This window comes from Flavobacterium gilvum (genome assembly GCF_001761465.1).
GTDB lineage: Bacteria > Bacteroidota > Bacteroidia > Flavobacteriales > Flavobacteriaceae > Flavobacterium > Flavobacterium gilvum.
In genome coordinates this window covers 3,920,501-4,035,843 of record NZ_CP017479.1, presented here as the reverse complement: position 1 = coordinate 4,035,843, position 115,343 = coordinate 3,920,501, and the positions used below count along the sequence as shown (strand labels likewise).

Sequence of the window (115,343 nt, the reverse complement as noted above, 5' to 3'; positions counted from 1 at the left end):
AAGATAGAACGGTAGAAATAGCAAAAGAGAAAGGGGGAATTGTTATTGAACAACCTTTTCTAGGAGATGGTCCGCAGCGCTCTCATGGGTTGCCATATTGTAAAAACGATTGGATTCTTAACTTGGATGCCGATGAGTTTTTAGATTCTGATGCTGAAGATTTTATCCTAAAAGGAAACTATTTGAAAGGCAATTATGATGCTTTTAGTTTTAGGGTAAAAAACTTTTTGGATGACAAATTGATAGATTTCGCAGGTTGGTACCCTGACCATAAAGTTCGTTTTTTTAATAAAAAAACAGCTAGACCTTCAGATTCAAGAGTGCATCAGACTATTGTAGCAAGCAATGAAAAGAAAGTTTCTGTTCATATATTGCATTATGGTTGGGATTCGTTGCAGCAAATTGTTGCCAAAAAAAATCAATATGCAGGTTGGAATGCCCAACAGCTTTTTGATCAAGGGTACAGAGTGTCTGTTTTTAAGCCCTTTTTAAACGGAACAGTTGCATTTATACGATGTTATTTTTTTAAAAAAGGTTTTTTGAATGGGTTAGATGGTCTTACGATTTCGATTATTCAAAGCTTCTTTTCTTATGAAAAATATTATAGGCTCATAAAAATTCAGAATGGAAACCGAAAATGATGTCAACAAAGGGATTTAATAAAAAATTCCAAATTCCAATTGAAACATTAATTGGAATTTGGAATTTTTAATATAGGAGTTTAAATTTTAAACCGCTACATCATATTCGCGCAATGCGTTGTTCAAAGATGTTTTTAAATCAGTTGAAGGTTTACGAGTTCCGATAATTAATGCACAAGGGACTTGATATTCCCCAGCTGCAAATTTTTTGGTATAACTTCCAGGAATTACCACAGAACGAGCAGGAACAAATCCTTTCATTTCTACAGGAGTTTCGCCAGTTACATCAATAATTTTTGTAGAGGCAGTCAAACAAACGTTGGCACCAAGAACAGCTTCTTTACCTACGTGTACACCTTCAACAACGATACATCTTGATCCAACAAATGCACCATCTTCAATGATAACTGGAGCGGCTTGTAGTGGCTCTAAAACACCACCAATTCCAACACCTCCGCTCAAGTGTACATCTTTACCAATTTGAGCACAGCTACCCACAGTTGCCCAAGTATCCACCATAGTTCCAGCATCAACATAAGCACCAATGTTTACGTAACTTGGCATCATGATAACACCGCTTGAAATGTAAGCTCCATAACGTGCAGAAGCACCAGGAACGACACGAACTCCTTTTTCGGCATAGTCTCTTTTCAACAACATTTTGTCGTTGTATTCAAAAATTCCAGCTTCCAATGTTTCCATTTTTTGAATAGGGAAATACATTACAACCGCTTTTTTTACCCATTCGTTTACTTGCCATCCGTCTCCTTTTGGTTCGGCAACACGTAATTTTCCTGAGTCTAATAATGCGATAACTTCTCTGATGGCATCAGTAGTTTTTGTTTCTTGCAGTAAAGCGCGGTTTTCCCAAGCTTGTTCTATTATAGATTGTAATTCGTTCATTTTATTAAAATTTTTCGGCAAATATACCATTTTTAGATGATAGCAAAAAAGAGAAATGAGGTGAAAATGTTATATATTTGTAGTTCAAATAAAAGCATTATGGAAACTATCCGATTAGAATTTGAGTCCAGCATAAAAGCCAAAATTTTGGAATTATTAAGTTCTTTTTCTTCTGATGAATTAAAAATTGTTCAGGAGGATTCCACTTTTGAAGACGATAAGCGAAAATTACAAAGCCGCACAGATAAAATTCATAATGGAACTGCAAAATTTTATACTTTAGAAGAAGTAGACTCAATACTAGAAGAAACAATTTCGAAGTATGAGAATTAAATAATTAGTTTCTGTTTTTATATATTCGGTTTCACAAAACACAAAGAATCTTTATAAAAATGCCAAGAATACTCTCCATAGATTACGGTCAAAAAAGAACCGGAATTGCCGTTACAGATGAATTACAAATAATTGCTTCGGGATTGACAACAATTCCTTCTGCAACAGCAATTGATTTTTTAAAAGATTATTTTGCCAAAGAAAAAGTAGAAGCGGTTCTCATTGGCGAACCCAAGCAAATGAATGGCGAACCTTCTCAAAGCGCATCAATAATAAAAGGATTTGTGACTCATTTTACAAATCATTTTCCGGATATGAAAGTGATCCGGGTAGATGAGCGTTTTACTTCCAAGATGGCATTCCAAACAATGATTGACAGTGGACTCAATAAAAAGCAACGTCAGAATAAAGCACTTATCGATGAGATTTCGGCAACAATCATGCTTCAGGATTATTTAAATCGTAAATAGTGTATTTTTTAACAAACGATTGTTTTTTATAGGTGATTTATAACTTAAAAAATGTTTTTTATTGAGGTTTTTAGAGCTAATTTTGCGCTTTTTTAAATTTCATTGAAAATGCCAGATTCAACAATTCGTTCAAATAGTGAAGTAGTACTTATCGGTGCGGGTATAATGAGCGCCACTTTGGGGATGATTCTTAAAGAATTACAACCCGACATTAAAATAGAAATTTACGAAAGATTAGATGTGGCTGCCGCCGAAAGTTCCGATGCTTGGAATAATGCGGGTACGGGACATTCCGCTTTTTGTGAACTCAATTATACTCCTGAGAAAAACGGCAAAATCGATCCTAAAAAAGCCATTAGTATAGCCGAATCTTTTGAGGTTTCCAGACAGTTTTGGGCTTATTTGGTGCAACAAAACTATATAGAATCTCCAGAAAGTTTTATCAAAAGTGTACCACATATGAGTTTTGTTTGGGGGGATAAAAACGTCCTTTATCTTAAAAAGAGATTTGAGGCCTTACAGCCTAATGCGCTGTTTAAGGACATGGAGTTTACTACTGATTTTTCTAAATTGAAAGAGTGGATGCCGTTGGTTATGGAATCCAGAAAAGAAACGGGTAAATACGCGGGAACAACAATGAAAATTGGTACCGACGTGAATTTTGGTGAACTTACCAGATCGATGTTCAATCATTTGTCCAAAATGGATGGGGTTTCAATGTTTTTTAATCATGAGGTTAAAAAGTTGAGACAACGTGAAGATGGATCTTGGAGAATCAAAATCAAAGATTTGGAAAGCGGACAAAAGAGAAAATCGTATACTAAATTTGTGTTTATAGGTGCAGGAGGAGGTTCGTTGCCATTACTTGAAAAAGCAAATGTGCCTGAAGGAAATGGATATGGCGGTTTTCCTGTAAGTGGTCAATGGCTGAAATGTACCAATCCCGAAGTTATTGCTAGGCACGAGGCTAAAGTATACGGTAAAGCAAGTGTTGGAGCTCCTCCCATGTCTGTTCCTCATATTGATTCGAGAATGATTAACGGTGAAAAAGCATTGCTTTTTGGACCATTTGCAGGGTTTTCAACTCGTTTCTTAAAAAATGGAAAGTATTCTGATTTGCCTTTGTCAATAAAAACAAACAATGTAATTCCGATGATTGCTGCTGGGTACAAAAACCTGCCTCTTACAAAATATTTGATTGAGCAAGTGCGTCAATCACCAGCAGATAGAATAAAAGCCTTGAAAGAATACGTTCCCAAGGCTGCCGCAAAAGACTGGGTTTTGGAACGTGCCGGTCAAAGGGTGCAGGTAATCAAGAGAGATGAAAAAGAAGGCGGGGTACTTGAATTTGGAACCGAAATGATTACCACTGCTGATGGTACTTTGGCAGTTTTATTGGGGGCTTCACCAGGAGCTTCAACTGCGGTTTCAATAATGCTGGAACTGGTTGATAAATGCTTTAAAGAAAAGAGCCAAACAACCGAATGGCGTGAAAAATTCAAGACAATGATTCCATCTTTTGGACAAACCTTAAATGACAAGCCTGAGTTATTGGCAGAAATCAGAAAAAATACTTCTGATGTTTTAAAACTTAATGAATAGATTTTTTTTTTTTTTGCAGCCACAGTTTTCATTTGAAAAATGTGGCTGCTTTTTTTTTTGTCTTATTCTTCCATTAATGTTTTGGTTGTTTTCAAAATATTCTCGGATAAATTAGTTAACCATACTAATTGTTCGATAACCAGCTGTGCTTCCTGCATTTTTATAGCAAAGGCTTCTTCGTCGATTGGAATTCCTTCTTTTATTTCTTTTTGACGAATGTTTTTCAATTCGGTAAATCGGTTGGCCAATTCTTCGTTGGTAATTTCGTTTTTGTTCTCAATCTTTTCTTCTTTTAAAATAGCGATAGCTTGCTCCAGATTTTTGAGTACTTTTTCGACAACAATTGTAAGTGCTTTGGAAGAAGGTGTTGTTTTGTGTGATTGCGTATAGGTTCCCAACGAAGCTATGGACGAAAGCAAAGAATGGTTGAGTTCTGTCAGTTTGTACACAATGAGCCTGTTTTTCTGTTTAGATTTTGGCTCTTGTGAAATTCTTTGGAACGAAGCCATAAGATTTCCAATTTCAATAAATGCATTTTTTCTGGCCAAACGGTATGAAGTGGTGACATCTCCTTTTTTGGTGTAGAAATCAAATATTTCTTTGAGATATTCCCTATTGGCAAAAATCGATTTTTCCAGATATTCGGGAGCTTTAGTATATTCCCACGAAGGCCAAAGGAAATGATTGGCGAGGTAGGCAAGTAGCGCTGCGGTTAAGGTGTCTATTACTCTAAATTGGATAACATTAACAACGTTAGGCGTTAATATACCATATAAAAACACGATATACATTGTAACAAATGCAGCGCTTACAGTGTATTTTATTTGATTGAAAACAAAACCCAAGAGCATACATATTATCGCTAAAACACTCAAAGTGTAATGATCACGAATACCCAATAATATGCTGAAGGCAATGATTCCTCCAATTATGGTTCCGATGGCTCTTTCTATTGAGCGTTGTTTTGTTAATCCGTAGCCTGGTCTCATGATGATGATAATGGTCATGAGAATCCAGTAAACATTTTGAAAAGGAAGAAAGAGTCCTATGGCGTATCCTATTGCCAAAGTCGTTGTTAATCGTAACGAATGTCTGAAAAGAGTTGACGAAAAACTAAGGTTTTCTATAAATGTACTAATCGGATAATATTGCGGAGTCAGGAATTTTTCTAAATCTTTATCTTTTCCTTTAAAGTCATAATTGTTGGTTACAACTGTGAAGGCACGTTCTACAATTTTGATTTTCTCAACTTGTTTTTCGGCATATTCAAGCATGGTCTTTAGCATAAAAACCCCTTCAGAAGCTTCGGTTTTTCCTAGTTCCTTTTCATATTCTTCAATGGCAAGTTCCAGTGCCTGAAGGTCTTTGAACAAGAAGTGTTTTGGAATATATTTGGTTCTGTTCTCGATATTTTTGGATAGTCGTTTTAAAGTCGATGCAAGGTTGTAAGCAAGGTTTTGATACGTGCTTAAAACTTTGGGGTGTTTTTCAAATTTTTGATGTAATTTATTATGGTCAAAAGAAGTTGATAATGCTAGTTCCAGTATTTCAACCAAAGAAATAAATACTAAAAGCATTTTTCGATTTTGGTTGGAAGAAACAGAGTTGATTTGTTTTCCAATAAGAACTCTCCGAATGTTATGGTGAATATCATTGAGTTCGACCTGCAAATGCAATTGTTTTTCGAGTATCACTTTTCTGTCGGCAATACTGTTCCATAAATTGCCTCTTAATTTCAGGTATTTGGCCGTCAATTTGATGCATTCGGTGACTTGCAATTCGGCATATCGATACGGGCGTAGGTAGTGAAATAGTAATGAAATAATGGTGTAAAATAATCCTCCGGCAAGTATTAATGCAGAATGTTGCAGCATTTGCCATCCGGTATACATATGGGAAAGTGACAATGATATGGTTAACAGAGCAGAAAATGAGGTAAAAGTAGCTCTTTGTCCATATACCGAAATCATGGCCAAAATAAATACCAGTAAACAGAAAAACGGATAAAAAATTACAGGATAAGGATACGTTAAATTGATTGCCAGATTTACTCCCGCAACGAGAAAAGCCGTTACGATTAATCCGTTGATTTTGTGCTGCAAGCTGCTTGGAATATCACTTGGATAAGTAAGTAAAACACCAAGTGCCATGGCAAAACCCATATCAAAATATCCTAAATAACTGAGTATTAAAACAGGCAAAACTGCCGATAATGTTGCTTTAAGACCATTGGTGAAATAGGTGCTAACCGTGAATTTTTCTATTTTACTAATCATGAATTTTGATTTGATGCAAAGATAAGAGATATAAGGATTGTGGCGATTTGTAAAGCCTTTTTGAGAACTAATTTACTAAATTATGTTAATTTTTTTTCAGAAAATACTATCTAGTTCATGTTTTATCTCAATTTATAAAGAAATCGAGGTTTTGTATGGTCAAAAATAGAATACTTTTTCGGCAGAAATTAATCGTTATCTATTTTTTTACTACTTTTGCGATCCTAAATAAGTGGAAATTTTTCCTTTATTTAAGCCCATTAATAATAAATAAAAGTCAAATGATATTACCAATTATAGGATATGGTGATCCTGTTTTAAGAAAAATAGGGGAGGAACTTACTCCGGATTATCCAAATTTGAAAGAAATTATTGCAAACATGTATGAAACCATGTACAATGCAAGTGGTGTTGGTCTTGCTGCTGAGCAAGTAGGTTTATCAGTGCGATTATTTGTTATTGATACCACTCCGTTTAGTGATGATGAGGATTTGGAGGACAATGAACAAAATAAATTGAAAGGTTTCAAAAAAACTTTTATCAATGCCAAAATAATAAAAGAAGAAGGTGAAGAATGGGCTTTTAACGAAGGCTGTTTAAGTATTCCTGATGTACGTGAAGATGTGTACCGAAAACCAACAGTTACAATTGAATATTGCGAAGAAGATTTTGTTATGAAAACTGAGGTTTTTGATGGTTTGATTGCTAGAGTGATTCAGCACGAATACGACCATATTGAAGGGATATTATTTACTGACAAAATATCTTCTTTAAAAAAACGTTTGATTCAAAAAAAATTAAAAAACATCAGTGAAGGGAAAACGTTTCAGGATTATAGAATGAAGTTTTTTGCCAAAAAAGGAAGGTAGATTTTAAATAAGCAGTTGGCCCCCGAAAGCTATCGGGGATTAGTATTCAGATTTTAGTAAAGAATAAATAAAAAAAATAAAAATGAGTTTAGAGAAAATATTATCGATTTCAGGAAAACCAGGATTATATGTTTTAAAAGTGCAAACGCGTACAGGTTTTGTAGCTGAATCATTATTGGATGGGAAAAAAATTACAGTAAGTTTGAAAAGCAATGTAAGTTTGTTGTCTGAAATTTCTATTTATACTTACGAAAGTGAAAAACCTTTGGCAGAAATCATGCAAAACATTGCCAAAAGAGAAAATAACGGGCAAACTATTTCTCATAAAGAAGACAATGCAACTTTATTGTCTTATTTCAGAGAAGTGTTGCCAGAATACGATGAAGAAAGAGTTTATGCTTCTGATGTGAAGAAAATCGTTAGTTGGTATAACACGCTTCAGGAAAAAGGCTTGCTAGTGGCTGATGCTCCAGCAGTTGCAGAAGAAGATACTACTCCTACCACAGAAGAAGTTGTTGCTGAAAAAGCAAAAGCTCCAGCTAAAAAAGCAAAAGCGAAGAAAGAGTAAATAGAGTGATTAGTAATTAGTCTTTAGTAATTAGCTTTGTTGTTCGATTGATAGCTAATTACTTGTTACTAAGGACTAATTACTAAAAACTAATCCTGTCAAGATGTTTTCCTGACAGGATTTCTTATTTTTACCAAAAAACAATACACAATGAGCGCTAAGCAAAAACAACTCCAGGCCTTTGAACGATTGTTGAACATCATGGACGATTTGCGTGAAAAATGTCCTTGGGACACAAAGCAAACCATACAAACACTTCGTCATTTGACTATTGAGGAAACCTATGAATTGGGTGATGCGATTTTGGATAATGATTTAAATGAAGTAAAAAAAGAACTCGGGGATTTGTTGTTGCATATTGTTTTTTATGCCAAAATAGGTAGTGAAACCAATGATTTTGACATGGCTGATGTGTGTAATGACATTTGCGAAAAACTGATTCATAGACATCCGCATATTTACAGCGATGTTGTTGTTAAAGATGAAGAAGAGGTAAAACAGAATTGGGAAAAACTGAAACTAAAAGAAGGTAATAAATCAGTCCTTGAGGGTGTTCCAAGGAGTTTGCCGGCACTTGTAAAAGCTAGCAGAATACAGGATAAAGTAAAAGGAGTAGGGTTTGATTGGGAAGAACCGCATCAGGTTTGGGACAAAGTGCAGGAAGAATTGCAGGAATTACAAGTTGAGGTTGAATCTGGTAATCAGGATAAAATAGAATCTGAGTTTGGAGATGTTTTGTTTTCTATGATTAATTACGCCCGTTTCCTGAATGTTAATCCCGAAGATGCTTTGGAACGAACTAATAAAAAATTCATCAAGCGTTTTCAATACCTTGAAAGCAAAGCCGATGAACTTGGAAAACCATTAATGGATATGACACTTGCCGAAATGGACGTTTTTTGGAATGAAGCTAAGAAACTTTAGATTTCAGATTGCAGACAAGAATTATATTTTTTTTCAAATTTATTAGGCATTTTAAAGGTCGCAAGAGTAAAACTTATATGATCTTAAATACCTTATATGGTAAAAAAATCACATGGTAAGAAATAAAAAATATATGGTAATTAATCTTACTCAGCTAGTTTTTTAAGTTTTGGAAGGTCTTTCAGAACAATTTTTTTACCAACTAATTCGATTAGTTCCATTTTGTTAAAATCGGACAATAATCGGATACAGCTTTCGGTAGCTGTTCCAATCATACTAGCCAATTCGTCTCTTGATAGCTGTACTTTTAAGGTTTTGTCGGTATTTGTTCCAAAAGTTTCATGCAAGTAAACCAACGTTTCAGCCAATCTTTCTTTTACAGATTTTTGAGCCATATTGACCATGTGGTCATCCGCAGTTCTCAAATCTCCACAAATCGATTTCATAACATTCATCGAAAACTGATTGTTTTTGTCAAAGAATCCTAAAATTTCATTTTTAGGAATAAAACAAACTTGCATATCCTCTAATGCTATGGCACTCAAATTCGCAGGCTCGTCACTTATCATCGAGCGCTGACCCAATAGCTCACCTTTAGCAATCAATTTTACGATTTGGTCTTTTCCGTTTGGACTTAATTTGGTCAATTTGCAAATACCGTCTTTTACACAAAAAATACCGTTGACATTTTCACCTTCTTCAAATATAGTTTCTCCCTTTTTGATGGTTCGGGAGGTTTTGCATTCTGAAATTCTTATAAGTTCGTCTTTACTTAGTGCTTTCAAAGAGCTAAATTCTCTCACTATACATTGTTCACATTTACTCATAACGAAATTGTATTTTCGGGTACAAAGTTATACATTTATATGATAAATATCATTGTTGGGACACAATCAATTTGTGAATTTTGTTCGTTTTAATAAAAATTTACCCCCTTTCGTTTATGGAAAATAAGAATTGTTTTCATTGTGGTTTAAATATAGAAATAGAAGACAAAATTGTCTTTGATAAAAAGGAGTTTTGCTGCAATGGATGTAAAACCGTTTACGAAATTTTTAGTTTGAATGATTTGACCTGTTATTATGATTTCGAAAAATCGCCAGGCGCAACTCCACAAGATATTAATGGGAAATATGATTTTCTAGACAACGAAAGTATTGTTTCAAAATTATTGGAATTCCAGGAAGACAGCACTGCGATTGTTTCCTTGAGCATACCTCATATTCATTGCAGTTCCTGTATTTGGATTCTTGAAAATTTACAGAAACTTCAAAAAGGTATTACTATTTCTCAGGTTAATTTTCCCGAAAAGAAAGTGCGAATTAATTTCAATTCTGAAATTGTTTCTCTAAAAAGTATTGTTCATTTGTTGAGTTCCATCGGCTATGAACCCTATATCAGCCTAGAAAATTACGAAACAGGAAAAAGCAATATTGACAGAAGTTTGACTTATAAATTGGGAGTTGCCTTCTTTTGTTTTGGAAATATAATGCTGCTTTCTTTCCCTGAATATTTCGAAGTAAAAGAATATTGGCTGGATAATTATCGTCCTTTTTTCCGGGGATTGATTTTTGCATTGTCTTTGCCTTCTTTTTTGTATTCGGCGAGTGGGTATTATGTTTCGGCCATCAAAAGCATAAAATCCAAAATGCTTAATATAGACATTCCTATAGCATTGGGAATTGTCGTGATGTTTGTTCGAAGCACATTTGATATTATAATGGATTATGGTTCAGGCTTTTTTGACAGCCTGACAGGTTTAATATTTTTTATGTTATTGGGAAAAATGTTTCAGATTAAGACTTATAGTTTCTTAAGTTTCGAAAGGGATTTTAAATCTTATTTTCCAATAGCTATAACAAAAATAAATACTGATTTCACCGAGGAAAGTATTCCTGTTTATGAAATTGAAAAAGGCGACCGATTATTGATTCGTAACCAAGAACTGATTCCGGTTGATGGTATTTTGATATCTGATAAAGCCGAAATTGATTATAGTTTTGTAACCGGAGAAGCTGTTCCAATTACAAAAAAATCTGGAGATAAGGTTTTTGCCGGAGGAAAACAGATAGGGAAAGTTGTTGAAATGGAAGTTTTGCATTCGGTTTCCCAAAGTTATCTGACTCAATTATGGAGTAATGATGTTTTTCAGAAAAGGTTTGAGCAAAAACACAAAACAATCACCGACAGGATTAGCCGTTATTTTACGCCAATTCTTTTGATGATTGCCTTTGTAGGATTTGGCTATTGGATATTTTTTGATGCCAATACCGCTTTCAATGTTTTTACTGCAGTGTTGATTGTTGCTTGTCCTTGTGCATTGGCGTTGACTGCACCTTTTACGATGGGAAATATGCTTCGGATTTTTGGCAATAAACATTTTTATCTAAAAAATGCCTTGGTGATTGAACAATTGGCAAAAGTAGATACGGTTGTTTTTGATAAAACCGGAACGATAACTACCAATTCCAAATCGAATATTTTTTATGAAGGAAAAAGTATTGACGAATCCAATTTGACAATACTGAAAAGTGTACTTCGAGCATCAAATCATCCTTTGAGTAGGATGTTATATGATTTTCTTCCAGAAACCAAAAGATTAAAATTGGACTCATTCGAAGAGGTAACCGGAAAAGGAATTCAGGCTGTGGTTGATGGGATTGAGATACAAATGGGTTCTGCCTATTTTATTAATCAAAGAGGAGAAAACGAAATCCAGCAAACCGCTGTCCTTGTTAAAATAGCCAACGAATACTTTGGGAAATATATATTCAATAATCAATACCGAGAAGGTTTGTCTGAATTGTTTGGTAAAATGAGTTTGCAATATGAGCTCAAAGTTTTGTCTGGTGACAACGAAGGAGAACGAAGCGTGCTAGAATCAATTTTGCCCAAAGGAACCGAAATGGTTTTTAATCAAAAACCGGAACAAAAATTACAATTCATAAAATCCTTGCAGGAGCAGGGCAAAAATGTAATGATGGTAGGTGATGGTCTTAATGATGCCGGGGCTTTGGCTCAGAGTAATGTAGGTGTTTCAATATCCGAAAACGTAAATGTTTTTTCTCCTGCCTGCGATGCTATTTTGGATGCAAAAGAATTTAAAAGACTTCATTATTTTTTAAAATTATCCAAAAAATCTATTACTACAATCAAAATGAGTTTTGTTTTATCTCTTTTGTACAATGTTGTTGGATTGTCTTTTGCTGTTACCGGAAATCTTCTACCGTTGGTAGCTGCAATCATTATGCCGTTGAGTACCATTACGATAGTAAGTTTTGTAACGGTGATGAGTAACTATTACTCATCGAAAATAAAGTAGTATAATAGGGAATTGCTTTAATTTTTTTCATAAATTTAACATATTGGATTAAACATGATATTTGTCATGTTTTCTTAAAAGTGATGAAATTACATTTGTTAACCTAATATTTTTATATGTTATGAGTGTTATTTATTTGTTAATCGCTATCAGTATTTTTGTTGCCATTTGCTTTTTTATTGCATTTGTTTTTGCAGTAAAATCCGGTCAATATGATGATGATTATACGCCATCTGTCAGAATGCTTTTTGATGATGAATTAATAAAGGCTTCCTCGAAGGAATCTAAAAATAAAAGGTAAATGACTCTTTAATCTTCAGCGATTAATAATTCTTCTTATAAAACAACTTTAAAATCAATTATAAATATGGAAATGGAACAATTTTATTATGACAACAAAATTGTAAAGAAGTTCATTTATGCTACCATACTGTTTGGAGTGGTGGGGATGTTAGTGGGTCTTATACTGGCTACTATGTTCCTTTTTCCAAACATGACCGAAGGTATTTCGTGGTTAAGTTTTGGTAGATTAAGACCTTTACATACCAATGCAGTGATTTTTGCTTTTGTGGGGAACGCAATGTTTGCGGGTGTTTATTACTCGTTACAGCGTTTATTAAAAGCCAGAATGTACAGTGATTTCTTGAGTAACCTTAATTTTTGGGGTTGGCAATTAATTATTGTTGCTGCTGCAATTTCACTTCCATTAGGATATACTTCATCAAAAGAGTATGCCGAACTCGAATGGCCCATTGATATTGCCATTGCTTTAATATGGGTGGCTTTCGGTATCAATATGATTGGTACAATGTTAAAAAGAAGGGAACGTCATTTGTATGTTGCCATTTGGTTCTATTTAGCCACATTTATAACCGTTGCAGTATTACATATTTTTAATAGTTTGGAGTTGCCAGTTTCTGCAATGAAAAGTTACTCTGTTTATGCAGGAGTACAAGATGCATTGGTGCAGTGGTGGTATGGTCATAATGCGGTTGCATTTTTCCTAACCACACCATTTTTGGGATTGATGTACTATTTTGTGCCAAAAGTTGCCAATCGTCCAGTGTATTCTTATAGATTGTCTATTATACATTTTTGGTCATTAATATTTTTATATATCTGGGCAGGACCTCACCACTTATTGTATTCGGCTTTGCCAACTTGGGCTCAAAATTTAGGAGTAGTATTCTCTGTAATGTTGATTGCTCCATCTTGGGGAGGTATGATTAATGGACTCTTGACTTTAAGAGGAGTTTGGGATAAAGTGCGTGAAGAACCGGTTTTGAAGTTCTTTGTGGTAGCCATGACAGGTTACGGTATGGCAACTTTTGAAGGTCCAATGCTTTCCCTTAAAAATGTAAACGCCATAGCTCACTACACTGACTGGATTATTGCTCACGTTCACGTTGGAGCATTGGCTTGGAACGGTTTTATGGCTTTTGGTATCATTTATTGGTTGATTCCAAGAATGACAAAAACGACTTTATATTCAACGAAATTGGCCAATTTCCATTTTTGGGCAGGGACACTCGGAATTATATTGTATGCGTTGCCATTGTATTTGGCCGGATTTTTACAGGCTTCTATGTGGAAACAATTCAATCCGGATGGAACCTTAACGTATGGTAACTTCCTTGAAACCGTTACGCAAATTATTCCGATGTACTGGATGAGAGCAATAGGAGGATCACTGTATTTAATAGGAATGCTGACATTGGTTTATAATATAATCAAGACTGTTAAAGCAGGAGAAGATGTTGAAGATGAATTGGCTGAAGCTCCGGCTCTAAAAACAATTAGTGCAGGAAGATTAAAAGGGGAGAAATACCATACGTGGTTGGAGAGAAAACCAATAAAAATGGCTGTTTTCGCAACGATTGCTATTTTAATTGGTGGAATTATCCAAATTGTTCCAACGATTATGGTGAAATCAAATATCCCAACAATTTCAAGTGTTAAACCATATACACCTTTAGAATTGGAAGGCCGCGATTTATATATCCGAGAAGGTTGTGTGGGATGTCACTCACAATCCGTTCGTCCTTTCAGAAGTGAAGTGGAGCGTTATGGGCCACAATCCAAAGCTGGAGAGTTTGTGTACGATCATCCATTTTTATGGGGTTCAAAACGTACAGGTCCAGATTTGTTGAGAGTTGGAGGAAAATACAATGACAATTGGCATTTTAATCACTTTTGGAGTCCGCAAAGTATATCGGCAGGGTCTATTATGCCTAGCTACAAATGGTTGTTTGACAACAAAGCAATGGATATTTCAATGACCGAAAAGAAAATGAAAGCCATGAAAACACTTGGTGTTCCTTATACTGATGCTCAAATCGCAGATGGTGTAAAAGATTTAAGAACTCAGGCCATTGCGATTGAAGAAAGCCTTAAAAACGACCCTGACTTTGTGAAAAGTTATGACGAAAGCAAGAAAAAAGCTGAAGCAAGAGGTGAGAAATTCATCCCGATGAACGAAAGGGAAATTGTAGCATTGATTGCTTACATTCAAAGATTAGGTACTGATATTAAAGTGAAAGAATAAAAGTAAACGTTATGTTTGAGCAAATAAAACACAATATGGAAACCATTGCCGGTGTTGCAATATTTCCAATACTATCGTTATTGATTTTCTTTTTCTTTTTTCTTGGTCTCGGACTTTGGGTTTATTCTTATAAAAAAGAAACTATAGACGAAATTAGCCAAATCCCTTTGGAAGATTAAATTGTACAATTTCAAAATATATAAATAATGAAAAAATTAATTCCGCCTTATATAAGAGTTCTTTTCATATTTTTCTCCGTCTTGGGAGCAATGGAATATTTTATTGATTCGGGAAATCAACCGGCATTTATAAAATACCCAATGGTTGCGGTCTTTTTGTTTGTATTGCTTTTCCTTTTGATTGCAATCGAAGTAACATTGAATGCTGTTAATGCAATCACTTATAGATTGTTGTCTGATGAAGAAAAAGCAAGATTGGCTCATGAAGATACTTTAAGTCTGAAAGAGAAAACTTGGTACAAAAACCTGATGCAACGATTAACAAGAACAGTTCCAATCGAAGACGAGAAAGAATTATTGATGGATCATGATTATGATGGAATCAAAGAATTGGACAATAATTTACCGCCTTGGTGGGTTTATTTATTTTATGCCTGTATTATTTTTGCAGTAGTTTATTTGGTTCGTTTCGAGGTATTGGGAGCACCAGATCAGGAGGCTGAATTGAAAAGTGAAATGGCGCAGGCCAAAATTGAAGTAGCCGAGTATATGAAAACGGCCCCAGATTTAATGGATGAAAAAACAGTGACATTGTTAACAGATCCAGCAGATTTGGATAAAGGTAAAGCTATCTTTCAGACCAATTGTGTAGCTTGTCACCGTGCCGATGCCGGAGGGCAAATTGGTCCAAACTTAACAGACGATCATTGGATATTGGGAGGTGGAATCAAGAATTTATTTCACACCATTACCAATGGAGGTAGAGATGGTAAAGGGATGATTGCCTGGAAAGGAACTTTAAAACCAAAAGAAATTCAGGCGGTTGCAAGCTATGTTATCTCCTTAAAAGGAAGTAATCCTAAAGATCCAAAAGCACCAGATGGTGAAATATGGGTTGAAGATAATGCTTCGGCTCCTGCAGCTGGAGCAACAGAAGCAAAATAAACCTTAATTATTGCTATGAAGAGCTTTGTCAAAATTCAATACTTTGAGAAAGCTCTTTTTAATTTAAATGAAATAAAATGTCAAGTAAACTGGACGAATCTTTCAGAGATACCATTGGGACTGTTGATAAAGAAGGTCACAGAAAGTATGTTTATCCCAAAAAGCCTTCAGGTAAGTTTTATGACTATAGAAAATGGGTGAGCTATTTTTTATTGATAATTCTAATTGTCAATCCATTTATAAAAATAAACGGGAATCAGTTCATGATGTTCAATGTTTTGGAACGTCGTTTTAATATCTTTAGTTTCCCTTTTTGGCCTCAGGACTTTTATATTTTTGTTCTGTTTATGGTAATTGGGGTAGTGTTTGTTATTTTATTTACGGTTATTTTCGGAAGGATTTTTTGCGGTTGGATTTGTCCTCAGACTATTTTTATGGAAATGGTTTTTCGCCGAATAGAATATTGGATAGAAGGTGATAGGGGAGCGCAAATTCGTTTGGAAAAACAAGAATGGAATGGTGGAAAAATAAGAAAGAAAACTTTAAAATGGTTTGCTTTTCTTTTTATTTCATTTTTGATTGCCAATGTATTTTTAGCTTATCTTGTTGGTAGTGACGAATTGTTTCGAATGGTTGAAGACGGACCTTTGGTTCATTCTAGCAGTTTTATCTCATTGTTGATTTTTACAAGTGTTTTCTATTTTGTTTTTGCCTGGTTTAGAGAACAGGTATGTATTATCGCCTGTCCTTACGGAAGGTTGCAAGGAGTTTTACTAGACAAAAAATCAATAAATGTAGCCTATGATTTTGTTCGTGGCGAAAAAGAAGTAGGTAGAGCCAAATTCAATAAACAGGAAGACAGAGCCGCTTCGGGAAAAGGGGATTGTATCGATTGTAAGCAATGTGTCCACGTATGTCCAACAGGAATTGATATTCGTAACGGCGTTCAGCTGGAATGTATAAATTGTACAGCTTGCATTGACGAATGTGATACGATTATGAAAAGCGTAGGATTACCTTTGGGGCTTATCCGTTATGCATCTGAAGATGAAATAGAGACTAAAGCCAAGTTTAAATTTACTGCCAGAATGAAAGGTTATACCGCAATTTTGGTGATTTTAGTAGGTGTTCTGACGGGTTTATTGTTTTTAAGATCCGAAGTCGAAGCCACTATTTTGAGATTGCCGGGGCAATTGTTTCAACATAAAGGAGAAAACATCAGTAATATATATACCTTTAAAATAATTAATAAAACCAATCATGATATCAAAGACATGAATTTTAGATTGGTTGGAATCAAAGGAACTTTGAAAGTGGTTGGTGTTCAGGAGCTAAAAGTTCCTAAGCACGGAATGTCTAGCGGAACTATGTTTATTGAAATTAACAAGTTTTTATTGGAAAGTGATAGGACTAACCTAGAAATAGATCTCTATGAAGGGAACAAAAAAATAGAAACTACACATACTAGTTTTCTGAGTCCGCGCAGTTTTGATTAATTTTGATAGTATTCACAAGGTTTAATTTTATAAAAATGAAAATAAAGATTAATTGGGGAACTTCGATCGTTATTGCATTCGCACTGTTTATCAGCTTTATTATGTATTTTGTTTTAAAAGTGCAGTCAGACAGTAAGTATGACAATGAGTTGGTAGTTGAGGAATATTATAAGCATGATGTTCATTTTCAGGATGAAATGGCTCGAGCTCAAAATGCTCATGATTTAAAAGAAAAACCGGTAATTTCTGTTCAAACGGATGGAATTACAATTGCTTTTCCAGCTAATTTTTCGCCAAAAGAAATCAAAGGAACAGTTGCTTTTTATAGAGCCTCCAATAAGAAATTTGACTTTCAAGCACCACTTTCATTCGCGGATTCGGCTTCTTTGCTTATTCCTAAAGAAAAGTTTGTTGGAGGCGAATGGTACATCAACATGGAATGGAAGTATGGAGGGAAATCGTATTTGACCAAGGAAAAAATTTATATTAAGTAAGGTTTATAGTTTGTTGTTTATGGTTGGTAGTTGATTGTTAAAGATTCAATAAATTAGTTTTAAAAAAAACGAACTTTTATTTTAAAATCAACAGAAAAAACTTTACTCAAAAAAACAATAAACCATAAACCGCAAACCATAAACCACAAACCATAAACTACAAATGCTTTACACCGCTTTTTTATTTGGTTTAATCAGTAGTTTTCACTGCATAGGAATGTGCGGCCCCATTGCTATGATGTTGCCTGTAGAGCGAAATAATCCCGCCAAAAAAGTAATCCAGATTTGTACGTATCATTTAGGAAGGTTGACAGCTTATGGAAGTATTGGTTTGCTTTTTGGATTATTGGGTAAAGGCTTGTTTTTGGCTGGAATTCAACAGCAATTGTCCATTTTTATTGGGGTTGCAATGATTCTTGTGATTTTGATTCCCGAAAAGGTTTTTTCTAAATATAATTTTTCGAAACCAGTTTATGGATGGATTTCAAAAATCAAACAAAATTTAGGAAGTCATTTCAAAAATAAGAGTTTTAAATCGCTTTTCATTATTGGCCTGCTTAATGGGTTTTTGCCTTGCGGAATGGTATATGTGGCTTTGTTTGGAGCAATTGCGATGCAAAGTGCCAGTTTTGGAGTGCTGTATATGTTGCTTTTTGGACTGGGAACGGTGCCTTTGATGAGTTTGGTGGTTTATATCAATTCTTTTTTGAGTATTTCATTCCGTAATAACATTCAAAAAATAATTCCTTATGTTGGGATTGTAATTGGTGTTTTGTTTATTCTAAGAGGGTTGGGACTTGGAATACCTTATGTTTCTCCTTCCAATATGAGTTTGTTTATACAAGAAAAAGCCAATTGTCATTAAATTGAAATTGGCTTTTTCTTGTATTGAAAAAAGATGAATTATAAATTAATTAAGATGATATTTATAAGGATAAATTGTTTCTTTTAAATTGTCATTGAAAACAAAGCAGTTTCAGGGGCTTTTCTTTTTAATCGTAAATCAAAAGCCATACAAATGTTACGAACGTATGGTTTTCCTTCTTCGGTAACAATTATTTTTTTATCACCAATGGTCAATAAACCATCGTTCTCCATTTCTTTCAACTGAATTAGAATTTCGGGAATTTCAGAGACATAATTTGCCGAATCCTCCCAGCTGGTTTCAAAATGACACATCAAATTCAGAATGTGTTTTCGGATAATCAAATCTTCGGCAGACAAATGATGACCTCTGTAAACCGGCAATTTATCTGATTCCAGTATTTTGTAATATTCTTCGATGGTTTTGACATTTTGTGCAAAACTGTACCAACTGTCACTAATGGACGAAACGCCCAAACCAATCATTAATTGGGTTTTTGAGGAGCTGTATCCCATGAAGTTTCGGTGCAGTTTTTTATTGCCAAACGATTTGTATAAACTGTCCGATTTTAAGGCAAAATGATCCATACCGATTTCGTAATACTCATTTTCAAAAAGTAATTCTTTCCCAACTTCGTATAATTTTCTTTTGGCATCATCTTTTGGGATATCTTCATCATGGAAACCGCGTTGCCCGTTTCCTTTTATCCATGGCACATGCGCATAGCTGTAGAAAGCCAATCGGTCGGGTTGCAATGAATTTGTTTTTTCAATAGTATCCACAACATCTTTCACTTCCTGAAAAGGCAACCCAAAAATAATATCATGGCCAATTGAGGTATAACCTATTTTTTTTGCCCAAAATGTAACTTTAGCAACATTATGGAAAGGTTGAATCCTGTGAATCGCTTTTTGAACTTTTTCGGAATAATCCTGAACACCAAAACTTACTCTTCTAAAACCCAGATCATATAGCTTTTGTAAATGAGCAAGAGTTGTGTTATTGGGATGTCCTTCAAAACTAAATTCGTATCCATCCGCTTTGTCGGCTTTCGAAAATATTCCGTTTAGTAAGGTTTCAAGGTTTTCTATTGAAAAAAAGGTTGGAGTTCCTCCACCTAAATGAATTTCTTTGATTTTAGGTTTTTCACCCAAAATTTTGCAATAAAGATTCCATTCTTTTAGAACTGCTTCAATATATGGATTTTCTACATTATGATTTTTGGTAATTCGTTTGTTACAGCCACAAAACGTGCACAGACTTTCGCAAAAGGGCAAATGAATATATAAACTGATACCCTCTTTGTCATTACTTTCTTGAAACGATTTTTTTAGGGATTCTACCCAAATTTCATTGGTGAATCCTAACTCATCCCAATATGGAACCGTAGGATAACTTGTATAACGGGGTCCAGGGACATTGTATTTTTGAATAAGGGAGGTTTTCATAGTTTAGCAGTTGTGGTAAGTGGCAAAATTAACATGACTTTTTGATGATTAAAATGATTATTATCATATTTTTTCTTAGCTATGCGTTCCAAAAACAACTATTTCTTACTCTTTTGTCGGATTTTTTTAAATTTTCGATAATGATTTAGAATGGTTAATCGTCCGTTTTCTTTTGGAATAATTAACTAAACTCGCTTAAAAGTTAATAATGTTTTTGTAAAAAAAAAGCCTCAAACGTATTAGGGTTTGAGGCTTGATAGAGTAATTTGAATTAGTTTATTCAATATTCAAATTTCGTAATTGTCTTAGTTTTTCTTTCCAAACATCTAGACTTTCTTTGTGGATTGCGATATTTTTTCGAACTTCTAATACGATTGAATTTTCTTTTTTAGCGTTTTTGGTATTGGCAAAAAACTGAATGTTATTTTCCAATTGGAAGATTTCATTTTGTACTTCTTCAATTTTGCGCATTAAGAAAATTTTCTCATTATCCAGTTTTCTGGTGTCATTGCTTTCAGAAAGATTCTCCATTCTGTTGGCAAAACGCATCATTTCAGTATCTTTTTTGCTCAGACTTAATTTTTCGAATAAGGCATCAAGAATTTTATTGAATTTTCCCTCTATATGTCTTCTTGGGAAAGGAACTTTTCCAAAGCTTTTCCATGTTTCAATATGTAATTTGATGGCGTCCAAATCAGTTTTATGGTCACCTGTCAATTGGAATTCTCTCAAAGTTTCCAAATACGCTTTCTTTTTGTCAAAAGCTTCCACTTCTTCAACGTTTTCAACACTTTTGTGTTCTTTTAATTTGTCAAAATAGTGGTTGCAGGCTTCTCTGAATTCATTCCAAATCTTGTCTGAATATTTTCTCGGTACATGACCAATTTTTTTCCAGTCTTCCTGAATTTGTTTCATTACCGGAGTGGTGTTGGCAAAATCAACGCTTTCCTGTAATTCTTTGGCTTTTTTGACCAAAGCAATTTTTTTATTCAGATTATCGTTTTGGTCCTTTTTAATGTCTTTATAAAAAGAGTTTTTGAAGCTGTTGAAATTTCTAACGGCCGTTTTGAAGGAAAGCCAAGTGGCTTCGTTTACATCGGAAGGAACTTTTCCTGCAGAGAAAAATTCAGAGCGCAAAGCCTCTACTTTTTCGATTTGGGTAAGCCATTGTGAATGTGCGTTGACTTTTTCGGTTGCCAAAGCTTCAATTTTGGCAATAATTTCTTTTTTCTTTTCTAGATTTTCAAGTTCGGTACCTCTTAGTTTTTCAAACATCAATTCACGTTTATCGTGCATTTTTTTTGTTAGTTCACTAAATTGGTTCCAAATTTCATCTCGATGTTCTCTGGAAACTGGCCCGATGTCTTCTTTCCAAATGCGGTGTAAATCCTGAAGTTCTCTAAACGATTTGTTGATATCTGCTTCTTGCAGCAATTCTTCAACTCGAGCTATAATTTTTTGTTTTTGTTCTAGATTGTACTTAAAATCAATATCTCTTGCTTCTCTGTCCAAGTGCAAATAATCATAAAAATTTTCTACATGAAAATGATAGTTGTTCCAAACATGATTGTATTTATCTTTCGGAATTGCACCTGCATTTTTCCATCTTTCCCTTAATTCATTAAAATGATTTAAGGTGTCTTTGATGTTAGTTTGTGGATTGATTAGTTCTTTTAGTTCTTCTACAATGGCCAAACGAACTTCCAAGTTGGATTTTAAATTGGATTGTAAACTCTTGAAGTGAGTGTTTTTATTGTCTTTATAGATAGTGTAATATTGATCGAACTTTGTTTTTAGAGGAGAATGATATTGGAATTCTTCATTAGGATCTTGATTTTCTTGATTGAATTCTTCTCTCTTTTCTTCTAAGAGATGGTTGTATTTGGCCAAAAAAGCTTTTCGGATTTCTTCAACATGCTCTTTGATTGACATTACCTTTTCATTTATAACCAATTTATTCAATTCAGCTACAAGTTCGTCCATAGGTAATGCTTCATAGTCGAGCATCGGAATATCGTGACGTTCTTTTAATGTTTCGTCTTCACTTTCTTCAGCATTTGTTTCGGCAATGGCATCAATTACGTTCTGCTTTTCATCCACCCCATTTTCAGAAATTGAGTGTACTGTATTTTCTTTTGCTACAGCTTCACTAATTTCATTTTCTGTAGCAACAGGTGCATCCGGTTGAATTGTTTCCTGCAATTGATTGGCAGTTTTTCCATCTATCTCATTTTCTTGAAGAGATAGGCTATCGTTCTTTTCTTCTAACATTTTGTAAATGTTTAAGGTTCTTATTTTTTGAATGCGAAAGATACTAAAGGTGAGCCAAAATACAAAATAAAAGTTTGGATTATAAGCGAATTATTAGGAAAAATATTTCTTTTAGTATCTAATTTGAAATCTTTCTATTTAGTTGATTACTCATTTTGTTGAGTTTTGCCAAAAAAGCTTTGTTTTGAATGAATTATTGAGTTGTTTCTAAAACTACTTTTTAGGTGTAATTATCAGTATATTAGCGAGTTGTGATTTTTTTTGCTAAAATTGGATTTACTATATTTACTTAAAAAGTTTTTCCCAAGGATTATCACTTCTGAAAGGAACTGCAGGAAGGCCTTCTTTGTTGATGAAATTGGACTGAGCGGCTTCATTCCACCCAAAGCGCACCGAATAGGGGTGTTGTACTTCGGGAGCAGAAACGATTACTGTATTGCCATTTATTTCCGCTTTTGCTTTGACAAATTTACCATCTGCACCAGCAATGCTAAACCAATTTAATGGTTTTCCATCGCGGCTACTTAAACCGCTTCCTGTATTTGAAAAAGTAACCAGAATGCTGTTGTTTACAATTTTCATTTTTTGGAACACTGGACCTGAGTAAACCACATTTGTTTGTCCATAAGTTTTGTTTGCGGCAAGAAGACTCAAACGGCGTCCTACTTCCCATTTGTATCCAGGATGTAAATCGGCGATGCTGTCTACCAAATCAGTAATTGCAATTGTACCGGTGTTTTTTAAATGCAAAGCCAGTTTTTGTGATTCCCAGAATTCAGGAAGATTTTCGGCGGTGATCGGTCTGTCTTTTGAACCTGAATAGTTATAAGGTGCTATTTGGACAAAATAAAAAGGAATTTTTGTGTCTTTCCAATCGCTGCGCCAACTTTCTATCAATGCTTTAAGTTTGTATGCATAACGAATATTTTCGGTTAAAAAACAATTGGATTCTCCCTGATACCATAACATTCCTTTCAGTGTATATGGAATGAGAGGTTGTATCATGGTGTTGTAAAACTTACCAGTGTCTCCGTCGTCTTGTTTTAATTTGTCAAGAATTTTTCCGTTTTTGAGTTTTGGTTCTATCTCCAGTTTAGATGCTTGAATCCATGGTTCAATTCTACTGCCAGGTACAGCAGCCGAAATCATTCCTATCGGAACGTTTAATTTGGCGTATAAATCTTTTGCAAAATAATAACCAACTACCGAAAAATCAACTAATGGTTTCCCTATGGCTGCATCCCAACCAAGATGTTCAGGACTCGGTTCCATATATTTTCTTCGGTCAAGAAAAATACGGATATTGGTGTTATTTGCTGTATTTAAATCGTCTTCAGGAGGTTTGTTTCCTTTTACTGACGTTTGGAATTTGCTGTATTTTCGCATCGCATATTCCATATTGGACTGCCCGGAGCAAAGCCATACTTCTCCCACAAGTATATTTTTCAGTACAATGGTATTTGTTCCTTTTATTACCATTTCTCGTGGTATAAAAGAGGCCTGCATCGGACTGAGTTTTATCGACCAGTTTCCAGCTTTGTCGGCAATGGTGTTTTTAGTTTGTCCTGCAAAAGCAACCGATATTTTTTCGTCTGGAGCTGCTGTTCCCCAAATGGTTACTTTTTTTTGGCGTTGCAAAACCATATTGTGTCCAAGTATTTTTGGAAGTGTGATTTCGGCAAAAGTATTGGAAGTGAATAATAATAAAACACTTAGTGATAGTAATGTAATCTTTTTTAAATTCATTTTTTGTATTGTGAAAAACCACAAATGTTTTTTTGTGTTTTTTCATAGATTAAGATTGTTAAACAATTTACTTCAATTAGGTTGTGGTTAGCGTTGTGAAGTTTGTTTGTAACATATCAATATTTTATAAAAGCATTATTTATTCCAGATTTTCCAAGCCTTTTCTGCCTGAAAAATAAGCATATCCAAACCGTTTTTTATTTGTGCGCCTTGTGCTTTGGCTTTACTAAGAAACTGTGTTTCGGCCGGATTGTAAATCAAGTCGTAGGCAATATGTTTTTCTGTGAAGAATTCGTAAGGAATAAGCGGGAATAAATCAATGTTCGGGCTTGTTCCCACAGGGGAGCAATTAATTATTATTTGGTAATTATCAAAGGTTGTCGCGTTGATAAGGCTGTAATCGATGCAGTTTTCTTTGGCTTGGCGCGAAACAAAAGTGTAGGCGATATCCAATTGATCGAGGGCAAAAGCAACACCTTTGGAAGCGCCTCCAGTACCTAGAATTAATGCTTTTTTATGATGCGGCTGCAACAACGGTTCCAGGGATTTTTTGAAACCGTAATAATCGGTATTGTAGCCCTTTAATTTTCCTTTTTTGGTAAATTTTATGGTGTTTACAGCTCCTATTTGGGCGGCATTTTTTGATAATTTGTCAAGAAAAGGAATTACGACCTCTTTGTACGGAATGGTTACATTCAATCCGTTAATATCGGTATTGCTTTTTATTATTTCAGTGAAATGACTGATTTCTGGAATATCAAAATTTTCGTAGGAGCAACCTTCAAAATGTTCTTTGCTAAATTTTTCTGTAAAATATCCTTTTGAAAAAGAGTAACTAATATTGCGACCCAATAGGCCAAAACGTTTTTTTAAAACTTCAATCATTATTGTTTTTTATGTTTGTCAATATAATTTCGAACCATTTTTTTCTCCCAAACGACAGGAAATAAATCTTCCAATAGAATGTAATTGTCATAATTCAAACGCAAAGCATTACTTAGATGAAATTTTGCTTTAATATTGTCTGAAATCATGAAATAAAGTCCTGCCAAACGGTATTCTACTTCGTTTTCTTCGGGGAAATATTCTGAGGCTTGCAATAGGGTTTGAATAGCGCTTTCGAATTCTCCCAAAAACTGTAAAATATCTACCCAAAACAACCAAGTGTCGAGTTGATAATCACCAAATTCTACCGCTTTTCTATAACCAAATTCAGCTTCCTCAAACAGGTTCATTTGTTTGTTGATGGCAGCAAATCGTTTCCAGTACAATTTGTTTTGATTGTCGATAGCTAAAGCTTTGTTGACAAAAAACAATGCTTTTTGGAAGTTTTTTTGACGAACATAAAAATCGGTAATCGCAATCCAGCCTTTGTCTAGAAGCGGGTCTTCATGCACCGTTTTGTTGAAATATTTTAGTGCCAAAACTTTGTTGCCCAATTTTTCATAACATTTTCCTATTCGTAGCAAGGCATAGGAAGTCGCATCGTCCAATTCGATAGTTCTGTTATAGCTTTCAATGGCAAGATCATATTTTTTTAGACGTTCCAATGCTTTGGCTTTTTCCATAAAAGCACCTAGAAATTCTTCGTCGATAAGCGTTGCGTAGTCAAAAGCGCGTATGGCATTTTCGTATTCTTTTACCCCATAGTACAAGCGCCCCAATTGATGCCAAGCAATTTCGCTATAAGGATTTTTGTCAATGTATTTGTTTATATAAGCGATGGCTTCCTGGTTTTGATCAAGAAATTCAAAACAATAAACTACATTGTACAAAGCCGATTGATCTTCAAAGTCTTCCTCAAGGCATTTAATGAAGCTTTCTTTGGCCAATTCAAGATTATCCATAAAAAGGTATTCCATGCCTATAAGGTTGTAAACATCGGCATAATCGTCTGTGTATTCCAGAGCAATCTTAAGCATTTCAACTGCTTTTTCATGCTGATCTCTTTTGGAACAAATATTCGCTTTTTGAATATAAATTTCTTCGTTTGTGGGTTCTATAGCATATAACTCATTCAATAGTTTTTCGGCTATTTCGAGTTTGTCGTCGTAAATAAGCATTTCAACCTGAACCAATTTAAGTCCGCTGGATTTTGGATGTTGTTCCAGAGCTAGTTTTAATGCTTTTTTGGCCAATGTAGACTTGCCCATATCGAGGTAATGAAGAATTATTTCTTCAAATTCTTCGGAGTCAAAAAAGAGTACTTTGTTGGTTTTCAACATGGACTCAAATTTGGATAGGGATAAGTTATACTCTTCTTCTTCGTTGCTTAATTGCATACTGTGTGTTTTTAAATTATCCTAAAATAAAATTAGGAAAACGTATTGTTGATATGAGGAAGAATTCTATTTGTTGTGAACAATTTAATTAACAGATTTCAGTGTCAATGGAAATAGTCAATTACAATATCAATTTTTAAAGGTCAAAAATCAAAAATCTTAAATCAGCAATATCAAATCATTATTTCATTCATTACTTCAAGAATTATGGCACTTCCTTCTTTAATTTCTTCTTCCGAAATTGTAAGTGGTGGTGTTATTCTAATGGCGCATCCTTCAAAAAGTAACCAAAATAGAATCAAACCTCTCTCTTGACATTTTAAAATCACTTCATTTGTGATTTCTGCGCTGGCCGTCATGGCAGCGAGCATCAGACCTCTTCCTCTAATTTCTTTAATCAAAGGATGTACCAAAAGTGTTCTGAAGAGTTTTTCTTTCTCCAAAGTATCTGTCATGAGGCTGGTTTCAGTTAATTCTTTCAAAGTAGCCAGGCAGGCTGACGCAATGACAGGGTGTCCTCCAAAAGTAGTGATGTGTCCTAATTTTGGGTTTTCTGTCAATAAATCCATCATTTCAGATGAAGCTGTGAAAGCTCCCACGGGCATTCCGCCCCCCATTCCTTTTCCCATAACAACGATGTCTGGTACAACATCATAATTTTGAAACCCAAAAAGTTTGCCAGTTCTTCCAAAACCCGGTTGGATTTCGTCGAGTATCATCATGGCGCCTACTTCGGTGCATCTGGCGCGTACTTTTTTTAGGAAATCATTATGAGGCTCAATAAAACCGGCTCCTCCCTGAATGGTTTCCAATAGGATTCCGGCAGTTCTAGTGGTTATTTTTTGTAAATCGGCTTCGTTGTTGAAAGTTATAAAATCCACGTCGGGAAGCAATGGGCGAAAAGCCTGTTTGCGTTCCTCAAATCCCATTACACTCATCGATCCCATTGTGTTGCCGTGATAGGCATTGTGGCACGAAATAAGCTGACTTCTTCCGGTAACCCTTTTTGCTAATTTTAATGAGCCTTCAATTGCTTCAGTACCCGAATTGACTAAATAGGTTTTGTTCAATGGTTCGGGTAGGAGAGAAGCCATCAATTTGCAATATTGCACAGCAGGGCTTTGTGAATATTCGCCATAAACCATAACATGCGAATATTTGTCCAATTGCTCCTTTATGGCATCATTTACTCTTTTGTTCTGGTGTCCAAGTGTACAGGCTGAAACGCCGGCAACAAAATCTAAATATTTTTTGTAATTAGTATCAAAAATATAAGAGCCAATTGCATGTGAAACTTCCATGCCCAACGGATATGGTGAAGTTTGTGCCTGGTATTTTAGGAAATCGGGATTCACTTTTTTAAGGTTTAATCGTTTAATGGGTTTAATTGTATAACCGTTTAAAGGTTTAATAGTTTAATCGCAATCTGCTGTCTATCTGCATTCTGAAATCTGCATTCTGAAATCTAAAATCTGCAATCTTAAATCTTTTTCTTCTTCTTATCGTAGTTCAATGTTTCTTTTCGAATTTTCATAGGAGTAGCTTTCTTGGCTTTGTCTTTTGTGGTAGCTTCCTGGATTTTGAGTTCCTCCTCGTCTTCTTCTTTACTAAAAACATCGTCTTTGGATTTTATTCTTTCGTCTCCTCTCCAATTGAGTCCTTTGAGTGTTCTCGCATTTGGAGGTAATTCGTCTTCGGGATAAATATCGCCATCCACATTATTGAAAAAAGTAATGGTTTCTATTGTGTTTTTATCAAACAGAATATTGATTTTACTGCTTACATTTTTGTTAATACCAATGAGTTCTTTGGCATCATTTCTCATGTAATATATCACCTCGGTATTTTTTATAATGTCGACATCATGCAGTTTTCCATCTTTAAATTTCCCATAAAGGTTTTGCCCTTTTGTCTGGTTATATCCAGTTCCAAGCGTGTCTTTCGAGACCAGAAAAGTGTTGTTGAGCACTTTGAGGGAATCCAGTTTTTGTGTTTTTTTATCTGCGATGAGATGCATTAGATCACCTGTAATTTGGCTCTCGCCATTCCATAATATTGGGTTTCCAATTAATTTTGTCAAGCCTAATTTGGTGCTTGAATGAATAGAATCACATTTTCCGCTCATATCCGTTTTGTAAAATCGGACATTGTTAAATCCACGAATAATTCGGTTGCCTTCTTTTCCGGTAACCATAAGCTTTTTTCCATGAATATAAACCGAGTCATTATCGACAAAATTGACTGCCAAGGCTCTTTTGGTCACAAACATAGAGTCTTTTAGTTTGTACATTTCGGCATAATGGCCTCTAATAACTCCGCGATTAATCGAGTCGGTTATTTTTACATTCCGTGTAGCCGAAGCAAACTCTTTATTTCGGTCATAATACAAACTGTCGCCTCTTATCAATCGGTCATCATACTTGATGTAGGATTTGTCCAGAAAGTGAGCCAGATTTTTTTTGGTGTCATAGAATCCTTTTTCGGTATAAATATAATTGGTTTTACTGGTTATTGTTGATGGTCCAAAAAGATAGGAATGCCCAGAGTTACTGAAATAATCCAAATGATTGGATTTGATTTCATATGATTTATTGGTAAGTGTTACGGCCGTCAGGAATTGAAATTTTTTCTGGTTTACGTAGTATCTTCCCGATTTGCTTTTTAGTGTATTGTCTTTATTGACAATGGTTCCATTGGTGTTGTAAAATACTTCCTGAACGTTTCGGTCAAAATTGATGGTGTCAGTCGCCAAAGTTGCATCTGGCGAAGTCATGACTGCATTTCCTGTTGCAAACGCTTTTTTCAATTGACCACTATATTCTGCATAATTACTATTTAGATACAAAGTGTCTCCCTGTACCAATTGTACATTTCCAAAGGCTTTCAAGTAATTTTCTTTCTGAAAAAAATAAGCTTTATTGCAGGTTAATATAACGCCATCATGGCTAACTTTTACATTTCCGGTAAGTAAAAGTGCGTCTGGAAATTTAACTTGATCAACATCGGCAAAGTCGGATTGTTCAATATGTATTTTTTTGGGAGTCTGTGCCAGAACAAGATTCGCACAAAGAAATACTAAGTAGTAGGTAATGAAATATAAAGATTTCTTCAATGTTCTTAATTTTTTTGTAAATTTATGAAAATTGAAGTAAACCCTTTAAATATTAGGATTTATTTATAATAGTTTACAATTGGATTATCAGGGTTATTTTTGATAAAAATTTTTATGAACAAAAAGATTGGCTATCACGTTGTAGTAAGGTTTTAATCTGAAAATCAGCCAGTATAGGCTTGTCGGGTCAATTGTTTTTTTTGAAAAAGAATTAAATTTATGGATTGATACTAAATGTAGCTGTAGAATCAGTTGTATATTTTTAATTTTTTATAAATATAAAAAAATGATTACAAAAAAAATAATAATTGCAGGGATAAGTATTTTGCTTATTGCCACTGGATGTAAAACGAAAGATGTAAAAATGAGTGTACAAAATAAAGAATCTGTTCCAGAAAATAAAGCAGTAGTTTATCAGGTTTTTACCCGATTGTTTGGAAATAAAAACACAACCAATAAACCATGGGGAACTATCGAGGAAAATGGTGTTGGTAAATTTAATGATTTTACAGATAAAGCACTTCACGAAATTAAAGACTTAGGAGTTACACATATTTGGTACACAGGTGTTCCTCATCATGCGGTTATCAGGGATTATACTGCGATAGGGGTTTCGAATGATGATCCGGAAGTAGTAAAAGGAAGAGCCGGTTCTCCCTATGCTGTGAAGGATTATTATAATGTAAACCCTGATTTGGCTGTAAATCCGGCAAAACGTTTGGAGGAATTTGAAGCTTTGATAAAAAGAACCCACAAGGCAAATTTAAAAGTGATTATTGATATTGTTCCTAATCATATTGCCCGTAAATATGAAGGAAAAAATAATCCGAAAGGAGTTAAGGATTTTGGTGCCGATGACGATGTTACAGTTGAATATAAAAGAGATAATAATTTTTATTATATTCCAAATACGCCTTTTCAGTTGCCTGATGGCGACAAACCTTTAAACGGGGAAAGTAATCCGCTTATTGATGGAAAGTTTGATGAAAATCCCGCAAAATGGACAGGAAACGGATCGCGAATGGCAAAACCGGATAAAAACGATTGGTACGAAACAGTTAAGGTAAATTATGGAATTCGTCCCGATGGAACCAAAGATTTTCCTGAATTGCCTGCTGGTTTTGATAAGCTTTCCGCTAAAGACCATTTTGAATTCTGGAAAGACAAAAATGTACCCAATTCATGGATTAAATTTAGGGACATAGCGTTGTATTGGACAGCCAAAGGAGTTGATGGTTTTCGATATGATATGGCTGAAATGGTTCCCTATGAGTTTTGGAGTTATATGAACTCTGCCATAAAAAATGTAAACCCTGATGCTTTCCTAATGGCCGAAGTCTATAATCCAAAAGAATATCGCAATTATATTCATTTGGGTAAAATGGATTATTTGTATGACAAAGTTGAGACTTATGATAAGTTGAAAGATATCATTCAGGGAAAAACGCCACCAGATGGACTTTCCTATATTCAAAGCGGTTTGCAGGATATTGATATTCATATGTTGAAGTTTTTGGATAATCACGATGAACAACGTTTGGCAAGTCCTGAGTTTGCAGGCTCTCCCGAAAAAGGGAAGCCAATGATGGTCGTTTCTGCTATGATCACTTCGGCACCCATTATGATTTATTTTGGTCAGGAAGTAGGGGAGGCAGGTAACGAAAACGGAGGTTTTGGTTCTCACTCCAGAACATCAATTTTTGATTATGTAGGTGTGCCAAATCATCAACGATGGATGAATGATGGCGCTTTTGATGGAGGAAAATTATCGAAAAGCGAAAAAGATTTGCGTGATTTTTATAAAAGATTACTCAGTTTTTCTGGGAAAAGTTCAGGGGTGATGGGGCAATTTCAAGATTTACAAGAAGTAAACCGTCATGCGGGACTTGGTTATGATCCCAATCATTTGTATTCTTTTGTACGTTGGTCGGATAATCAAAAATTAATCGTAATTACTAATTTTTCGTCAGATGCTTCCAATACTTTTGAATTAAAAATACCGGCAGATATTATAAATAAATGGAATTTGAAAGATGGTAGTTACACTCTGAAGGATCAGATTTATCAAAAGAGCAGTACCCAGTTAGTTGTAAATAATGGAGAAGGTAAAGCTACGGTAACAATACATCCACTGGAATCGTTTATTTACCAGTTGAATTAAAGGGTAAAATAATATAAAAAGAAAGCTGACATTTGTGATGTCAGCTTTTTTATTCTTTTAGTTCTTGAAAGTGGCTTTGTAATTTTCGTTTACCTTTTCCCAATTTACGATATTAAAAAAATCATCGATGTACTTTTTCTTTTTGTATTGGTAATCCAAAAAATAGGCGTGTTCCCAAAGATCTATTCCTAAAATTGGGATTCCGTGAAATCCAACAACAGGGGCATTGGTCATTAATGGATTGTCTTGGTCTTGTGTTGTTGATAATTGAAGTACTCCGGTTTTGTCAACTACAAGCCAAACCCAACCTGAACCAAATTGTTTGTTTGCGGTCTCTTTAAATACGGCCTTGAAATTGGAAAAAGAGCCAAAATCCTTGGTGATTTTGGAAGCTAATGTATCGATTGGCTCACCTCCAGCATTTGGTGCGATGCATTTAAAGTATAAAGTATGGTTGTAATATCCACCAGCATTGTTACGAATTTCAGGATTTGTAATATCAACATTGGTAATGATATCTTCAATACTGAGATTTTCTTTTCCAGTTCCTACTAATGCTTTGTTTAGATTATTGGTATAATACAAATAGTTTTTATAATGAGATTCTAATGTTAAAGCCGATAAATTTGGAGTCAACGCTTCATATCCAAAAGGTAGTTTTTCCAATTGAAATGCTCCTCCACTGGCTTTCAAATCATCAGGATTACCAATTTTTACTTTTTCTTGGACTGTTGGCAACGGAACTTCGACAACTTCGGTCAATTTTTTGTCATTACATGAAATTAAAACCGAAATAAAGAGTAAAGGTGCTACTATTTTTTTCATCAGAATAATAGAGTTACTTTGTTAAGGAATTAATAAGTTCGATATATTGTTGTTTGGCCTCTTTTTTTGAAAGATGCCTTATTTGGATCCAGGCGTTTGTTTTAAAAGCATTTCTTATATCAGAATCGTCTGAAATGGTAAATTTGGTTTTGTCAAATGTTGCGTGCTTATAAAAAGCATAAAGACGTAGCTGAACATCTTGAGGAAGTGATGCCTGAGTCATTGTGGAAGCGATTTCTACGGCTTCCTGAAATTGTTTGTCTAAATCTTTTCCTGCCATTAAGGTTTAATTGCAATTATAGTTTTTCCTCCAATTGCTTTTTGGTTTAATGACACATTAATTGGAGTACCTATTGGTAAAAAAATATCCACTCTTGAACCAAATTTAATAAAACCAGCATCGGTTCCTTGTACAACCTGCATGCCTTCTTGCGCATAATTCACTATACGTTTGGCCAGTGCACCAGCAATTTGGCGGTATAAAATAGCGCCAAAAGTATTATTCTCGACTACAATGGTTGTTCTTTCATTTTCTTCGCTGGCTTTTGGATGCCAAGCCACCAAAAATTTGCCTGGATGGTATTTGCTAAATTTTACGATTCCGCTTATTGCATAACGAGTAACGTGCACGTTGATAGGAGACATGAATATGGAAACCTGAATTCTTTTATCTTTAAAATACTCAGATTCATAAACCTCTTCTGTAACAACAACTTTTCCATCGACTGGGGCAAGTATGTGGTTTTCATTGATTTCCACTTTTCGTTTTGGATTTCTAAAAAATTGCAAAATGATAATCAATAGCAATAAAGCTGTTATTTCAATAGCCATTTTGATCCATTCTGTCTGGATGAAATGGTCTGCTACTAAACAAACAACGGCAGTAAAAAAAGTACCTAATAAAATACTTTGAGTTCCTTCTTTATGAAACATAACTTAAAATTTGATAAAATAAAAAAATTATTGGTGCTACAAAGATAACACTATCCAGTCGATCTAGAATGCCTCCGTGTCCGGGCATTATATTTCCGCTATCTTTTTTTTCTGAAATTCTTTTGAATTTGGATTCAACTAGGTCTCCTATTGTTCCAAAAATGCCTACTATTAGGGCGATAATAATCCAGATGTAAGTGTTTTTTTCAGGAAGTTCTAAAAAATATTTTGAGATAAAATAACTGGCAATCAATGAAAATCCAAGACCTCCCAAAAATCCTTCGATTGTTTTTTTTGGAGAAATACGTTCGAATAATTTATGTTTTCCAAAAGTTTTACCTACCAAATAGGCAAAGGTGTCATTGGTCCATATTAAAATGAAAATACTAATAAGAATGTTTGGGTTATAGCCTTTTATCCCGAAAGGAATTTTGGTAATAATGATAAAAGGTAAAACAATGTATCCTATCAGATAAGCAAATTTTGAAAAGGCATCTACTGTTAGGTTTTTATTGTCAAATAAAAAAATGATGCATTTTAATGATACAATGAGAGATAAAAAAAGTACCGCCAAGTCGAAGTTTTTGCTGTAACGCAAAATATAAAAAAGGCCATCATCTTCTATGGCTACTGCAATCTTAAAAAAAAGCAAATAAAATATAATGGCTATTGCTATTGGGGCAATTTTGTTTAAATGGACCAGATTACAAAATTCCATTACTGCTATCAACAAAAAAACTCCGAATAGAATAAAAAAAGTTTCTATAGAGTATTGTATTGAAGCTATTAATAGTAAAATGTAAAGTGCCCCCGATATTGATCTTTTTAGTGTTTCATTCATTATTAAAGATCTTCTAAAAGCAATAAATATAAATTCTTGGCAGAACTTCCGTACTGGGTGAAATCTTCCTCTTTTGCTTTTTCAAAATATTTTATTGTTGTGATATTGGTGGGGTATTCGGTCAGGTATTTTTTTCTTATTGCGCTAAGGCCATCGCTTTTTCCTTCAACAATTTGACTTGTTTTGGCAAGGATAATGATATTCGCAGGCAAATCATTTGGTTTTTTTTGTTTAATCTGATTTGAAGAAAATAAAATGGAACCTTCTTCGGCAACTAGATTTTCGCAACTTGACAATAAAAATTTAGGATTTATATTTTGACCGTAAGTTAGTTTGTTTTCTTCCAGTAAATAGATTAGTTTAGGTTCATAACATAAAGCTTCACATTCAAACCAATCGTTTTCTTCAAGTATGTTTTCAAATTGTTCCTTTACTTCATTGGCGTTTTCACAGTATAAAAATTTACCCCCGTTTTTTTTAAAATTGTAGACAAATTGTTCGTCCAAAGGGGAATTAATATCTGAATTTGGTTTGTTAGAACGACCGTCCCTTGCTTCATCTGAAGAAGGGTCATTGGTACCAAATAATTTTTTAAAAAGATTCATAAATTTCTTAATAATCGTTTTGTGTTGCTTGAAAACGTTCAAAGATAAAAAAATCTTAATTCAAAAAGGGTTTTTGAATTAAGATTTTAATTAATTGTTTTTATTTAGTAGTTAAGAGACTACTTCTCCCAAGTTTTTGTCGAAAGTTCTTTTTCCGAAGATAGCTTCTAGGTCATCTTTGAAAATCACTTCTTTTTCGATTAATATTGAGGCGAGCTGCTCTAATTTATCTTTGTTTTCTTCAAGAATAGTTATCGCTCTCTGATATTGATTTTCGATAAGATCTGAAATTTCTTTGTCAATTATTTTGGCAGTTTCGTCAGAATAAGGTTTTGAAAAACTGTATTCGCTTTGACCGCTTGAATCGTAATAAGTTACGTTTCCAATTTTTTCATTCAATCCGTAAACGGTAACCATAGCACGGGCTTGTTTAGTCACTTTTTCCAAATCGCTTAGAGCTCCTGTGGATATTCTGTCAAAAGTTACTTTTTCGGCAGCTCTACCTCCCATTGTAGCACACATTTCGTCTAGCATTTGGTCTGTACGAACAATTAAGCGCTCTTCTGGTAGATACCATGCAGCTCCAAGGCTTTGTCCACGAGGAACGATAGTCACTTTGATTAGCGGTGCTGCGTGTTCCAGCATCCAGCTTACAGTGGCGTGTCCTGCTTCGTGAATAGCAATAGCTCTTTTTTCTTCAGGAGTGATGATTTTGTTTTTCTTTTCAAGTCCGCCAATGATACGGTCTACCGCATCAAGGAAATCTTGTTTGTCAACAGCTTCTTTGTTATTTCTGGCGGCAATAAGTGCGGCTTCGTTACATACATTTGCGATATCAGCTCCAGAAAAGCCAGGAGTTTGTTTGGCTAAAAAGTCGATATCCAATCCTTCCACTTTTTTCAAAGGAGCTAGGTGTACTTGGAAAATTTCGGCTCTTTCGCGGATATCTGGTAAGTCAACGAAAATCTGACGGTCAAAACGTCCGGCACGCATTAAGGCTTTGTCTAAAACATCGGCTCTGTTTGTGGCAGCGAGAACGATTACATTTGAATTGGTTCCAAAACCGTCCATTTCAGTCAATAATTGATTTAGCGTGTTTTCTCTTTCGTCGTTACCACCAGACATATTGCTTTTTCCTCTGGCTCTACCTACAGCATCAATTTCGTCAATAAAAATAATGGCTGGAGATTTTTCTTTGGCTTGTTTGAAAAGATCGCGCACTCTTGAAGCACCCACACCTACAAACATTTCAACAAAATCCGAACCAGATAATGAGAAGAAAGGGACTTGTGCTTCACCGGCTACAGCTTTAGCTAATAATGTTTTACCTGTTCCCGGAGGTCCTACAAGTAAAGCTCCTTTAGGAATTTTACCTCCTAGATTGGTGTATTTTTCAGGATTTTTCAAGAATTCGACAATTTCCTGAATTTCTTCTTTGGCGCCTTCCAGACCCGCCACATCTTTGAATGTGGTTTTGATATCTGTTTTTTCATCAAAAAGTTTGGCTTTGGATTTTCCAATATTGAAAATCTGTCCGCCTCCGCCTCCTGGCCCGCCTGACATTTTTCGCATGATAAATATCCAAACACCAATAATGATAATGATTGGCAACAGACTTACAAAAAGATCAGTCCAGTTGCTTTTTTGTAAAAAATTAAAATCTTTTAATTTTCCTTCAGCAACCGCTTTTTCAAGTTTGGTTTGAAAGATTTGGTCATTACCAATGTCAAATGAATAATGAGGGCCTTTGTTTACATTGCCCAACACGTCTTTTGCAACACTTTTATGTTGAGGATCACTTAAGGCTTTTTGGTTTAAATAAACTTCGGCTTCATTTTTATTGTAAACGATTACTTTTTCGATTTGTCCTTTTTCCAAATAAGAATTGAATTTCGAAGAAGTCAATTGTGCCGGTTCGTGAAAGCTTGATCCTCCAGTTAAAAAACTGATTGCTAGAAAAATGAATAATATAGCAGTGTAAACTAACCAGGGGCTTACTTTAAATTTATTTGGATTTTGATTGTTTTCTTTAGCCATTGCAGAAGATTATTTCTTAATATTTGTTTTCTATTTTAGTGATTTTGGCATCACCCCAAAGGCCTTCAATGTTGTAATATTCGCGAATGTGTTTTTGAAATACATGCACCACGATGTGAATATAGTCCATCAATACCCATTCGGCCACATCCGAACCTTCAACGTGCCAAGGTTTGTCTTTTAAATCTTTAGAAACTGTTTTTTGAATAGAATTCACGATGGCATTCACTTGAGTGTTTGAATTACCGTTACAGATGACAAAATAGTCACAAACGGCTGTGTCTATTTCTCTTAAATCTAAAATGTCGATGTCATTTCCTTTTACTTCTTCTATTCCTTTGATGATGTTTGCTAAGAGAACATCGTTGTTTATAGTCTTTTTCGCCATTTATTTTTTTATATAAGTTTGTAAAGTTACCATTTTTTGTGATTAATTTTGACCCTGACATAATATTAAATTATGTTTTATCAAAAAAAAGAACACATGAAGCTAATCAAACTCGATGCCATAGATTCGACAAATGAGTTTTTAAAAGGGTTATCGAACAAGGAGGAAGTTCAAAATTTTACTGTTGTAACCGCCGAAAACCAATTAAAAGGGAAGGGGCAGATGGGGGCTAAGTGGGACTCTGAGTCTGGTAAGAATCTTATAATGAGTGTTTTGGTTAAGGATTTTTTATTTGATAATGAAGCTGTTTTTAATTTGAATGTAGTTGTGTCATTGGCTGTAATTCGAACCTTGAAAAAATACAGTATTCCCGAATTAAGTGTGAAATGGCCAAACGACATTATGTCAGCCAATAAGAAAATAGGTGGCATATTGATTGAAAATAGTATAAAAGGTTCTGGAGCCATACGTTCTGTTGTTGGGTTGGGGCTGAATGTAAATCAGTTGCAATTTGAGAATTTGCCAAGAGCGTCATCGTTGGCAGTAATCTGTGATACTTTATTTGATAAAGAAGAAATTTTGTTTGGGATTGTTGAAGAAATAGAGCAAATGATAGCGAAATACAATGCCGTAGCTTTTGATTTGTGGGAAGAATATACCGGAGAATTGTTTAAAATAGGGGTTCCTGCAGCTTTTTCGGATGAAAATCAGGATAATTTTATGGGAATTATTAAAGGAGTTTCTTCTGTTGGGAAACTTCAGATTCTTTTGGAAGATGACAGTATTTGCGAATACAATCTGAAGGAAGTGCAGATGCTTTATTAAGCCGGAATTACGCTATAGCCACAAATTAGGCAAATTTGAAGAAAGATAATTTATCTAAGATTAGGTTGTTAGATACGAATTGCACGAATTTTACTTCCGTGTAAAAAAAATCTGTGATAATCTGTGAAATCTGCTTTAAAAAAAATATAATTCTGGGTTAAACTGAAATCTGTGGAAGTAAAAAAGCCTTTTAGCAATAAAACTAAAAGGCTTTCTTTTTGGGTTATACTTGTCTTACAATTTTGTCATGTTGTTTGCTAGAGTTTCGATAAATTTGCTGATAGGGCCTTTTACCATCATAGCCATCATTGCATTAAATTCACCTTCAAAATCCAGTTTTACAGCACTTGACTGATCTGATACGGTATCGATGTTGGCTACCAAGGTAAAAGGAATTTTGTCGCTTGCAGCTCCCAAAACGATTTTGTTTGGAGCCACTTTTTCTTTCATCTTCAATTTGATTTCTGGCATTCCTTTTAATCCAAAAATAAAAGCATCTTCTGAGGTAACTTCAAATTTTGCAATATTATCGGGCATTAATTTTTCGAAGTTTTTTACATCGCTTAACAAATCAAATAATTCTTGACTTGATTTTTCAACTGTAACTTTTGGACTTTCTAAGTTCATTCTTTTATTGGTGTATTTTTTGTTTTTAAGCGTTTGGAAAAAATCAGAATATGTTGCTTAAACACTCCAAGTAGCAGGACTGCCATTCCATTCCCTCAAAGTTTGTTCTTCTTCTTCGGTAATATATTTTTTGGCAACAGCCAAATTCAATAAATTTTGATAATTACTCAAAGTATATAACTCGACTTTGGAATTTTTAAAGTTTTCTTCTGCAACATCAAATCCATAAGTAAATATGGCTGCCATTCCTTTTATAACTGCTCCTGCATCCCGTAAACCATCAACGGCGAGTAGGCTACTGTTTCCAGTGCTTATCAAGTCTTCTATGATTACTACGCTTTGTCCTTTTTGCAAAAAACCTTCGACTTGGTTTTGGCGACCATGTTTTTTGGGTTCTGGACGCACATACACAAAAGGTAGTCCCATACTTTCTGCAACCAGCATACCAATACCAATTGCTCCAGTGGCTACACCAGCGATTACATCTGGCTTACCAAATTGTTTTTCGATGTTTTTGGAAAATTCGTCCCGAACATAATTTCTTATAGCTGGAAACGAGAGGATTAAACGATTATCGCAATATATAGGCGATTTCCATCCAGAAGCCCATGTAAAAGGATTTCCTGGATTCAATTTAATTGCATTTATTTGCAAAAGCAATTCGGCTGTTTTTTCGGCTGTATTTTTATTAAAAATCATAATACAAATGTATAAAGTTTTTGTTAACGACAAACCACTTTTTTTGACAAATCAAATCTCTAAGGAGACAGATTTTCAACTTTTTTTGCTTGATAGTATTGATATTGAGCAGGTTATTGTGAAAATGTTTCAAAATAAAATTAAGAAAGCGTATCTGTATCACCCTGATGAAAGTGTGATTATGAAAACGTTGAAGGCAAAAATTGCGGTCAATAAAGCGGGCGGAGGATTGGTATATAATAAAAAAGGGGAAGTCTTATTTATTTTTAGAAACGGAAAATGGGATTTGCCAAAAGGGGGTACTGATAAAGGGGAGTCTATCGAAGAAACCGCCATGCGTGAAGTTGAGGAAGAAACAGGTGTAAATGGATTGGAAGTCATTAAAAAACTACAGAAAACGTATCATGTATTTAAACGAAACGGAAAATACAGACTAAAAATTACGCATTGGTTTGAGATGCAATCTTCATTTGAAGGTACTCCAAAAGGTCAATTGGAAGAAGGAATTGAAAAAGTAGCCTGGCTGAAACCAAGCGAAATTCCAGCTGCTTTACAAAATTCGTATGAAAATATTAAGCTTCTGTTTGAAGAAGAAAAATTAATCAATAATAAATAGTTTTTGGTAAAATGAAAATAGGGTGGTACAGAAGTTTTTTTGTATCACCTTTTTTTTTTGTATAAAACTTAATATTTGGGAGAAATAATTGTTTGTGTTATTTTAATTTGTTGATTATTAGTTTTTTGTTTTGGATAAATGGGGATTTTAATTTTTTTATCTTTAAATTCGATAGTTGAACTTTTACAATTATCTTATTTGATCTTTAAAATTTAGTTTCTGATGAAAAGAACTCTCCCCCTACTTGCATTTTTGTTTTCTGCTCTTTGTGCTTTTTCATTTTCAAAAAATGATAAGCATAGAAACCGTACCGAAGAAATGAAACCATTAAAACTTATTGGTATTTTGGATACGGTAAAAAGTGGTGACACCATCAAAAAGAAAGAAAAGAAATTTGCTTTTGTACCAATGCCTACATTAACTTATGACCGTTCACAAGGATTAGGGGTTGGAGCAATAACCATGGGACTTTTCAAGGCTGATGATTCCAAAAAAGCACCTCTTTCCAGAGTTATGGCTATAGGTAATTATGCGACGAATGATTCTTATTATATAATGGTTGGTACACGTCTTTATCTTAAGGAAGATTATTGGAGAGTGCTTACTGCTGTTGGATATATAAATTATAATTTTCAGGCTTTTCAATCCTTTGATGAAGGCGAGGGAGGCGTAACAGGCGTTTATGAAACACCTTATACAACGAAGGGAGCTCTGTTTGCGTTCTCGTTACAGAGAAGGGTTTTTGAAAATTTTTATTTGGGTTTGGGTGGGTTCATAATGCGTTCAGATGTTACTGTCACGCTTCCAGATGATAGCAAAATTGTGGAGCCAAATAATACGAATTCACTTTCTGTACCAATAAGTTATGATACCCGAAACAGTATTTACAATCCGAGTTCAGGAATTTTTATAGATGGTAGATTCTCGACTGTGCCATCTTGGTTGGACAATGACCACGATTTTATTAAAACGATGTTATATGTGAATCATTATAAGGAATTGGGCGCTCACAAAATTTTGGCCAGCCGTTTTGCTATGAAAGCCAATTTTGGAGATGTTCCTTTTGCGTCTCAGGATTATATTGGTCAAACAGATTTAAGAGGTTATACGCAAGGGGAATATAGAGGAAATCAAACATACACTGTTCAATCAGAATTTAGAAATAATTTCTATAAAAAATGGGGATACGTTGGTTTTGCCGGACTCGGGATTGCTTATCGTAAGTCTGAAACAGGAGCCGCTTCGGGCGATTGGTATAATTCTGGTGCTTCATGGAGCAAACCATTACCAAGTATAGGAGTAGGTGCTCGTTATCGGGTTATTGAAAAAGCCGGTCAAAAAGTAAATGCGGGAATAGATGTCGCTGCAGGTCGCGGGGATTGGGGATTTTATTTTAGGCTTACCGAAGCTTTTTAGGGATTATGTTTTACCCACAAATTACTTATAGTTTTTAAAAATGTTTTAGCCACAAATTACCCAAATTACCGCAATTTAATTTGTGTTAATTTGTGTAATTTGTGGCTATCTCATAATTTAGGTTAAAAATTAGTATACGAAAGCAAAGTGTTATTTTTGATTACCTTTGCAAAATGAATAAAAAACACCACTCCAATAATATAGTATTGAATTTAGGTATCGAAAGCCTAAACGAAATGCAAGAAGTTGCACAAGATGTCATCCTAAATGACAATAACGTATTGCTTCTTTCCCCAACAGGTTCCGGAAAAACTTTGGCCTTTTTGTTGCCAATTTTCGAAATGCTACAGCCCGAAATTTTATCCGTTCAATGTTTGATTTTGGTTCCGTCACGGGAATTAGGATTGCAGATTGAACAAGTTTGGAAAAAAATGGGAACCGATTACAAAGTAAATGTGTGTTACGGCGGACATTCCATCGAAACCGAAATAAAAAATCTAAGTAATCCTCCAGCTGTTTTGATAGGAACTCCCGGTCGTATTGCAGATCATATCGACAGAGGTACTTTTCGATTGGACAAAATCCAGACTTTGATTTTGGATGAGTTTGACAAATCCCTGCAATTGGGTTTTCATGAGCAAATGTCTTTTATTATTGGAAAACTTTCTAAGTTGAACAAACGTGTTTTAGTTTCGGCAACATCCGATATAGAAATTCCAAAATATACCCGAGTGGTCAATCCTACTATTCTTGATTTTATCCCAAGCGAAGAAGAACAGGAAAGTAATTTGACCACCAAAATGGTTGTTTCCAAAGAAAAAGACAAATTGGGAAGTTTGTTTAATTTGATATGTTCGTTGAAATCACAGCAGGCAATTGTTTTTTGCAATCATCGAGATGCTGCAGAAAGAATAAGCGATACCCTCAATGAAAAAGGTATCTATAGTGTTTATTACCACGGAGGAATGGATCAGGAGGAAAGGGAACGCGCGCTGATTCAATTTCGTAACGGAAGTATGAGTTATTTAATCACCACAGATCTCGCTGCCCGCGGACTCGATATTCCCGAAATGAAACACGTAATCCATTATCATTTGCCTTTAAAAGAAGATGAGTTTACCCACAGGAATGGTCGTACGGCACGTATGCAGGCATCTGGAACTGCTTATGTGATCACACATGAAAGCGAGAAAAAAATGGATTATCTGGATTATGCCATGGAAGTTTTTAATGTGGAAAATGCAACCACATTGCCAAAACCGCCCGAATTTCAGACTATTTACATTAGTGGTGGAAAGAAAAACAAGTTGAATAAAATTGATATAGTAGGTTTCTTTTCCCAAAAAGGAAAATTGGAAAAAGGAGATTTAGGGCTTATTGAAGTGAAAGATTTCATCTCATTTGCCGCTGTAAAATTCAGTAAAGTAAAAGATTTGCTGCATCATGTCAAACATGAAAAAATGAAGGGCAAGAAATTCAAAATTGAAGTAGCCAGAAAAGTTATCAAGAAAGAGGAGGAGTAGGTTGCAGATTTCAGAAGGCAGAATTTAGAATTTAGATTTCAGAAGTCAGAAAGCAGAATTTATAAAGGAATAATTTTAGAAAACGCTAACAGTATATTATTTGTTAGCGTTTTTTTTGCATTGAATTTAGCCTTGAATCCGCATTAAGATTTCATTGAATTTTTTTGTACAGATTATCGTAGACTTTTATGCTTCGAGAAAAATTAAAAATCTGTGCGAATCAGTTTAATCCGTTTAATCTGTGTGCCATTTCTCAATTTTGGCAAATATTTCGAATTTTAAGACGTGCAAGTTGTCGTGTTAATTTACAAACAAAAACAAAAAAATAGTGTTAATAAAAAAGTAAAGCATCAACAAAGTCGTCTCATTGTTATTATTATGTTTGCGGGCAAATACTAACCTACTAGTGTATTATTAACCCCAAATATATTATGAGAAAAATTATTGCGATTGCTGCTTTATTTATTAGTTCCATTGGCTTTAGCCAAATTAAGGTTCTTGAAACTGTACAAGTTGAAAAACTAGGTAGAGTAAATAATAGTTTTTATGTTCAAAAGATAGGCGATGAGTTTACCTTTTTTTACACAACTGTACAAAGCGAAGATGAGGAGCCGTCTTTGAAAGCTTTTACATTCAAAAACATTGATAATGCTTATCAAAGTCTGTACTCAATTATTTCAAAAGGATTTACAGCAAGTCCGCTGAATGATGTAAAATTAGAATTACCAAATAACTTTGTTTGGTTACATTATATTGCAAGTTCAGATAAAACAATGGTACAGTTTATGGTTTCCAGTAAAGATGCTGGTTCTACCCATATGTCTGAGCCATTATCAAAAGAACAAGTTGAAAAATTGTTTCAAAAAAGCTAAAAGAGTATTAAGATTTTAGTATTAAGAATTAAGACTAAAATTGCAAGTCATAAAAAAGTCCTCGATTTTCGAGGACTTTTTTTATGCAAACTGAAAATTATATTTTTTTAACGTATTGTGTTATTATCACAATTTGTTGACCATCTACTTTCCCTTCAATATATTGGTCGTTTTCGTGGTCTAGTCGAATGTTTCTTACCGCAGTTCCTTGTTTGGCGACCATACTGGAACCTTTTACTTTCAAATCTTTGATTAGTACAACTGAATCTCCATGATTTAAAATAACGCCATTAACATCACGGTGTATGATTTTGTTTTCATCGTCTTCACCTTCGCCTGTGGCTTGCGCCCATGCCAAAGTTTCGTCGTCAAGATACATTTGTTCCAACAATTCCTGTGGCCAGCCATTTTTGCGCAAACGGCTCAACATTCTCCAAGCCACAACCTGCACCGGAATGTGTTCGCTCCACATACTGTCGTTCAAAGATCTCCAGTGGTTTAAGTCTTCATGACCCGGGTTTTCAATTTGATCAATGCAGGTTACGCAGGCGTAAATGCTTTCGTCCAATCCGCCTTTTTGGGTAGGCAATACTTGGTATTCTTTCAGGTTTTCGGTGGCAGCGCATAATTCACATTGCGAACCGCTGCGTTTATTTAATTCTCTTTCGAAGCTCATTGTAAAGTGTGTTTTTTTGTTGCAAAAGTACGGTTATTGGATAGGCTTTGCAAGTTTTATGTTTATTGGGGTTTTTATCATTCATTTTGACTATCCATGTCTTCATATTTGACAGATTTAATGATTGCTTTGTTGAATATAAATTGTAGAAGTGTTAGAAACGGCGAAAAAAATATTGGAAATAAAAATAAGGGATAACGGCATACAGGGTGAGTAGGTGGAGGACTTAAGTAGACACTTATCCAATCATATAATACAGAGTATCCTAAACACGCTATTCCGCTGAGAATATATGTCATAAATCTTTCAGAATAATCAAATCGATTAAAAATATGTGACATTATGTATGGAATCAAAATGAATGGACCGAATATTAAAATTGCTATCATAATTAAAAATAGGAGATTGGTGGTGAATAACTTCAGTTTGATAAAATCTAACTAATGCTACTTATCCAATTTAACCCTTACCGCATCGGGAACTAGCATTTCGTATTCACCATGATTACGGATAACGTCTCTCACGATGCTCGAACTGATGTATGAAGTTCTCGCAGCGGTCAACAAAAAGACAGTTTCTATTTTGGATAATCTTCGGTTGGTGTGGGCGATGGCTTTTTCGAATTCAAAATCGGCAGGATTTCGTAGACCACGAAGGATGAAATTAGCATTAATTTTTTTGCATAAATCAATAGTCAGTCCTTCGTATGTAATCACAGAAACCTTTGGTTCATTCTTGAAAGTTTCCTCAATGAAGTGTTTTCTTTCTTCAAGGGAAAACATATATTTTTTCTCGGCATTGACGCCAATGGCAATTACAATTTCGTCAAACAAAGGAATTCCTCTTTGTATAATATCTTCGTGACCTAATGTGATGGGATCGAATGATCCAGGGAAAATGGCTTTGTTCATTTGTAAATTAATTTAATTGTTTTTCAATTCTTGAATCGGGAATTATCCAAAGTAACGCTACGGCAATATAGAGTAAACCCGAAATCCAAGGGGAGACAAAAGCAAGTGGAATGGCTAGAATATAACATACTACAGATATTTTGCCCTTCAGATCTTTTTCTACAGCGCGGTGCAAAATCGAATCTTTTCCTTCCAGACATATAATTCGGTATTGAAGAATATTATAAGCAATAGCACACATCAGCAGCACAAAACCATAGATGCTCATGGGAACTGCCGAAAAATGATGTTCTCCAATCCAACTTGTGGCAAAGGGAATCAAAGACAACCAAAAAAGCAAAAAGAGATTTCCCCATAAAATAGAACCATTCACCTTTTTGACTACTTGAAGCATATGATGGTGGTTGTTCCAATAAATGCCTACGTAAATAAAACTCAAAACATAACTCAAGAAAACCGGAATTAAATGCTGTAAGGATTCAAAACTATCGTCTTCTGGCGCTTTTATTTCCAGCACCATGATGGTGATGATAATGGCTAATACACCATCGCTAAAGGCTTCGAGTCTGGTTTTGTTCATTTTTTTTTGAGTTTCTAAGTTGCTGAGATTCTAAGAATTTTGGTGCTAATTGCACGAATTTTTATCATCTTGTTTGTCATTCCGAGGAACGAGGAATCCCCGCTGCAAAATCGACGAAGATAGTGGTCTTTGTATGCGAAGTTACATACGGAGATTCCTCCTCCGTCGGAATGACAATATTGTGTTGTAAACTTATCGTATTAATCTTATTCTACCTTCCGAAGGCAGTATTTAGAAAAACTTTTTATACTGTCTTGGCATCTCAATATTTTACTTAACCGCCAACTCAATTGCATTGGTAAACAAATCAGTCAAAGAAATTCCGGCTGCTTTGGCTTGTTGCGGAATCAAACTTTCTGTTGTCAATCCTGGAATGGTGTTCATTTCGAGCATATGAGGTTCTCCGTTTACAAAGATGAATTCGCTACGGGAGAAACCTTTCATTTTCAATACTTCATAAGCGCGTTTTGCGGCCTGACTCACTTTTTGGGTCATTTCATCGGAGATTCTTGCTGGGGTTATTTCTTGTGATTTCCCCTCATATTTCGCTTCATAATCAAAGAAATCATTTTCAGAAACTATTTCAGTAATCGGCAACACTTTTATTTCTCCTTGGTAATTAATTACGCCAACAGAAACTTCGGTTCCATCAAGAAAACTTTCGATGATGATTTCGTTGTCTTCTTTGTAAGCGACTTCAATGGCGATTGGCAATTCGGCTTCGGTTTTTACTTTTGAAATTCCAAAACTGGAACCCGATTTGTTGGGTTTTACAAAGCAAGGCAAGCCAACTTTTTTTACGATTTCGGAGGTATCGATTTTATCTCCTTTGTTCAAATAATAGGAAGTTGCCGTTTTGATTCCGTATGGTTTTAAAACTGACAATAAATCACGTTTGTTGAAAGTAAGTGCCGCTTGATAATAGTCGCAAGAAGATTGCGGAATATTCAATAACTCGAAATAGGCCTGCATTAATCCGTCTTCGCCCGGAGTTCCGTGAATGGCGTTGAACACGCAGTCAAAAGTGATTTTGGTTCCGTTTACAGTTGTTGAAAAATCATTTTTGTCTATCGGGAATTCGGCGTTGTTGTCGTCTACATATACCCATTTTTCTTTGAAAATATGGATTCTGTAGCCTTTGTATTTTGTTTTGTCAAGAAATTGGTAAACTACGTTTCCGCTGATGAGAGAGATCTTGTATTCGCTGGAATAGCCGCCCATAATGATGGCAATGTTTTTCATACTGTTTTTGAATTTTGCACAAATTATACGAATCAATTTAGAGTGTAATTGTACTGTTGTGTTTTTAATTTTTAAGATGCTAATGTTGTTTTGAAAGCTGATGTCCTAGCCCCGATAGTAGTGGAAATCCTTGTGTGCCGGGGTTCGGCACACAAGATTGCAACGGATAGCGGGAAATAGCTCCTTCCGAAAATTATGAATGGAAAGACTAATACTATTAAACAAAATTATCATTTTTTTTGAAACGAAATAGGTTTATCTTTGCGGGAAACAAAAATATTTATGAGCTTAAAAAAGTATCTTACTAGTCGTGTGTTTTTTGGACAAGTGTTTATTGCGCTTGCAATTATTGCAGTTTTAGGTTATTTATTTATGCATTGGCTGACTTTTACGACCGACCATGGGCATGAGATAGCAGTTCCCGATTTGAGAAAACTGACTGAGGAACAAGTGGAGGATAAGCTGGATGAATTGGATTTGGATTATGAGTTGTTGGACAGTGTGGATTTTAGGGGAGATTATCCAAAATTCAGTGTGGTGGAGCAGGATCCTATGCCGGGAACTATGGTAAAAGTAGGCAGAAAAGTATATATAAAAATAAATTCGTCTGGGTTTTCGTCTGTTCGAATTCCGGATTTGATTGACAAAACGTATCGTGAGGCAGTGCCAACGTTAAAAGCATTGGGTCTTGAACCGGGAACTGTTACGTATATTCCGAATTTAGGGAAAGACATGGTTTTGGAGATGCGTTTTAAAGGCCGTAATTTAAAAGTAGGTGACAGGGTTTTGAAAGCCTCTAAAATTGATTTGGTTTTGGGAGACGGGAAAGAGAGTTATCAGGAAGAAACGACGGACACTACAGCTGTTCCAACAGAAGAAGCGCCAGCAAATGAACAATAATAATGATCCAATTGAGGAATTAGACGAAGAGTTATTTGAGCATTATCGGTTTGAGGTTCCGAAAGGACAAGCCATTTTGCGAATTGACAAATACCTGATGAGCCTTATTCCAAATGCTACAAGGAATAAAATACAAAACGCCGCCAGCGACGGGAATATTTATGTGAACGACGCGACGGTAAAGTCCAATTATAAAGTAAAACCCTTTGATGTGGTACAGATAATGTTATCGCATCCGCCTTTTGAAAACAGGGTAGATCCAGAGGATATTCCGTTGGAAATCGTATATGAGGATGATGCACTTTTGCTTATCAACAAACCGCCAGGATTGGTGGTGCATCCCGGTCATGGGAATTACACAGGGACTTTGGTGAATGCTTTGGCCTTTCATTTTGAGAATTTGCCAATGAACAGCAGCGAGCGTCCCGGGTTGGTTCACCGAATCGACAAGGATACTTCTGGATTATTGGTTATTGCCAAAACGGAAGCTGCAATGACGCATTTGGCCAAACAATTTGAAGCCAAAACCACCGAAAGAGAATATGTTGCGCTGGTTTGGGGTAATGTTGCCAATGATTCCGGTACTATTGAGGGGAATTTGGCCCGACACCTGAAAGACCGTATGCAAATGGCCGTTTTTGCCGATCCCGAAATAGGAAAACCTGCCATCACCCATTATAAAGTTTTGGAGCGTTTTGGGTATGTGACTTTGGTTTCCTGCAAACTGGAAACGGGAAGAACACACCAGATTCGGGCGCACATGAAACATATTGGGCATCCGCTTTTTAATGATGAGCGTTACGGAGGTCACTTAATTTTGAAAGGAACTACGTTTACAAAATACAAACAGTTTATCGAAAATTGTTTCAAAGTTTTACCACGTCAGGCTTTGCACGCCAAAACACTTGGTTTTGAGCATCCAAATACCGGTGAAATGATGCGTTTTGATACTGAATTACCACAGGATTTTAAGGATTGTATCGAGAAATGGAGAGGCTATGCGAAATCGCATCACGCTGAGGAGGATTGATTTTTGTTTAATAATCGAATCTGTTCATTAATTATTTTTTTTGCCACAGATTAAAAAGATTAATAAGATTTTTTAAATTGTTTATGAAATCTGTGATAATCCTTTTAATCTGTGGCTAATTTCTTTAGTAGATGTACAACTCCCTTAGAACCCGTTGGACTTGGGTGTAATTCCAAAATAGAATCCGGTGAAATATTAGGTTCCATTCGGTGGGAAACGAACAAGATAGATATGTTTGTTTCTTTTTTTATCAAATTGATGAGTTGGGTTACCAAAGCCACATTTTGGTCATCAAGACCTTCAAGAGGTTCATCCAGAATCAATAGAGGAGGATGTTTTATAGCCGCTCGGGCTATTAAGACAACTCGCTGTTGTCCTATCGAAAGACGATTGAAAATTTTCTTTTTCAGATGTGTCATTCCAATTGCTTCGAGCCATTGTTCGGCAATTTTTCGGTGTAAAGTCGTGGGCTGAATGTACAATCCGATAGAATCAAAGAAACCTGAAAGAATCATATCTTCCACACTGAAATTTTTATTGCCTTTATTGAATAAATCGGTCATGGCAGTATTGAAAAAGCCAATCTTTTTTTTGATATCCCAAACACTTTCTCCGCTTCCTTTTTTTCTGCCAAAAAGTATTAAATCCTGTCCGTAACCTTTTGGGTTTTCGCCCGAAATAAGGGATAATAAAGTCGTTTTTCCAGAACCATTTGGCCCGACTAAGTGCCAAAACTCGCCTTGTTTTATCGTCCAGGAAAGTGGAGCGATAATGGGTCTTTCGTCATAGTTTACGAATACAGAATTCATTTGAACAAGAACACTTTCTTCGAAAATTTCGCTGTGAATGGGGAGTTTGCTGTCCTTGTTTTCAAGAGAAATATTATCCAAAATATTTATGGATTTCATTTCAAATGAATTGTCTTCGATAAAAGCTTTGTTTGAAATAAAAGAAAGTAAATCAATTTTTCTATTAACCAATTGAATGATAAGAACCGAGTGGGAAATGCCTTCGATTTCCTTAATTAATTCAATTCGGGAATTATGGTCGAGATGATCCATAGGGTTGTCCAGAATGATGTAATCGGGATTTTTTTTGAGGCAATACTTCAAGAATTCTTTTTTCCGCTCTCCGGATGAAAAAGTGCGAAGGTTTCGGTTGAATTCAGAAGTAGCTTCCATGGTTTCGTGGATGAATTCTTCTTCGATTAGTTTTTGAATCGAAATATCTGAATACAAGATTCCTTTCAGAGTATTGAAAATCGCTAATTCTCCCTCAATTTTTCCTGATAATAAAGTATCTATAAACGTTTTTTTGTCAACTTGATTGGATAAAAGAATGTCCCAATGTTTCATTTTGGTTGTATGTTTTTTTGCATTATAAACTAATTCGCAAAATTAGCTTCAAAAATTTTAAATCGTTTGTCTAAATCCTGAACTAATTGTTTTTTTACTTTAGTGTCCTGAATAAAACTATAGTTGATGCTGTTGTACACAAATTGTTTAATATCGGCATAGGAAATGGTAGAATATCTTTTGGCCAATAAAACATATTGTTCGGTCATATTAGTTCGTAAAATTCCCGCATCATCAGTGCTTATGACAATTGGAACACCGAATTTAGTGTATAATAAAATAGGGTGACGGTTTTCTTTTACTTTCAAAATGAATTCGTTACTGACCAAATTTATCTCGATTGGAATGTTGTTCTTTGCCATATAGCGCATTAAATCATAGCTTTTTTCTTCATAAGCCATATCGACTCCGTGACCAATTCTGTTTGCACCAGCGATATAAACAGCCGCATTAATATGCCAACTCAACTCTTCTGGCGGAACCAATCCAAGTGTGAGCTCGCCGGCATGAATGGTGTATTTTACTTTTGGAAAACGACTGTGGCAGTATTTGAACATGACCATGTGTAGCCAATAATCTTTCATTGAAGTTTCGCCATCTTCGGGAGAAACGATGTTTACTCCCGCTATCAGCGGACTGCTGTCTGCGGAGATAAAGGCAACCATCAAATTTTTGAATATATCCACAGGTTCCATGAAGCGCAAAACAAAATTTTGATAGCGCATCGTAAATTGGCTGTCGTCTATTTTGAGTGCTGCGTGCATTTTGGCAACAAAGTTGGTGTTGAAATCGGTAGCATATTTTTTGGCGTCTTTTTGGATGAAAATGGCATACAAGGAATCCAAAGAATGCATTACGGCTTTTTCGTTTTTGCTTGCCGCCAATTTTCTTAAATAGGAGTTGGATGCCGTTAAATCATCTGTTTGTATGTCACAAGGAATGGTTGATAATTGGGTTTCAATGTAGCTTACGTTTTCTTTGATGGCTCTGATTTTTAGTTCCAATAAACCGGCTTCAAAATTGCCTTTTGTCGCAGGTTCAAATTTCATGAAGGAATCAAAAAATAATTTATCCGAAGGGTAATCCACATTGTTGTAGTCTTTGACAGACCATTGGTGCATTATTTTTTGTTTGTAAATGTCTAATTCTCCATTTTTTTGGAAGGTTGAAAATAATACCCATTCTGCTCCTGGTTGTTTTTTCTGGCTAACGGTCATGGTTTTGGTATTCAGGTAAAAATCTTTGGCAATGGCGTAGGCTAATAATGGTTCTGCATAAATTGAACCGGAATAATGATGGTGTAAATCTCCGCCTTTGGGCATTTGGGAAAAGAAAGCCGTAAGTTCGGCTTCATTGTTTCTGATTTTTTCAAAATAGGTTTCTGCTGATTGTGAAAATCCCACTTGAAACAAGATAGAAAGAAGAAAGGTGAAAAATATCTTCATAGAGTATAAATTTCGTTCAAATGTAGTGAAAAGTAGGGAAATAGACAAATGGACTGAGGGTTTTAGTAGGGCGAACGTATGAGTTATTTTTACCGCAAATTCGCAAATTTCAATAAAAATTTCTATTATAAATTAGCCACTTTTAGCGGAATTAACTCATACGAGCGAAGCGAACCGATGAAGTAAATTAGTTTATTAAAAATTTTAAAATTCAAGTTTATAAAAAATAAATTTGTGAATTTGTGGTCAATTTAAAACTCATATGTTTGCCTGGGGTCATTAGGGATTTCTAATAACGAATCATTAGAAAAAATCTATGCTTATATTAAACAATTCAATTCAATGTTTCTGAATTCTAAATTTCAATTTGTATTTTTGGAATCGTTTAAAATGAACACATAAAAATGAAAATTGTACTCTCTCCAGCCAAATCGCTAAACTTCGAACAGGAATTACCGACGACTCAATATACAGCTTCTTCTTTTCTTAAAGAATCTAGAGTGGTTCATAAAGTTTTGAAACAGCAATCTCCAAAAAACTTATCGGAATTGATGTCGATTTCGGATAAACTTGCCGATTTGAACTGGAAACGCAACCAGGATTGGAAAACGCCTTTCACTCCCGAAAATGCACGTCCAGCTGTTTATGCTTTTGATGGTGATGTCTATACCGGACTGGATGCTTACTCGATTTCTATGGAAAAATTGGAGTTGCTGCAAAGCAGATTAAGAATTTTGTCTGGACTTTATGGATATTTGAAACCGTTGGATTTGATTCAGCCCTACCGACTAGAAATGGGAACAAAATTGCCCATTGGCGAAAGCAAAAATTTATATGATTTTTGGAAAAAGACCATTACTAATTCTTTGAACAAAGAATTAAAAAAAGGGGAGTTGTTTATCAATCTCGCAAGCAATGAATATTTCTCGGCTGTGGATACCAAGGCTTTGAAGGTTCCAGTGATTACTCCGGAATTTAAAGATTACAAAGACGGTAAACTGAAAATGATTAGTTTTTTTGCCAAAAAGGCGAGGGGATTGATGGTACGTTATATTATTGACACTAATGCCGAAACGATTGATGATTTAAAAGGCTTTGACTACGAAGGTTATCAGTTTGACGCTAATTTGTCGAAAGGGAATAATTTGGTTTTTACGCGGTAAGCTTTTAGGTAGCAGAAAACAGAAATTTGTCGATGAACTTTGTGGGCACGGATTGCAAATCCGCGCTATCGGTCTACCGTCTGGACACAAATATATTTCACTTAAAAATGGAACACAGATGACACAGATTAGACAGATTGTCACTGATTTTTTTGCATGATACCAAAAATAGAGAAGTAAAAAATAAATAATTCTTATTGTTGCAAATAGATTATCAAATTTCATCTGTTTAAATCCGTTAAATCTGTGTCATCTGTGTTCTATTTTTAGTTGTGTCCAGAAGGTAGGCTAGCGGGGGGCTCTAGCTTAGGTAGAAGGGAGTATGCTTATTTTTGGATAATTTAAAAAAGCCAAATCTTTCTCTTTAGCCCCGATAGAAGTGGAAATCCTTGTGTGCCGGGGTTCGGCATACAAGATTGCAACGGATAGCGGGACCCATCTATCCTGAAAATGCCTAATCTTTCTGCTCCTAATAAAAAAAACTCCGAATTTCACCAATAAATAAGTGAACTCCGGAGTTTTTAAATTAAAAATTAACTTCTAAAAATTGGCAATTTAGTGCATTGCGTCTGCTGGATCTATTTTGTTTTTTCCTTTTTTGATCATTAGGATAAAAGGAATACAGAATAGGAATAGGATTCCGAGATACATGAAAATATCCATATAAGACAGAACGGTGCTTTGTAGCATTACTTTCATTTCCATTACTTTATAAGCTTTGGACAAGGCTTCGTTGGCGGCATATCCTTTTGACATAAAACCCATTTGTAATTGGTGCACCATTTGTTGTACTTTGAATGAACTTTGGTCAAGATATTGAATCAAATTTACACGGTGTTCTTGATTGAGTCTTGAGATATATGTGGTGATAATCGCAATACCAAATGAACCTCCCAATTGTCTCATCATTCCGGTAAAAGCCGCTCCTTCTCCAATGTGTTTTCCTTTCAGAGTGGAAAGTGACAACGTGGTAATAGGTACAAATAACAGTCCGAGACCAACACCTCTAAGGATTAATGGCCAGAAAAAGTGTTCAACTCCGGTGTCTGGCGTCATGAGTCCATGCATAAACCAGGTAAACAGGAAAAACACTAGGAATCCTCCTGCGGCCATATAGGTTTGGGGAACGCCTCGCTGAATCATTTTTCCGATAAATGGCATCATGATTCCTGTTGTTATGGAACTCGGAATAAGTAACAATCCGGCATCGGTTGCTGTCCATCCCAATACAGATTGGGTGTATATAGGAATGATAAAGGTCGATCCAAATAACCCGAATCCCATAATGAATGACATAACGGTTCCAATTCTAAGGTTGGAGTCCTTTAATACTTTTAAATTTACGATTGGGTGTTTATATACAAGTTCTCGCCATATAAAGAGGATTAACCCGAAGAATGAAATCACACTTAGGCTTACAATCATATTATCATTGAACCAATCGTCCTGTTGTCCGTGTTCCAAGACAAATTGAAGGGAACCTATGAAGGTTGCCAATAAAATAATTCCCCACCAATCGACTTGGTTTGCTTTTAGTTTGTGTCCGTATTTTGGACTTTTTACGTAACCAATGGTTAGTAAAGTGGCAATAATTCCGATAGGAATATTGATGTAAAAAATGAAAGGCCATGAAAAGTTGTCAACTATATAACCTCCTAATGGTGGTCCGAGTGTTGGCCCAACAATAACTCCCATTCCGTAAATAGCTTGCGCCATTCCTCTTTTGGCAACTGGATAACTTTCTGTAATGATGGTTTGCGCCGTCACCAATAAAGCTCCTCCGCCCAAACCTTGTATGAATCGGAATGCAACAAGTTCCCAAATATTGGTAGCGTTACCACATAGAAAGGAAGCCACGGTAAAAACAACAATGGAGGTTGCAAAGTAATTACGACGTCCAAATTGTTGCGATAGCCAACTTGTCATTGGGATTACAATCACATTGGCAATAGCATAAGCGGTAATTACCCAAGCAACATCGGTTAGGGTAGCACCAAGACTACCTTTCATGTTATTTAGGGCTACGTTTACAATCGTAGTATCTACAATTTCGAGCAATGCACACATTATACAGGTTATCGTAATGATGACCCTGTTAATGCCGTATTCTACTAAATCGTCTTCTTGGTTTTGTACCATTTTGTTTATTTTTTTAACATATAAGTCATATAGGGTTCTTTTTGAATTTTATTTTAAGTAAAAACTTAAATGACTTATATGTTTAAATAATTTATTATTTCAAATGAACATCTACATCAGCGTTCATACCTGGTCGCAACAATTTTATTTTTTGTGGATCGTTTGAAGCATTCAAGCTTATTTTTACCGGTAATCTCTGAATGGTTTTTACAAAGTTTCCGGTTGCGTTATCTGGTGGAAGCAATGAAAAACGAGATCCTGTTGCAGGTGAAAAAGAAGTAAGCGTTCCTTCAAAATCATAATCAGGATAAGCATCTACTTTTACAGTAACTTTTTGGCCAATAACCATTTTGTTCAATTGTGTTTCTTTAAAATTAGCAACAACCCAAGCTTCGTTATTATTGATAATGAAAAATAGAGATTGCCCTTGTTGTACCAATTGTCCTGGCTGAATGTCAATTTTTGAAACCTGTCCGTCAATAGCGGCAGTCACCACAGTGTAAGTCAGGTTTAATTGGGCTACTTCCAATAATGCTCTTGCTTTTTTGATATTAGCAGCAGCAACTTCTGTTTGTTTATTGGTAACTCTTGATTTCGCTTCAATTACAGATTTTTGAAAAGAACTCGCTTTTTGTTGTTGTTGCAAAATACGTACTTGATTTTCGGCTTCTTGTTTGGTAGCCAATGCTTGCTCGTATTGTTGTTTTGTGATAGAGTGGTTTTTATATAAGTTTTCGTAACGAACATAATCACTTGTAGCTCTTCCCAATCTGATTTTGGCAGTTTCGATATTACCGCCAGCCGATTGTACATTGGCATCCGAAACGGCGATGCTAGCCAAAGCGCTTCCAATATCTTCTTTGGCAACTTCGTAACCGCCTTCAGTAGCAATAACAGCAGCGTTTGCTTCTTCGATTTTCAATTGATAGTCTCTTTTATCAATAGTAAATAAGGTGTCTCCTTTTTTTACATAATCATTGTCCTTTACATAAACTTTGCTGATATATCCCGAGACTCTTGGGATTATCGGATTCATGTTTTTCTCAATTTGAGCATCATCCGTTTCTTCGTGTCCTTGAGAATGAATGTATTTTATAATTCCGTAAGTTCCTCCAACTAGAATTAATACAGCGAGGATTATGATGAATTTGGTATTTGTTTTTTTCTTTTCCATGGTAAGGTATGGTTATATTTTTGAAAGGTTGAAGGTTTGTGATAATTGTCCAGTTGCCGAAAGTAATTCGTAATATTTTTGAATGACATCCACTTTGGCAATGGTTTCGCTTATTTTTGATTTCAGTTGTTCGACGTCTGCTTCCAGTAAATCATTGGTATCCGAAAGTCCGTTGTCGTATTTATCTTTTACGATTCGGTAATTTTCGGTAGCCTGTTCTACTGCTTGTTTGTGAACAATATTTTGCTTAATAGCCAAATCATAATTGGTAATCGCTTGTTGTACCTGAATTCTAATGTTATCTTTCAATAGCTCTTCAGTGTTTTTTACCTCAAGCGCTTTGCTTTCAGCGATTTTTACCTGAGTGCCATTTTTTAGAATTCCGCTGACATCATAGGAAACTCCTAATCCAATGAACATCGCATTTTCCAGTCTCATAACATTGTTTACGTTCAAAGCGGCATACCCTCCGGTCAAACCAACGGTTGGATAGTAATCTCCTTTGGCGATTTTGATGTTGTTTTGAGTTGCCTTTTCCTGAAATTGAATAGCTTCAAGGTCTTTACGATTTTGAAGTGCAGGTTGCTCATCTGTTGGAACTTCAGATTTAGAAAAATTAATCAAATCACTTTCCGCAACTGCCAGTTTTGTTTCTGATGGTAATTTTAATAAAGTAACCAAATAGTAATTGATTATTTTTTCGTTATTCAACGCTTCATCAAGTGACAACTGAATTTTGGAAACCTGAAGCTGTGCTTTCAATAAGTCATTACGCGGAATAATTCCGTTTTTTTCCAAAGCGATAAAATCAGTAACGCGTTGTTCTGCGCTTTTTTGATTTTCCTTCAATAATTCGATGGTTCTTTGCGCTTTATACAAATTTCCATAGAAGTTTATGACTCTCATAGCCACATCTTCTTTGGTTTTGGATGCCATTGCATTTTCGGCCTGGAATAAATTATCCTGAAGTTTGATGCTGTTTTGAATTTTCATTCCTGCAAATAGAGGAAGACTCAAACTAGCCTGACCAATGGCTATTTTGTCGGGTACAGGAAATGATCCTGATCCCGCATCAAAATCTAAGTGTAGGGTTGGCTCTGTTAATTGAAGAAATTGTCCGGTAAGTTTTAAATCGGGATATTGGGTATTTTTTGCCGATTGTAATTCTTGTTTTTTCGTTTCTACTTTGGTGCTTGCCAATGAGATTTCATTACTTTTTGTCCAAGCCAATTGTATCGCATCTTCCAGTTTTAAACTGGTTTTGTCTTGGGCATTGATGGATGAAATTCCTATGAAGAACCCTCCAAAGAGTGCTAAATAACTAACTTTCATATGTCAAGAGGGCTTTAATGGTTTGTTGAATGTGCATTGTTAAAGTTGTTTTTATATAGGTATTGTATTCTTCTTCGGTGTTGAGGTTCAATAGATTTTGATAAAAAAACCTATTCAAATGAAAATGAAAATAAGTTCCAAGAATGGTTGTTGTAAGGAGCGGCACGACAACGTCTTTCCTGAAAACACCTTTTTCTTGTCCATCTTGGATGATTGATTCCAGTGATTTTAGGTTTTCTTTCTTTAAATCGGTAAAAGCCTGTAGGTTGATTACTCTTTGACTTGAGGAAAATTCAAAGTGGATAATCTTGTAAATGCATCTGTTACTATTGATTTTGTCAATATACATTTCAATGAGCTTATGCATCTTTTGCAGAGGATCTAAGTCTTCCAAAGTTAAAATATCCAACTGTATTTTTATAGCAGCGACACGATTTAGTATGATGGATTCTAATAATTGTTCTTTGGATCCAAAATAATAGGAAACCATCGCGATGTTGATATTGGCCTCTTTGGCTATGTCCCGGATCGAAGTGCCGTCAAATCCTTTTTCGGCAAATAGCGTTTCGGCTACTTGTAAAATCTGAATTTGTTTTTCGTTAAAATCGGTTTTCAAAACGTAGTTTTTTATAATTCTGGAACAAAATTAAACAACTGTTTAAATTAAACGATTGTTTAATTTTGTTTTAACTTTTTTTTAACACCGACGATTTGGGTTTGAATGTTGTTAAATATTTGATTAACTGTGTTATAAGATGTTGTATGAGTGTTCTTTATCTATTTGATATTCGTTTAATCTGTGTCATTTGTGTCATCTGTGTTCCGTTGCGTGATCTGAGTTTAATATAGGAAGAACAAAGCCAAAACCTTTTATAATTCAAAAAGGTTTTGGCTTAAATGTTCTTAAATGCCTTATATGGTTAAAATTAATTAGGATTTTCTTTCTTTGATGGGAATCCAAATTTCCTCCTCTGAATCAGGGTCGTTTAGTTTATATTTTTCCCCCAATATTTCAAAATGAGGTCTTTTGTCTAAAACATACTCGGAATTAGGAATCCAAGTTCTGAAGATGTAGTCAAAAATTACAGTGTCGTGACCTTTAAGTTCAAAAACAGCGTAAAGTCCGCCTGGTAAAGTAAAGGATTCCATTTTGGAAGGAATGTTATTGAAGTCAGAAACTTCGAGTGTAGCCCATTTTTCGAAAGTAGCATTGGGATTAAAAGCCTCAAAATAACTTGGTTCATAAATCTGAACAGAAAAAAGGTCTGTACTAACCGGATTTAGAATTTCTGAACGTTTTGGCATAAAACTTCGCCATAACTCGTGTGTTTTGTTGTTAGTAAGCGACATTTGAAGTCGTTTGCCAATTAATTTCTTTTCCGATAATATTTCGATTCTAGGTTCCATTTTTCAAAAGTAGTGGAAAAGCTGAAAAAAATAACCGCAAATTCGCAAATTATTAAGCACCGAATGCCTGTTTTAATTTGCGAATTTGCGGTTTAATAATTTGTAAAAGGCAATTGTTTATCGAATTCCCTTCACAAATTCTTCAATTTTACTACTTCCGTTTTCTTTCAAATGCGTGATGAAAGCACTGCCGATAATGGCTCCTTTGGCATATTGCGTGGCTTGATTGAATGTTTCGGTATTACTGATTCCGAAACCAACGATTTGTGGGTTTTTCAAATTCATTTCGCCAATGCGTTTGAAATAAGCTTCCTGTGTGTTTCCAAAACCAGATTGCGAACCGGTAACACTCGCAGAACTCACCATGTAAATAAATCCATCTGAAACACTATCGATAAAACGAATACGCTCGTCTGAAGTTTGTGGTGTAATCAGGAAAATATTAATTAATCCATATTTTTCAAAAGTAGCTTTGTATTGTTCTGCAAATACATCAACCGGAAGATCTGGGATGATTAATCCATCGATTCCAATTTCGGCACATTTTTTACAAAATGCTTCTACACCGTATTGCAACATTGGGTTGAAATAGCCCATAATCACCAAGGGAATACTTACGCTTTTGCGAATGGCTGCCAATTGGTCAAACAAAATTTCTGATGTCATTCCGTTTTCCAGAGCTGTGGTTGAACTAGCCTGAATGGTTGGGCCATCAGCCAAAGGATCGCTGAATGGCAATCCGATTTCTATCATATCTATGCCACTTTTTTCCAAATCCTGAATGATTTGCACAGTGTCGTTCAGGGTCGGGTATCCAGCCGAAAAGTAGATGGAAAGTATTTTTTGTTCTTCTTGTAATTTTTGATTTATTCGGTTCATTTTAGTGTTTTTTTCTTGGGATTTTATAAAATCTAATAATTGTTTGAATCCCTTTTAATAATTTTTAAATCGCAGCACTATACGCCCATGCTTTTTGGTTGGATTGCAAGTGTACTTCAACACGTTTGTAATGCAATCCTTCGTATAAATCGGCTTGGTGGAGTTCTTTCATGCTAATTTCATATAAAATTCCGTTGATGGTGTCGTTGGCATCACTGGTTTCCATGATGATAGGATAATGCACTATCCCGAATTCCTCTTCAATTCGGATTTCATTTAACTCATAACCAATTAATGTTTCCGGTGTTCCTTGAAGAATACGTCCAAAAAGGTCTTGCTGAACATCCTCGTGCTGCAAGCTTCCGTAAGCGAATAATTTTTGCATAGACTTTGTTTTTTAATTGATAGTTAACCTAAAAATTTGATCAAAACTGGTATTTGCGTTAGGGATGGCAGTGGAGCTCTTTTTTAATCCCTTTTTTCAAGGGATTAAAAAAAGCGGGAACGTACAGCCCGACCCTTGGGGAACGCCCAAATTATAATTTAAAATGATCAATATATGTATTCAAATCTTTGTCGCCACGACCCGAAAGGCAGATAACTACGACATCGGTTGGTTTGAATTCTTTTTCTTTCAGCACTGCCAATGCATGCGAGGATTCGATGGCAGGAATAATTCCTTCGAGTTTGCATAATTCCAGTCCGGAATCCATGGCATCGTCATCAGTCACTGAGAAAAACTCGGCGCGACCTGTTTGTGCCAAGTGTGCGTGCATTGGGCCAACTCCCGGGTAATCCAATCCCGCCGAAATGGAATAAGGTTCTGTAATTTGTCCGTCAGGAGTTTGCATCAAAAGTGTTTTGCAACCGTGAATAACACCAACTTTTCCGAGTTTGCTTGTAGCAGCACTGTGACCGCTATTTACGCCTTTTCCGGCAGCTTCAACGGCTATGATTCCTACTTTTTCTTCGTCAAGGAAATGGTAAAAAGTTCCTGCGGCATTGCTTCCACCACCGATGCAGGCCACAACATAATCAGGATTTTCGCGTCCTTCTTTTTCTTGCAACTGCCATTTTATTTCTTCGGAAATAATACTTTGAAAACGGGTTACCATATCTGGATAAGGGTGTGGTCCGATGGCCGAACCAATGATATAATGCGTGTCAACCGGGTTGTTAATCCAATCCCGGATGGCTTCGTTTGTGGCATCTTTCAGAGTTTTTGAACCAGAAAGTGCGGCACGAACTTCGGCACCGAGCATTTTCATTCGGGCAACATTTGGCGCTTGGCGTTTGATGTCGATTTCTCCCATATAAACAATGCATTCGAGTCCCATAAGCGCACAAACGGTGGCAGTCGCTACGCCGTGTTGTCCCGCTCCTGTCTCAGCAATGATTCGTTTTTTTCCTAGTTTTTTGGCTACCAAAATCTGACCAATGGTATTGTTTATTTTGTGTGCGCCGGTATGATTCAAATCTTCTCTTTTGAGATAGACTTTTGTGTTGTATTTTTCGGATAATCTTTTGGCAAAATACAAAGGGCTTGGACGACCTACGTAATCTTTAAGCAGTTGATTGAACTCTTCTTTAAATTCTGGTTCGGCCGTAATTTTTAAATATTGCTGGCGTAATTCTTCCACATTTGGATATAGCATTTCGGGAATGTAAGCACCTCCAAATTCTCCGTAATATCCTTTTTCGTCTACGTTGTAATTCATTGTATTTTTATTTTTTATCAGTACAGACGCGATTTATCGCGTCTCTTTTTAATTATTTATTTTGATTACGTGAGACGCGATAAATCGCGTCTGTACATAATGCTGTGTTTTTTAATCCCGGTTCAATTTCAAATTTACTATTTATATCGATGGCATAAATGGGTAAATTTGTTTTTAAAATTTCATTTATCGAATCCAATTCTTCAATTCCAATTCCACCGCTAAGGAAAAATGGTTTTGTAGAAGGGTAGTTGACTAATATTTTCCAGTCAAAAGTCGTTCCGTTTCCGCCGGGCAATTTTCCTTTGGTATCAAAAAGGAAATAATTGCAAACGGATTCGTATGGTTCCAAAATGCTGAAATCAAAATTTTCGTCTGCTGAAAACACTTTGATAATTTCGATTGAAGTACCAAATTTAGTTTTTAATTCCGAACAAAATGCAACCGATTCCTGACCATGTAGCTGAACGGCCTGCAAATTGTGTTTTTTTACTTTTTCTTCAATTACCGTGGTATTTTCGTTGACAAAAACCCCTGTTTTTTTGATTGATTTTGGCAAATTGGGAATCTCACCGTTAAAATAACGGGCCGATTTTGGCCAAAATATAAATCCCATATAATCGGGTAGGAGCGAACCTACTTCGAGTATATTGTCGGGATATTTCATACCACAGATTTTAATCCCCACCCCAGCCCTCCCCGAAGGGAAGGGAGTTGTTGCGTTGTCTTTATCGGTGTTTTTCATCTTATTTTCTCAAAGTTAATAATTCCCCCTTTTGGGGTTAGGGGGATTACAGCTTACTAATAAATTCCGTTGCCGCTTTTCCGGCATTATCGGTTTTCATAAAGTTTTCTCCAATCAAAAATCCTTTGTAGCCGTAAGGTTTTAATTCATTTATGGCTTCGATGGACGAAATGCCGCTTTCAGAAACTTTTACAAAATCATTCGGAATTTTGTTTGCCAATTCTTTGCTGAAATCCAGACTTACTTCAAATGTTTTGAGGTTTCTGTTGTTTACGCCAATCATATCCAAAGTTGGCATAATTGATTTTTCTAGTTCTTCTTGGTTGTGCACTTCTAATAATACTTCCAATCCTAAATTTTTGGCAAACTCCGACAAAGATTTGATTTCTTCGCGAGTCAAAACGGCAGCGATGAGCAAAATCAAATCGGCTCCGTGAGCTTTGGCTTCTAGGATTTGGTATTCATCAACAATGAATTCTTTTCGCAATAGCGGAATATTTACTGAGGCTCTTGCCAAAAGCAAGTCGTCCAGAGAACCGCCAAAATATTTTCCATCTGTCAAAACCGAAATTCCACAGGCACCAGCACTTTCGTATCCTTTTACGACTTCTTCAACGGTGAAACCATAATTGATTTCGGCTTTGGAAGGGGAACGTCGCTTGTGTTCGGCAATGATTCCTGAGTTGCTGCTTTTTAGGTTTTGACTTAAAGAAATAATTTTTTTTCCAAAAAAAACAGACGCTTCCAATTGCGAAACCGGAATGATTGATTTTTTGAGAACAACTTCCCTTTTTTTGTCAACTATGATTTTGTCTAATATGTTCATTTATATTTTGTTTAAAGTTTTCTTTGTTTAAGGTTTAAAGTTGCTCATTATTCCAACAACTTTAGACCTTAAACTTTAAACTATTTTATCTACTTAATTCTTTCAATTTATTTAATGCCAAAATCGCTTTTCCGGAGAGCAGACTTTCTTTGGCCTTCTCAAATCCTTCTAATGGTGTACATCCATTAACCGTGGCGATTGCCAGACCAGCATTGGCACAAACAACATTGTTTTGAGCTTCGGTGCCTTTCCCGGAAATGATATTCATGAACATTTCTGCCGATTCTTCGATGGTTTTTCCGCCTTCGATTTCGCTTTGCAATAATTGGCGAACGCCGAAATCACTTGGATTTAGCATTTCTTCCTTGCTTTGTGTAATTATTTTTGTGGCTCCTGTCAAAGAAACTTCGTCATAGCCGTCAAGCGAATGTAAAATGGTGTAATTGGTGTTTGTGTTTTGATATAAATACCCATACATTCTGGCCAATTCGAGATTGAAAACACCCAATAATTGGTTCTTTGGAAAAGAGGGGTTTATCATTGGTCCAAGAATATTAAAAAAGGTTCTCACCGCTAATTCTTTTCGGATTGGGCCAACGTTTTTCATAGCGGGGTGAAAGAGTGGAGCGTGCAAAATACAAATTCCGGCCTGATCCACACATTTTTCCAAAAAGTCTTTGTCGTTACTGAATCTTACTCCCAAATTTTCCATGACGTTACTTGAACCGGAAATTGATGAAACTCCGTAATTACCATGTTTGGTCACTTTTATTCCGGCTCCTGCGGTAACAAAAGAGGCCAAAGTCGAGATGTTGAAAGTGTCTTTTCCGTCACCTCCCGTGCCCACCAAATCGACAGTATTATAAGCCGATAAATCGATGCGAACGCACAATTCGAGCAAAGCTTCACGAAAACCGGCTAATTCATCAATACTAATGCTGCGCATCATATAAACGGTCAAAAATGCCGCGATTTGGCTTGGATTGTAGTTCCCGTTGGAGATATTCACCAATACGTTTTTGGCTTCTTCTTTAGAAAGAATTTCGTGATTGATTAATCTGTTTAATATGTTTTTCATTTTTTTTAAGTTGCTAAGATTCTAAGTTGCAGAGTTGCTAAGTTTTTTTAAACTAATTACTATTCACTTTTCTATGCTCTGACATGTATTTCAAGTAATCAACTATTTCTTGTGATTCTTGTTTTGTAATTCCGAGTGTTGGCATTTTAACTTTATTTCTGAAAGAAGCCGGATCAACAATATAATCGACCAATTCTTTTTCTTTCCAATATTCGGTTACACTTTTGGGATAATTCAATTCGGGTCCCATTGTGCCTCCAATTCCGTTGATGGCGTGACAAGTGATACATTGTTTTTGAAATAAATTATAACCTACTTCTACCTTTTTATTGTTTGATGGAAACAACTCTTTTATTGATTTGTTCAAAGGTTCCAAATGGATTTTTATCAAATTATAAGGCCATTTGTATTCCTGATTATCTGTAGAAATTGATGTGTAAACCAAGTAAAAAGGATTGGCATCCATCTCATTTCCGTTTTTGACGATCTTTTCCCAATTCGTTCCTTTTGGTGCATCAACATCTTTGAAAGCTAAAAATGGTTTTGCTTTTAAAAATAATTCCAATGGCATTTCAGGTTTGTAGCCATCAATACATTCAAATATTATTTTGGTGTTTTTGATGTCTATTTTGCTTAAATCAATTTCATTTTTTACCAAAAGTAATGCACTTACAGCACGATATTTCTTTGTTTTATGATAAACAGGGTCGTTAATTACCGTAACAACCGTATCTTTTCCCAGTTTGTTTTTGGTTTGTAAATCCACCAAATCCAAAACCATTTCTGGCTCGACATTTACTGTCTGTTCTATTTTTTGTTCCTTTTTTTCATTACATGAAAAGAGAACAAAAACAGAAAGACAAACAAGGATAAAATGGATTTTAACTGTTTTCATTTATTTTTTTTGAATATTATTTGTTTTTGTCGTTGTAGAGACGTTGCAGTGCAACGCCTCTACCGCAATGTAATGTCGACATGATTGGTTTTACGATTTCAACCAATTTTCTAATATTTTTTTTCCGTTTGGTGTCAACACGCTTTCTGGATGAAATTGCACACCGCGTACATCGTATGTTTTATGACGCAAAGACATTACTTGACCGTTTTCGTCGAAAGACGTTGCTTCCAGATCATCTGGTAAATCGGCATTTACAACCCATGAATGGTAACGTCCCACTTCGAATTCGTTTTCCAAACCTTCAAACAAAAGTTCATCATTTACCGATTTTTTTACCGTTGTGGCCACGCCGTGATAAACTTTGTCTAAGTTGGAAAGTGTTCCCCCAAAAACCTCACCAATTGCTTGTTGCCCCAAGCAAACACCAAGAATACTTTTGGTAGGAGCGTACTTTGCAATGACAGCTTTCAATAATCCGGCTTCATCAGGAATTCCGGGGCCTGGCGAAAGCAATATTTTGTCGAAACCCGAGATTTCGTCAATATCAAATTCATCGTTTCTGTAAACAGTAACTTCACAGTTTAAATCTTCGAGATAGTGCACCAAGTTGTAAGTGAAACTATCGTAATTGTCTATGACTAGTATTTTTTTCATTTTGTTTAATTTTTTGTTTAAAGTTTAATGTTTCAGGTTTTTGACTGAATACTAAAAACTGAAGACTGATTACTTTTTTAAATTGTCTCTGCTAAATCCAATGCTTTATTGAGCGCTAGTAATTTATTGTAAACTTCCTGCATTTCGCTTTCTTCGTCAGAACTGGCTACGATACCGGCTCCGGCTTGACAATGCAATTGGTGGTTTTTGCTCAGGAATGTTCGAATCATAATCGCGTGATTAAAATTACCTTCAAAATCCATAAAACCGATAGCGCCGCCATAAAAATTACGGTTTGTTTTTTCGTAATCTTCGATTAATTGCATGGCTCGGTGTTTTGGAGCTCCGCTCAATGTTCCTGCTGGAAAAGTATCAGCAACAACTTGCATGGTAGTGGCTTTTTCGTGCAAATGTCCTGTTACTTTGGAAACTAAATGGATTACGTGAGAAAAGAATTGAACTTCCCTGTATTTCTCAACCTGAACGCCATGACCGTGACGACTTAAATCGTTTCGGGCCAAATCGACCAACATTACGTGTTCACTGTTTTCTTTTTTATCTTCGGATAATTTTTTAGCCAAAACAGCATCTTTTTCATCATCACCGGTTCTTCTGAAAGTTCCGGCAATCGGGTGGATTTCGGCTTTTCGGTTTTTGACGATAATCTGGGCTTCGGGTGAAGAACCAAATATTTTGAAATCACCATAATCAAAAAAGAACAGGTAAGGAGATGGGTTAATGCTTCTTAAGGCTCTGTAAACATTGAATTCATCGCCTTTGAAACCTTGGGTAAACCTTCTGGATAAAACCAATTGGAACACATCACCACGGAAGCAATGTTTTTTGGCTAAAGCCACATTATGTTTAAATTCTTCATCGGTAAGATTGGAGAAACCTTCTCCCTCTTTTGAAAATTTATAAGAAGCAATGTTTCTGGACTGCAATAGTTGTTCAATTTCTGAGATATTATTTTTTCCATCTACACTGTGGCTGAAAATATAAGCTTCGTTTTTGAAATGGTTGATAGCGATTATGTTTTGGTAAACCGCATAATACACATCTGGAATGGTATTGCTATTTTCTTTTTTGGAAATGTTTACTTTTTCGAAATAACGAACGGCATCATACGAAATGTAACCAAATAATCCGTTATTGATGAATTTGAAATCGGTTTTATCAGATTTGAACTGTCCGGAAAAGGTTTGAATAATTTCTGGAATATTGGTGTTTGCATCAATTGCAATTGTTTCCAATGTTCCGTCCGGATAGTTTTTAGAAATAATTTCATTTTCTATTTTAATTGAAGCAATCGGATTGCAGCAGATATACGAAAAGCTGTTGTCATTGGCGTGATAATCGCTACTTTCTAATAGCAGACTATTTGCAAATTTGTCTCGGATTTTAAAATAAACGCTCACTGGTGTAATGGTATCCGCGAGTATTTGTTTGTAATTGGTCTGTAGTTTATAAGTTGTCATGCGTTATGTTGCTTTTATTTTTTGTCTTTATTTTTTGTTTGTTTTTCGAAATAAAAAAAGGCCTGTCGTGATGACAAGCCTTTTATATTTATAGTTCAAATAATACTATAGGAGCTTATTTCACGACGTTTGACGTAAATTGTTCCACCACCAAGTATTGTTTGTTATTGTGTTCATGTTTGTTTTTCTTGTTCGCAAATATATAAATGATATTCATTCCGACAAAAAATATGAATTAAAAAAAAAGCTAAATTTTTTATTTTTTTGTTAAATCGTTGTTTTTAGTAAGCTAAAACCACGTTTAACTCAAAATCATCATAAATTGTTTTGTCGCCTAAATCATCGAAATAACTTCCGGAACCGTATTTAATATCATATTTGGTACGGTCGATTTGCAAACTGGCTGTGGCTTTGTTTCCATTTACAACCAAATCAAACTGAACGTTGTTTGTAATTCCCTTAATTGTCAAATCGGCGTTGATGAGGTAGGTATTAGGACCTTTGCTTGCAATGCTTTTAAAAACCAAAGTAGAAGTTGTAAAATTATCGACACTAAAAAAATCTTCGGATTTTAAATGGCCTTCCAATTTTGCTTTGGAACTTCCTGTTTGGTCATTATTTGATAAGGTTTTCATATCGGCAATAAAACTACCACCCGTTACTTTTTTGTTTTTGAAAATAAGAAAGCCTTCCTTGAAGTTAATTGTTCCTTCGTGCTGGCCTGTTATTTTTTTTCCTTCCCATTTGATGATGCTTTTGGAAACATCAATTTTGTAGGTTTGTGAAATTCCTTTAGTAAAGGAAAAAAGAACCAATAAAACAAGGCAAAAAGATTTTAAGCTTCTCATATCTCTAGCGATTAAGTTAATAAAACAGTTAAAAGCATCGGCTGATTTTATTTTATAAACGGAAGCCGAAAATGTTTATAAAATCCAGATTATAAATGCTTTATAAAGTTAGTTCAAAATTTTGTATTCCTACAGTTTTTGATTTGTTTTTTTGAAAAATCCGTTGAGTGTAATTAAATTTCGCTGCTAAAATTCGTGACTTATATAGTTAAGACTCATCCATCAGTTTGTCATTTCGGGGCGCGAGAAATCACATAATAAATTCATAAAATGCGATTTCTCGTGCCTCGAAATGACAAAACAGTATTTTTTTTAAATTTTTAAGCAATTTCACTCAACGAGCTATAAATTGAAAGGTTTCAAAACAAAAGTCAACAAAAAAGCCTGACAACTTATATCAGGCTTAATGTGATTTATTTTGAACTGGCCAATTGGCTGTTATTTCTCGATCTAAAATCCGGAACTTTTTTGATATCGGGTTGGAGGAACAATTCTATGGCGTTGAATTTTGTTGTCTCCAATGAGAAAGTATCACTGTTGTACCAGTTTGATAATTCCTGATTTACAGTCGCATTTTCGCTTAGGACGATTCCGGTGCATCGGTTGATTTGCAAGTTTTGAATGTTGATTTTAGCGAGATTGGCTGGGAGGCTGCCGATTTTGTTTTCGAGCAAAACACAACTGCTGAATCCGTCAACAACACTATTGTTGATGTTGAAATAACTTTTTTCTTTGACATAAACCGCTTCTCGAACCAATCCCTGATTATTGTCTTCGGTATTGATTAATGTAATGTTGTTGGCAGTAATTTTTGTTAGTTTTTTGCTTACGTCCACGTTTTCAACTTTATCATACGAATCGATTTCAAAACACCTCGAACCCGAAAAATCAGAAGAATAAGGGTTACGGATTGCAATACTGTTGGATATTGTGCATTGAACTCCTTGCGTGAAATCGAAATCATCATCGGTAGCCCGAAATGAAATCAGATTACTAAAATTGACATCGCCACCATAGCATTCAAACGAATCATCATTGGAGAAACTTATCTGAACAAAATCAATTTTAGTACCTTTTCCAACACCCGCCATCGATAAACCATTTAATTCCTTTAGAGCATTTATTTTATGACCAGAATATTCGATACGAACATACTTTAGAATACCGGAATTGCTGTTAGGATCCTGACCTCCATAATAACTTACTTCAGGATTAAGGTTAAAATCCAGAAATCCTACGCCGCCAATTTTATTTATTGGGGCATCACCTAGAATTATGATGCCTCCCCAATCCCCAGGTCTTCTTTCAGAAATGTTTTTGGCAGAAGTAAAAACAATAGGGTTGCCAACTGTACCTTCGGCTATAATCTTAGAACCTTTGGTAATGACAAGAGTTCCACAGGATTCTTTGTCTCCTCTTATGACTGTTCCGGGTTCTATGATCACAACAGCATTATTGGTTACATAAACCGTTCCCGATAAAAGGTAAGTATTATTTCTTGTAAGTTTTAAGTCGGTTTTGATTGTACCAGCTAATATTTGGGAGGGTTCATTATATTCTGTAGTGGCAGGTTTGAAATTGGTCCAACCGCTAAACCAGTTTGTATCACCAGTTATTCCTTTGATTTGTTGGGCATTTATTGGAACAATCGAAAAAAGAATAATAGTTGCGAATAGTTTTTTCATGGGGCTTATTATTGTAGGTTTTTTGAAGTAAATTTTGGTTCTAATTTTTTTCAAAAGTACCATCACAATATTTTAAGCGTATTTTCTCAGTATTATTTATTTGTAATTTTTAGGTTAAGAGGTATTGGTTAATCTCATTAAGTTAAGCTTTGTATTTTCCCGCAAAGTCGCTAAGTTTGGAACCTATTTCTTGGCGTCTTTGCGACTTTTCGAGAGGTATATTTTGAAAAATCTTATGAAGAAAATTCAACTTTATCAAATTGAGATATTGGCAGGAGAAATGGAAAAAAAATAACCCCCAACAAAACTGTTGAGGGTCATTTCCATTAATTATTCTAAAATTAAAATTTCAAGTTTACTGCTAAGTCAAAATCATCATAGATAGTTTTGTCTCCCAATCCTTCGAAGAAACTTTTTGAACCATATTTGATATCATATTTTGTTCTGTCTACTTTGAATGCTGTAGTTGCAGTATCTCCGTTTACAGTGATATCAAAAGTAACAGGATTTGTTTTTGCTTTGATAGTCAAATCGGCAGTTACAGTATATACGTTATTTCCTTTTGGCGCGATAGTTTTGAAAACTAAAGTAGACGTTGGATATTTGTCAGTTCCAAAGAAATCATCAGCTTTCAAGTGACCGTTTAATTTACCTAGGTATTCTCCAGTTAAATCTGTAGAAGTAAGAGTTGGCATATCAACTATGAAAGAACCTCCAGTTAATTTATTTTTTTTGAAAACCAAAGAACCGCTTTTTAAAGCTACAGTTCCAGAATGTTGACCTGTTACTTTTTTTCCAACCCAGTTGATGGTACTTTTTGAAACATCTACTTTTTTAGTTTGAGCTGATACTGTTAATGTAGTTAAAGCTACTGCGAATGCTAAGGCAATTGTTTTTAAATTTTTCATTTGTAAAGTGTTTAATTTGTGTGAATTGATTTAATTTGAATTAGTAATTATTATAATGTAATAAATAAGTCTTCTTTTGATTTTCTTACTTTTTTGTAGTGTTGTGTAGCATCTTCTTCGTGACGGTAACCAACTGTAGCAATAAGTGATGTATTAAGGTTTAGTTTGTCAAATCCTAATATTTCATTTACCTGCGCAGGTATAAATCCTTCCATTGGAGTAACATCAATTTTAAGTTCGGCAGCAGCGTTTAGCAAGTTTCCAAGTGCCAAATAAGTTTGTTTTGAAGTCCAAACGTTTTTTACTGCAGGTTCCAAAGTCGAAATTTTTGATTTCATAAAATCACCATAACCTGCCAGTGATTCAATAGGAGTTTCTCTAGTTACACTTATTGTTTTCAAGAATTCATCGATTTCAGTATCACCAATATTGGTGTCGTTGGCAAAAATAAATAAATGCGATGCCTCTACTATTTGAGATTGTCCCCAGGCAGCTGGCTGTATTTTTGCTCTTAATTCTGGGTTTTCAATTATGAAAACTTTGTAAGGTTGTAAACCATAAGAGGATGAACTCATACGGATGGCTTCTTTTAAAGTATTTAAATCTTCGGCAGAAATTTTTTTGGTCGCATCAAATTTCTTTGTTGCATATCTCCAGTTTTGATTATTTAAAAAATTGCTCATGATATTTATTATTATTTAGTTCGATATTTTTCTAGTAAAGTATTCAATTGTATTAATTCTTCTTCGGTCAGATTTTTGGCAAAGAATTCTTCATGCTCTTTTACTTTCGGATCCAGTTCTGTCAATAAATCCATTCCTTTTTGAGTGATTAATACTTCTATTTTTCTTCGATTATCAGGACAGACATTTCGTGTAACCAAATCTTTCAGTAATAATTTATCGACTAGTCTTGTCGTGTTGCTTGTTCTCGCAAGCATTCGTTCCTGAATGATGCACATATTAGCAGGGCATCCTTTTTGTCCTCTCAAAATCCGTAATACATTATATTGTTCTCCAGAAATGTCATAGGATTTAATGATTTCATTAAAACGTTCTGTGATGACATTTTGTGTGTACATTAGATTCAAAACCACTCTTGTCGATTTATTATAATCAACTTTGCTTTTTAACTCCTCTTCTATTTTCATATTTGTAGGTGTTTTATTTGTTGGTACAAATGTAGTTATATTTATATTTGTATATACAAGTGTTGTTGTTAATGTTTTGTTAATTGATAAAAAGCTAATTTTGTTTGTAGGTTTTTATTAAGTGTAATTAATTGTTTTTTAATGTGTTATAAAATATTTTGAAAGAGGTTTTTTTTTCTTTTGGTAGACACCAAAAATAGAGGATACCATATAGTAGTGAATCAATTGCGCTCTTCAATTTTTAGTTGTAATCATTTTCTTTTGCTAATATTGTTTTATTTTCTAAAAGACTGTATTATATTTATAGAAAAATACGCATTGGGTGTTAAATTATTTATTTTTTGATAATGGGAAAACCAAAAAAGGAGTTTACTTATGAAGAATTACTCCGAAAAGTAAAGGAACAGGAACAACTCATAAAGGAGTTAAATGAAGAAAAAAATACCGTTACCAATTTTGAGTATTTTGTAAAAGAGTCTCCGGATTTAATATGTGTTGCCGATAGAGATGCCTATTTCAAAATAGTCAATAATGGTTTTACCAAAGCTTTGGGTTATTCAAAAGAGGAATTGCTTTCCAGACCTTCTTTTGACTTTGTGCATCCCGATGATTTGGAAAAATCTTTGGAGGAATTCAAAAAATTAACTCAAAATTGCCCAATCATTGATTTTGAAAATCGATATATAAAGAAAAACGGTGAAACGGTTTTTTTGCAATGGAAAGCTAATTTGAATGCTACTAATAGTTTAATCTACGGAATTGCCCGTGATGTTACCGAAATCAGAAAAACACAGGAAAAACTTTTGTCCAGTGAAAAATCACTCAATGAGGCACAAAAGATAGCAAAGATTGGAAGTTGGGATTTTAATTTGATTACCCAGGAATTAAATTGGTCCAACGAATTATACGAAATATTCGAAATCGAGAATAAGCCTGCTGATCCTGATTTATATGCCAAATACTTATCCAGTTTTTTGCCCGAAGATGCAGAGATATTGAATGCAAATGTTTTGAATACGGTTTCCAAAAAGACTCCTTATGAAATGGAGCATCGAATAATTTTGAAAAATCAAAAGATGAAATGGGTATTTTGTACGGGAGTCCCGGTTTTGGATAATAACAATAATGTTGTTGCTTTAAAAGGTGTGGTACAGGATATTACGCAAAAAAAGTTAATTGACGACACTATAAAAGCTAAAGAAAAAGCAGAAGCCGCAAATAAAGCAAAATCTGATTTTCTTGCAAATATGACTCACGAAATTCGGACACCGCTTAACGGAATTGTTGGTTTTACAGATTTATTGCTGAAAACAAAATTTGATAATGACCAATTGGAATACCTCAAAACCGTCAATGAATCTGCCAATACTTTGATGGAAATCATCAATAATATTCTTGATTTTTCGAAAATCGAATCCGGAAAACTAGAGCTTAATTTTGAAGAAATAGACCTTTTTCAATTACTGAATCAAATTATTAATTTATTCAAATACGAAGCAAATCACAAAAAAATTGAGTTACTCCTTGAAATTGACCCGAATGTGCCAAAATACATCAAAGCTGATTCCTTTCGTTTAAAACAAATATTGGTCAATTTGTTGAGTAATGCGATGAAATTTACTTTCTCAGGTTCCATCAGATTGAGAGTGAATCATGTTGAAGATGAAGATTTATTTTCGAAAATTAAATTTTCTGTCATAGATACAGGTATTGGAATTAAAGACAATAATCAGAAGAAAATTTTTCAATCCTTTATTCAGGCGGATAATACCACCACTAGAAAGTACGGAGGAACCGGTTTGGGATTGGCAATTTCGAGTCAGCTCTTGACACTAAAAAATAGTGAATTGAAATTAATCAGTACTTATGGTCAGGGAAGTGAATTCTTTTTTATAGCAACTTTTGAGAAAGTAATAAATAAAGCTCCTTATTTGGAAGAGAATAACGATTTGGTTTTAGATAATGTATTACGGTCTTCAAATTCATTATCTGATTCAAAGATTTTAATTGTTGAGGATAACAAAATAAATATGCTTTTGGCCAAAACCCTGCTCCGTAAAGTTATCAAGGATTGTAAACTGATTGAAGCCACCAATGGTTTTGATGCTGTAGTTTTGGCAGAAGAAAACATGCCCGATTTGATTTTGATGGATATTCAGATGCCTGTACAAAATGGTTATGACGCTACTTTGGAAATCCGAAAAAAAGAAAAAATCAAACACATTCCGGTCATTGCCCTCACTGCGGGGGTTTTGAATGGTGAAAAAGAAAAGTGCATAGAATACGGAATGTCTGATTATCTTACAAAGCCAATTGTACAATTAGAGCTCGAGAAAGTACTTTTAAAATGGCTGAAAAATTAATTTTATAGCAAAAAAGAATGGTTAGAATAAGCTGTTGGATGTAATTGCTTCGCCAATTCGATTTCGGCTCGGGTCACAGATTACTATTTGATAAGTGAAACGGTTATCTAGTTCTTTTAAAAAAAAACTATAAATTCCATGTTTCTCTTATGTGGTGAAAAAAATTACACCCAACGTGTTAAAATATATTTAGTTTTATATGGTATTAATTTAATTGTTAGTGGGTTGTGTAATATAAGTTTTGTATATTTAAATTGTATTTTGGTTATTAATTCAGATATGCAAATTATATATGACCGATAGCAATCAAAAAATATCTTCATATGAAAGAAACTTTACCATCAGTTGAAGAATTGTTACAAAAAATCAAGAAACAAGAGCATAAGATTTCTTTATTGCAAAAGAAAATAGATTCGATTGCTAATTTTGAATTTTTCACCAGAGAGTCCTCAGATTTTATTTGCGTCACCGATTTGAATATATATTTGAAGGAATTTAATCTTGTATTTATAAAAAAATTGGGGTACTCCAAAAGAGAATTATTGGTCAATAGTTATACTAAATTATTCTACCCAGACGATCTTAAAAAATCACAAGAAGCTCTTCAAAAACTATTGGAAGGAAGTACTTCAGTCACCTTTGAAAATCGGATTGTTACTAAAAAAGGGGAACTTTTGTCTGTACAATGGACATCCATTATCAATCCTGAACGCAATCTGATTTATTCCATCGGGAGAGATATTACAGAAATCAGAAATATTCAGGAACAGCTAATTTTCAGTGAGAATTTATTGAACGAAGCCCAAAAAATAGCAAAAATAGGCAGTTGGGAATTTAACTTGAAAACGAAGGAATTGGTTTGGTCCAAAGAGTTGTATTCTATTTTTGAAATACCCCTTGGAACCAAAGAAAAATTATATGAACAATATCTGAGTTTTTTTTCAAAGGAAGATCAGGAGATTTTGAGTGACAAAATAAATGAATCGGTAAAGACCAAATTACCTTATGAAATCAATCACAAACTGAATTTTCCAGATAATCGTTTTAAATGGGTTTTTGGCACGGGAGTTCCTATTGAAAATGAAAAAGGGGAAATTGTTATGTTGAGAGGAGTTGCCCAGGATATTACCGAAAAAAAAAGGATTGAGAATGAAATTTTTGCAAAGGAAAAAGAATTTCAAGCTATCAAAGAAAAGGAAAGAGAGCAGCAAAGTAATGCTAAATTCCGCAACTACATAGAAAATGCACCAGATGGAGTAATGGTTGTAGACAATCAGGGAAATTTTTTGGAAGTAAATCCGGCGGCAACAAAAATTGCGGGTTATTCCAAAAAGAAACTGTTTAAAAAAACGTTTTGGGAAATTGTTCCATTCCATTCTTTGAATAAAATCGAAACTTTATTCGGAACGCTTTCTTTGAAAACAGTCTCAAATGAGGTCATTGAGTTTGTCAACAAAAGAGGATTTTTACGTTATTGGTCCATAGATGCCGTAAAATTACACGAAAAACAGATTTTATTATTCGTAAAAGATATTACAGAACGGATTCAGTCAATTGAGGCACTAAAAGAAAAAGAAATGTTCCTGAGGGAAACTCAAAGCATCGCTCGATTAGGATCTTACAGCATTAATCTGCAAACAAAAAAATGGACCAGAACAGATATTTTGAATACTATTTTGGGAATAGATTCCGACTTTGATTTGAATGAAGAAACCTGGTCGGATCTAGTCCATCCTGATTGGAGAGAACCTTTGGAAAACTATTTTCAAGAGGAAGTAATCACAAAAAGAAAACCTTTCAACAAAGAATATAAAATCACAAGAGCCAATGACAAGACGGAACGTTGGCTGCACGGAATAGGAAGTTTAAAATGCGATAAGGATAATAATCCTGCCATTATAGTGGGAACTATTCGAGATATAACTGATCGAAAACTACTGGAATTAGAATTGATAAATGCCAAAGAAAAAGCCGAAGAAAATGAAAAGGATTTGTATATTAAATATGTTGAATATGAAGAGATTAATGAGGAGTTAAAAGAAACCAACCGGGAACTTAAAAAAGCCAAAATTCAGGCAGAGGAAGCCAATAAGGCCAAGTCGGACTTTTTGTCTAATATGAGTCACGAAATCAGAACGCCATTAAACGGAATTGTTGGTTTTACTGATTTGTTGATGAAAACCAATCTGGATAAAAACCAGTTGGAATATATGTCTACCATTAATGTTTCTGCCAATTCTTTGATGGAAATCATCAATGATATTTTGGATTTCTCCAAAATTGAATCCGGAAAATTAGAGTTGCACATAGAGGATACAGATCTTTTTGAGTTGCTGCATCAGGTTATTGATTTGTTTAAATATCAGGCCAATTTGAAAAATATTGCTTTATCCCTGAATATAGATAAAGACGTACCTCAATATATAGCGGCTGATTCGATTCGATTGAAACAAATATTGGTGAATTTAATGAGTAATGCTTTAAAATTCACTTCGTTCGGACATATTCATTTGGATGTTGAATTGGTGAAAGATGCCACGAAAAATGTAACCCTGAAATTCTCTGTAAAAGATACCGGAATTGGAATTAAACAATACAATCAAAAGAAAATTTTCAATTCCTTTGTTCAGGAAGAAAGTGCTACTTCAAAAAAATTCGGAGGTACAGGTTTGGGGTTGACCATTTCCAATTTGCTGCTTGAATTGATGTGTAGTAATCTACAATTGAAGAGTAAATACGGAGATGGTAGTGACTTTTATTTTTCCATCAAATTTAAAAAAGCAAACCCAACAAAAGATGCCTTTGTCGAGTTGACGCCACCTAAAGAAATAAAAAAGATAGAGTACGCAAACAATAGAGAAGCACTACGCATTTTGATTGTAGAAGACAATAAAATCAATATGTTTTTGACCAAAACCTTGGTAAAACGTATCGTTCCAAATGCCATTATTCTGGAGGCTACAGACGGGAAATTAGCAATTGAGCAATTGGAAATGAATAATCCGGATTTGATTTTAATGGATATTCAGATGCCAATAAAAAATGGATATGAAGCCACAATCGAAATTAGAAACCATAAAGGTTGCGACAAAATTCCGATCATTGCCTTAACCGCAGGAATAATGGTTGGTGAAAAAGATAAATGCCTCGAGTTTGGTATGAATGATTATGTTTCCAAACCAATAATCGAGGATGATTTGAATTTTATTTTCCGAAAATGGCTGCCTCAGAAACAAGTTAATTAGGAATGTTTTTAAAGGAAAAAGATTGTTGTTACAATCCTAAATTCTGAAATAAGCCCTGATAATTTGGATTATTTGGATCCAATTGTTTTAGTTTAATAGCTGTTTGTTGTGCTTTTGTTTTGTTATCACTTTGGATATAGACAAAAGTTAGTGCATAATACAAATCGGGTGTGTTGGGGCTTATCGCGATTCCTTTTTGCAAAATCGTTTCGGCTGCTTTAAAATTTTTCTTGGCGTTTAGCATTAATCCATAATTGTAATACACTCTTGGATTTTGTGATTTTAAAGCAACAGCATTGGCAAATGCGGTTTCGGCTGCTGTCGAATTATTCGTTTCATTGTAAAGCAAAGCCAAATTGTAATAAATTCGGTCATTTTTAGGGTCGTTTTTCAACGCTTTTTGCAAAACGTGTAACGACGCATCATTTTTACCTACAGCATTATAAAGTGAAGACAAATTAAGCAGCGCATAATTCATTTTATCGTCTTTTTTTAGTCCTTTCAGGTAAAAAGATTCGGCATTGACATAATCCTGAATTTTTAAATAATAATCCGCAAGCATTATATTTCCCACCGAAAAGTCAGTTTGATAATGAAGATAGCTGACTAATTCTTTATTCGCAGTTTCAAAAGCGGTTACGTATTGACTTGGAATCTGATCTTTTGGTAATCCAACAAAAAGATCAGCGGCGGCGATACGAACAGCCCTCACTTTGTCTGATAATAATGGTCCAACATTTTGAATCCAATCGCTTGGCGCAAAAATAGACAAACTGCGTAAAGCTCTGTATCGTACTTGAGCATCTTTATGGTTTAAGCAAGACGTTATCGTTTTTAAACTTGTTTGTGAATTTATGCTTCCCAAATAGAATAAAGCTGTGGCTTTGATGATATTTGGAGTGTTTTGGATATTGATTAATTGGGTTAAATGAGATTCGCTCTGGTTGTCCAATCGGCTGCCAGGAATCAAATCATCGGCAAAATGATACTTTCGGTTCGGACCATACCATTTGATTACGGCATCGGCCAAAGTTTTTTCGGATTTATCCTTATGGCAATTACTGCAAGCATTTGGAGTTCCGTATTTGACCGAAAGATCGGGGCGAGGAACCCTAAAACTATGGTCGTGTCGCAAATCATTCCCCATGTACAATTTACCTGGCATATGACAGTTTACGCAAAGCGCACCATTTGAGCCTATTGTATGAAAAGTATGTTTTGGTGTGTCATATTTTTTTTGGATATGACATTGCAAACAGGTTTGATTGTCAATTTTTTTCAGTTTGATACTGTGAGGATTGTGACAATTGCTGCATTTTACTCCTTTGCTGTACATTTTGCTTTGCAAAAAAGAAGTATAAATGTAATCTTCGTCATCAACCTGCCCATCGGCATGGAAAAATTCTGTGTCGGGAATTTGCGGAATATAATTGTCCATTATTTCCTTGCTGTCGATATGTTTTGGACTTATTTCGGAGATACGCGCATGACAAGGAGCGCAAGTATTGATTTGTTCCAATTGACCGGAATTTTTGCCCAATTTCATAAAACTTCCAGTTACTTTATCTCCCGATTTATAATCGGAACCGTTTATGTAATTTAGGTGTTTTTGACCAGCGCCATGACAACTTTCGCAACTTACATTGATAACGCTGTAACTTGTTTTGTAGGTATCCGTTTTGGTGTCATAGTTTTTGTGCAAGTTAGTCGAATGACAGGTGGCACACATCGTATTCCAATTTTGTGCATTTCCTGTCCAATGCAGCCAATCGTGTGAAGCAATTTTTTGTCCGGCATATTGATTAAACCATTTCTTTTTATTGACATCCCAACTCAGGCGTGGCACTTGCAATCTTCCACCTGGAAATTGAACTAAATATTGTTGCAAAGGTTTGTGTCCAAAAATATATTTTATCTCAAAATCATGATTCTTGCCGTCACTTCCTTCGGTATTGATGAAAAATTTAGAACCTTTTTTGTGAAATTTGCTGGTGATACCATCTGCGGTGAAAGTCACATCGTTAAAATCTCCTTTTACAGTTGAGTCATTGGCGGGAAGCATCGACATATAATGGTCAGATTCTTTCCATAGATGGTGTTCGGTCGAGTGGCATTTTACGCAGGATTTATCCCCAACATAGGCATTGTTGGCAGAAAGCGTTTCGGTGTATTCGGTATCTTTTGAACTGCAGCTATCAACAATAAAAACTCTAAATATTACAAATAGGATAATAAGGATTGATATGACAATTGAAGATTTTTTGAGCATGTAGAAAATTTTTCTCAAAAATATAGAATTAAAAAGTAGTCGCAAAGGAGAGTCTGCAATAAAAATGAAGCGAATAAGTTTTTTGCAAAAAAAAAAGAGTGCTTGAAGGTACAAACACTCTTTTCGGGTCATTATAAATTAATTACATTACGCTTTCTTTGTAGTTTTAGCAGAGCAACAAGCTTTCTTGGATGTGCTGCTGCATGCCTTTTTTTCTTTGGTAGTGCATTCTTTTTTAGGGGCTTCTTTTGGTTTTGTCTCCTGTGCGCTCATATTCATTCCTGCAGAAAAAAGAGCGACGGCCAAAACAGTGATTAGGTTTTTCATGGTCATGTATTTTGATTAATGTAAACTCAAAAGTATCGTTTTTTTTGAGTCACTATTGTTAATTAACTTTTTTATAACTTAAATATTTAGTGTTTTAACCTGTTGTATATCAGTTGTATTGTGATTTATTTTACAATAATACGTATTTATTAAAAAAGATAATGTAGTACAATGTCCTTAAATAAAGTAGAATTAATTCTATTAAATAATTGTTGTCATAAGAAGTGGAGATGAAATAGCTTATTTCATTGAGAAAGGAAGCGTTTTTCGAGTTTTTATATTAACATAATCAAAGTCTTTGCGAGGAACGAAGCTCTCACTAAGAAAAGTGTGCCCCGAAAATTAATTGGAGCGGATATAGTAATTCTGATTGTTTCGTTCCTTGTAAAGACTCATAAAACGGGATTTTTTCCACTTTATCAAGTGCGTTCAGCTCTTGGACGCTACAGATAAATGGAAAAAATTCATTTACAATTTATTTCAGCATTTTGCTTTGGCACACAAAATCGGTTTTGGGAATATTTGTTTTGGCAATGGCATTAAATCCACCTTCTATTTCACTGAAATTTCGAAAACCGCGTGCCTGCAATATCGATGCAGCTATCATACTTCGGTAACCGCCGGCGCAATGAATAAAGAAATGTTCTTTTGAATCAATGTCTTTTATCCAGTCGTTAATGTTTGTCAGTGGTTTGCTAAAAGCTTCTTCGACATGCTCGGCACTGTATTCACTTGGTTTACGGATGTCGATGATTTTGCTTTCGCCAATTTTTACTTTTGCTTTAAATTGGTCAGCGGTGATTCGGTTTACGGTGTCTACATCTTTGCCAGCTTTTTTCCAGGAATCAAAACCGCCTTCTAAATGACCAATCAAATGATCAAAGCCAACACGACTCAAACGGGTTACGGTTTCTTTTTCTCTTCCGACTTCGGTAATTAGGATAATGGGTTGGTTTACATTGGCAATCAAAGCGCCCACCCAAGGAGCAAAATCACCATTTATTCCTATATTTATGGATTGCGGAATGAAGCCTTTGGCAAAATCGCCACTGTTTCTTGTGTCTAGAATCAAAGCTCCTTTTTCATCGGCGATAGCTTCAAATTTGGTTACAGAAAGAGCGTTCATCCCGTGTTGCAGCACGTCCTGAAAACTATCATATCCTTTTTTGTTCATTGCGACATTCATCCCAAAATAGGAGGGGGGAGGGAGCAATCCTTCGGTCACTTCGGCGATGAATTCGGCTTCGGTCATGTTGGCTCTTAGCGCATAATTAGTCGCTTTTTGGTTACCAATGGTCGAAATGGTTTCTTTGCTCATGTTCTTTCCGCAGGCACTTCCGGCACCATGAGCGGGATACACAATAACATCATCGGCGAGTGTCATTATTTTGTTTCTTAACGAATGAAAAAGTAATCCTGCCAACTGATCTTGTGTCATCGAAGCGGCTTTTTGGGCAAGATCCGGTCTTCCTACGTCTCCAATAAAAAGAGTATCACCGGAGAAAATGGCATGATCTTTCCCGTTTTCGTCAATAAGTAAATAAGTGGAACTCTCGAGTGTGTGCCCGGGCGTATGCAATACTTTTATTTTGATATTTCCTATTTCAAATAATTGATTATCTGTTGCGACAGTCGCTTTAAATTCGGGTTGAGCTGTTGGGCCATAAACGATTTCAGCATTAGTTTCTTTGCTTAAATCCAAGTGACCCGAAACAAAATCAGCATGAAAATGAGTTTCAAAAATATACTTCAGTTCAACTCCGTCACGCTCAATTCTGTCCAAATAGGGCTGTGTTTCTCTCAACGGATCGATTATGGCCGCTTCTCCATTAGAAGTGATATAATAAGCACCTTGTGCCAGACAGCCAGTATATATTTGTTCGACTTGCATGGATTTATTTTTAAGTTACTAAGTTACTAAGATTCTGAGATTCTAAGTTTATTAAAAGCTTAGAATCTCTTTAATAATAATATAAATTCCCATCACCAAAATGAACCACCCAAAAAGAGGTTTCAATTTGGCGCTGTTTATTTTTTTTGATAATTGAGTACCAATAAGCATTCCCATAAAAGCAATTGCCGAAATGGTTAACAAAAAAGCATAATTGATTGGTGTTCCAATGTATAAATCACCAGCAAAGCCAATGGAAGAGTTAATAAAGATAATTAATAATGATGTCCCAACGGCTTGTTTCATAGGTAAATTGGCAAAAAAGATAAGAGCCGGAATAATTAAAAATCCTCCACCTGCGCCCAAAAAACCAGTTACGATTCCGACTACAGAACCTATTAGTGCTAATTGTAAATAATTTGTCCCCGAGGAATGTATCTGTGGATTGTTTTTGTAAATCATAGAAAAAGAAGCAGCTATCATCAATACGGCAAAAACAATCATAATCAGGAAGTTTTTGGTGACCTGAAAATCATTTATTGTAAAAAGTACATTGGGAATTTTTAAAATAATCACTTCCCGGATTACTAATATGGAAAATACGGAAGGAATACCAAAAAATAAAGCCGATTTGATTTTGAGATTACCCAATCTGTAATGGCTGAAACATCCCGACAAAGCTGTAATCCCAACGATGAATAAGGAATAGCTGGTGGCCAATTTTGGGTCTATTTTAAATAAATAAACCAATATAGGAATCGTCAAAATGGATCCTCCGCCACCTATCAGTCCTAATGAGATACCTATAGCCAAAGAAGCCAAATAGCCAACGTGTTCCATGTTTTGCATTTTGTTTGCACAAAGATGCAAAGACAATTATTGGCGTTGTGTAACTTTTGTCACTTAGGAAAAGTTTAAAAGTTTAAAGTTTAAAAGTTTAAAAGTTTAAAAGTTTAAAGTTTGATTTTTGAATTTGATTTTTGAATTTGATTTTTGAGATTGATATTACCTTTTCTACATCAAAATCTCAATCTGGTTGCGGTTTAAAACTACAAGACCTCTTTGTTCCATTTTTTTAAGCAATCTAGAAATGACTTCTCTCGATGTATTCAAATCGGAACCGATTTCCTGATGCGAGAGTTTAAGTTCCTTGCAACCGCAAGCCTCGACTTGTCTTTTTAAATAAAATTCGAGACGTTCGTCCATCGCTCGGAATGCAATGCTGTCAATTAATTCCAGAACTTCTTCAAAACGATTACGATAACTGCCAATCACAAATTCATACCAGCTACGATGCTGCATCATCCATTTGTCCATCAAATCTAGCGGAACCATAATGAGTTCAACATCATCGACTACTTTTGCCATGATTTGGCTTTTTTCATTATTGACAGAACAAACCATAGATAAGGCGCAGGCTTGCCCGGCTTGTATATAATACATGAAAAATTCGCCGCCATCAATATCTTCACGATATACTTTGATGGTTCCTTTGCTTACAAGAACCGTATTTTTTATATACTGCCCGGTGCGCATGATAATTTCGCCAACATTGATTTTTTTGACAATCTGATTTGCTTCAATGTCCTGAATTAATTCTTTTGAAAAAGAAGGAAATATTTTATTCAGCTGTTCTTGCATTTAGATTTTTTATTTTGAAATGAGTGTAAAATTAGTAAAAAAGTGAGCTGTTTTATAATAACCGATTTTGAACAAAAAGTTATTTTTTATCGAAATTTTAACCAAAGGTTTTAAAAAATGAAGATTCATTATGTTTTTTGGAATGTGGTTAACCAGCTTTGTATTTTAATCAAAAAAGTAGATTCATAATTTGGAAAAACAGGAATGTTTTTTGACTGTTTAGATTATGCTTTACGAAAACGTTTTCTTTGATTTTTTGATTAATTCACAAAAAAGAGGTATATTGTTTGAGAAAAACCTTGTATTTTTACAAAAAAATATAAATTATGAATTTAACACAAGAAGAATGGGTTTCCCAATTTGAAGCTGATGAAAATGCTGTGATATTGGATGTAAGAACCGAAGACGAATGCAATCAAGGCATAATCGAAGGAGCTATCAACATAGATATTCATAAAGGACAGGAGTTTGTCGATGCTATTAATGCATTGGATAAAAGCAAAAATTATTATGTGTATTGCCGCTCAGGAATGAGAAGCGCCAAAGCGTGCGAAATAATGAATGAGTTAGGCATAGAAAATGCTTATAATTTACTCGGCGGAGTAATAGAATGGGATGGCGATTTAGTATAATATATATAAAGAGGCGCCAGCCTCTTTTTTTTAAGTTTTAATAAGAAAACCAAAATAACCAAAGAATGAATACAATACCTGAAGAATTTCAAATAACAGCCCCTCTGATTCAAGATACTTATTTGGTAAATGGAAAATTAAAAAAATGGACCGGAAAAACAACACCGGTATATTCTACAATATCTTCAACCGAAAAATATGCACCAACATTATTAGGCTCTATTCCATTTATGGGTGAGGCCGAAGCGCTTGAAGTGGCCGAGTCCGCAAGAGCAGCCTTTGATAATGGGCAAGGATTGTGGCCAACAATGAAAGTTGCTGACCGTATCAAATGCATGGAAAAGTTTGTCGAAAAAATGAAAGAAACCCGAACAGAAGTAGTTAAACTTTTGATGTGGGAAATTGGAAAATCACTTGGTGATTCCGAAAAAGAATTTGACAGAACGGTAGAATACATAAATGACACTATTCAAAGCTATAAAGAATTAAATAGTGATTCAGCCCATTTTTCTAAAGTACAGGGTATAAATGCCATGATTCGAAGAGGACCTATTGGAGTAGTATTGTGTCTTGGACCATATAATTATCCATTGAACGAAACTTTTACGTTGCTTATTCCAGCTTTGATTATGGGAAATCCAGTAATCTTCAAGCCTGCAAAACACGGTGTTTTATTGATTTCTCCATTGTTGGAAGCATTTAAAAATAGTTTTCCTAAAGGTGTAATCAGTATTGTTTATGGTAGAGGACGCGAAATTGCTTCACCAATAATGAAATCTGGAAAAGTAGATATTTTAGCTTTGATTGGGAATAGTAAGGCGGCTATCGCTTTACAGGATCAGCATCCGAACAAAAACAGACTTCGTTTGGTATTAGGATTAGAAGCCAAAAACCCAGCGATAATTTTACCAGATGCCGATTTGGATTTGGCTATCCAGGAATGTATTACAGGATCATTATCGTTTAATGGGCAACGTTGTACAGCTTTGAAATTGATTTATGTACACGAAAATGTAGCAGCTGAATTTAACAAACGCTTTGCCGAAAAGGTTGATGCCTTGAAATTTGGGAATCCTTGGGAAAAAGGAGTAGCATTAACGCCACTTCCAGAAACCGAAAAGCCTGCCTATATTGAGGAGTTAATTAATGATGCAAAAGAAAAAGGTGCTAAAGTAATCAATGCAAAAGGAGGAAAAAGAACTGATAATTTTATTTATCCGGCTATTTTGTATCCGGTAAGTAAAGAAATGCGAGTGTATAATGAAGAACAATTTGGACCTGTAGTACCGGTTTTGACATTCAAAGATATACAAGAACCGTTGAATGATATGGCTGAGTCAAATTACGGACAACAGGTAAGTTTGTTTGGAAAAAACATCAAAACTATTGCGCCGCTTATTGATACTTTGGTAAACTTAGTTTGTAGAGTAAACCTGAACAGTTCTTGCCAAAGAGGACCAGATATTTTTCCTTTTACAGGAAGAAAAGATTCTGCTACAGGAACATTGAGTATTCATGATGCTTTGCGTTCGTTCTCTATCAGAACTTTTGTCGCTTCAAAAGATAATGCTTATAACAATGAAATTTTACAGGATTTATTGAATAGCAAAGAATCGAATTTCATCAATACCGATTATATTTTGTAATCGATTTTAAAACAATTTTAAGACCGTCTCATTCCAAAAAGTGAGACGGTTTTTTATTGGCAAAAAGAATGAAATAGCAATTAATTGTTTTGATGCTGATTATAAAATCTTGTTTTTGAATTGATTATATTTGTATAGAATAATCCACAGTCCATAATATTGTAATCTAAAAAAGCGAAGCATCAAAAAGAGAATAAAAATAGCTGCCCGGAATGTCCACGGACGATTGCATCGTGAGCCTTTTTATGTGCATCCTAAGCTGAGTTTTGTTCCGAATATTGTCATCAATATTATCACCTTCATAATTGCCTTAGCTTTGATATCTGCAATTCTCTACTTATTAATTCGCTTTCTAATTAAAGCGTTTTATAATTTATAAGAAAACATTTCACTTTGTGCTTCAAAATATGTTATAAGGACATTTTTTTAATTAAAAAGAGGTCGTTAAAACAGTAATCAAAAAAAGACAGTTATTTCTTTACTGACAAATAAATAATGAAATTAATTTTGGTTAAAAAAGGTGATTTTATTGTGTTGTCTTGGTTAATTATTTTATTAAATCATCACTATAATTTAATTTATTTATGGATTGTTTAATTTTGTGTCGTTATTTTGGTTTTTCTTTATAAAATTCATGATTTCATGATAAATATCAGCTTTCTTGCTACAACGTTTTCATAAATTTGTTATATAATAAAACATCAGGCCATGAAAGCAGAAATTAAACTTTTAGTTGTGTTTGCTTTACTAATTGTGTCAGGTACAAAAAGTATAGCGCAAGAAATTAGCTGGGTTGCACCAGAATATTCGAGCTCTTTAAAAAACCCATTTGCAGGAAATCAGAATGCCATTAAAGAAGGCGGAGTAATTTTCAATGAAATGTGTGTTTTGTGTCACGGTGTTAAAGGTCAGGGGAATGGAGAAGCAGGCGTTAACATGCAGCCTCGTCCCGCAAACTTATTAGCATTAAATGTAAAAAATCAGTCAGACGGTGCAATTTTTTGGAAAATCACCCACGGGAATGCTTCAATGGCTACTTATTTTGGAATTTTAACAGATGACCAAAGATGGAAACTGGTCAACTATATACGAGAATTAGAAAAAAAATAATTTTGAATTAGTACCCAAATCATTTTTTTCAATAAAACCGTTACCACTTGATGTCAAAGTAGTAACGGTTTTCTCTTTAGTAGAGACGTTGCAGTGCAACGTCTCTACGCAAATTAGGCTTTAAGCGAAGCCATATCAATTACAAAGCGATAACGAACATCACTTTTTAGCATTCTTTCATAGGCTTCATTAATCTCTTGCATTTTAATTATTTCAATTTCAGAGACAATGTTATGTTCTCCACAAAAGTCAAGCATTTCCTGAGTTTCGGCGATACCGCCAATCAGAGAGCCTGCAACAGATTTTCTTCCCATTATCATCGGTACAGTGTTTAAAAACGGTTCCAAGCCGCCTAAATAACCCACCAAAACCAGTGTTCCATTGGTATTCAAAGTTGCAACATAAGGATTTATGTCATGAACATAAGGAACGGTGTCAATAATTAAATCAAATTTTCCTCCTACAGCTGCCATTTGACTTGTCTCAGTCGAAATAATTACAGCATCAGCACCAAGCTCCAAGGCATCTTTTTCTTTACCGGGTGTTCTTGAAAAAAGGGTGACTTCGGCACCAAGACCTTTGGCAAGTTTTATGGCCATATGTCCCAATCCACCCAATCCTACAACGGCAACTTTGCTTCCTTTTCCAACTTTCCAGTGACGAAGTGGAGACCAAGTGGTTATTCCCGCACAAAGTAGAGGAGCTGTAGCGGCAAGATTAAGATTAGCAGGTACTTTTAGCACAAAGTGTTCTTCAACCACAATTTTTTCGGAGTAACCTCCATAAGTCATTCCGCCCAAATATTTGTCCGGACTGTTGTAGGTTCCAATCCATCCATTGGAGCAATATTGTTCTAAATCGTGTTTGCAATTGTCACAGGTGTGGCAGGAACCTACCAAACATCCTACAGCGGCAAAATCGCCCACTTTAAGTTTGGTTACTTCGCTTCCTACTTTGGTTACTTTTCCAACAATTTCGTGACCAACAACTGTTGGATAAGTCGTAAATCCCCAGTCGTTTCTGGCAGTGTGCAAATCGGAGTGACAAACGCCACAATACAAAATATCAATTTCAATATCTTTTGCAGAAGCGTTTCTGCGTTGGATATCCATTTGTTTTAAAGGGGCGTCTGCTGCTTCGGTACCGTAAGCTTTTACATTTGTGGTTTCCATAGGATTAAATTTAAAAGTGTGATTTTAAAACATTGAATATAAGTATTTTAATTGGTATTTTGTTGTTTTTTTAGTTCAAAAAGTAGTAGCTTTTTTTTAGCAAAATTGATAAAGAATCCTGAAAGGTTTCTTTCAAAAAAAATGTTGTATCCAAAAAAAAGCTAAAAATCCTTAGAAATAAAATTTACTTTATCCCCAATTCCAGATAAAACTGATCTATTTCTTTGGTATCCCAACCCATGGCAGTAATGATAGCTTTGGCCTTTCGGGCGTATTCTGTGGCCGATTTTTTATCCTTTATTTTGTTGTATAAACGCGCAAGCAAAAAATTGCTCTCGGCTGAATTGTTTAATTCCAGCGACTTTTTTGCCCAGATAATAGTTGTTTGTAAATCTTTCTTTTCCTTTACATGAAGGACATAATTTTTTGAGATTTCATTAATGGTTTTGTAATCATTCCAAACCAATTTTTGTACAGATTCTAATGTGGTTTGCTTGTATTTTGTCCAGCATTTACAGGCTTCATACATTTGTAAATCGTATTTGAAAACTAAAGAATCTACTTTTTTCGAATTAATATTTTTTGCAATAATTCGGTTCTTGTCGTAGGTAATAGAATCCAGATTTTCCATGTTATGAGTCAGGGTTTGATTTACCACACTTACAATTTTGGCATCGACTCTTTTAGGAGAAGAAACTTTGGCAAAATCACTTTGGTGATTTAAAACAAAATCAAACTCTTTGGTGTCCAATTTATTAAGACCAAAGGCAATAATTCTCCAATTTATAGCTGTAAACAGTTGATCTTTTGGTTGAGTTGCCAAGTATTTTGCAACAACATCATCCGTTTTGTATTTTTCAATGCTCTTTCTAATGGCACTCAAATAAAGAAGACAGTTTTCAGGACTTCGATTATCGTCATTGAATTTTTTTTCCAGATTTGGTATTTGTGTGTTTGGGTTTAAAGCTTTTTTGGATTCCAAAATAAATTCTTCAGAAGTAAATTCTCCACCGGTGCTGTACAGATGGGTTTCATTTTCATTCAGGTATAAATAGGTGGGAAAAGAAGTTACGTTAAAATTTTTCATAAAATCCTTTCCTGTTTCCGATTCACCATTTATTGAAACATTGATGTAATTTGTGTTCAAAAAATCGACTACAACAGGATCTTTTAAAACGGTGCTTTTCATTTTGTTGCAATGAGGGCACCAAGTGGCATAAACCATTATAAAAATTGGTTTCTTAATCGATTTGGCTTTTTCAAGTGCTGATTTATAATCGTTTTCTATGAAATTGATATCTTGTTTTTGTGCTTTTGTAATAGAAACAAAAAACAAAAGAGCGATGATGAGGGTGTATTTTATTGCAAATTTCATTGATAACTTTTTGGAAAAATAGTATTCTTTTTAAACTGCAATTTAGTTCTTTTTGCTATTCCATTTTTTTTGTTTTGTAAAAAAAATCATAAATAAATACTAAAAAAGAGTCCCTTGAATAATGTTACTTTTTGGATTGTCCCCGAATTTTAAAGTATCAATAACAAAAAACTGTTTTATTTGCTCGTCAAATTGTCTCAAAACCACACTGTCACAGATAAAATTCAGATCTATTGAGGTAAACATTTTATTGGCTTTGGCAAGATTTTCGGGTTTGAGTCTTCGGGCTATGGAGAGGTGAGGATTGTCGCTTTTGAGCATATTAGGAATCAACAAAGATTTGTGAAATTGTTTCATGATGTGCTTCAGGTTTTTATGAGAATCCTTGTCGGGAGCAATGAAAAAAGCACCGTTGGGAAAGGAACTAAATTCATTCAAGTGTACATTTACAGCCGAGAGGGTATCGCATATTTTTTGGATTTTATTTTTGATGTTCTCTAATTGTTTTTCGGTTGCTTTAAACTCGCAGATGGTAATATGCCCCACCGAATTTTTACTGTTGAACCAACCCACTTCTGTCGCCAGTTGTTCTTTTATTGATTTCACCAAAGCAAGAATAGACTCGGAAGGATGAATAACAAGAGAATAGGTTTTTTCCATAGCGAACATTTTATGATATTATAAAAGTATAAATTTAGATTTTTATTTGTTTGGCATTAGTCCTAAAATAGTAGATTTGTGTAGTTATGAAGCGAATTAAATCTGTAATAATGTAAAACAACAATGAATGTCAAAATTAGATAAAATCCATAATATGCCTATTTATCAAAAGGCAGAACAAATATTTAAGTTGACTGAAGGTTTAGTTCAGATTATTCCAAAAGATGATGAAATTTTGCAGGAAACAAGCGTTCGATTTATGTTGGAAGATGCCATAATAATCCCTGCAAAAATTGTTAATGCAGAAGCGGGTGATTTATATGATTTGCGGATGGAAAATGCTGCGATTATCCGGAAGGCAGCTCGAGATTTGTATGTTCATGCAGGAAGCCTTCACTATCATGGGATTGAAAATGTTGAGTATATCGATTTGCTTAGAAAGGAAATAGATGAGTTTCGAATGCTGTTTATTGATTGGGTAGCAAGTTTTGATGTTTGGAATTATATTAAGGATGAATGGGGTTTGTTTAATCCGCCCGGTGTAAATGCGCATGATAAAGACCCCGATGCTGATATTCCATTGAATCCTGATGATTTCTTTAATTTTGATCATGAAGATGAAGAAGAGGATGAAGGATAAAGATTCTTAAAAATGTAATAAAAACAAAAGCCTGTAAAATTAATATTTACAGGCTTTTGAAATTTAATCGAAACAACATTGATTTTTATTCTTTCTTCAAATTGGTAATAACTTCGGCGGGAACCCTGATAACCGTTCCGTGGCGTGTTCCTGCAGGAAAACTAATTTGATCTGATATGTCCTCCCAACCTTTAGAATTTTGCTTTACAGCTCCGTATTTTTTCTGAGTGTATTTATCAAAATAAACTATCCATTCTCCATTTATTTGGATTGCGGTTGGTCCTTCAGCCCAATAATTGCCAGTAATAGGTTCGCTTGCTTTGGTATAAGGGCCTGTTAGATTTTTACTGAAAGCTGTTTTTAGATTTTTCTGAACCGGAACTTTTGTTTCGTCTTTTAGATACATTGTATATCCTTCGCCTTGTTTTACAATAGTGGCATCGATGACATTGAAACCAGGTTCATAAAGCAGTTTTGTGGGTTTGAATTTTTTGAAATCTTTGGTTGTTGTATAGTAAATTCTATGGTTATATCCTTTTTCCTCATTTGACTGGGTTTCAGGAAATTTACCTTCAATGGTTGATGCCCAATAAATCATATAGGTTTTTGAATTTTCGTCATAAGTGATTTCTGGTGCCCAAGTGTTGCGGGTTTTGTTTTCATGGGACATTACCGGTAAAAACTCCTGTTTTGACCAATGAATCATATCCTTTGACGAGGCATAACCAATTCCTTTGTCTGTCCAGCTTACTGTCCAAACCATGTGGTACAATCCGTCACCGCCTTTGATAACGCAAGGGTCTCTCATTAATTTGTCTTTGCCAACTTCCGGAGTCAAAAATGAGGCATCTTTTTTTAAAGCTTCCCATTTGTAACCATCATTACTTGAAGCTAAATGCAGGCCATCTTCTCCGTTTCCTTTGAAATAAGCAAACAAATAAGTGTCTGGTATTTGAATAAAACCATTGGCAATCAGCCATTTTTCGCAGGCATTTGACCAGTTTTTATTGGTGCCTGCAACTCCCAATCCAAAACCGTGACCACCGTTTTCATACAGATGCATTTCGGCAGGAACTTTATTTTGTTTTAAAGCCAAATAATAATTGATGCTGTTTTCAACAGGAACGGCTTTGTCATCGGTGGCGTGAACCAGGAATGTTTTTGGTGTGTTTTCGTTAACCTTTTTTTCGTTAGAATATTTGGCAACCAATTCACCGCTAGGGGTTTTTCCTAGAAGGTTTTGTTTGGATCCGCTGTGTGTTATTCCGTCTTCCATAGAAATCACAGGATAAATCAACATTGAAAAATCGGGGCGGGCACTGGTGTCGTCTTTGGATTCATATACTTTGTCATTATAATGTGTGGACAAAGTTGAGGCCAAATGACCTCCAGCCGAAAAGCCCATGATGCCAATTTTTGCTGGATCAAGATTCCATTCTGCGGCATTTCTTCGTAATATTCTTATAGCTTCTTGAGCATCTTGTAACGGACCGATGGTCTTATCCTTCATTATGACATCGCTCGGCAACCTGTATTTTAAAACAAATGCAGAAACTCCGATAGATTGCAACCATTTGGCTATTTTGTCGCCTTCTTTTTCATGAGATAAAACGGCATAGCCTCCACCAGGACAAATGATTACAGCTGCATTTTTTAATCCTTTATTTTCTGCCAAAAATATTTTCAGGGTGGGTTCGGTTACTTTTAGAATGCCGTTTATATTTCCTTTATCATCTTTTCTAAATTCTTCCTTGTAGTTAGCATCTTCAATTGCGCCGGGGATTTTGTCCCATAATTTTATTTCTTTGCTTTGCGAAAAAGCAGAAAAACTCATTCCAAAAAATAACAGTAATAATGTTATTTTCTGGCTAAAAAGGTTTGGTTTGTTCATGAAAATATTGATTTTTTTGTGGTTTTAAAAATGATTAAAACTATACACTTTAGTGAATATTAGTTTCAGTTTCAAAAAAAAAATTTGCCGCAAATTACACAAATTTCCACTAACTAACTTGTGACAATTTGTGTAATTTGTGGCAAAAATAAGTTGTCCGGGCTTGTAAACTTTCAGTTCGATATACCCAAGCGGTGGACAATGGTCTTTTTTATAAAAGATATTATTTTATTTTATAAATTTCGGAACCAGCTAATAAAAAACAACCCAATCCATAGTCTTCAAAATCAGGTATTTTATCATAAGATAGAGGTTGTCCGTCTTTTGGCTCTTTTCCAGTTGATTGAAGATAACCCAAGAAACCATTGTCGTGTAAACTTTCTTTGGTAAGGGCATTCCAGGCTTTTTGGATTACTGGCAAATAGGTTTCTTTTTTCAAAATTCCGTTGTTCACGCCATACGCCATTCCGTAAATAAACAAAGCTGTTCCCGAAGCTTCTTTTTCTCCAAAATTTGTTGGATCGTGCAAACTCACATTCCAAAAACCATCGGCTCTCTGGATAGGTGCCAATGCTGCCGCCATGGCTTTAAGATCGTTTACATATTGCTCTCTGTGTGGTGCATTTTGTGGAATAATGGTCAAAACTTTGGCCAAAGCCGCAATTACCCAACCATTTCCTCGGCTCCAATAACAATCTTGCCCATTTGGTTCTTTGTATGGCGGATCAAAGTCGGCATCACGCCACCACAATCCGTCTTTTGGGTTAAAAAGACCATTATCACCATGTTTGTTTCGGGAATACATATACATTTGGTACATTTTTTCAAAATAGCGATTGTCTTTTTCAAGCACTCCCATCTTTGCAAAAACAGGCATTCCCATTTGGATAGCGTCAATCCATGACCAATCATCAAGTTGAGGGGAATTCAAAAGCATATTAATATTCGCTCTTGTATTCTTTAATTTTTTAGAATCGGGTTCTAAATTATATAAATCAATATAGGTTTGTGCAGCGCAATAATTATCGGCGTTGCGGGTGGTATTTCCTCCATTGAATCCCCATTTATGAAATTCAGACCAAGCATAGGCATAGTCATAATATGCTTCTTTTGGGAAGATTTCATGCAAAGCCATAAGTCCTTCATAATATACGCCGCGAGTCCATATATTACTTGGGCGTTCTTTGTTTGTAATGATGGTTTTGCCCACATCTGGCCATTTTTGCATAAAATAATCATTGGCAAGCATCATTTGTTTTAATACTAGTTTTTTATCAAATGGCTGTTGTGCGCCTATCGAACTTGTGAATAAAAAACAGATGGCGAAAAACAATACTACTTTTTTCATTTTTATATTTATTATTTAATGTGATTAATTTTGTTGTTTTAATGGAGTAATAGTTACTGGTCCTAATAATCCGGAAGGCATCGGATTCCATTTTGTGGCATCGAATTTTTTATAATCTTTATCAACCATATTGATTTCATAAAAAATTTTCCATTCTTCACCTTTTATTTCTTTGTCCCTAATTCGGTTGGCAGACAGATTGGTAACCTGAATTTTTAAAGTATTTTTTCCAGCTTTTAATTTTCCGATATTCAATTTAAAAGGAACTGACCATGCGGTTCCAATAAATTCATCATTTAACCAAACTTTTGCGCTTTCGCGAACATCTCCCAGATTTAAACTCCATGATTCTGTTTTGATATTCGGATTATCAAATTGAAGTGTGTATGTCGCAGAACCTGAGAAAGCTTCGGCTTCAGGCCCTAATTTTGTCCAAGATTCTAGGTTTGAAACCGTTGCGCTAGGAGGTAATTGCGGACCGCCTTTATCAAAAGTAATTTTCCAATTTCCTTTTAACGGAACCGCTTCAGCAGTTGGTTCGTAGTAATTCCATTTCTTTTGCGAAGCGGTGTTTTCTGTTTTTAGAAAATAAGATTGTCCCGGTTCTATTTTGATTTTTACCAACGTAATATTCGCCTCTTTCTTTACAATAGCGTTCCCATAATTTCTATTTAGAGGATCAAAAATTACAACTTCTTTATTGCCAATTTGAAGCGGAATAAATTCGTCTATTGTTTTTGGAGTATGATTTACTACATAATATATTTTTTCTCCATCAATATTTCTTCGAATGAATTTTAAGCCTGTATTTACAAGCGTTTCAGGATATATTTGAGTGTCTTCTAGTGTTTTAAAAATGTCCGTTGTTGGTTTAACCAATTCGCTATTAGCAGTTAAAAGGCTTTTAAGTTCTTGTTCTTGTTTTTGATAGTCATAAAAACCTGGAACAGATTCTGGTAATCCTTCAAAAATAATATTTGCACCAGCTTTTTTCAACTCAATAAGCTTCTGTAAAGTCACAAGAGGCATTTTTTTGCAAGCAGGAATTATCAGTGATTTAAAAGTCCCGCCAGGCAAACTTACTTTTCCGTTCACTACTTTTGCTTCAGCTATAAAATTATCTGAGATAAAGTCAACTCCATATCCTTTTTTCATAAGGCTTTTGGTTGTATCATAAAATGAAGTTTCATACAACCAATCAGATAAAGAATGTATTTTGTATTCAACAAATAAACTTCCTTTTTTGTATTTATCCCAATTATCAAAAATAGGCCAATAAAGCAATATTTCATTGTCTGATTTTCCCTGTTGCAACATCGATTGGCAGTTTGCTATATAAGAGAACAAAGCAGGAGCATCTTCCCAAATGCTATTATTGGAATTAAAATTTACAGATGCATAAAATTGCCATCCCGGCCAAGCTGCTCTTTCCGGAGAATAAGTGGAACCATGAAGAAAAATATGATTGACTCCATTCAGCATGAGATCCTCTGCTTCCGGTTTACATTGTGATAAAGCGGTTTTAAAGTGTTCGCGTAGCCAAGTAAATGTTTCAGAAGAAACCAGCTTTTTTCCTGAAATATGAGCTGCCGAAGATGAAAATTTCAACATTACCGGATCAGCATCGCCTTCGCGAATGTCTTCTTTTTCTCTTCTAAAACCTGGAATATCAAATGGCATAGAGCCAAAAGTCTCACACTCTGGAATATCTGCGGATGCATATAAATCAATTAAATTTCCAGGAGAACCGTGTGCCTGAAGTTTGGTTTTAAAGTTTTTAGAATGTGCCCATTGTGTCCAGGGTTTGTCAAATTTGTTCAATAATAAATCGCCAATAGTCTGACGATAATCACTTTTTATTCGGTTACCAATTTCATTATCAGTTTCACTTAATAATAAGGGTAATTGCTTTTTTAAATCGTAGCCTCTTCGTTTTTGAAATTCTTCAAAGAAATTGGGTGTAAAATCGGTTCCGTAAACTTCATAGCTGTCATTAAAAATCGCTCTGATTTTTCCTTCACGACCTTTAAAAGCATTATTAAATGGAACTACGTAAGCATTTAAGGCTTCTTCTGAATAATGATCTAATGTAAAACCGCTTCCTCCCGGTGCTGATCTTTTAACTTGTTGTCCGGTTTTACCACTAAAAACGGCATATAGTGTATAATCCGTTTTTTTAGCTTTCCATTTTAATTTATTTGGTTCTAATGGATTAGGAATAGAGATGGATTTTCCGTCGATACCTTTATCCTCTGGTTTTGAGCCGTTTTTATTTAATTGATTTGTCAGATTGATAACAGATCCATCACTTCCATAAGCAACAACATATAAAAGTTCTGCAGGTTGTTTTTCTTTAGTGTTTTCAACTTTAATATTTCGATCAAATGTTTCATTTTTTTTCAATTGGTATTTCTCGACAACCAATTTTGTAGCAGCATGAGGCAAGGTGACATGTGAACCGCCATAAGGCCATCCTGTCCCGAGAACCATATCAACCTGCATGTGAAGACTGTCGGCTACATGGATAGTGTAATCGAGCATTTCCATCCATTTTGGCGATAGGTAATCAATAAAGTTGTTTTCTTCACCTTTTACACCATAAATAGGAGTTATTTCGACACCTCCAATTCCTGCTTTATGGAAATCTAAAAGGCTTTTTTTAAGATTAGGTTTATCCACTGCGCTTCCCATCCACCACCAACGGGCCCAAGGCTGATTTATGTTTGAAGATTTAGGCCAGGGAGAGTTTACTGTCTCTTGTCCAAAAGTGATTAACGTACTAAAGAATATGAATAGTAGTAATTGATTTCGAAGGTTTGGTTTCATAATTGGATACTGTTCTTTGGTTCTAGGTTAATTTATGTTTTGATAAAATTGTAATCATTATATCAAAATAATGGTTTAGCGTAAAATTATAAGTAGTATATGTGAATAGTATCCTGTTGAGTCCTGTTTTGATTAAAGTGTGAATGATTTATTGAAAAAAGTTGTTTTTTATGTGTTTTTTATAGTTTTTTATTAAATAATATAATAAGTATAAATAAAGTTATTTTCATGTTATTTTAAGATATTTTTTTATAATCACTTTTAATTTAGTTTTAAAAGAGATTTTTTATTTAAATTTTATAAAAATTATTGATAATAATGTTCTTTTTTAATAAAAATACAGGATAGTGCAGGATAGATAGAGGAGGGCTACTGGATATATTTGTTTCGACTAAATTAATTAACTAAAAATTAACTTTTATGAAAAACAAATTACCTTTTTTGTTTATTATGATGCTGTTTGCTTTGATGAGTTCGTCGGGCTATGCTCAGGACAAAGTGGTTAAAGGAAAAATAACGGATGCTTCTGGTTTGCCTTTGCCCGGTGCTGGTGTTCTTATCAAAGGGACTCAAAAAGCAGCAACAGCAGATTTTGATGGAAACTATACCATCAGTGTTTCTCCCGGGGCTATTCTGGTTTATAGTTTTGTGGGTTCCAAGACTCAGGAAATAACGGTGGGACAGTCTTCTCAAATTAATGTTGTCCTGAAAGAAGAAAATAACACCCTAGATGAGGTTGTTGTTGTAGGTTATGGGACAAAAAAGAAAAAGGATCTTACAGGATCTGTAGTGAGCGTAAATGCCGAAGATATTGCTTCAAGACCTGTTGTGAGTGCCGTGCAAGCCATGCAGGGTAAAGCTGCCGGGGTTGACGTTGGTACTAACGAGCGTCCTGGAGAAGTGCAAAGTATCACTATTCGTGGAGCGCGTTCTATTTCGGCTTCTAATGCTCCTCTATATGTAGTAGACGGAATTCCTATGAATTCTAAACTTAATGTTGATACAGCGGGAAAAATCAGTGTTGACCCAAATTCAGGAGGAATCGGATTTTTGAATCCTACTGATATTGAGACGATCGACGTATTAAAAGACGCTTCGGCTACCGCTATTTACGGTTCGCGTGGTGCAAATGGGGTGGTAATTGTTACAACCAAAAAAGGTAAGAACGGGAAGTTTACTTTAAATTATGACACTTCCCTTGTTACTGAAACGATTCACGAAAATGCTCCAAATATGACTGCAGCCGAGTATATTGAATTTCGTCGTTGGGCAAGATATTACTCTAATCCGAGTGGTTTCCCAAGAGGAGATCAACCAACTATCGCAAATGATAAAGCTATTTTTGTGGCTACAGCAGATCCGTATGCTTGGGCAAACATCGAAAAAGGATGGAAAGACGCAAACGGAAACATTACTACCGCTTGGGATGGTTCTAAAGTAGCCACTACGGATTGGACTAAATTTGTTACCCGTACAGGAGTTACTCAACAACACACCGTGGGAGTTAGTGGAGGTACTGAAAAAATGAAGGCCTATGGATCTTTTGGGTATTTGGATAATGTGGGAACACTAAATGGCCAAAGCTTCAAGCGTTACACCGGAACTGCCAATGTTGATATTACGCCTACCAAATGGTTTTCCATGGGGGTTAGTCTTAATACAAGTTATGGTATAAATGAATATGGTCAGTCCAATACAGGAAGAACCGCAGTTACAAGCTCTACAGGTATATATGCAACTGCACGTACCAACCTTCCTTATGCTGTTCCTTATGATAATAACGGAAATAGAATTGATAATCCAGGAGGAGATTCTGCAATTAGAACTCCGGTTGATGAAGATAAATACTCGCAAGATCAACGTGTTACAATGCGCGCTTTTGGTAGTTTATATGCTCAGTTTGATTTGGGCGGAGTTACATCTTGGCTTGATGGGTTAAAATACCGTATCAATTTTGGTCCAGATTTGACTTCATTCCGTGAAGGAATATATTTAGATGGTAAATCGGGTATCCGTTCAGGAACAAGTTATGCAGCCTTAAATAAGGAACAAACGGTTTCCTATACTTTAGACAACTTGATTTTTTATAATAAAACATTAGGCAATCATAATTTTGGTGTAACCTTATTGGCTTCGCAAATGCAATATGAAAATGAGACAAGTGCTATGTCTGCCAATGATGTTAAAAACCCTGCCAACAAATGGAATGCACTTACTCCATCAAACGTGACACTTGCAGGTTATTCTTCAGGTTTGGTTGAGAATGCATTGTCATCTTATATGGGGCGAGTAAATTATGGTTATGCCGACAAGTATTTGGTTACAGCATCGCTTCGTTGGGATGCAGCTTCGCAATTGGCAGAAGGAAACAAAGGTGATTATTTCCCTAGTACTTCCTTGGCTTGGGTTTTAAGTAAAGAAAAGTTTTTGGAAGATGTAAAATGGGTTAACCAATTAAAATTGAGAGCTGGTTACGGTGTTACAGGAAATGCTGCTGTACCTGCTTATAGTACAACTCCACCATTGTTAGGAGTAGTTTATCCATTGGGATCAACAACATCTGGGGTGACAAATAACACTTCGTTGGGTAATGTTGATTTGGGTTGGGAAAAAACAACACAATTCAATTATGGTCTTGATTTTTCATTGTTTGATAGTAGAGTATCCGGTGCTTTAGAATATTATACAAGTAATACAAACGATTTATTGCTAAGAAGTAGTGTTCCAACGCCACTTGGGGTTACTAATACCTATCAAAATGTGGGGGAAACAAAAGGAAATGGGGTTGAGTTAACTTTGAATACCGTGAATGTGGTTGCCAAAGATTTTGAATGGAGTTCCAGTCTTAGTGCTTCTTATCAGCACAGTGAGATTGTTTCTTTGCAAAACGGAAAATTTGATGACATTAACAACAACTTGTTCATCGGGCAACCTCAAAACGTGATTTATGGTTTTGAATCAAACGGAATTTGGAAACCTGAAGATGCTGCCGAAATGGCAAAATTTAATGCTGCTGCCGGTGCCAATGTTTTCTCATTTGGTAACGCAAGGCCAGTTGATCAAAATGGAGATTATAAAATCGATGCCAATAACGACCGCGTTATTATAGGAAGTAAAGATCCAAAATATATATATGGACTTACAAATACTTTTGTTTATAAAAATGTTGAATTGTCTTTCTTTATGTATGGAAAAACAGGATATATCTATGATACATTAGGAGAAAACGAAGGTGCAAGGTTGGCGCAAAGACAAATCGATTATTATACCGAAATCAACACCAATTCAGAATATCAAAAACCAATCTATTCTGCGGGAACTGGAGATGCTTATTTTCCGGTATTGGGATATCGTAATGGAACTTTCCTAAAAATGAGAAACATTTCTTTGGGATATAATTTCGCAAATGAATTAGCACAAAAAATTGGAGTGAGCAAATTGAGATTGTATATGCAGGCAAACAATCCATTTATGATTTATTCTAAACTTAAATGGACAGATTTGGATACGCAAACAACAGCTTCAAACAGAGGATTCACAATGGGATTAAATGTCCAATTCTAATAAGATATATTATGAAAAATTATAAAAAACCATACATAAATTTATTGCTTTTGGCTGTAATGGCTATTGGCAGCTCATCTTGTAACCAAAATATCCTGGACGAAGAATTGACTACAGCCTACAGTAAAGATTATTATAAAACCGAAGCGGGGATTCAGGCCTTGGTAGTTGGGACGTATGAGCAGGTATTTGCCTTAGAATTTCAAGGTGAGGTTCCTCTTGCTGCAACTGAATCTGGAACAGATGAGTTTCGTCAGGGAGGAGACCCGTCAAACTGGTCATGGAATAATTACGGAACAGGTTTTAAGGCTTTTGTAACTGTGTCTAATGCTAATACTGTTGCGGCCAATACCAATTGGGACAATTTGTATATCGGAATTGGTAATGCTAATCAGTTAATAGAAGCGGCAACAACAATCAATTCTACCAATGATGCTATTAAGAAAACAGCGTTGGGAGAAGGTTACTTTTTGAGAGCTTTCAATTATTTGAAATTATTAAGTCAATATGGCGGAGTGCCTTTGGTGACAAAAACCTATTCTACAGTGCAATTAGAATTTGGCAGAGCAACTCCTCAGGCTGTTTTGGATCAGATAATAGCTGATTTTACTCAGGCTTATAACTTGTTAAGCAATACAGGATTTCCTGCTAGAATAACAAAAGATGCAGCAGCTCATTATTTGGCAAAAGCATATTTGTCTCGTGCGAGCGAAATTAATGATAGCTGGAACGGAACTACAAAATTAGCCGATTTGCAAAAGGTTGTTACTCTGTCTGATGAGGTTATCTCTCATCACCCATTGGCGGCAAACTTTGATAATTTATGGAAATATACCGTTGCAGATGATGCAAACGAAAAACTTCCAGAATTAATATTATCTGCTCAGTTTAATGCCAGTACATTGATTACGGTAGCAAACCAACAGCATTTGTATTTCCTTTCAACGTATGATCAATTGCCTCAAATGAAACGTAATCTGGCAGGAGGAAGACCATTTAGCCGTTTGGCTCCAACTTATTTTACGCTTGATGTTTTTGATAAAGTGAATGATTCTCGTTTTTGGAAAAGTTTCCAAACAAAAAGTATCGTAAACAATCCATCGGGGATTTATAAAAATGGTGATTTGGGTATTATGTATATTGTAAATACGCCTTCGGATACTCGTTTTGCAAAAACTAAAAACAATGATGTTATAATTGATTCAAAAACTGGAAAAACCATTCCAAGCGTGTATGTTGCGTATGCTGCAGATAATGTTGGTTTTAATAAAGATGTACGATTTCCTTCTTTAAGCAAATACATGGATGGTAACAGGATCGATTTGACAAGTATAAGAGGATCTCGTGACGTGGTATTGGCGCGTTCTGCAGAAACTTATCTGATGGCCGCAGAGGCAAAAGTACGTCTGGCAAAAATAGGAGGAGCTTCTTTTGCAGATGCACTGACTTATATCAATACAGTTCGTACTCGTGCTGCCTATAAGGCAGGAGAAAATCGTGCTGCTTATGTTGATGGATCGGCTGCTTTTACTACTGCTGGGCAAGCAGGAATTCCAATTTCGTACATAGCTGAAAATTCTTATTACGAATCAAATAATATTCCAGTAGCAACTACAGCGACAAACTTGACTATTGCCAATATAAGTGCTTTACCGGCAGAAGATCAAGCTGTAATCACGAAGTTGGGCTATGCTAGTGATTATGACAGAATGTTGTGCCTAGTGTTGAATGAGCGTGCTAGAGAACTTTGCGGAGAGTTCCATCGTTGGGAGGATTTGAGTAGAACCAAAACCTTGGTTCCTAGAGCTAAAGCGTATAATATTGATGCGGCTCTAAATATCCAACCGTACCATAACTTGCGTCCAATTCCCCAAACTTTCCTTGATGGGGTTTATGGAAGCGGAAAACCGTTGACTGCTGATGAAAAACAAGCTATGCAGAATCCTGGTTATTAATAAAAAAAGTATGTTTCTTTCAAAACCGCCTCAAATCCTGAGGCGGTTTTTTGTTTGCTGATAATAGACTACTTTGTCTTTTTATTTTCAAAACCTTTTTTTTGGTGTTTCTTTTTTATGAATTTGCTATTTTTCTTGTTATTTTAATTAATTTATGCTATTTTTTTCTGTTGAATAAAAAAATAAATAAAAGTTAAATAATAGTTAATTGATTGTCGTTTAGCGACTTGTTTGGGTAGGAAGTGTTTTTTCTTTGTTCAAATTAGATAAAACGCTTGGAATCAAGCAGGATACTGCAGGATAAGTTCCTTTTTGGTTTTAAATAAATTTGAATAACAAACTAAAATTTTAACTTAATTTAACTATTATGAAAAGTAAATTTAGTCTTTTTCTGACTATTGCCTTTTTTGCTTTACTGCATGTTTCAGTTTATGCTCAAAGCAAAGTGGTTAAAGGGACGATTAAAGACGCAACAGGATTACCTATTCCCGGAGTAAACGTTGTTATTAAGGGAACTAAGGTGGGTGCTAGTACTGATTTTGATGGTAAGTATTCAATTTCTGCTTCACCGGGTCAAGTATTAGTTTTTTCTTCTACAGGTTCGAAAACGATTGAGAGGACTGTGGATAAATCAAGCAGTGCTTTGGATGTGGTGATGGTAGATGAAGTGGCTCAGCTTAATGAGGTTGTAGTCGTTGGATACGGTACCGCCAAGAAATCGGATGTTACAGGAGCGATAGTAAGTGTTACTGCGGAGAAATTGATGAGCCGTCCGGTAAACAATGCGCTTGAGGGCTTACAAGGTAAGGCTGCAGGGGTAGATATCGTGTCTAGCGAACGTCCGGGAACTGTGGGATCAGTTCGTATTCGTGGTCAACGTTCGATAAGAGCGAGTAGTGATCCTCTTTATGTAGTGGATGGTGTACCTTTAATGTCGGAATCTTCTATCGAAACGCTTAATCCTCGTGATATTGCCTCGATCGATATTCTTAAAGATGCTTCTGCAACGGCTATTTATGGATCTCGTGGAGCTAACGGGGTTATCATCGTTACTACTAAGCAAGGTAAAGCAGGTCGCTTTAGCTTGAACTATGCTGGGACAGTTACAACACAAGAAATTGTGGACAGATCGCCTTCCATGAGTGCTGAAGATTTTATTGATTTCAGACGTTGGGCATCTGGTATTAATCCGAAAGATGCAACTTTAGCAAGCGATAGGCTGCTTTTTGACAGTCCATTAGACGGGCAAACTTCAAGAGATAATGTATTGAAAGGTTGGGAGAGTGGTGCTTGGGATCCTTCTAAAGTAACTAATACAGATTGGACAAAATTTGTAACCCAAACTGGAGTTACTACTGAGCATGTTTTAAGTGCAAGTGGAGGTTCAGAAAAAGTAAATGGCTATGGATCTTTTGGTTATTTGGATAATCAAGGAACACAAAAAGGACAATGGTACAAACGTTATACTGCTAAGGCAAGTACTAATGTAGTAGCTACTGAATGGTTCAAATTGTCGGCTTCCTTGAATGCGACATGGAGTGAGCAGGATTTTGGAATGTCAACTTTGAGTGCTCGTAGCGGTTCGGCTCCAAATGCAATTTATGGTGCAGCAAAATCTATTTATAATATGGCTGTTCCTTATGATGCTAATGGTAAGCTTATAATTAATCCAGGAGGTGAGAGTGGAATTTATACGATAATGGACGAGTGGGATAAGAGTACACAGCAAAATCAAATTATGCGCTTATTAGGAAATTTTTCTGGGACTTTTGATATCGGAAAAATTTGGGAGCCTGTAAAAGGATTGAGTTATAAAATTAATTTTGGACCTGACTTCCGTCATTGGAGAGAGGGTGTGTATATTGATGGAACTTCTTCACTTAAAGTGAATGCTGATGGAAGTGCAGGAACCAATTTTGCCAGACTTAGAAATCGTCGTGATTTTTCGTGGACTTTGGATAATATGTTAACTTACGATCGCACCTTTGCAAGTAAACACAATGTAGGTGTAACATTGCTTCAGTCTGCTTCATCATGGGATATCGAAGAATCATCGATGCAAGCCAATAATATAGCTAAGCCATCTTTCTTGTGGAATGCCTTTGGAACTGTAGATTTAACAAATCCAGCGAATAGTGCTGCAATGAGTTCTAATCTTACTCAGCGCCAACTTTCTTCTTATATGGCGCGTTTGAACTATGGATATGATGGTCGTTACTTATTGACGCTATCTGGTCGTTGGGATGGAGCTTCGCAATTGTCTGAAGGTCATAAATGGGACTTTTTCCCATCGGCAGCTTTTGGATGGAGAATCAATAAAGAAGATTTCATGGTCAATGTGGATTGGATTCAAAATTTAAAACTTCGTCTAGGTGTTGGTGTTACAGGTAACTCATCTGTAGATCCTTACCAAACATTAGGTAACATTTCTTCAGTGTGGCTTCCTTTTAACGGAAGGTCAAATGAACAAGGCTATACGACCAACGAACCTTATTATACAGGTACTCAGGTTCCAATGCCTAATCCAGAATTGGGATGGGAAAAAACTACCCAATATAACTTGGGAATTGATTTTAGTTTCTTGGATAATAGAGTTAGTGGAACTGTTGAAGGTTATAAGTCGTATACAAACGATTTGATATTACAGCCTCTTATTTCTACAGTAACAGGTTATCCTAGTACTTTTTCCAATATTGGAAAAACTAGTAACAAAGGTGTTGAAGTTACGCTTAATCTTATTCCGATACAGACTGAAAGTGGATTTACTTGGGAAACTACTTTGATTGGAGCTTGGCAAAAAGATCAAATTGAAGAATTAGCTGTTGGTAAAAACGATGATATTCAAAACAGATGGTTTATAGGTAAGTCAATTGCCGTTCAATACGGTTACGATAACTTAGGATTGTGGCAAGATACTCCTGAAGATCAGGCTGAAATGGCTAAATGGAATGCTCCTGGAAACGGTTATAGCTTTGTGCCTGGTAATGTGCGTCCTAAAGACCAAAACGGTGATTACAAAATGACAAACGCTGACCAGGTAGTTCTTGGTAACAGTAATCCTAATTGGACTATGGGATGGAACAATACATTTGCGTATAAAGGTTTTGAATTGGGAATTGAAATATTCGGGCGCATGGGGTATATGGCATCTTTAGGAGGTGAGGCAATGACCGCTCATGCTAATCAGCGTGAAACCGATTATTGGACACCGTTAAATACAGATGCAGAGTTTCAAAAACCTATATTGGGTCAAGCTGCAGCAGGTTCAAGAGATCAATTTTCTGGTTTACTTGGGTTTACGGACGCAGCCTTTGCAAAAATTCGTAATATCTCTTTAGGCTACAATTTCCCTAAAGATCTTACTTCAAAAATAGGTGTAGCGAATTTCAAACTTTACGCACAGGCTATTAGCCCTGGCAGTTTATATCAATCAGTGAATTGGTATGATTTTGATACTAACTCGACCTACTACAACAGAAGTTTTGTTATGGGGCTTGAAGTTGGGTTCTAATAGATAAATGAATTAATATTAAAAAATAAGAAATATGAACAATATTAAAAATATAAGCATTGTCTTTCTGGTGTTGATAGGGCTATCCTTTGGTTCCTGTTCGGATGATTTTTTGAACGAAGAACAAAACAGTAGATATTCGACAGCATATTTTGATACTCCTGAGGGACTTGAGGATTTGTCAGTGTCTCTTTATGGTAATATTCGTTGGCATTTTGGTTTTGAGTGGGCTTATGGGATTACTCAATATGGTACAGATGAGTTTACCAATGCCAATGACCTTACCAATGAAATGTGGAATACCTACGACAATCGTTTGGGACCGGTTGGGGCAACTACAGGAACAGGAGCTGCCAACGGAAATGCTACTAACCCTAACGCTCTTTGGGATGAGATGTATTATGGTATTGCCTCTGCCAATACGATTATTGCAAAAGCACCTACCGTGATTACTGATGTAAAAGTTCGTAATCGTGTTTTAGCACACGGATATTTTATGCGTGGCTATAATTATTATCGTCTTACCGCACAGTATGGCGGTGTTGTTCTTCAAACGGTACCGGCACAAGGTGTTGTTCGTAATTTCACTCGAGCAACCGAAGAGCAGTGTTGGGCTCAGGTAATATCTGATCTTCGTAATGCGTATAATCTTTTTGAAGGAGAAATATATACTTATGGGAAAGGAATAACTTGGACAAAAGCAACTGCAGCCCATTTCTTGGCAAAAGCCTTATTATTCCGTTCATCCGAGCGAAATAATTCTTGGAACAGTGCTTATAGAACAGCTGATTATAATGAGGCAAAGGATGCTTGTAGTTATGCAATCAGTGCACGTGGTGCATTAACTCCGGATTATAATGATTTGTATTCCAGATGGACTGGTATAGATTGTCCAAATGAACAATTGAATGAAATATTAATGGCTGCAGGCCATAATGGTGATGCTATAACTAGTGGTCGTTTCGGAAATCGTACCTATAATTATTTTAGTCCTCAATTTTCAAGTTTTGCTGGAGGTTGGGTAGCTCGTGGGGTTTGGATTGGTTCCATGGACTTCCAACGTTGTCGTCCTACAGAGTATAGTTATGCTGTTTACAATCACGTAAATGACGCACGTATGTGGAAAACATTTAAGACTGTTTACGGTGTGACTACTTTAAGAACTCCTAATCCAAATAATGTTGCATTGGGTGATCCTGCGGTTGTAATGATTTTGAATACTAAAGCAGACAATACTTATAACGGATTTACTTTCGGTGCAAGTGTTCAAAATCCTACATGGAAAGATGTTGCAGGCCGTTTGCCTGCATGGGGAGGTGCCTCAGGTGCTAGACAAACGACTACTTCAGGATCTTTGACTACCAAAGTGGGACAGTATGCACCCGCTTCATTGGTCTTGTATCAAAATGGCACATATGTAGCTCCTAACTTTAAGGCTACTCCTATTTGTAACTTTTATGCTGGAATCAATAAAACAGATGACGGATCTCGTACTGGAGAAAGAAATGATGCTCATCGTGATGTAATCATGGCTCGTTTGGCTGAGACGTATCTTTTACGTGCTGAATGTTACGCTCGTTTAGGACAATATGGTAGTGCAATGGCTGATATCAATGTGGTAAGAGCCCGTGCTCAATGGAAAGCAGGTGAAAATAGATCATATTATATTGATGGTTCTGAGGCATTTAAAGTAAACCCTTTAAATACTGGAACTGCAGCAACAAATTTTGTTAATGCAAATTTGAATATGAACACCTATTATTTGTCTAATCCTGGGCAACCAGTTACTACGGCAGCATCTAATTTGCAATTGACATCATTCCCTGCAAACTTGCCTGCTGAAGATGAGGCAATACTTTCTCAAATAGGTGCGTCAAGTGATTTGGATCGTGCATTAAACTTTATTCTTAACGAGCGTACCCGCGAATTGTTGGGTGAATATGATCGTTGGGAGACTTTATCGCGTACAGGTACTTTGATTAAACGTACGAAATTATTTAATCCTGAAGCTAAATTTATTACTGCAGGTAAACATGAACTTCGTCCTATTCCACAAACATTTATTGATGGTTTATTGAATGAAGATAATAGTAACTTGTCTGATGCTCAAAAGAAAGCTTGGCAAAATCCTGGTTATTAGTAATTATAGTTATTTTTTATTGGAAAAACCGTCTCAATTTTTTGGGGCGGTTTTTTTTGCTTCCATATAAGTAATAGAATCTTTAAAAGAGTAATGCAATAATCCATTTTGAAAAAGTATTTTGTAATTGTTGTGAATCCTTTTTTTGCAAAAAAAGTTACAGTATAGCACAGGATACTATTAAAATAACAAATAAATATATTTGAATTAACTAATAATCCTTTATGAAAGTTACTTCAACGGGTTCTTTAAAAAAGATTTTTTTTGTTTTGATGGTTTTATTTTGTCTGCCTCTTTTTGCTCAGAATAATTCGGAAAAAGAAGAAGGTAAAATTGCTGATAAGCCGTTGTTCCGAGACTCCATTTATGATGGTGCTGCTGATCCCACTATTATTTGGAACAAAAAAGAAAAAAAATGGTACATGTTTTATACCAACAGAAGGGCAAATATTGGTGGTAACGGAGTGAGTTGGGTTCATGGGACTCCGATAGGAATTGCCGAATCTGTAGATGGTGCACATTGGAAATATAAAACCAACTGCAATATCAATTATTCTACTAAAGATGTTACCTACTGGGCTCCGGACGTGATTATGCACAAGGGGAAATACCATATGTATCTTACGATTGTTCCTGGTATTTTTGAAGACTGGAATCATCCGCGTTACATCATACATTTAACGAGTAAAAATTTGACTGACTGGAATTTTGAATCCAAACTGACTCTCGCATCCGACCGCAGTATCGATGCTTCCGTTTTTCAATTGCCCGACGGAAATTGGCGAATGTATTACAATAACGAAAAAGAAGGAAAGTCCATATATTATGCAGATAGTAAAGATTTGTACAAGTGGATAGACAGCGGAAAAAAAGTGATAAAAGACCGAGGTGAAGGTCCAAAGGTATTTAGATGGAAAGACAAAAACTGGATGGTTATTGATGCCTGGAAAGGATTAGGAGTTTATTCCTCCGAAGATTTTGTCAATTGGAATCATCAGGAGAAAAACATATTGCAAATACCCGGAACGGGAGTTGATGACAAAGTAATCGGGGGACATCCTGATGTGGTGGTAAATGGCAACAAAGCTTATGTGTTCTATTTCACGCATCCTGGAAGAACGCCCGAAAATAAAGGAATTGACAGCTACGAAACCAGAAGGAGTTCCATTCAGGTTGCGGAGCTGGAATACGTCAATGGAGAAATTGTTTGCAATAGAGATAAACTTGTTTATATTAACCTTAAACCAACCAAAAAATGAAAAACAACACCGTTAGAAATGCTTTCAAAATGAAATTAAAACCGGGTTTTGAAGTGGAATACAAAAAGCGTCATGACCAGATTTGGCCTGAACTTCAAGCCTTGCTTTCGGATTCAGGAATACAGGATTACAGTATTTTTCTTGACGAAGAAACCCTGATTCTTTTTGCAGTTCAAAAGATAAGTGCCGATTTTGATTTCGATTCTTTGCCCAGTCATCCTATTGTAAAAAAATGGTGGGCTTATATGGCCGATATTATGGAAACCAATCCTGATAACTCTCCGGAGTCAACTTCATTGATTGAAGTATTTCATCTTGATTAATAATGAATTTATATATAAAAAAATATATGCTTGTCCGTAATCGTACCTAATAAGGTTTTTTTTGCCACAAATTACACGAATTTGCACAAATTTTAAAAATGGAAGCATCAAAAAAATCTGTGACAATCAGTTTAATCCGTTCAATCTGTGGTCTATCTTCGGCTTATGGGCAACATAGCGGATAACCATAAAAAAAATAATTATTGAAAGTTTTCGTGTTTAAGTAGTTGCATAATCCCAGATTCTGTATAGACTTCGTGAGCAGTCTAAAAGGATTCTGGGATTGGTATTTTTGAGAGCAAGTTTTGAAATGAAATTATAACTTTCCTAAAAAAAATAATAAAAGACAAATGAAATGTAAGTCAAACCTATTTTTGGCATTTTTATTTTTAAATCTAATGACATTCGCCCAAAAAACAACAATTATTGAGCTAAAGTCAGGATGGAAATTTGCCAAAGGTCAAAACGAAAAAGCTTTTGAAAATAGTTTTAATGATTCAAAATGGCAATCGGTAACCGTTCCTCATGATTGGGCTATTTATGGACCTTTTGATAAAGAAGTGGACAAACAAGTGACCGCTATTGTCCAAAATGGAGAAAAAGTGGCCACCGAAAAAACCGGTCGAACTGGAGCTTTGCCCTATATTGGTGAAGCGTGGTATCGAAATCAGTTTTCAGTGCCTGATTTGAATAAAGACAAGAAAGTACTTCTGCTTTTTGAAGGTGCCATGAGCGAGCCAAAAGTATTTGTGAACGGCAAAAAAGTAGGTGAATGGAACTATGGTTACAATTACTTTTATTTTGATATAACCGATTTTGTTTCTGCCAATGCAAAAAACAATTTGGCAGTTCATTTGTCCAATAAGGGAGAGTCTTCCCGCTGGTATCCGGGTGCCGGTTTGTACCGAAAAGTAAAATTGATTGTCAAAAATAAAGAAAGTATTGACCAATGGGGAACGTTCATCACAACTCCGGTGGTTTCTGATGATTTGGCAAAAGTGAATGTTAAGACAAAAATTTCTGGCGAAAACCTACGCATCATTACAAAAATTAAAGACGCTAACGGAAACGAAGTGGCAACAAATGAATCGAATGCTCTTTTTGGAAATGAATTTGAGCAAAATATTGCCGTAAAAAATCCGCATTTGTGGAGTCCGGAAACGCCTTATCTCTATACGGCAATTTCGCAATTGTATGATGGCGATGTCCTGAAAGACGAAACTAGTACCCGATTTGGAATTCGTACCATTAAATTTGAACCCAATAAAGGTTTTAGCTTAAATGGTCAAATCCGAAAATTCAAGGGTGTTTGTCTTCATCATGATTTGGGGCCTATCGGGACGGCAATCAACAAGGCGGCTTTACGCAGACAATTAACGATTTTGAAAGATTTGGGCTGCAATGCCATTCGTAGTTCGCACAATATGCCATCATTGGAGCAATTGGAATTGTGTGACGAAATGGGATTTATGTTTCTTGCCGAAAGTTTTGATGAATGGGCAAAGCCAAAAGTAAAAAATGGCTATAACCGTTTTTTTGAAAAAGATGCCGAAAAAGATATTGTGAATTTGGTTCACGCAACTAGAAATCATCCATCAATTGTGATGTGGAGTTCTGGTAATGAAGTGCCAGACCAATGGGGTGCCGAAGGCGTGAAAAGAGCCAAATGGTTACAGGAAATTTTTCATCGCGAGGACCCAACCAGACCGGTTACTGTAGGGATGGATCAGGTGAAAGCCACGATGGAATCAGGATTTGGTGCATTGATGGATATTCCCGGGCTGAATTATCGTGTTCATTTGTATGATGAAGCTTTCAAAAAATTTCCACAAGGATTTATATTAGGTTCCGAAACCGCATCGACGGTGAGTTCCCGTGGTATTTATAAATTTCCGGTCGAGAAAGCGGTATCTAAACAATATGATGATTATCAGTGTTCTTCCTATGATTTGGAATATTGCAGTTGGTCCAATCTGCCCGAAGATGATTTTATTTTGCAGGATGACAAACCTTGGGTAATTGGCGAATTTGTTTGGACAGGCTTTGATTATTTGGGAGAACCAACACCTTATGACGAAAAATGGCCTTCCAGAAGTTCGTATTTTGGGTTGAGTGATTTGGCGGGTTTACCAAAAGATCGATTTTATCTCTACAGAAGTCGTTGGAATACCAATGAAAAAACACTCCATATTTTACCACATTGGAATTGGAAAGGAAGAGAAGGTCAGACGACTCCAGTGTTTGTTTACACCAGTTATGACAGCGCTGAGCTTTTCGTTAACGGAAAAAGTATGGGAATTCAGAAAAAAAATAATACCTCGCCACAAAAGAGGTATCGTTTGATGTGGATGGATATAAAATACGAGCCGGGAACCCTCAAAGTGGTGGCGCTAGACAAAGACGGAAAAGCGGTTGCCGAGGAGGAAATTCATACCGCTGAAAATCCGTACCAAATAAAACTGGAAGCCGACAGAACAACTCTGGAAGCCAATGGCGAGGATTTGTCTTTCGTCACCGTTTCGGTTGTGGACAAAAACGGAAACCTTTGTCCAACGGCCACGCAACAGCTTAACTTTAGCGTAAACGGAAAAGGAATTTATCGTGCAGCCTGTAATGGTGACGCAACTTCATTGGAACAATTCCATTTGCCTACCATGAAATTATTCAGCGGTAAATTGGTCGTTTTGGTGCAATCAACCACAGAGGCGGGAGCAATCGAATTATCTGTTACCGGAAAAGGATTAAAAAGCGCGAAAATTGCCCTGCAATCAAAGTAATATTGTCGGATTAATTAGTTTTATCTGGGAAAGTCAGCGAAGTCAGCGTGAAAAAAAAGCTCGCAGACTTCGCAGATTTTCGCTGTTTTTTTAAAAATACTACCGTGATATTTGATGTTTTCGAGAACCCTATGCTACAGGACAGTAAAACTATTTTTAATGAATATATTTGGAAGTTGCCTTATATGAAAGTCCCCAAATCTTGCAAAAAAATAAAGGGATATATATTCTAAAGTTGTAATTTAAAAAAGCTTTTTGATTCAAATAAATTACCAGATGATACCAAGTAAAAAAAATATACTGATAGTATTTTTGTTGCTGTTTTTCGGAATCCAATGTTGGTCACAGGACACGAGAATGTTTAAAGTTTTTCAATTTCCGGCCAATAAAATTCCAACAATAGACGGAAATGCCGATGATTGGAAGATGGTTCCCGAGACTTATACCGTTGGGATGAATGAACTTTGGGAAGACAGCGGAAAACAGTCCAAGGCTGATCCAAAAAATCTGGATGTAAAGGTAAAAGTCGCTTGGGTAAAAGGTTTGAACCGTCTGTATTTTTTATATGAAGCCTACGATGATTATTGGGATTTTTCGTTGCCAGGACTTCATAATGACACTTTCGAATTGATTGTCGATGCCGATCAATCTGGTGGGCCGTTCATTGACCGTTTTCATCCCAATAAAGCATTGACGAATACGATGGACGCTTATTTTTCGTATCACGGAGTTCATGCCCAAAATTATCATATTTTTACTCCCGCAGAAGGCAAAGACTGGACGCTGGTTTGGGGCAGTCAGCCGTGGATAAAGGAATTGCCGTATGCGAATGCCGCGACACATTATAATTTTAAACCGGGCGAATCGGGGAAGTTGACACTGGAATTTTGGATTACGCCTTTTGACTATGCTGGAAACGATCCCAAAAGAGCGGTGGAATCTATTTTGGAAGAAAACAAAAACATTGGACTTTGTTGGGCAATTATTGATTATGACGATGTAAATAAAGAAGCCAACAACGGATTTTGGAATTTATCCAAAGAACACAAAATGTATGGAAATGCCGATTATAGTCTGCCTTTTAAGCTGATGCCATTGGAAAAAGAATTTAAAAAAGACATTGTTGCAAAATGGAAATTTTACACAGTTGACATGAACCGAAGAATGGTTGCTTTTATCGACCAATCAGAAGGGGAAATCAAATCCTGGAAATGGGATTTTGGTGACGGTACGACTTCAACGGAACAAAATCCTATACATCAATACAAAGAGGCTGGGAAATACATTGTTGTTTTATACATCGAAGGACCAAAAGGAAAGTCGAGAATGTCTAAAATATGGGATGTGGCGGTGAAATAGAAAAGTCGATTCGCAAAACTTAAACATAAAAAAACTTAAACAATAAAATGAAATCTAATTTTAAATTATTCGTACCGATAGCTTTGGCGGTATTGTCGATTATGAGTTGCAGAGCACAGCAGAATGGGGTAATTTCTACAGTGACGTTATCCAACGACTCGGATATGAAACTGACGGATAAAGCGGTAACGATAAAAAGAAGTGTTATTGACAAAAAAGGAATAGCAAAGGATTTTCCGCTTTTGAGCTATAAAAATGAACCGATTCCATCTCAGGTTAATGATTTGGATGGAGACGGAAAATGGGACGAACTATTTTTGGTAACAGATTTTTCGGCCAAAGAAAAGAAAATAGTTCAGTTGAAATGGGTTAAAGATGTACCAAAATTTCCTGTTCGGACCAGTGTTCGTTTCGGGAAAAGAGCAGGAAAAGATGAACCAGTAAAACCTGCTACCGAAGAGGTTTTGCCTGCCAACGAAGTGTATAAGGCATTGGGCTATCAACGTTATCAAACCGATGGGCCAACTTGGGAGAATGATAAAGTAGGTTTTAGGCATTATTTGGATGGTCGAAATGCCAAAGATGTTTTTGGAAAAAAGCTTCCTGCTATTACTCCAGAAAATGTGGGTATTAATGATAAAGGAGCGGTAGAGGATAATTACCACCAAATGTACGATTGGGGAAGAGATGTTTTTCCAGTAGGGAGTTCAGTTGGATTGGGAGGCTATGCCTTATTGATTAATAATGAAATCAAAAGACTAGGGATTCTGGGAACCGATTCAGTGAATAATGTCGAGAAAACGACTTTTAAAATCGTGAGTGAAGGACCGGTAAATTCGGTTTTAAGTTATGATTATCAAAACTGGGAAGCTTCGGGGAACAAATACCAAGTTCATGAGACAACATCAATTTGGCCGGGAATGTATGCCTACAAAAACACAGTTTCAATTAGTGGTCTTAAAGGGAATGAAACTTTTCTTGTGGCGCTATCAAATATCAACAATCAGAGAAGTGTGGGAGTGGTAGACGCTGGGGATTTTGTGTGTCTCTTTCTGCATGACAGACTAACCTACAATCGCGAGTGGATTTTAGGAAGCGCAATTTTGGTACCTAAAATAGGGTATCAAGGTTACCTCGAAGCTCCTAAAAAAGGACAGTTAACAGACAGTTATTTGGCAGAATTACCTCTTGAAAACAACAAGGAAATCAGTTATTATGCCGTTGCCGGATGGGAATTGAGTGCAGATAAAGGTTTTGAGGATTCGAACTTTTTTACCAAATATGTAACTAATTTGGCAAAAGAGCTTTCTGTAAAAATTGTTGTTGAGGCAAAATAAATATTTGAGTTTGAGATCTAACAGGTTTTTAAAACCTCTTAGGTCTGAATTACAAACAGATTCAGTGCTTTTTGGGATGATGTCAAAAAAGCCAAATCGCTCTTTTTAGCCCCGATAGAAGTGAAAATCCTTTTTATTTTTTCTTTAAAAATAAAAAGATTGCAACGGATAGCGGGACAAATGCTTACTGAAAAGGCTAAAT

94 protein-coding genes (1 of these 94 cut by a window edge) are annotated in these 115,343 nt (G+C 35.4%); 39 read left to right on the top strand and 55 right to left on the bottom strand.

What is annotated here, in order from left to right; genetic code table 11:
* Positions 1-641, top strand: partial view of a glycosyltransferase family 2 protein gene (locus EM308_RS16290; RefSeq protein ID WP_035640360.1) — the 3' portion only. It extends 112 nt beyond the left edge of the window; only the last 641 of its 753 coding nucleotides appear in the window; its start codon lies off the left edge, out of view; its stop codon occupies positions 639-641.
* Positions 642-728: 87 nt separating this feature from the next.
* On the opposite strand, the gene EM308_RS16285 is transcribed toward EM308_RS16290, so the two are convergent.
* On the bottom strand, positions 729-1,544 hold the full coding sequence (locus EM308_RS16285; protein ID WP_035640416.1) for a 2,3,4,5-tetrahydropyridine-2,6-dicarboxylate N-succinyltransferase: 816 nt from the start codon (positions 1,542-1,544) through the stop codon (positions 729-731).
* Between the two features lie 99 nt (positions 1,545-1,643).
* On the opposite strand from EM308_RS16285, the gene EM308_RS16280 reads away from it, so the two are divergent.
* The 3 genes from EM308_RS16280 to EM308_RS16270 all read left to right on the top strand — a co-directional run bounded on the left by EM308_RS16280 (position 1,644) and on the right by EM308_RS16270 (position 3,949).
* On the top strand, positions 1,644-1,877 hold the full coding sequence (locus EM308_RS16280; RefSeq protein ID WP_035640418.1) for a hypothetical protein: 234 nt from the start codon (positions 1,644-1,646) through the stop codon (positions 1,875-1,877).
* Positions 1,878-1,936: 59 nt separating this feature from the next.
* Positions 1,937-2,347: a Holliday junction resolvase RuvX gene (ruvX, locus tag EM308_RS16275; RefSeq protein ID WP_035640363.1), complete on the top strand. Its 411-nt coding sequence runs from the start codon at positions 1,937-1,939 to the stop codon at positions 2,345-2,347.
* Between the two features lie 108 nt (positions 2,348-2,455).
* Positions 2,456-3,949, top strand: coding sequence for a malate:quinone oxidoreductase (locus tag EM308_RS16270; RefSeq protein ID WP_035640366.1), 1,494 nt, complete (start codon positions 2,456-2,458; stop codon positions 3,947-3,949).
* A 62-nt stretch (positions 3,950-4,011) separates the two neighbouring features.
* Here EM308_RS16270 and EM308_RS16265 read toward each other — a convergent pair whose 3' ends face one another.
* On the bottom strand, positions 4,012-6,225 hold the full coding sequence (locus EM308_RS16265; protein WP_035640368.1) for an FUSC family membrane protein: 2,214 nt from the start codon (positions 6,223-6,225) through the stop codon (positions 4,012-4,014).
* Positions 6,226-6,506: 281 nt separating this feature from the next.
* On the opposite strand from EM308_RS16265, the gene def reads away from it, so the two are divergent.
* The 3 genes from def (at position 6,507) to mazG (ending at position 8,586) form a co-directional block, all read left to right on the top strand.
* A complete protein-coding gene (gene def, locus EM308_RS16260; protein ID WP_035640371.1) occupies positions 6,507-7,094 on the top strand; it encodes a peptide deformylase in 588 nt (195 codons plus the stop codon).
* A gap of 82 nt (positions 7,095-7,176) precedes the next feature.
* Positions 7,177-7,662: a DUF5606 family protein gene (locus EM308_RS16255; RefSeq protein WP_035640373.1), complete on the top strand. Its 486-nt coding sequence runs from the start codon at positions 7,177-7,179 to the stop codon at positions 7,660-7,662.
* 150 nt (positions 7,663-7,812) lie between these two features.
* Positions 7,813-8,586 (top strand): nucleoside triphosphate pyrophosphohydrolase, encoded by a 774-nt coding sequence (gene mazG, locus EM308_RS16250; RefSeq protein ID WP_035640374.1) that lies wholly within the window; start codon positions 7,813-7,815, stop codon positions 8,584-8,586.
* A gap of 146 nt (positions 8,587-8,732) precedes the next feature.
* On the opposite strand, the gene EM308_RS16245 is transcribed toward mazG, so the two are convergent.
* Entirely contained in the window at positions 8,733-9,413 is a 681-nt protein-coding gene (locus EM308_RS16245; RefSeq protein ID WP_035640377.1) for a Crp/Fnr family transcriptional regulator, read from the bottom strand.
* A gap of 116 nt (positions 9,414-9,529) precedes the next feature.
* Between EM308_RS16245 and EM308_RS16240 the strand changes: the two genes are divergently transcribed.
* The 8 genes from EM308_RS16240 to EM308_RS16205 all read left to right on the top strand — a co-directional run bounded on the left by EM308_RS16240 (position 9,530) and on the right by EM308_RS16205 (position 18,432).
* Entirely contained in the window at positions 9,530-11,908 is a 2,379-nt protein-coding gene (locus EM308_RS16240; RefSeq protein ID WP_035640379.1) for a heavy metal translocating P-type ATPase, read from the top strand.
* A gap of 121 nt (positions 11,909-12,029) precedes the next feature.
* Positions 12,030-12,209: a cbb3-type cytochrome oxidase assembly protein CcoS gene (ccoS, locus tag EM308_RS16235; RefSeq protein WP_035640383.1), complete on the top strand. Its 180-nt coding sequence runs from the start codon at positions 12,030-12,032 to the stop codon at positions 12,207-12,209.
* 66 nt (positions 12,210-12,275) lie between these two features.
* Positions 12,276-14,453: a cytochrome-c oxidase, cbb3-type subunit I gene (ccoN, locus tag EM308_RS16230; protein WP_035640385.1), complete on the top strand. Its 2,178-nt coding sequence runs from the start codon at positions 12,276-12,278 to the stop codon at positions 14,451-14,453.
* Between the two features lie 11 nt (positions 14,454-14,464).
* Positions 14,465-14,632 carry a CcoQ/FixQ family Cbb3-type cytochrome c oxidase assembly chaperone gene (locus tag EM308_RS16225; RefSeq protein WP_035640388.1) on the top strand — a complete coding sequence of 56 codons (168 nt, stop codon included), beginning with the start codon at positions 14,465-14,467 and terminating at the stop codon, positions 14,630-14,632.
* Between the two features lie 27 nt (positions 14,633-14,659).
* Entirely contained in the window at positions 14,660-15,577 is a 918-nt protein-coding gene (locus EM308_RS16220) for a cbb3-type cytochrome c oxidase N-terminal domain-containing protein (protein ID WP_035640391.1), read from the top strand.
* A gap of 77 nt (positions 15,578-15,654) precedes the next feature.
* Positions 15,655-17,073, top strand: a complete 1,419-nt coding sequence (ccoG, locus tag EM308_RS16215) for a cytochrome c oxidase accessory protein CcoG (protein WP_035640393.1) — start codon at positions 15,655-15,657, stop codon at positions 17,071-17,073.
* Between the two features lie 35 nt (positions 17,074-17,108).
* Positions 17,109-17,567: a FixH family protein gene (locus EM308_RS16210; protein ID WP_316930234.1), complete on the top strand. Its 459-nt coding sequence runs from the start codon at positions 17,109-17,111 to the stop codon at positions 17,565-17,567.
* 163 nt (positions 17,568-17,730) lie between these two features.
* On the top strand, positions 17,731-18,432 hold the full coding sequence (locus EM308_RS16205) for a sulfite exporter TauE/SafE family protein (RefSeq protein ID WP_035640396.1): 702 nt from the start codon (positions 17,731-17,733) through the stop codon (positions 18,430-18,432).
* An 83-nt stretch (positions 18,433-18,515) separates the two neighbouring features.
* Here the strand turns inward: EM308_RS16205 and hemN are convergent, their stop codons facing one another.
* The 7 genes from hemN to EM308_RS16170 form a co-directional block, all read right to left on the bottom strand.
* A complete protein-coding gene (gene hemN, locus EM308_RS16200) occupies positions 18,516-19,880 on the bottom strand; it encodes an oxygen-independent coproporphyrinogen III oxidase (RefSeq protein WP_035640398.1) in 1,365 nt (454 codons plus the stop codon).
* 276 nt (positions 19,881-20,156) lie between these two features.
* A complete protein-coding gene (locus EM308_RS16195; protein WP_035640399.1) occupies positions 20,157-22,151 on the bottom strand; it encodes a DUF349 domain-containing protein in 1,995 nt (664 codons plus the stop codon).
* Between the two features lie 285 nt (positions 22,152-22,436).
* The gene (locus tag EM308_RS16190) at positions 22,437-23,897 is read right to left on the bottom strand and encodes a sialate O-acetylesterase (protein WP_035640401.1); all 1,461 of its coding nucleotides are present in this window, start codon (positions 23,895-23,897) and stop codon (positions 22,437-22,439) included.
* A 135-nt stretch (positions 23,898-24,032) separates the two neighbouring features.
* Positions 24,033-24,782, bottom strand: a complete 750-nt coding sequence (locus EM308_RS16185) for a shikimate dehydrogenase family protein (protein ID WP_035640403.1) — start codon at positions 24,780-24,782, stop codon at positions 24,033-24,035.
* Entirely contained in the window at positions 24,782-26,179 is a 1,398-nt protein-coding gene (locus tag EM308_RS16180; RefSeq protein ID WP_035640404.1) for a tetratricopeptide repeat protein, read from the bottom strand. The genes EM308_RS16185 and EM308_RS16180 overlap by 1 nt, the downstream gene beginning before the upstream one ends.
* A 173-nt stretch (positions 26,180-26,352) precedes the next feature.
* Positions 26,353-27,534 carry an aspartate aminotransferase family protein gene (locus tag EM308_RS16175; protein WP_035640407.1) on the bottom strand — a complete coding sequence of 394 codons (1,182 nt, stop codon included), beginning with the start codon at positions 27,532-27,534 and terminating at the stop codon, positions 26,353-26,355.
* A 125-nt stretch (positions 27,535-27,659) separates the two neighbouring features.
* Positions 27,660-29,291, bottom strand: a complete 1,632-nt coding sequence (locus tag EM308_RS16170; protein ID WP_035640409.1) for an OstA-like protein — start codon at positions 29,289-29,291, stop codon at positions 27,660-27,662.
* Between the two features lie 286 nt (positions 29,292-29,577).
* On the opposite strand from EM308_RS16170, the gene EM308_RS16165 reads away from it, so the two are divergent.
* Entirely contained in the window at positions 29,578-31,452 is a 1,875-nt protein-coding gene (locus EM308_RS16165) for an alpha-amylase family glycosyl hydrolase (protein WP_035635350.1), read from the top strand.
* Positions 31,453-31,509: 57 nt separating this feature from the next.
* Here the strand turns inward: EM308_RS16165 and EM308_RS16160 are convergent, their stop codons facing one another.
* From EM308_RS16160 to rsfS, 7 genes are all read right to left on the bottom strand, one after another.
* Positions 31,510-32,277, bottom strand: coding sequence for a superoxide dismutase (locus EM308_RS16160; protein WP_035635347.1), 768 nt, complete (start codon positions 32,275-32,277; stop codon positions 31,510-31,512).
* A 13-nt stretch (positions 32,278-32,290) separates the two neighbouring features.
* Positions 32,291-32,557, bottom strand: coding sequence for an acyl-CoA-binding protein (locus EM308_RS16155; protein ID WP_035635345.1), 267 nt, complete (start codon positions 32,555-32,557; stop codon positions 32,291-32,293).
* Positions 32,557-33,210 (bottom strand): phosphatidylserine decarboxylase family protein, encoded by a 654-nt coding sequence (locus EM308_RS16150; protein ID WP_035635342.1) that lies wholly within the window; start codon positions 33,208-33,210, stop codon positions 32,557-32,559. Before EM308_RS16150 ends, EM308_RS16155 begins: the two co-directional genes overlap by 1 nt.
* The gene (locus tag EM308_RS16145) at positions 33,200-34,051 is read right to left on the bottom strand and encodes a phosphatidate cytidylyltransferase (protein ID WP_035635339.1); all 852 of its coding nucleotides are present in this window, start codon (positions 34,049-34,051) and stop codon (positions 33,200-33,202) included. Before EM308_RS16145 ends, EM308_RS16150 begins: the two co-directional genes overlap by 11 nt.
* 2 nt (positions 34,052-34,053) lie before the next feature.
* Positions 34,054-34,656, bottom strand: a complete 603-nt coding sequence (locus EM308_RS16140; RefSeq protein WP_035635336.1) for an LUD domain-containing protein — start codon at positions 34,654-34,656, stop codon at positions 34,054-34,056.
* 111 nt (positions 34,657-34,767) lie between these two features.
* Positions 34,768-36,693, bottom strand: a complete 1,926-nt coding sequence (gene ftsH / locus EM308_RS16135; protein WP_035635333.1) for an ATP-dependent zinc metalloprotease FtsH — start codon at positions 36,691-36,693, stop codon at positions 34,768-34,770.
* Positions 36,694-36,709: 16 nt separating this feature from the next.
* Positions 36,710-37,081, bottom strand: coding sequence for a ribosome silencing factor (gene rsfS / locus EM308_RS16130; protein WP_035635331.1), 372 nt, complete (start codon positions 37,079-37,081; stop codon positions 36,710-36,712).
* A 96-nt stretch (positions 37,082-37,177) separates the two neighbouring features.
* Here rsfS and EM308_RS16125 point away from each other — a divergent pair, with 96 nt between their 5' ends.
* On the top strand, positions 37,178-37,906 hold the full coding sequence (locus EM308_RS16125; protein ID WP_035635354.1) for a biotin--[acetyl-CoA-carboxylase] ligase: 729 nt from the start codon (positions 37,178-37,180) through the stop codon (positions 37,904-37,906).
* Positions 37,907-38,140: 234 nt separating this feature from the next.
* On the opposite strand, the gene EM308_RS16120 is transcribed toward EM308_RS16125, so the two are convergent.
* Positions 38,141-38,533 carry a Rossmann-fold NAD(P)-binding domain-containing protein gene (locus EM308_RS16120; RefSeq protein ID WP_035635328.1) on the bottom strand — a complete coding sequence of 131 codons (393 nt, stop codon included), beginning with the start codon at positions 38,531-38,533 and terminating at the stop codon, positions 38,141-38,143.
* A gap of 57 nt (positions 38,534-38,590) precedes the next feature.
* On the bottom strand, positions 38,591-39,232 hold the full coding sequence (pyrE, locus tag EM308_RS16115) for an orotate phosphoribosyltransferase (RefSeq protein WP_035635325.1): 642 nt from the start codon (positions 39,230-39,232) through the stop codon (positions 38,591-38,593).
* A 7-nt stretch (positions 39,233-39,239) separates the two neighbouring features.
* Here pyrE and EM308_RS16110 point away from each other — a divergent pair, with 7 nt between their 5' ends.
* From EM308_RS16110 to EM308_RS16095, 4 genes are all read left to right on the top strand, one after another.
* Positions 39,240-39,848 carry an NUDIX hydrolase gene (locus EM308_RS16110; protein ID WP_035635323.1) on the top strand — a complete coding sequence of 203 codons (609 nt, stop codon included), beginning with the start codon at positions 39,240-39,242 and terminating at the stop codon, positions 39,846-39,848.
* Positions 39,849-40,070: 222 nt separating this feature from the next.
* Entirely contained in the window at positions 40,071-41,264 is a 1,194-nt protein-coding gene (locus tag EM308_RS16105) for a BamA/TamA family outer membrane protein (RefSeq protein ID WP_035635321.1), read from the top strand.
* Between the two features lie 173 nt (positions 41,265-41,437).
* The gene (locus EM308_RS16100; RefSeq protein ID WP_035635319.1) at positions 41,438-42,787 is read left to right on the top strand and encodes a DEAD/DEAH box helicase; all 1,350 of its coding nucleotides are present in this window, start codon (positions 41,438-41,440) and stop codon (positions 42,785-42,787) included.
* 431 nt (positions 42,788-43,218) lie between these two features.
* Entirely contained in the window at positions 43,219-43,659 is a 441-nt protein-coding gene (locus EM308_RS16095) for a hypothetical protein (RefSeq protein WP_035635316.1), read from the top strand.
* A gap of 97 nt (positions 43,660-43,756) precedes the next feature.
* Here EM308_RS16095 and EM308_RS16090 read toward each other — a convergent pair whose 3' ends face one another.
* The 4 genes from EM308_RS16090 to EM308_RS16075 form a co-directional block, all read right to left on the bottom strand.
* Positions 43,757-44,335 carry a PhnA domain-containing protein gene (locus EM308_RS16090; RefSeq protein ID WP_035635314.1) on the bottom strand — a complete coding sequence of 193 codons (579 nt, stop codon included), beginning with the start codon at positions 44,333-44,335 and terminating at the stop codon, positions 43,757-43,759.
* Positions 44,336-44,781: 446 nt separating this feature from the next.
* A complete protein-coding gene (gene coaD, locus EM308_RS16085) occupies positions 44,782-45,246 on the bottom strand; it encodes a pantetheine-phosphate adenylyltransferase (RefSeq protein WP_035635311.1) in 465 nt (154 codons plus the stop codon).
* A gap of 7 nt (positions 45,247-45,253) precedes the next feature.
* A complete protein-coding gene (locus EM308_RS16080) occupies positions 45,254-45,826 on the bottom strand; it encodes a TMEM175 family protein (RefSeq protein WP_035635309.1) in 573 nt (190 codons plus the stop codon).
* Between the two features lie 270 nt (positions 45,827-46,096).
* Positions 46,097-47,068 (bottom strand): D-alanine--D-alanine ligase, encoded by a 972-nt coding sequence (locus EM308_RS16075; protein WP_035635306.1) that lies wholly within the window; start codon positions 47,066-47,068, stop codon positions 46,097-46,099.
* 282 nt (positions 47,069-47,350) lie between these two features.
* On the opposite strand from EM308_RS16075, the gene EM308_RS16070 reads away from it, so the two are divergent.
* Complete coding sequence (locus tag EM308_RS16070; protein ID WP_035635302.1) at positions 47,351-47,968, top strand: PASTA domain-containing protein; 618 nt, start codon at positions 47,351-47,353, stop codon at positions 47,966-47,968.
* The gene (locus EM308_RS16065; protein ID WP_035635299.1) at positions 47,958-48,998 is read left to right on the top strand and encodes an RluA family pseudouridine synthase; all 1,041 of its coding nucleotides are present in this window, start codon (positions 47,958-47,960) and stop codon (positions 48,996-48,998) included. The genes EM308_RS16070 and EM308_RS16065 overlap by 11 nt, the downstream gene beginning before the upstream one ends.
* 104 nt (positions 48,999-49,102) lie before the next feature.
* Here EM308_RS16065 and EM308_RS16060 read toward each other — a convergent pair whose 3' ends face one another.
* Both EM308_RS16060 and EM308_RS16055 read right to left on the bottom strand, forming a co-directional pair.
* On the bottom strand, positions 49,103-50,353 hold the full coding sequence (locus EM308_RS16060; protein ID WP_035635297.1) for an ATP-binding cassette domain-containing protein: 1,251 nt from the start codon (positions 50,351-50,353) through the stop codon (positions 49,103-49,105).
* 29 nt (positions 50,354-50,382) lie between these two features.
* Positions 50,383-51,798, bottom strand: a complete 1,416-nt coding sequence (locus EM308_RS16055) for an amidohydrolase family protein (protein ID WP_035635294.1) — start codon at positions 51,796-51,798, stop codon at positions 50,383-50,385.
* 404 nt (positions 51,799-52,202) lie between these two features.
* Here EM308_RS16055 and yaaA point away from each other — a divergent pair, with 404 nt between their 5' ends.
* Positions 52,203-52,961, top strand: coding sequence for a peroxide stress protein YaaA (gene yaaA / locus EM308_RS16050; RefSeq protein WP_035633268.1), 759 nt, complete (start codon positions 52,203-52,205; stop codon positions 52,959-52,961).
* Positions 52,962-53,516: 555 nt separating this feature from the next.
* Here the strand turns inward: yaaA and EM308_RS16045 are convergent.
* The 19 genes from EM308_RS16045 to EM308_RS15955 all read right to left on the bottom strand — a co-directional run bounded on the left by EM308_RS16045 (position 53,517) and on the right by EM308_RS15955 (position 71,880).
* Positions 53,517-55,100 (bottom strand): MDR family MFS transporter, encoded by a 1,584-nt coding sequence (locus tag EM308_RS16045; protein ID WP_035633265.1) that lies wholly within the window; start codon positions 55,098-55,100, stop codon positions 53,517-53,519.
* Positions 55,101-55,194: 94 nt separating this feature from the next.
* On the bottom strand, positions 55,195-56,274 hold the full coding sequence (locus tag EM308_RS16040) for an HlyD family secretion protein (RefSeq protein WP_035633263.1): 1,080 nt from the start codon (positions 56,272-56,274) through the stop codon (positions 55,195-55,197).
* A 12-nt stretch (positions 56,275-56,286) separates the two neighbouring features.
* Positions 56,287-57,606, bottom strand: coding sequence for a TolC family protein (locus EM308_RS16035; protein WP_035633261.1), 1,320 nt, complete (start codon positions 57,604-57,606; stop codon positions 56,287-56,289).
* Positions 57,596-58,222 (bottom strand): TetR/AcrR family transcriptional regulator, encoded by a 627-nt coding sequence (locus tag EM308_RS16030; RefSeq protein ID WP_035633259.1) that lies wholly within the window; start codon positions 58,220-58,222, stop codon positions 57,596-57,598. Before EM308_RS16030 ends, EM308_RS16035 begins: the two co-directional genes overlap by 11 nt.
* Positions 58,223-58,536: 314 nt before the next feature.
* Positions 58,537-59,013, bottom strand: a complete 477-nt coding sequence (locus EM308_RS16025; protein ID WP_035633257.1) for a GyrI-like domain-containing protein — start codon at positions 59,011-59,013, stop codon at positions 58,537-58,539.
* Between the two features lie 117 nt (positions 59,014-59,130).
* Positions 59,131-59,892, bottom strand: a complete 762-nt coding sequence (gene trpA / locus EM308_RS16020) for a tryptophan synthase subunit alpha (RefSeq protein ID WP_035633254.1) — start codon at positions 59,890-59,892, stop codon at positions 59,131-59,133.
* 64 nt (positions 59,893-59,956) lie between these two features.
* A complete protein-coding gene (locus EM308_RS16015; protein ID WP_035633251.1) occupies positions 59,957-60,277 on the bottom strand; it encodes a gamma-glutamylcyclotransferase family protein in 321 nt (106 codons plus the stop codon).
* Between the two features lie 151 nt (positions 60,278-60,428).
* A complete protein-coding gene (gene trpB / locus EM308_RS16010; protein WP_035633248.1) occupies positions 60,429-61,610 on the bottom strand; it encodes a tryptophan synthase subunit beta in 1,182 nt (393 codons plus the stop codon).
* Positions 61,611-61,662: 52 nt separating this feature from the next.
* Positions 61,663-62,355: a phosphoribosylanthranilate isomerase gene (locus tag EM308_RS16005; protein WP_449403924.1), complete on the bottom strand. Its 693-nt coding sequence runs from the start codon at positions 62,353-62,355 to the stop codon at positions 61,663-61,665.
* Positions 62,356-62,401: 46 nt separating this feature from the next.
* Complete coding sequence (gene trpC / locus EM308_RS16000; protein WP_035633245.1) at positions 62,402-63,181, bottom strand: indole-3-glycerol phosphate synthase TrpC; 780 nt, start codon at positions 63,179-63,181, stop codon at positions 62,402-62,404.
* Between the two features lie 85 nt (positions 63,182-63,266).
* Positions 63,267-64,259 carry an anthranilate phosphoribosyltransferase gene (gene trpD / locus EM308_RS15995; protein ID WP_035633242.1) on the bottom strand — a complete coding sequence of 331 codons (993 nt, stop codon included), beginning with the start codon at positions 64,257-64,259 and terminating at the stop codon, positions 63,267-63,269.
* Positions 64,260-64,311: 52 nt separating this feature from the next.
* Positions 64,312-65,154, bottom strand: coding sequence for a c-type cytochrome (locus EM308_RS15990; protein ID WP_035633240.1), 843 nt, complete (start codon positions 65,152-65,154; stop codon positions 64,312-64,314).
* A 90-nt stretch (positions 65,155-65,244) separates the two neighbouring features.
* Complete coding sequence (locus EM308_RS15985; RefSeq protein WP_035633237.1) at positions 65,245-65,811, bottom strand: anthranilate synthase component II; 567 nt, start codon at positions 65,809-65,811, stop codon at positions 65,245-65,247.
* A gap of 77 nt (positions 65,812-65,888) precedes the next feature.
* Positions 65,889-67,289, bottom strand: coding sequence for an anthranilate synthase component I family protein (locus EM308_RS15980; RefSeq protein WP_035633234.1), 1,401 nt, complete (start codon positions 67,287-67,289; stop codon positions 65,889-65,891).
* Positions 67,290-67,570: 281 nt separating this feature from the next.
* A complete protein-coding gene (locus tag EM308_RS15975; RefSeq protein ID WP_035633231.1) occupies positions 67,571-68,137 on the bottom strand; it encodes a YceI family protein in 567 nt (188 codons plus the stop codon).
* A gap of 413 nt (positions 68,138-68,550) precedes the next feature.
* Positions 68,551-69,822, bottom strand: a complete 1,272-nt coding sequence (locus EM308_RS15970) for a hypothetical protein (protein ID WP_035633322.1) — start codon at positions 69,820-69,822, stop codon at positions 68,551-68,553.
* Between the two features lie 341 nt (positions 69,823-70,163).
* A complete protein-coding gene (locus EM308_RS15965) occupies positions 70,164-70,730 on the bottom strand; it encodes a YceI family protein (protein WP_035633229.1) in 567 nt (188 codons plus the stop codon).
* Between the two features lie 50 nt (positions 70,731-70,780).
* Complete coding sequence (locus EM308_RS15960; RefSeq protein ID WP_035633227.1) at positions 70,781-71,413, bottom strand: NAD(P)H-dependent oxidoreductase; 633 nt, start codon at positions 71,411-71,413, stop codon at positions 70,781-70,783.
* A gap of 11 nt (positions 71,414-71,424) precedes the next feature.
* Entirely contained in the window at positions 71,425-71,880 is a 456-nt protein-coding gene (locus EM308_RS15955) for a MarR family winged helix-turn-helix transcriptional regulator (RefSeq protein WP_035633224.1), read from the bottom strand.
* 347 nt (positions 71,881-72,227) lie between these two features.
* On the opposite strand from EM308_RS15955, the gene EM308_RS15950 reads away from it, so the two are divergent.
* Complete coding sequence (locus EM308_RS15950) at positions 72,228-74,243, top strand: PAS domain-containing protein (RefSeq protein ID WP_051877610.1); 2,016 nt, start codon at positions 72,228-72,230, stop codon at positions 74,241-74,243.
* A 323-nt stretch (positions 74,244-74,566) separates the two neighbouring features.
* Positions 74,567-77,488, top strand: coding sequence for a PAS domain S-box protein (locus EM308_RS15945; RefSeq protein ID WP_051877609.1), 2,922 nt, complete (start codon positions 74,567-74,569; stop codon positions 77,486-77,488).
* 28 nt (positions 77,489-77,516) lie between these two features.
* Here EM308_RS15945 and EM308_RS15940 read toward each other — a convergent pair whose 3' ends face one another.
* The 5 genes from EM308_RS15940 to EM308_RS15920 form a co-directional block, all read right to left on the bottom strand.
* A complete protein-coding gene (locus EM308_RS15940; protein WP_197056100.1) occupies positions 77,517-79,757 on the bottom strand; it encodes a HEAT repeat domain-containing protein in 2,241 nt (746 codons plus the stop codon).
* A gap of 147 nt (positions 79,758-79,904) precedes the next feature.
* A complete protein-coding gene (locus EM308_RS15935; RefSeq protein WP_035633311.1) occupies positions 79,905-80,084 on the bottom strand; it encodes a hypothetical protein in 180 nt (59 codons plus the stop codon).
* A gap of 475 nt (positions 80,085-80,559) precedes the next feature.
* On the bottom strand, positions 80,560-81,975 hold the full coding sequence (locus tag EM308_RS15930; RefSeq protein WP_035633222.1) for an MBL fold metallo-hydrolase: 1,416 nt from the start codon (positions 81,973-81,975) through the stop codon (positions 80,560-80,562).
* Positions 81,976-82,026: 51 nt separating this feature from the next.
* On the bottom strand, positions 82,027-82,815 hold the full coding sequence (locus EM308_RS15925; RefSeq protein WP_035633308.1) for a sulfite exporter TauE/SafE family protein: 789 nt from the start codon (positions 82,813-82,815) through the stop codon (positions 82,027-82,029).
* A 174-nt stretch (positions 82,816-82,989) separates the two neighbouring features.
* Complete coding sequence (locus EM308_RS15920) at positions 82,990-83,616, bottom strand: Crp/Fnr family transcriptional regulator (RefSeq protein ID WP_035633220.1); 627 nt, start codon at positions 83,614-83,616, stop codon at positions 82,990-82,992.
* A gap of 326 nt (positions 83,617-83,942) precedes the next feature.
* Between EM308_RS15920 and EM308_RS15915 the strand changes: the two genes are divergently transcribed.
* The 3 genes from EM308_RS15915 to EM308_RS15905 all read left to right on the top strand — a co-directional run bounded on the left by EM308_RS15915 (position 83,943) and on the right by EM308_RS15905 (position 87,004).
* Positions 83,943-84,248, top strand: a complete 306-nt coding sequence (locus EM308_RS15915) for a rhodanese-like domain-containing protein (protein WP_035633219.1) — start codon at positions 83,943-83,945, stop codon at positions 84,246-84,248.
* 65 nt (positions 84,249-84,313) lie between these two features.
* Positions 84,314-85,894: an NADP-dependent glyceraldehyde-3-phosphate dehydrogenase gene (locus EM308_RS15910; protein WP_035633216.1), complete on the top strand. Its 1,581-nt coding sequence runs from the start codon at positions 84,314-84,316 to the stop codon at positions 85,892-85,894.
* Between the two features lie 708 nt (positions 85,895-86,602).
* On the top strand, positions 86,603-87,004 hold the full coding sequence (locus EM308_RS15905) for a c-type cytochrome (protein ID WP_035633213.1): 402 nt from the start codon (positions 86,603-86,605) through the stop codon (positions 87,002-87,004).
* Between the two features lie 113 nt (positions 87,005-87,117).
* Here EM308_RS15905 and EM308_RS15900 read toward each other — a convergent pair whose 3' ends face one another.
* From EM308_RS15900 to EM308_RS15890, 3 genes are all read right to left on the bottom strand, one after another.
* Positions 87,118-88,176 carry an NAD(P)-dependent alcohol dehydrogenase gene (locus tag EM308_RS15900; RefSeq protein ID WP_035633210.1) on the bottom strand — a complete coding sequence of 353 codons (1,059 nt, stop codon included), beginning with the start codon at positions 88,174-88,176 and terminating at the stop codon, positions 87,118-87,120.
* Between the two features lie 184 nt (positions 88,177-88,360).
* Complete coding sequence (locus tag EM308_RS15895; RefSeq protein ID WP_051877608.1) at positions 88,361-89,551, bottom strand: thioredoxin family protein; 1,191 nt, start codon at positions 89,549-89,551, stop codon at positions 88,361-88,363.
* 99 nt (positions 89,552-89,650) lie between these two features.
* A complete protein-coding gene (locus EM308_RS15890) occupies positions 89,651-90,211 on the bottom strand; it encodes a 2'-5' RNA ligase family protein (protein WP_051877612.1) in 561 nt (186 codons plus the stop codon).
* A 127-nt stretch (positions 90,212-90,338) separates the two neighbouring features.
* Here EM308_RS15890 and EM308_RS15885 point away from each other — a divergent pair, with 127 nt between their 5' ends.
* Positions 90,339-90,851, top strand: coding sequence for a hypothetical protein (locus tag EM308_RS15885; protein ID WP_035633208.1), 513 nt, complete (start codon positions 90,339-90,341; stop codon positions 90,849-90,851).
* Between the two features lie 85 nt (positions 90,852-90,936).
* Here the strand turns inward: EM308_RS15885 and EM308_RS17925 are convergent, their stop codons facing one another.
* The 3 genes from EM308_RS17925 to EM308_RS15870 form a co-directional block, all read right to left on the bottom strand.
* A complete protein-coding gene (locus EM308_RS17925; RefSeq protein ID WP_156101289.1) occupies positions 90,937-92,742 on the bottom strand; it encodes an alpha/beta hydrolase fold domain-containing protein in 1,806 nt (601 codons plus the stop codon).
* A gap of 223 nt (positions 92,743-92,965) precedes the next feature.
* Complete coding sequence (locus EM308_RS15875; protein ID WP_035641112.1) at positions 92,966-94,090, bottom strand: glycoside hydrolase family 88/105 protein; 1,125 nt, start codon at positions 94,088-94,090, stop codon at positions 92,966-92,968.
* Positions 94,091-94,114: 24 nt separating this feature from the next.
* The gene (locus EM308_RS15870) at positions 94,115-96,916 is read right to left on the bottom strand and encodes a glycosyl hydrolase (RefSeq protein ID WP_035641114.1); all 2,802 of its coding nucleotides are present in this window, start codon (positions 96,914-96,916) and stop codon (positions 94,115-94,117) included.
* Positions 96,917-97,336: 420 nt separating this feature from the next.
* Here EM308_RS15870 and EM308_RS15865 point away from each other — a divergent pair, with 420 nt between their 5' ends.
* The 9 genes from EM308_RS15865 to EM308_RS15825 all read left to right on the top strand — a co-directional run bounded on the left by EM308_RS15865 (position 97,337) and on the right by EM308_RS15825 (position 115,141).
* Positions 97,337-100,480, top strand: coding sequence for a SusC/RagA family TonB-linked outer membrane protein (locus EM308_RS15865; protein WP_035635868.1), 3,144 nt, complete (start codon positions 97,337-97,339; stop codon positions 100,478-100,480).
* An 11-nt stretch (positions 100,481-100,491) separates the two neighbouring features.
* The gene (locus tag EM308_RS15860) at positions 100,492-102,435 is read left to right on the top strand and encodes a RagB/SusD family nutrient uptake outer membrane protein (RefSeq protein ID WP_035635867.1); all 1,944 of its coding nucleotides are present in this window, start codon (positions 100,492-100,494) and stop codon (positions 102,433-102,435) included.
* 367 nt (positions 102,436-102,802) lie between these two features.
* Positions 102,803-105,946, top strand: coding sequence for a SusC/RagA family TonB-linked outer membrane protein (locus tag EM308_RS15855; RefSeq protein ID WP_035635866.1), 3,144 nt, complete (start codon positions 102,803-102,805; stop codon positions 105,944-105,946).
* A gap of 34 nt (positions 105,947-105,980) precedes the next feature.
* Entirely contained in the window at positions 105,981-108,086 is a 2,106-nt protein-coding gene (locus EM308_RS15850; RefSeq protein ID WP_035635864.1) for a RagB/SusD family nutrient uptake outer membrane protein, read from the top strand.
* Positions 108,087-108,310: 224 nt separating this feature from the next.
* Positions 108,311-109,345, top strand: coding sequence for a family 43 glycosylhydrolase (locus EM308_RS15845; protein WP_081907240.1), 1,035 nt, complete (start codon positions 108,311-108,313; stop codon positions 109,343-109,345).
* On the top strand, positions 109,342-109,668 hold the full coding sequence (gene rhaM / locus EM308_RS15840) for an L-rhamnose mutarotase (protein WP_035635862.1): 327 nt from the start codon (positions 109,342-109,344) through the stop codon (positions 109,666-109,668). Before EM308_RS15845 ends, rhaM begins: the two co-directional genes overlap by 4 nt.
* Before the next feature lie 398 nt (positions 109,669-110,066).
* Positions 110,067-112,445 (top strand): DUF4982 domain-containing protein, encoded by a 2,379-nt coding sequence (locus EM308_RS15835; RefSeq protein ID WP_231559999.1) that lies wholly within the window; start codon positions 110,067-110,069, stop codon positions 112,443-112,445.
* Positions 112,446-112,721: 276 nt separating this feature from the next.
* Positions 112,722-113,804 (top strand): PKD domain-containing protein, encoded by a 1,083-nt coding sequence (locus tag EM308_RS15830; RefSeq protein WP_081907239.1) that lies wholly within the window; start codon positions 112,722-112,724, stop codon positions 113,802-113,804.
* 47 nt (positions 113,805-113,851) lie between these two features.
* Positions 113,852-115,141, top strand: a complete 1,290-nt coding sequence (locus tag EM308_RS15825) for a DUF4861 domain-containing protein (RefSeq protein WP_035635857.1) — start codon at positions 113,852-113,854, stop codon at positions 115,139-115,141.
* Positions 115,142-115,343 lie beyond the last annotated feature (202 nt).

What these genes read in the sequence shown, in the direction of transcription:
- EM308_RS15960 (WP_035633227.1), bottom strand. Translation starts at nt 71,413, where the DNA reads ATGAGCAATTTTTTAAATAATCAAAACTGGAGATATGCAACAAAGAAA.
- EM308_RS16045 (WP_035633265.1), bottom strand. Translation starts at nt 55,100, where the DNA reads ATGGTACAAAACCAAGAAGACGATTTAGTAGAATACGGCATTAACAGG.
- EM308_RS15975 (WP_035633231.1), bottom strand. Translation starts at nt 68,137, where the DNA reads ATGAGAAGCTTAAAATCTTTTTGCCTTGTTTTATTGGTTCTTTTTTCC.
- EM308_RS16140 (WP_035635336.1), bottom strand. Translation starts at nt 34,656, where the DNA reads ATGAATCTTTTTAAAAAATTATTTGGTACCAATGACCCTTCTTCAGAT.
- EM308_RS16245 (WP_035640377.1), bottom strand. Translation starts at nt 9,413, where the DNA reads ATGAGTAAATGTGAACAATGTATAGTGAGAGAATTTAGCTCTTTGAAA.
- EM308_RS15875 (WP_035641112.1), bottom strand. Translation starts at nt 94,090, where the DNA reads ATGAAAAAAGTAGTATTGTTTTTCGCCATCTGTTTTTTATTCACAAGT.
- EM308_RS16035 (WP_035633261.1), bottom strand. Translation starts at nt 57,606, where the DNA reads ATGAAAGTTAGTTATTTAGCACTCTTTGGAGGGTTCTTCATAGGAATT.
- ccoG (WP_035640393.1), top strand. Translation starts at nt 15,655, where the DNA reads ATGTCAAGTAAACTGGACGAATCTTTCAGAGATACCATTGGGACTGTT.
- EM308_RS16110 (WP_035635323.1), top strand. Translation starts at nt 39,240, where the DNA reads ATGTATAAAGTTTTTGTTAACGACAAACCACTTTTTTTGACAAATCAA.
- def (WP_035640371.1), top strand. Translation starts at nt 6,507, where the DNA reads ATGATATTACCAATTATAGGATATGGTGATCCTGTTTTAAGAAAAATA.
- EM308_RS16185 (WP_035640403.1), bottom strand. Translation starts at nt 24,782, where the DNA reads ATGATTGAAGTTTTAAAAAAACGTTTTGGCCTATTGGGTCGCAATATT.
- EM308_RS16155 (WP_035635345.1), bottom strand. Translation starts at nt 32,557, where the DNA reads ATGGCAGGAAAAGATTTAGACAAACAATTTCAGGAAGCCGTAGAAATC.
- EM308_RS16070 (WP_035635302.1), top strand. Translation starts at nt 47,351, where the DNA reads ATGAGCTTAAAAAAGTATCTTACTAGTCGTGTGTTTTTTGGACAAGTG.
- pyrE (WP_035635325.1), bottom strand. Translation starts at nt 39,232, where the DNA reads ATGATTTTTAATAAAAATACAGCCGAAAAAACAGCCGAATTGCTTTTG.
- EM308_RS16160 (WP_035635347.1), bottom strand. Translation starts at nt 32,277, where the DNA reads ATGAAAAAAATAGTAGCACCTTTACTCTTTATTTCGGTTTTAATTTCA.
- EM308_RS16100 (WP_035635319.1), top strand. Translation starts at nt 41,438, where the DNA reads ATGAATAAAAAACACCACTCCAATAATATAGTATTGAATTTAGGTATC.
- EM308_RS15970 (WP_035633322.1), bottom strand. Translation starts at nt 69,822, where the DNA reads ATGAAAAAACTATTCGCAACTATTATTCTTTTTTCGATTGTTCCAATA.
- EM308_RS16040 (WP_035633263.1), bottom strand. Translation starts at nt 56,274, where the DNA reads ATGGAAAAGAAAAAAACAAATACCAAATTCATCATAATCCTCGCTGTA.
- EM308_RS15930 (WP_035633222.1), bottom strand. Translation starts at nt 81,975, where the DNA reads ATGCAAGTCGAACAAATATATACTGGCTGTCTGGCACAAGGTGCTTAT.
- EM308_RS16060 (WP_035635297.1), bottom strand. Translation starts at nt 50,353, where the DNA reads ATGAAACATTGGGACATTCTTTTATCCAATCAAGTTGACAAAAAAACG.
- EM308_RS15850 (WP_035635864.1), top strand. Translation starts at nt 105,981, where the DNA reads ATGAACAATATTAAAAATATAAGCATTGTCTTTCTGGTGTTGATAGGG.
- EM308_RS15965 (WP_035633229.1), bottom strand. Translation starts at nt 70,730, where the DNA reads ATGAAAAATTTAAAAACAATTGCCTTAGCATTCGCAGTAGCTTTAACT.
- EM308_RS16165 (WP_035635350.1), top strand. Translation starts at nt 29,578, where the DNA reads ATGATTACAAAAAAAATAATAATTGCAGGGATAAGTATTTTGCTTATT.
- EM308_RS15885 (WP_035633208.1), top strand. Translation starts at nt 90,339, where the DNA reads ATGTCAAAATTAGATAAAATCCATAATATGCCTATTTATCAAAAGGCA.
- ftsH (WP_035635333.1), bottom strand. Translation starts at nt 36,693, where the DNA reads ATGGCTAAAGAAAACAATCAAAATCCAAATAAATTTAAAGTAAGCCCC.
- EM308_RS15865 (WP_035635868.1), top strand. Translation starts at nt 97,337, where the DNA reads ATGAAAAACAAATTACCTTTTTTGTTTATTATGATGCTGTTTGCTTTG.
- EM308_RS16120 (WP_035635328.1), bottom strand. Translation starts at nt 38,533, where the DNA reads ATGAACTTAGAAAGTCCAAAAGTTACAGTTGAAAAATCAAGTCAAGAA.
- EM308_RS16220 (WP_035640391.1), top strand. Translation starts at nt 14,660, where the DNA reads ATGAAAAAATTAATTCCGCCTTATATAAGAGTTCTTTTCATATTTTTC.
- EM308_RS16105 (WP_035635321.1), top strand. Translation starts at nt 40,071, where the DNA reads ATGAAAAGAACTCTCCCCCTACTTGCATTTTTGTTTTCTGCTCTTTGT.
- EM308_RS16280 (WP_035640418.1), top strand. Translation starts at nt 1,644, where the DNA reads ATGGAAACTATCCGATTAGAATTTGAGTCCAGCATAAAAGCCAAAATT.
- EM308_RS15985 (WP_035633237.1), bottom strand. Translation starts at nt 65,811, where the DNA reads ATGAAAAAAATACTAGTCATAGACAATTACGATAGTTTCACTTACAAC.
- EM308_RS16265 (WP_035640368.1), bottom strand. Translation starts at nt 6,225, where the DNA reads ATGATTAGTAAAATAGAAAAATTCACGGTTAGCACCTATTTCACCAAT.
- EM308_RS15910 (WP_035633216.1), top strand. Translation starts at nt 84,314, where the DNA reads ATGAATACAATACCTGAAGAATTTCAAATAACAGCCCCTCTGATTCAA.
- EM308_RS15845 (WP_081907240.1), top strand. Translation starts at nt 108,311, where the DNA reads ATGAAAGTTACTTCAACGGGTTCTTTAAAAAAGATTTTTTTTGTTTTG.
- EM308_RS16225 (WP_035640388.1), top strand. Translation starts at nt 14,465, where the DNA reads ATGTTTGAGCAAATAAAACACAATATGGAAACCATTGCCGGTGTTGCA.
- EM308_RS16065 (WP_035635299.1), top strand. Translation starts at nt 47,958, where the DNA reads ATGAACAATAATAATGATCCAATTGAGGAATTAGACGAAGAGTTATTT.
- EM308_RS15925 (WP_035633308.1), bottom strand. Translation starts at nt 82,815, where the DNA reads ATGGAACACGTTGGCTATTTGGCTTCTTTGGCTATAGGTATCTCATTA.
- EM308_RS15855 (WP_035635866.1), top strand. Translation starts at nt 102,803, where the DNA reads ATGAAAAGTAAATTTAGTCTTTTTCTGACTATTGCCTTTTTTGCTTTA.
- EM308_RS15895 (WP_051877608.1), bottom strand. Translation starts at nt 89,551, where the DNA reads ATGAAATTTGCAATAAAATACACCCTCATCATCGCTCTTTTGTTTTTT.
- EM308_RS15950 (WP_051877610.1), top strand. Translation starts at nt 72,228, where the DNA reads ATGGGAAAACCAAAAAAGGAGTTTACTTATGAAGAATTACTCCGAAAA.
- EM308_RS16240 (WP_035640379.1), top strand. Translation starts at nt 9,530, where the DNA reads ATGGAAAATAAGAATTGTTTTCATTGTGGTTTAAATATAGAAATAGAA.
- EM308_RS16095 (WP_035635316.1), top strand. Translation starts at nt 43,219, where the DNA reads ATGAGAAAAATTATTGCGATTGCTGCTTTATTTATTAGTTCCATTGGC.
- EM308_RS15945 (WP_051877609.1), top strand. Translation starts at nt 74,567, where the DNA reads ATGAAAGAAACTTTACCATCAGTTGAAGAATTGTTACAAAAAATCAAG.
- EM308_RS16255 (WP_035640373.1), top strand. Translation starts at nt 7,177, where the DNA reads ATGAGTTTAGAGAAAATATTATCGATTTCAGGAAAACCAGGATTATAT.
- EM308_RS17925 (WP_156101289.1), bottom strand. Translation starts at nt 92,742, where the DNA reads ATGAACAAACCAAACCTTTTTAGCCAGAAAATAACATTATTACTGTTA.
- EM308_RS15920 (WP_035633220.1), bottom strand. Translation starts at nt 83,616, where the DNA reads ATGCAAGAACAGCTGAATAAAATATTTCCTTCTTTTTCAAAAGAATTA.
- EM308_RS16145 (WP_035635339.1), bottom strand. Translation starts at nt 34,051, where the DNA reads ATGAATGAAACACTAAAAAGATCAATATCGGGGGCACTTTACATTTTA.
- EM308_RS16090 (WP_035635314.1), bottom strand. Translation starts at nt 44,335, where the DNA reads ATGAGCTTCGAAAGAGAATTAAATAAACGCAGCGGTTCGCAATGTGAA.
- rsfS (WP_035635331.1), bottom strand. Translation starts at nt 37,081, where the DNA reads ATGGCGAAAAAGACTATAAACAACGATGTTCTCTTAGCAAACATCATC.
- yaaA (WP_035633268.1), top strand. Translation starts at nt 52,203, where the DNA reads ATGAAAATTGTACTCTCTCCAGCCAAATCGCTAAACTTCGAACAGGAA.
- trpD (WP_035633242.1), bottom strand. Translation starts at nt 64,259, where the DNA reads ATGAAAAACATATTAAACAGATTAATCAATCACGAAATTCTTTCTAAA.
- EM308_RS16075 (WP_035635306.1), bottom strand. Translation starts at nt 47,068, where the DNA reads ATGAAAAACATTGCCATCATTATGGGCGGCTATTCCAGCGAATACAAG.
- EM308_RS16125 (WP_035635354.1), top strand. Translation starts at nt 37,178, where the DNA reads ATGAAGCTAATCAAACTCGATGCCATAGATTCGACAAATGAGTTTTTA.
- EM308_RS15825 (WP_035635857.1), top strand. Translation starts at nt 113,852, where the DNA reads ATGAAATCTAATTTTAAATTATTCGTACCGATAGCTTTGGCGGTATTG.
- EM308_RS16080 (WP_035635309.1), bottom strand. Translation starts at nt 45,826, where the DNA reads ATGAACAAAACCAGACTCGAAGCCTTTAGCGATGGTGTATTAGCCATT.
- EM308_RS15915 (WP_035633219.1), top strand. Translation starts at nt 83,943, where the DNA reads ATGAATTTAACACAAGAAGAATGGGTTTCCCAATTTGAAGCTGATGAA.
- EM308_RS15955 (WP_035633224.1), bottom strand. Translation starts at nt 71,880, where the DNA reads ATGAAAATAGAAGAGGAGTTAAAAAGCAAAGTTGATTATAATAAATCG.
- EM308_RS16205 (WP_035640396.1), top strand. Translation starts at nt 17,731, where the DNA reads ATGCTTTACACCGCTTTTTTATTTGGTTTAATCAGTAGTTTTCACTGC.
- trpC (WP_035633245.1), bottom strand. Translation starts at nt 63,181, where the DNA reads ATGAACATATTAGACAAAATCATAGTTGACAAAAAAAGGGAAGTTGTT.
- trpA (WP_035633254.1), bottom strand. Translation starts at nt 59,892, where the DNA reads ATGAACCGAATAAATCAAAAATTACAAGAAGAACAAAAAATACTTTCC.
- EM308_RS15890 (WP_051877612.1), bottom strand. Translation starts at nt 90,211, where the DNA reads ATGGAAAAAACCTATTCTCTTGTTATTCATCCTTCCGAGTCTATTCTT.
- EM308_RS16285 (WP_035640416.1), bottom strand. Translation starts at nt 1,544, where the DNA reads ATGAACGAATTACAATCTATAATAGAACAAGCTTGGGAAAACCGCGCT.
- EM308_RS15940 (WP_197056100.1), bottom strand. Translation starts at nt 79,757, where the DNA reads ATGCTCAAAAAATCTTCAATTGTCATATCAATCCTTATTATCCTATTT.
- EM308_RS16190 (WP_035640401.1), bottom strand. Translation starts at nt 23,897, where the DNA reads ATGAATTTAAAAAAGATTACATTACTATCACTAAGTGTTTTATTATTA.
- hemN (WP_035640398.1), bottom strand. Translation starts at nt 19,880, where the DNA reads ATGAAAACCTCCCTTATTCAAAAATACAATGTCCCTGGACCCCGTTAT.
- trpB (WP_035633248.1), bottom strand. Translation starts at nt 61,610, where the DNA reads ATGAATTACAACGTAGACGAAAAAGGATATTACGGAGAATTTGGAGGT.
- EM308_RS15905 (WP_035633213.1), top strand. Translation starts at nt 86,603, where the DNA reads ATGAAAGCAGAAATTAAACTTTTAGTTGTGTTTGCTTTACTAATTGTG.
- mazG (WP_035640374.1), top strand. Translation starts at nt 7,813, where the DNA reads ATGAGCGCTAAGCAAAAACAACTCCAGGCCTTTGAACGATTGTTGAAC.
- EM308_RS16180 (WP_035640404.1), bottom strand. Translation starts at nt 26,179, where the DNA reads ATGCAATTAAGCAACGAAGAAGAAGAGTATAACTTATCCCTATCCAAA.
- EM308_RS16270 (WP_035640366.1), top strand. Translation starts at nt 2,456, where the DNA reads ATGCCAGATTCAACAATTCGTTCAAATAGTGAAGTAGTACTTATCGGT.
- EM308_RS15990 (WP_035633240.1), bottom strand. Translation starts at nt 65,154, where the DNA reads ATGAAAACAGTTAAAATCCATTTTATCCTTGTTTGTCTTTCTGTTTTT.
- EM308_RS16210 (WP_316930234.1), top strand. Translation starts at nt 17,109, where the DNA reads ATGAAAATAAAGATTAATTGGGGAACTTCGATCGTTATTGCATTCGCA.
- EM308_RS16195 (WP_035640399.1), bottom strand. Translation starts at nt 22,151, where the DNA reads ATGTTAGAAGAAAAGAACGATAGCCTATCTCTTCAAGAAAATGAGATA.
- coaD (WP_035635311.1), bottom strand. Translation starts at nt 45,246, where the DNA reads ATGAACAAAGCCATTTTCCCTGGATCATTCGATCCCATCACATTAGGT.
- ccoN (WP_035640385.1), top strand. Translation starts at nt 12,276, where the DNA reads ATGGAAATGGAACAATTTTATTATGACAACAAAATTGTAAAGAAGTTC.
- EM308_RS15830 (WP_081907239.1), top strand. Translation starts at nt 112,722, where the DNA reads ATGATACCAAGTAAAAAAAATATACTGATAGTATTTTTGTTGCTGTTT.
- EM308_RS15980 (WP_035633234.1), bottom strand. Translation starts at nt 67,289, where the DNA reads ATGACAACTTATAAACTACAGACCAATTACAAACAAATACTCGCGGAT.
- EM308_RS16055 (WP_035635294.1), bottom strand. Translation starts at nt 51,798, where the DNA reads ATGAAGATATTTTTCACCTTTCTTCTTTCTATCTTGTTTCAAGTGGGA.
- EM308_RS16025 (WP_035633257.1), bottom strand. Translation starts at nt 59,013, where the DNA reads ATGGAACCTAGAATCGAAATATTATCGGAAAAGAAATTAATTGGCAAA.
- EM308_RS15835 (WP_231559999.1), top strand. Translation starts at nt 110,067, where the DNA reads ATGACATTCGCCCAAAAAACAACAATTATTGAGCTAAAGTCAGGATGG.
- ccoS (WP_035640383.1), top strand. Translation starts at nt 12,030, where the DNA reads ATGAGTGTTATTTATTTGTTAATCGCTATCAGTATTTTTGTTGCCATT.
- EM308_RS15900 (WP_035633210.1), bottom strand. Translation starts at nt 88,176, where the DNA reads ATGGAAACCACAAATGTAAAAGCTTACGGTACCGAAGCAGCAGACGCC.
- rhaM (WP_035635862.1), top strand. Translation starts at nt 109,342, where the DNA reads ATGAAAAACAACACCGTTAGAAATGCTTTCAAAATGAAATTAAAACCG.
- EM308_RS15935 (WP_035633311.1), bottom strand. Translation starts at nt 80,084, where the DNA reads ATGAAAAACCTAATCACTGTTTTGGCCGTCGCTCTTTTTTCTGCAGGA.
- EM308_RS15870 (WP_035641114.1), bottom strand. Translation starts at nt 96,916, where the DNA reads ATGAAACCAAACCTTCGAAATCAATTACTACTATTCATATTCTTTAGT.
- EM308_RS16150 (WP_035635342.1), bottom strand. Translation starts at nt 33,210, where the DNA reads ATGTTTCATAAAGAAGGAACTCAAAGTATTTTATTAGGTACTTTTTTT.
- EM308_RS16015 (WP_035633251.1), bottom strand. Translation starts at nt 60,277, where the DNA reads ATGCAAAAATTATTCGCTTACGGAAGCTTGCAGCACGAGGATGTTCAG.
- EM308_RS16005 (WP_449403924.1), bottom strand. Translation starts at nt 62,355, where the DNA reads ATGAAAAACACCGATAAAGACAACGCAACAACTCCCTTCCCTTCGGGG.
- ruvX (WP_035640363.1), top strand. Translation starts at nt 1,937, where the DNA reads ATGCCAAGAATACTCTCCATAGATTACGGTCAAAAAAGAACCGGAATT.
- EM308_RS15860 (WP_035635867.1), top strand. Translation starts at nt 100,492, where the DNA reads ATGAAAAATTATAAAAAACCATACATAAATTTATTGCTTTTGGCTGTA.